The organism is Maribacter sp. 1_MG-2023 (assembly GCF_030547005.1).
In the GTDB taxonomy this organism is placed as follows: domain Bacteria; phylum Bacteroidota; class Bacteroidia; order Flavobacteriales; family Flavobacteriaceae; genus Maribacter.
Window position 1 is genome coordinate 1 of record NZ_JAUOPN010000016.1, and the last position, 89,564, is coordinate 89,564.

At 33.8% G+C, this 89,564-nt stretch carries 88 protein-coding genes and 1 tRNA gene; 47 read left to right on the plus strand and 42 right to left on the minus strand.

The window, feature by feature from the left end; all coding sequences use genetic code 11:
• Positions 1–278: 278 nt before the first annotated feature.
• The 3 genes from Q4500_RS15570 (at position 279) to bshB1 (ending at position 3,713) form a co-directional block, all read left to right on the plus strand.
• Positions 279–1,640: a S1C family serine protease gene (locus Q4500_RS15570; protein WP_303600523.1), complete on the plus strand. Its 1,362-nt coding sequence runs from the start codon at positions 279–281 to the stop codon at positions 1,638–1,640.
• A 182-nt stretch (positions 1,641–1,822) separates the two neighbouring features.
• Positions 1,823–2,974 carry a PLP-dependent aspartate aminotransferase family protein gene (locus Q4500_RS15575; RefSeq protein WP_303600524.1) on the plus strand — a complete coding sequence of 384 codons (1,152 nt, stop codon included), beginning with the start codon at positions 1,823–1,825 and terminating at the stop codon, positions 2,972–2,974.
• Between the two features lie 22 nt (positions 2,975–2,996).
• Positions 2,997–3,713, plus strand: coding sequence for a bacillithiol biosynthesis deacetylase BshB1 (gene bshB1, locus Q4500_RS15580; RefSeq protein WP_303600525.1), 717 nt, complete (start codon positions 2,997–2,999; stop codon positions 3,711–3,713).
• On the opposite strand, the gene Q4500_RS15585 is transcribed toward bshB1, so the two are convergent.
• A complete protein-coding gene (locus Q4500_RS15585) occupies positions 3,710–5,746 on the minus strand; it encodes a tetratricopeptide repeat-containing sensor histidine kinase (RefSeq protein ID WP_303600526.1) in 2,037 nt (678 codons plus the stop codon). The genes bshB1 and Q4500_RS15585 overlap by 4 nt on opposite strands.
• A 286-nt stretch (positions 5,747–6,032) precedes the next feature.
• Positions 6,033–8,081, minus strand: a complete 2,049-nt coding sequence (locus Q4500_RS15590) for a tetratricopeptide repeat-containing sensor histidine kinase (RefSeq protein WP_303600527.1) — start codon at positions 8,079–8,081, stop codon at positions 6,033–6,035.
• Between the two features lie 157 nt (positions 8,082–8,238).
• Between Q4500_RS15590 and Q4500_RS15595 the strand changes: the two genes are divergently transcribed.
• A tRNA-His gene (locus Q4500_RS15595) sits at positions 8,239–8,314 on the plus strand.
• A 137-nt stretch (positions 8,315–8,451) separates the two neighbouring features.
• Here the strand turns inward: Q4500_RS15595 and Q4500_RS15600 are convergent.
• The 3 genes from Q4500_RS15600 to Q4500_RS15610 form a co-directional block, all read right to left on the minus strand.
• On the minus strand, positions 8,452–10,005 hold the full coding sequence (locus Q4500_RS15600; RefSeq protein WP_303600528.1) for a M28 family peptidase: 1,554 nt from the start codon (positions 10,003–10,005) through the stop codon (positions 8,452–8,454).
• A gap of 87 nt (positions 10,006–10,092) precedes the next feature.
• On the minus strand, positions 10,093–10,782 hold the full coding sequence (locus Q4500_RS15605; protein ID WP_303600529.1) for an SGNH/GDSL hydrolase family protein: 690 nt from the start codon (positions 10,780–10,782) through the stop codon (positions 10,093–10,095).
• A 12-nt stretch (positions 10,783–10,794) separates the two neighbouring features.
• Positions 10,795–11,253, minus strand: a complete 459-nt coding sequence (locus tag Q4500_RS15610) for a hypothetical protein (RefSeq protein ID WP_303600530.1) — start codon at positions 11,251–11,253, stop codon at positions 10,795–10,797.
• Between the two features lie 112 nt (positions 11,254–11,365).
• Here Q4500_RS15610 and Q4500_RS15615 point away from each other — a divergent pair, with 112 nt between their 5' ends.
• Positions 11,366–11,821 carry a hypothetical protein gene (locus Q4500_RS15615; protein ID WP_303600531.1) on the plus strand — a complete coding sequence of 152 codons (456 nt, stop codon included), beginning with the start codon at positions 11,366–11,368 and terminating at the stop codon, positions 11,819–11,821.
• A 14-nt stretch (positions 11,822–11,835) separates the two neighbouring features.
• Here the strand turns inward: Q4500_RS15615 and Q4500_RS15620 are convergent, their stop codons facing one another.
• Positions 11,836–13,320: a S10 family peptidase gene (locus tag Q4500_RS15620; protein ID WP_303600532.1), complete on the minus strand. Its 1,485-nt coding sequence runs from the start codon at positions 13,318–13,320 to the stop codon at positions 11,836–11,838.
• 221 nt (positions 13,321–13,541) lie between these two features.
• On the opposite strand from Q4500_RS15620, the gene Q4500_RS15625 reads away from it, so the two are divergent.
• From Q4500_RS15625 to Q4500_RS15635, 3 genes are all read left to right on the plus strand, one after another.
• Entirely contained in the window at positions 13,542–14,678 is a 1,137-nt protein-coding gene (locus Q4500_RS15625; protein WP_303600533.1) for a Gfo/Idh/MocA family protein, read from the plus strand.
• 189 nt (positions 14,679–14,867) lie between these two features.
• The gene (locus Q4500_RS15630) at positions 14,868–16,490 is read left to right on the plus strand and encodes an alkaline phosphatase PhoX (protein ID WP_303600534.1); all 1,623 of its coding nucleotides are present in this window, start codon (positions 14,868–14,870) and stop codon (positions 16,488–16,490) included.
• Between the two features lie 187 nt (positions 16,491–16,677).
• The gene (locus tag Q4500_RS15635; protein ID WP_303600535.1) at positions 16,678–18,405 is read left to right on the plus strand and encodes a cytochrome c peroxidase; all 1,728 of its coding nucleotides are present in this window, start codon (positions 16,678–16,680) and stop codon (positions 18,403–18,405) included.
• Here the strand turns inward: Q4500_RS15635 and Q4500_RS15640 are convergent.
• From Q4500_RS15640 to Q4500_RS15650, 3 genes are read right to left on the minus strand one after another with little or no spacing between them, the layout of a single operon-like run.
• A complete protein-coding gene (locus tag Q4500_RS15640) occupies positions 18,402–19,166 on the minus strand; it encodes a TIGR02757 family protein (protein ID WP_303600536.1) in 765 nt (254 codons plus the stop codon). The genes Q4500_RS15635 and Q4500_RS15640 overlap by 4 nt on opposite strands.
• On the minus strand, positions 19,163–19,720 hold the full coding sequence (locus tag Q4500_RS15645; RefSeq protein WP_303600537.1) for a CPBP family intramembrane glutamic endopeptidase: 558 nt from the start codon (positions 19,718–19,720) through the stop codon (positions 19,163–19,165). Before Q4500_RS15645 ends, Q4500_RS15640 begins: the two co-directional genes overlap by 4 nt.
• Before the next feature lie 9 nt (positions 19,721–19,729).
• Positions 19,730–20,410 carry an ABC transporter ATP-binding protein gene (locus Q4500_RS15650; RefSeq protein WP_303600538.1) on the minus strand — a complete coding sequence of 227 codons (681 nt, stop codon included), beginning with the start codon at positions 20,408–20,410 and terminating at the stop codon, positions 19,730–19,732.
• A 216-nt stretch (positions 20,411–20,626) separates the two neighbouring features.
• Between Q4500_RS15650 and folE the strand changes: the two genes are divergently transcribed.
• The 4 genes from folE to Q4500_RS15670 all read left to right on the plus strand — a co-directional run bounded on the left by folE (position 20,627) and on the right by Q4500_RS15670 (position 23,369).
• Positions 20,627–21,226 carry a GTP cyclohydrolase I FolE gene (gene folE / locus Q4500_RS15655; RefSeq protein ID WP_303600539.1) on the plus strand — a complete coding sequence of 200 codons (600 nt, stop codon included), beginning with the start codon at positions 20,627–20,629 and terminating at the stop codon, positions 21,224–21,226.
• Positions 21,227–21,308: 82 nt separating this feature from the next.
• Positions 21,309–21,608, plus strand: coding sequence for a hypothetical protein (locus tag Q4500_RS15660; protein WP_303600540.1), 300 nt, complete (start codon positions 21,309–21,311; stop codon positions 21,606–21,608).
• A gap of 54 nt (positions 21,609–21,662) precedes the next feature.
• Positions 21,663–22,883: a sulfite oxidase gene (locus Q4500_RS15665; protein ID WP_303600541.1), complete on the plus strand. Its 1,221-nt coding sequence runs from the start codon at positions 21,663–21,665 to the stop codon at positions 22,881–22,883.
• The gene (locus tag Q4500_RS15670) at positions 22,884–23,369 is read left to right on the plus strand and encodes a monoheme cytochrome C (RefSeq protein ID WP_368389774.1); all 486 of its coding nucleotides are present in this window, start codon (positions 22,884–22,886) and stop codon (positions 23,367–23,369) included. It abuts the gene before it with no gap.
• A 61-nt stretch (positions 23,370–23,430) separates the two neighbouring features.
• Here the strand turns inward: Q4500_RS15670 and Q4500_RS15675 are convergent, their stop codons facing one another.
• The 9 genes from Q4500_RS15675 to Q4500_RS15715 form a co-directional block, all read right to left on the minus strand.
• Positions 23,431–23,985 (minus strand): type 1 periplasmic binding fold superfamily protein, encoded by a 555-nt coding sequence (locus tag Q4500_RS15675; protein WP_303600542.1) that lies wholly within the window; start codon positions 23,983–23,985, stop codon positions 23,431–23,433.
• A gap of 37 nt (positions 23,986–24,022) precedes the next feature.
• Positions 24,023–26,416 carry a TonB-dependent receptor gene (locus tag Q4500_RS15680; protein ID WP_303600543.1) on the minus strand — a complete coding sequence of 798 codons (2,394 nt, stop codon included), beginning with the start codon at positions 26,414–26,416 and terminating at the stop codon, positions 24,023–24,025.
• A 65-nt stretch (positions 26,417–26,481) separates the two neighbouring features.
• Complete coding sequence (locus Q4500_RS15685; protein WP_303600544.1) at positions 26,482–26,787, minus strand: DUF2645 family protein; 306 nt, start codon at positions 26,785–26,787, stop codon at positions 26,482–26,484.
• Positions 26,788–26,845: 58 nt separating this feature from the next.
• The gene (locus Q4500_RS15690; protein WP_073243999.1) at positions 26,846–27,160 is read right to left on the minus strand and encodes a DUF6787 family protein; all 315 of its coding nucleotides are present in this window, start codon (positions 27,158–27,160) and stop codon (positions 26,846–26,848) included.
• A gap of 30 nt (positions 27,161–27,190) precedes the next feature.
• On the minus strand, positions 27,191–27,655 hold the full coding sequence (locus Q4500_RS15695) for a DUF6146 family protein (RefSeq protein WP_303600545.1): 465 nt from the start codon (positions 27,653–27,655) through the stop codon (positions 27,191–27,193).
• A 67-nt stretch (positions 27,656–27,722) separates the two neighbouring features.
• Complete coding sequence (locus Q4500_RS15700; protein ID WP_303600546.1) at positions 27,723–28,355, minus strand: DUF937 domain-containing protein; 633 nt, start codon at positions 28,353–28,355, stop codon at positions 27,723–27,725.
• Positions 28,356–28,424: 69 nt separating this feature from the next.
• The gene (locus Q4500_RS15705) at positions 28,425–29,375 is read right to left on the minus strand and encodes a D-2-hydroxyacid dehydrogenase (RefSeq protein ID WP_303600547.1); all 951 of its coding nucleotides are present in this window, start codon (positions 29,373–29,375) and stop codon (positions 28,425–28,427) included.
• A gap of 182 nt (positions 29,376–29,557) precedes the next feature.
• The gene (serC, locus tag Q4500_RS15710) at positions 29,558–30,622 is read right to left on the minus strand and encodes a 3-phosphoserine/phosphohydroxythreonine transaminase (RefSeq protein WP_303600548.1); all 1,065 of its coding nucleotides are present in this window, start codon (positions 30,620–30,622) and stop codon (positions 29,558–29,560) included.
• Positions 30,623–30,686: 64 nt separating this feature from the next.
• A complete protein-coding gene (locus Q4500_RS15715; protein ID WP_303600549.1) occupies positions 30,687–31,757 on the minus strand; it encodes an acyl-CoA reductase in 1,071 nt (356 codons plus the stop codon).
• A gap of 89 nt (positions 31,758–31,846) precedes the next feature.
• Between Q4500_RS15715 and Q4500_RS15720 the strand changes: the two genes are divergently transcribed.
• Positions 31,847–32,197, plus strand: coding sequence for a 4Fe-4S dicluster domain-containing protein (locus Q4500_RS15720; RefSeq protein ID WP_303600550.1), 351 nt, complete (start codon positions 31,847–31,849; stop codon positions 32,195–32,197).
• A gap of 164 nt (positions 32,198–32,361) precedes the next feature.
• On the opposite strand, the gene Q4500_RS15725 is transcribed toward Q4500_RS15720, so the two are convergent.
• Genes Q4500_RS15725 through Q4500_RS15735 form a run of 3 tightly spaced genes read right to left on the minus strand, consistent with a single transcriptional unit; the run spans position 32,362 to position 37,143 of the window.
• Positions 32,362–35,478, minus strand: coding sequence for a TonB-dependent receptor (locus Q4500_RS15725; protein ID WP_303600551.1), 3,117 nt, complete (start codon positions 35,476–35,478; stop codon positions 32,362–32,364).
• A gap of 15 nt (positions 35,479–35,493) precedes the next feature.
• Positions 35,494–36,507, minus strand: a complete 1,014-nt coding sequence (locus Q4500_RS15730; RefSeq protein ID WP_303600552.1) for a FecR family protein — start codon at positions 36,505–36,507, stop codon at positions 35,494–35,496.
• A gap of 57 nt (positions 36,508–36,564) precedes the next feature.
• The gene (locus tag Q4500_RS15735; RefSeq protein ID WP_303600553.1) at positions 36,565–37,143 is read right to left on the minus strand and encodes an RNA polymerase sigma factor; all 579 of its coding nucleotides are present in this window, start codon (positions 37,141–37,143) and stop codon (positions 36,565–36,567) included.
• Between the two features lie 202 nt (positions 37,144–37,345).
• Here Q4500_RS15735 and ychF point away from each other — a divergent pair, with 202 nt between their 5' ends.
• Positions 37,346–38,440 carry a redox-regulated ATPase YchF gene (gene ychF / locus Q4500_RS15740; protein ID WP_303600554.1) on the plus strand — a complete coding sequence of 365 codons (1,095 nt, stop codon included), beginning with the start codon at positions 37,346–37,348 and terminating at the stop codon, positions 38,438–38,440.
• Here the strand turns inward: ychF and Q4500_RS15745 are convergent.
• Complete coding sequence (locus Q4500_RS15745) at positions 38,437–38,730, minus strand: chaperone modulator CbpM (RefSeq protein ID WP_303600555.1); 294 nt, start codon at positions 38,728–38,730, stop codon at positions 38,437–38,439. The two genes, ychF and Q4500_RS15745, sit on opposite strands and share 4 nt — an antisense overlap.
• Position 38,731: 1 nt before the next feature.
• A complete protein-coding gene (locus Q4500_RS15750; protein WP_303600556.1) occupies positions 38,732–39,637 on the minus strand; it encodes a J domain-containing protein in 906 nt (301 codons plus the stop codon).
• A gap of 238 nt (positions 39,638–39,875) precedes the next feature.
• Between Q4500_RS15750 and Q4500_RS15755 the strand changes: the two genes are divergently transcribed.
• The 4 genes from Q4500_RS15755 (at position 39,876) to Q4500_RS15770 (ending at position 45,929) form a co-directional block, all read left to right on the plus strand.
• Complete coding sequence (locus Q4500_RS15755) at positions 39,876–41,741, plus strand: DNA topoisomerase IV subunit B (RefSeq protein WP_303600557.1); 1,866 nt, start codon at positions 39,876–39,878, stop codon at positions 41,739–41,741.
• A 25-nt stretch (positions 41,742–41,766) separates the two neighbouring features.
• Positions 41,767–44,427, plus strand: a complete 2,661-nt coding sequence (locus Q4500_RS15760) for a DNA gyrase/topoisomerase IV subunit A (protein ID WP_303600558.1) — start codon at positions 41,767–41,769, stop codon at positions 44,425–44,427.
• An 8-nt stretch (positions 44,428–44,435) separates the two neighbouring features.
• On the plus strand, positions 44,436–44,864 hold the full coding sequence (gene mscL, locus Q4500_RS15765; protein WP_303600559.1) for a large-conductance mechanosensitive channel protein MscL: 429 nt from the start codon (positions 44,436–44,438) through the stop codon (positions 44,862–44,864).
• A 108-nt stretch (positions 44,865–44,972) separates the two neighbouring features.
• Entirely contained in the window at positions 44,973–45,929 is a 957-nt protein-coding gene (locus Q4500_RS15770; RefSeq protein ID WP_303600560.1) for a sterol desaturase family protein, read from the plus strand.
• A 424-nt stretch (positions 45,930–46,353) separates the two neighbouring features.
• Here Q4500_RS15770 and Q4500_RS15775 read toward each other — a convergent pair whose 3' ends face one another.
• Both Q4500_RS15775 and Q4500_RS15780 read right to left on the minus strand, forming a co-directional pair.
• Positions 46,354–46,731 (minus strand): hypothetical protein, encoded by a 378-nt coding sequence (locus tag Q4500_RS15775; protein WP_303600561.1) that lies wholly within the window; start codon positions 46,729–46,731, stop codon positions 46,354–46,356.
• A gap of 72 nt (positions 46,732–46,803) precedes the next feature.
• The gene (locus Q4500_RS15780) at positions 46,804–47,169 is read right to left on the minus strand and encodes a helix-turn-helix transcriptional regulator (protein WP_303600562.1); all 366 of its coding nucleotides are present in this window, start codon (positions 47,167–47,169) and stop codon (positions 46,804–46,806) included.
• 259 nt (positions 47,170–47,428) lie between these two features.
• On the opposite strand from Q4500_RS15780, the gene Q4500_RS15785 reads away from it, so the two are divergent.
• The 3 genes from Q4500_RS15785 to Q4500_RS15795 all read left to right on the plus strand — a co-directional run bounded on the left by Q4500_RS15785 (position 47,429) and on the right by Q4500_RS15795 (position 49,736).
• Positions 47,429–48,532, plus strand: a complete 1,104-nt coding sequence (locus Q4500_RS15785) for a M14 metallopeptidase family protein (RefSeq protein WP_303600563.1) — start codon at positions 47,429–47,431, stop codon at positions 48,530–48,532.
• Between the two features lie 116 nt (positions 48,533–48,648).
• Positions 48,649–49,128 (plus strand): Lrp/AsnC family transcriptional regulator, encoded by a 480-nt coding sequence (locus tag Q4500_RS15790; protein ID WP_027066901.1) that lies wholly within the window; start codon positions 48,649–48,651, stop codon positions 49,126–49,128.
• 86 nt (positions 49,129–49,214) lie between these two features.
• Positions 49,215–49,736 (plus strand): DinB family protein, encoded by a 522-nt coding sequence (locus Q4500_RS15795; protein WP_303600564.1) that lies wholly within the window; start codon positions 49,215–49,217, stop codon positions 49,734–49,736.
• Here Q4500_RS15795 and Q4500_RS15800 read toward each other — a convergent pair.
• Complete coding sequence (locus Q4500_RS15800; protein WP_303600565.1) at positions 49,733–50,062, minus strand: hypothetical protein; 330 nt, start codon at positions 50,060–50,062, stop codon at positions 49,733–49,735. The two genes, Q4500_RS15795 and Q4500_RS15800, sit on opposite strands and share 4 nt — an antisense overlap.
• 108 nt (positions 50,063–50,170) lie before the next feature.
• Positions 50,171–51,232, minus strand: a complete 1,062-nt coding sequence (aroB, locus tag Q4500_RS15805) for a 3-dehydroquinate synthase (RefSeq protein ID WP_303600566.1) — start codon at positions 51,230–51,232, stop codon at positions 50,171–50,173.
• Positions 51,233–51,343: 111 nt separating this feature from the next.
• Here aroB and Q4500_RS15810 point away from each other — a divergent pair, with 111 nt between their 5' ends.
• On the plus strand, positions 51,344–52,510 hold the full coding sequence (locus tag Q4500_RS15810) for a proline dehydrogenase family protein (protein ID WP_303600567.1): 1,167 nt from the start codon (positions 51,344–51,346) through the stop codon (positions 52,508–52,510).
• A 6-nt stretch (positions 52,511–52,516) separates the two neighbouring features.
• On the opposite strand, the gene Q4500_RS15815 is transcribed toward Q4500_RS15810, so the two are convergent.
• The 6 genes from Q4500_RS15815 to Q4500_RS15840 form a co-directional block, all read right to left on the minus strand.
• The gene (locus Q4500_RS15815) at positions 52,517–52,906 is read right to left on the minus strand and encodes a DUF4258 domain-containing protein (protein WP_303600568.1); all 390 of its coding nucleotides are present in this window, start codon (positions 52,904–52,906) and stop codon (positions 52,517–52,519) included.
• Between the two features lie 70 nt (positions 52,907–52,976).
• Entirely contained in the window at positions 52,977–54,176 is a 1,200-nt protein-coding gene (locus tag Q4500_RS15820; protein ID WP_303600569.1) for an alanine dehydrogenase, read from the minus strand.
• Positions 54,177–54,271: 95 nt separating this feature from the next.
• Entirely contained in the window at positions 54,272–54,931 is a 660-nt protein-coding gene (locus Q4500_RS15825) for a hypothetical protein (RefSeq protein ID WP_303600570.1), read from the minus strand.
• 107 nt (positions 54,932–55,038) lie between these two features.
• Entirely contained in the window at positions 55,039–55,170 is a 132-nt protein-coding gene (locus tag Q4500_RS15830; protein ID WP_303600571.1) for a hypothetical protein, read from the minus strand.
• 221 nt (positions 55,171–55,391) lie between these two features.
• Positions 55,392–55,802, minus strand: a complete 411-nt coding sequence (gene tsaE, locus Q4500_RS15835) for a tRNA (adenosine(37)-N6)-threonylcarbamoyltransferase complex ATPase subunit type 1 TsaE (protein ID WP_303600572.1) — start codon at positions 55,800–55,802, stop codon at positions 55,392–55,394.
• 10 nt (positions 55,803–55,812) lie between these two features.
• Entirely contained in the window at positions 55,813–57,357 is a 1,545-nt protein-coding gene (locus Q4500_RS15840; RefSeq protein ID WP_303600573.1) for a PglZ domain-containing protein, read from the minus strand.
• An 87-nt stretch (positions 57,358–57,444) separates the two neighbouring features.
• Here Q4500_RS15840 and Q4500_RS15845 point away from each other — a divergent pair, with 87 nt between their 5' ends.
• From Q4500_RS15845 to hisIE, 22 genes are all read left to right on the plus strand, one after another.
• On the plus strand, positions 57,445–58,674 hold the full coding sequence (locus Q4500_RS15845) for an HD domain-containing protein (protein WP_303600574.1): 1,230 nt from the start codon (positions 57,445–57,447) through the stop codon (positions 58,672–58,674).
• 23 nt (positions 58,675–58,697) lie between these two features.
• On the plus strand, positions 58,698–59,714 hold the full coding sequence (gene lpxD / locus Q4500_RS15850; protein WP_303600575.1) for a UDP-3-O-(3-hydroxymyristoyl)glucosamine N-acyltransferase: 1,017 nt from the start codon (positions 58,698–58,700) through the stop codon (positions 59,712–59,714).
• Between the two features lie 2 nt (positions 59,715–59,716).
• Complete coding sequence (locus Q4500_RS15855) at positions 59,717–61,117, plus strand: bifunctional UDP-3-O-[3-hydroxymyristoyl] N-acetylglucosamine deacetylase/3-hydroxyacyl-ACP dehydratase (protein ID WP_303600576.1); 1,401 nt, start codon at positions 59,717–59,719, stop codon at positions 61,115–61,117.
• 1 nt (position 61,118) lies between these two features.
• Positions 61,119–61,904, plus strand: a complete 786-nt coding sequence (lpxA, locus tag Q4500_RS15860; protein WP_073244065.1) for an acyl-ACP--UDP-N-acetylglucosamine O-acyltransferase — start codon at positions 61,119–61,121, stop codon at positions 61,902–61,904.
• Between the two features lie 45 nt (positions 61,905–61,949).
• Positions 61,950–62,516, plus strand: coding sequence for an elongation factor P (gene efp / locus Q4500_RS15865; RefSeq protein ID WP_299799485.1), 567 nt, complete (start codon positions 61,950–61,952; stop codon positions 62,514–62,516).
• A 33-nt stretch (positions 62,517–62,549) separates the two neighbouring features.
• Positions 62,550–63,485 (plus strand): UDP-3-O-(3-hydroxymyristoyl)glucosamine N-acyltransferase, encoded by a 936-nt coding sequence (locus Q4500_RS15870; RefSeq protein WP_303600577.1) that lies wholly within the window; start codon positions 62,550–62,552, stop codon positions 63,483–63,485.
• A 70-nt stretch (positions 63,486–63,555) separates the two neighbouring features.
• Positions 63,556–64,428, plus strand: a complete 873-nt coding sequence (gene sucD / locus Q4500_RS15875; protein ID WP_133671017.1) for a succinate--CoA ligase subunit alpha — start codon at positions 63,556–63,558, stop codon at positions 64,426–64,428.
• Between the two features lie 106 nt (positions 64,429–64,534).
• Positions 64,535–65,284, plus strand: a complete 750-nt coding sequence (gene fabG, locus Q4500_RS15880; RefSeq protein WP_299317027.1) for a 3-oxoacyl-[acyl-carrier-protein] reductase — start codon at positions 64,535–64,537, stop codon at positions 65,282–65,284.
• Positions 65,285–65,352: 68 nt separating this feature from the next.
• The gene (locus Q4500_RS15885) at positions 65,353–67,380 is read left to right on the plus strand and encodes a VWA domain-containing protein (protein ID WP_303600578.1); all 2,028 of its coding nucleotides are present in this window, start codon (positions 65,353–65,355) and stop codon (positions 67,378–67,380) included.
• Between the two features lie 10 nt (positions 67,381–67,390).
• On the plus strand, positions 67,391–68,203 hold the full coding sequence (locus tag Q4500_RS15890) for a prohibitin family protein (RefSeq protein ID WP_303600579.1): 813 nt from the start codon (positions 67,391–67,393) through the stop codon (positions 68,201–68,203).
• 234 nt (positions 68,204–68,437) lie between these two features.
• Positions 68,438–69,295 (plus strand): ATP phosphoribosyltransferase, encoded by an 858-nt coding sequence (hisG, locus tag Q4500_RS15895; protein WP_073244079.1) that lies wholly within the window; start codon positions 68,438–68,440, stop codon positions 69,293–69,295.
• A gap of 96 nt (positions 69,296–69,391) precedes the next feature.
• Positions 69,392–70,675, plus strand: a complete 1,284-nt coding sequence (gene hisD / locus Q4500_RS15900; RefSeq protein WP_303600580.1) for a histidinol dehydrogenase — start codon at positions 69,392–69,394, stop codon at positions 70,673–70,675.
• Positions 70,676–70,718: 43 nt separating this feature from the next.
• Positions 70,719–71,765: a histidinol-phosphate transaminase gene (gene hisC / locus Q4500_RS15905; RefSeq protein WP_303600581.1), complete on the plus strand. Its 1,047-nt coding sequence runs from the start codon at positions 70,719–70,721 to the stop codon at positions 71,763–71,765.
• Between the two features lies 1 nt (position 71,766).
• Positions 71,767–72,909: a bifunctional histidinol-phosphatase/imidazoleglycerol-phosphate dehydratase HisB gene (gene hisB, locus Q4500_RS15910; protein ID WP_303600582.1), complete on the plus strand. Its 1,143-nt coding sequence runs from the start codon at positions 71,767–71,769 to the stop codon at positions 72,907–72,909.
• A 32-nt stretch (positions 72,910–72,941) separates the two neighbouring features.
• The gene (locus tag Q4500_RS15915; protein WP_303600583.1) at positions 72,942–73,127 is read left to right on the plus strand and encodes a four helix bundle protein; all 186 of its coding nucleotides are present in this window, start codon (positions 72,942–72,944) and stop codon (positions 73,125–73,127) included.
• 224 nt (positions 73,128–73,351) lie between these two features.
• Positions 73,352–73,933: an imidazole glycerol phosphate synthase subunit HisH gene (gene hisH, locus Q4500_RS15920; protein WP_303600584.1), complete on the plus strand. Its 582-nt coding sequence runs from the start codon at positions 73,352–73,354 to the stop codon at positions 73,931–73,933.
• Positions 73,933–74,355: a GNAT family N-acetyltransferase gene (locus Q4500_RS15925; RefSeq protein WP_303600585.1), complete on the plus strand. Its 423-nt coding sequence runs from the start codon at positions 73,933–73,935 to the stop codon at positions 74,353–74,355. The genes hisH and Q4500_RS15925 overlap by 1 nt, the downstream gene beginning before the upstream one ends.
• Positions 74,356–74,358: 3 nt before the next feature.
• Positions 74,359–75,123, plus strand: coding sequence for a 1-(5-phosphoribosyl)-5-[(5-phosphoribosylamino)methylideneamino]imidazole-4-carboxamide isomerase (hisA, locus tag Q4500_RS15930; protein ID WP_299799495.1), 765 nt, complete (start codon positions 74,359–74,361; stop codon positions 75,121–75,123).
• The gene (locus Q4500_RS15935) at positions 75,116–75,631 is read left to right on the plus strand and encodes a DinB family protein (RefSeq protein ID WP_299799496.1); all 516 of its coding nucleotides are present in this window, start codon (positions 75,116–75,118) and stop codon (positions 75,629–75,631) included. The genes hisA and Q4500_RS15935 overlap by 8 nt, the downstream gene beginning before the upstream one ends.
• A gap of 23 nt (positions 75,632–75,654) precedes the next feature.
• Positions 75,655–76,410, plus strand: coding sequence for an imidazole glycerol phosphate synthase subunit HisF (gene hisF / locus Q4500_RS15940; protein ID WP_303600586.1), 756 nt, complete (start codon positions 75,655–75,657; stop codon positions 76,408–76,410).
• A gap of 130 nt (positions 76,411–76,540) precedes the next feature.
• A complete protein-coding gene (locus tag Q4500_RS15945) occupies positions 76,541–77,233 on the plus strand; it encodes an aspartate/glutamate racemase family protein (RefSeq protein ID WP_303600587.1) in 693 nt (230 codons plus the stop codon).
• 144 nt (positions 77,234–77,377) lie between these two features.
• Complete coding sequence (gene hisIE / locus Q4500_RS15950) at positions 77,378–77,986, plus strand: bifunctional phosphoribosyl-AMP cyclohydrolase/phosphoribosyl-ATP diphosphatase HisIE (protein WP_303600601.1); 609 nt, start codon at positions 77,378–77,380, stop codon at positions 77,984–77,986.
• 46 nt (positions 77,987–78,032) lie between these two features.
• Here hisIE and Q4500_RS15955 read toward each other — a convergent pair whose 3' ends face one another.
• From Q4500_RS15955 to Q4500_RS15975, 5 genes are all read right to left on the minus strand, one after another.
• Positions 78,033–78,644, minus strand: coding sequence for a DJ-1/PfpI family protein (locus tag Q4500_RS15955; protein WP_303600588.1), 612 nt, complete (start codon positions 78,642–78,644; stop codon positions 78,033–78,035).
• A 240-nt stretch (positions 78,645–78,884) separates the two neighbouring features.
• Positions 78,885–79,295 (minus strand): GNAT family N-acetyltransferase, encoded by a 411-nt coding sequence (locus Q4500_RS15960; RefSeq protein ID WP_303600589.1) that lies wholly within the window; start codon positions 79,293–79,295, stop codon positions 78,885–78,887.
• 43 nt (positions 79,296–79,338) lie between these two features.
• Positions 79,339–79,533 (minus strand): hypothetical protein, encoded by a 195-nt coding sequence (locus Q4500_RS15965; protein ID WP_303600590.1) that lies wholly within the window; start codon positions 79,531–79,533, stop codon positions 79,339–79,341.
• Complete coding sequence (locus tag Q4500_RS15970; protein WP_303600591.1) at positions 79,530–80,198, minus strand: hypothetical protein; 669 nt, start codon at positions 80,196–80,198, stop codon at positions 79,530–79,532. Before Q4500_RS15970 ends, Q4500_RS15965 begins: the two co-directional genes overlap by 4 nt.
• Positions 80,199–80,310: 112 nt before the next feature.
• Complete coding sequence (locus tag Q4500_RS15975) at positions 80,311–80,646, minus strand: helix-turn-helix domain-containing protein (RefSeq protein WP_303600592.1); 336 nt, start codon at positions 80,644–80,646, stop codon at positions 80,311–80,313.
• Positions 80,647–80,762: 116 nt separating this feature from the next.
• Between Q4500_RS15975 and Q4500_RS15980 the strand changes: the two genes are divergently transcribed.
• Positions 80,763–81,275: a lactoylglutathione lyase family protein gene (locus Q4500_RS15980; RefSeq protein WP_303600593.1), complete on the plus strand. Its 513-nt coding sequence runs from the start codon at positions 80,763–80,765 to the stop codon at positions 81,273–81,275.
• A 76-nt stretch (positions 81,276–81,351) separates the two neighbouring features.
• Here Q4500_RS15980 and Q4500_RS15985 read toward each other — a convergent pair whose 3' ends face one another.
• From Q4500_RS15985 to Q4500_RS16000, 4 genes are all read right to left on the minus strand, one after another.
• Positions 81,352–83,160 carry a glycoside hydrolase family 2 protein gene (locus tag Q4500_RS15985; protein ID WP_303600594.1) on the minus strand — a complete coding sequence of 603 codons (1,809 nt, stop codon included), beginning with the start codon at positions 83,158–83,160 and terminating at the stop codon, positions 81,352–81,354.
• 78 nt (positions 83,161–83,238) lie between these two features.
• Positions 83,239–84,327 carry a hypothetical protein gene (locus tag Q4500_RS15990; protein WP_303600595.1) on the minus strand — a complete coding sequence of 363 codons (1,089 nt, stop codon included), beginning with the start codon at positions 84,325–84,327 and terminating at the stop codon, positions 83,239–83,241.
• A complete protein-coding gene (locus Q4500_RS15995; protein ID WP_303600596.1) occupies positions 84,311–84,850 on the minus strand; it encodes a hypothetical protein in 540 nt (179 codons plus the stop codon). Before Q4500_RS15995 ends, Q4500_RS15990 begins: the two co-directional genes overlap by 17 nt.
• On the minus strand, positions 84,850–85,392 hold the full coding sequence (locus Q4500_RS16000) for an RNA polymerase sigma factor (protein ID WP_303600597.1): 543 nt from the start codon (positions 85,390–85,392) through the stop codon (positions 84,850–84,852). Before Q4500_RS16000 ends, Q4500_RS15995 begins: the two co-directional genes overlap by 1 nt.
• Positions 85,393–85,620: 228 nt before the next feature.
• Between Q4500_RS16000 and Q4500_RS16005 the strand changes: the two genes are divergently transcribed.
• Both Q4500_RS16005 and Q4500_RS16010 read left to right on the plus strand, forming a co-directional pair.
• Positions 85,621–88,029 carry a TonB-dependent receptor gene (locus Q4500_RS16005; protein ID WP_303600598.1) on the plus strand — a complete coding sequence of 803 codons (2,409 nt, stop codon included), beginning with the start codon at positions 85,621–85,623 and terminating at the stop codon, positions 88,027–88,029.
• A gap of 4 nt (positions 88,030–88,033) precedes the next feature.
• Positions 88,034–88,873: a DUF4249 family protein gene (locus Q4500_RS16010; RefSeq protein WP_303600599.1), complete on the plus strand. Its 840-nt coding sequence runs from the start codon at positions 88,034–88,036 to the stop codon at positions 88,871–88,873.
• The last annotated feature ends 691 nt before the right edge of the window (positions 88,874–89,564 follow it).

Genomic DNA, 89,564 nt, shown 5'->3' on the forward strand with positions numbered 1-89,564 from the left:
ATTCTTCATCAAATCTGACCTAAATAATAATTATTTATCGAATTTAGAGGTGTCCTAAGAAGGGGAAGCCTACATTATATACTGACAAATTTCAATCATAAACCATGTAAACTTTAAAAAAATCAATCAGCCTATTCTTAGTTCTAGCTATTTTCAATAGTTGCGCTTCAATTTTAAATGGGAAACAACAAAAAGTAACTGTCTTAACAAAGAATAGTGGGTCTACCGTCTATGTGAATAATAAGGAGCAGGGGACAGGTAAACAAGTAGTTACTAAGATGAATAGGGATAGAGATGTTCAACAATTGAAAATTGAAACTGAAGGATATAAGGATCAATATGCTGTAAATTATCAGTCTAAAAAATCACTTCTTCATATTATTTCTTGGGTTCCTTTTGGCGTTTTCTATCTAATGCCTCCACTATTTGATTCTGGTGCAAAAAGTTTTGATTATCAAAAGGATTTAGTTTTAAGTGAAAATTTAATACCGATTAGAACTAAAACTGAGAATGAAAAATTTCTTTTTGTTAAAAAAACCGGTTTTGATTTAGACAAGAAGGATTTGAAGTTTACAGAGATTAAGTATAAAAATTATAAAAAGGATAAAAAGAATAAGTATAAGGAGGTTGATTCTAATTTAGAAGAAATCAATTTTGATAATACCATCTTTACAGAATCTTTAAATAACTTATTGGTAGAATATAAATATACTGATACGATAAATACCATTTTTAAGAGTAAAACGAACTCAGCGTATGTTAGTGCCAATATAACTAAATTAGATTTACAACGTATTTATGATGTTGAAGCCAAAACTATAATGAGTTTTATAAAATCTGAGATTGAAATAGAATGGAGTTTGTTAGATGTTTATGGTCAAGAGATTTATAGTAGAACTGTAACATCTAAATCTGGTGATTTTTCTTATGATTATTATAAAGAAAGTGTAGCTTTAATGGTTGTTGATGATGCAATATCCACATCTTTCTTAACTTTCCTTAACGATGATGAAGTAAGGGTAAACATGAAAATAGGTGAAGAGAAAAAGATACCGGAGTTAGAAACTATTGTTTTAGCTAAAGGTGAAAATATTAGAAACCTAAGTGACGCAATTAATGCAACCGCAACAATTAAAGTCGAAAATGGTCATGGAAGTGGATTTGTGGTTAGTAATGATGGTTATTTACTTACAAATTTTCACGTAGTAGCTAATTCTAAAGAAGATATTACGGTTATTACAAAAGACAAAAAGGAGTACAAAGCTAAATTGGTGAGACAAAATGAGGAGTTGGATTTAGCTTTAATTAAAGTCGACGGTAGTTTTAAAAAGCATTTTCAAATTTCTAGTGCTAAAAATTACGCAATGGGTGATGATATATATGTTGTAGGTACTCCAGAATCTGTTGAGCTAGGACAAACGATATCAAAAGGTATTATTTCTGGTGATAGAGAAAATCAGGGTGTTAAATTAATTCAAACCGATGCTAGTATAAATAGTGGAAATAGTGGCGGACCATTGATCAGTAAAGAAGGTGATTTAATAGGTGTAGTTAATGCTAAGTTCTCTGGGTTTGGTGTTGAAGGAATAGGTTTTGCAATTCCTGCAAATACAATTAATACAGCACTGTACGTTAATTAAGACTTGATTTTATATTATAATCATTTAAAGCCCTAGTAATAGGGCTTTTTTTATTCGATCATTTATAATTTTTAATAGTTCAAATCCAATTTAGTTGCTAACATTAAATATAATATGTGGTTAGTTTCTGATTTTGCTTTACATTCTAATTCCTTACCTTTATTTTCTATAATTATTAGCGCATGAATTCGAATAAAAAAGGATTGAATACTATTTGTACCCACGTAGGTGAATTAGAAGATACACAACATAAAGGAGCCATTTCTCCTTTGTATATGAGTACCTCTTATGCATATGAAGATGTTGATGTAAAACGATACCCTAGATATTTTAACACACCTAACCAAGAAGGGCTTTGTAAAAAGGTTGCGGCATTAGAGCATGCAGAATCGGCACTAATATTTGGTAGCGGTATGGCTGCAGTAAGTACTGCTTTATTGGCTTTTTTAAGAGCAGGTGATCATGTGGTTTTACAACAAACCTTGTATGGCGGAACATATAATTTAGTAAATGAAGAGTTTTCTAAATACGGAATAGAGTATTCTTTTACCGAAGGTTGGAGTGCCGAAGCGTTTGAAGCTCAAATTAAAGAAAACACCAAGGTTTTGTACATAGAAACTCCTTCTAATCCGTTGTTGACGATTACCGATTTAGAGGCTGTTGCTAACATTGCAAAAAAACACGGAATCATAACTTTGATTGATAATACATTCGCTAGTCCGGTAAATCAAAACCCAATTGATTTTGGAATTGATGTCGTAATTCATAGTGCTACCAAGTATATGGGTGGTCATTCAGATATTTGTGCGGGTGCGGTTGCTTCAACGACGGAGCATATGGAGCGTATTTTTCATTTGGCAAAGAACTTTGGTGGTAGCCTTAGTGATTATACTGTTTGGCTGTTAGAAAGAAGTATGAAAACGATGGGTATTCGTGTAAGAGCACAAAATGAAAATGCATTGGCAATGGCACATTTTCTTGACGATTTAGCTGATATAGAAAAAGTATATTACCCAGGTTTATCATCGCACCCTAATCATGATATCGCCAGAAAACAAATGAAAGGATTTGGAGGGATGTTGTCGTTCGAATTAAATGCTAGTTTCAATGCATCTCAATTTCAGAAAGCATTACAATTAATAAAACCTTCAATGAGTTTGGCAGGGGTAGAGAGTACGGTTTTGTCACCTACGCAAACATCTCATGCGTTAATGAGTGCCGAAGTTAGAGCAGAACAAGGTATAGCAGACGGATTAATTCGTTTTTCGGTAGGTATTGAAGAAGTAGAAGATTTAAAGCAAGATATTTTGCAAGCTTTAGAAAGTTTAAAATAATTACAATTACAATTAGCATAGCATGAAGTTGGATATTTTAGTGTTTGGAGCGCATCCTGATGATGCAGAACTAGGAGCAGGTGGCACCATAGCCAAAGAAATTGCTTTAGGTAAAAAAGTCGGAATTGTAGATTTAACTCGTGGTGAATTAGGTACTAGAGGTTCAGCTGAAATTCGTGATCAAGAATCTGCTAACGCGGGTGAAATTTTAGGTGTAGCGGTACGTGAAAATTTAAGATTTAGAGATGGTTTTTTTATCAACAATGAAGCGCATCAATTAGAAATTATTAAAATGATTCGTAAATACAAACCACATACGGTTTTGTGTAATGCTATTGATGATAGGCATATTGATCATGGTAAAGGTAGTAAGCTTGTTAGTGATGCCTGTTTTTTGAGCGGATTAAGACGAATAGAAACAAAGGTAGGAGAGGATAGTCAGCAAGAATGGAGACCTAAATTGGTTTATCATTATATTCAATGGAAGAACATTACGCCAGATTTTGTAGTAGATATCAGTGATTATATTACAGCTAAAACTGATGCAATTTTAGCATATACATCTCAGTTTCATGATCCTAAAAGTAATGAGCCAGAAACACCAATTAGTAGTAAAACCTTTATTGAAAGTGTACACTATAGAGCCAAAGATCTAGGTAGATTGGTAGGTGTTGATTATGCAGAGGGCTTTACTGTTGAAAGAATGGTAGCAATCGATTCACTTGACCATTTAATTTAAGCAGATTCTTTATGTCTTTTTTGTAATCTTGGTATAGTAAAATAGAAGCTAGAGCCTTTACCTAATGCACTATGCACCCATATTTTGCCATTGTTCTTCTCTACCATTTCTTTACATAGCGAAAGTCCTAGTCCGGTACCTTTTTCATCATTGGTACCGTAGGTGGTGTGGTTAGAATCTTTCTCGAATAATTTATCAATAATATTTTCGCTCATACCCATTCCATTATCCTTCACGTATATCTCGCAAGTTTTAATTTTTTGTATGGCACCAATTATTATCTGACCGTCATTAGGTGTAAATTTTAAAGCATTGCTTAAAAGATTTCGAATGATAATATCTATTTGATTAGGATCTGACCAAATTTGGCAATTAGGTTCAATTCTATTTACTAGTGTGATAGACTTGGCTTCTGCAATTTCAGATAAGAGTGCTATATTTTCCTCTACTATACAATCTAAATTAGTTACAGAGTGTCTAGTGATTGATCCATTCATTTGTGTTTGACCCCAAGATAGTAAGTTGTTTAGGGTAAATGATATCGTATCGATATCTATTTTTAATTTAGGAACAAAATTCAAGAATTCATCTTTTGTCATTTCTCCTTCTTTAAATAATTTTAAAAGTCCTTGAAATGCACCTATTGGTCCTCTTAAATCATGACCGATGATAGAGAATAATTTATTTTTAGTCTGATTTAACTCATTTAAATACGCTTGTTTCTCTTCTAAATCAGTTTTATTATTTCTAAGTTCTAGATTTAATTTTTTCTGTGCTTGTTCGTTCCTATGAATCAAGAATGTGATAATTGCGAAAATGAATAGTATTACAATAAATACGTAAATGTATATTTTTTGTTTGGCCAGTGCTTTTTCATTATCAAGAATTAATTGCTGCTTCTGCTGGTCGTATGCTACCCTAGTTTTAAGCATATTCAATGCTTTTTCATTACTAGTGGCAGAAAGAGATTCATAAGTCGTTTGGTAGAGCTCATGATACCAGAGCGATTTTTCAAAGTCTTTCTTGTCCTTAAAAATTTTAGATAGTTTGTGTGCGCTAGTTTTTATTCCTGTTCTTAAACCTATTTTTTTTGAAAGGTCAAATGCTTCTAACGCATATACTTCAGCTACACTATCTTTTTCAAGATTTAAGTAAGCTTCGGTCATACCATTTAATAAGTCGATTTTACCTCGATCATCTTCTATTTCTTGATGCATTAATTCGCTCTGTTTATACCAATAAAGAGCCCAGGTATTTTTATTTTTTTTGAGATATATCTTTCCTTTTATTTCGTAGCAGTACGCTAACCATTCAAGAATTTTTTCTTTTTCAAAAGTTGCGATACTTACATTAATATTATACATAGCATAATTTAACTCGTTCATATCTGCATATGTAGAGGCTATATTGCTTAACGTTTCAGCCAGAAATATGGGGTTACCTATATCTTCATGAATGTTTTTAGATTTTTGTAAAAAATACATTGCTTGCTCATAATCTTTTTGTTCAAGATAGAGATGTGCAATATTGTCATTTACTATTGAAATAATATTTTTATAATTATATTTTTCTGCAATTTCTATGGTAGCTAAATACCATTTTAATGCTTTAGAGTATTCACCTTTATAGCCATATTCTTTAGCTAGATCATTTAAAATACTAGCTTTTAAAAATGATTTGTCGTGTTCGGCTGCAAGGTTGTAAGATTTTGTAAAATTTGAAATGGCCTGATCAATTTTTCCTTTATCAGAATAATACCCGCCGAGAGTATGGTAAGAATTGATTTCACCATTAATGTAATCCGTTTTTTGACTGAGGTCAAGACTTTTTTTACTTAAAATTTTTAAGCTATCTAAGTTGTGGTACCTATATTCATTAGCTAATTCAAGAAGTTGGTTAATGTAAAGTGTATCGTTAGAATTAAAGTTTGCTGATTTTTTTATTTCCTCCAATTCATTTAGAAGTGTATCTCTTTTAGAACTTTGAGCAGAAATTGATAAATTACCTATTACTAAAAATAAGAATACAACCATGCACACCCTTAGTGGGGAGTGTAGTAAAAATGGTTTTAGTATTCTTCTGTTCATAGCTATCGCTCGATAAGGCGATTCTAAATTTAACCTAGAAGAATACGGAAAAGTAATAAATGTTGTGAAACGCGCTTTATTGTGTGTTTTAACGTTCTAGAAGGGTAGTTCGTCGATGAATTTCGTTTTTTTTTGATTTAAAGCCTACTTTTTGAAAAGCGCTAATTGATATGAATATCTTATTTATCGGAAGTAAATTATGATTAGAAATTCGGATAAAATGAAGCTAAATTTATGCCTTATCTACAGGTAATTCAACTATGAATTGACTACCTTGGTTTGGTTGACTTTTTACTATTATCTCTCCATCATTTTTTATAACCATAGCCTTTACCAGGCGCAAGCCTAAACCTGTTCCTTTTTCTAAATTTGTACCGTATTTGGAGAAATTCTCTGTGTTACTGAATAACTTTTGTATATCGGCTTCAGTCATACCAACACCAGTATCTGTAACTTGAATTACCAGGTTTTTATCTTTTATTTCGGTAGATATAGTAATCAAACCTTCATTAGGAGTAAATTTAATGGCGTTGTTTATTAAATTTCTGAAAATAATATTGAATTGTTGTTGATCAGCAAACACATTATGGTTAGTTGCTACTTGGTTGTTGATAACGATAGATTTTTTCTTTATTTCATTTCTATACAGCTGTAATATAGTATCTAACTCATGCTTAACAGAAATACTCCGAATATTAATGGTGCTTCCTTGCATTTGTGTTTTTCCCCAATGTAGAAGGTTGTCCATTGTAAATTGCACTTGTTCAAGGTCTTCTTTAAGTTGTGGAGCAAATTTTTCAAAATAAACCTTGCCTTCAGGGTCTTCTAAATATAGCCTTAGAATATCGTTCAATGAATTTATAGGTCCCCTTAAGTCATGACCTACGATTGAAAACAATCGATCTTGATTAGCGTTTATTTGAGTAAGGCTTTTCTGGTTTTTATTTAAAATTCCTGCCTGATTTGCCAGTTTTTTATTTAAAATCTTTTCTCGTTTAGTGGCACTTAGAATTAGAAAAACAATTACCATCAAAGTAAATAGACCTGCAAGAGACCATTTTACATATTTCCGTTGTTTATTTAATGCCAATTCATTTTGTGCTTTTAAATCTTCCTTTTCCTTTTCAAAATTTAATTTAGCATTGAGCATCATTAAATTTCGTCTGTTTTCTTTCTTAAAATTGTCATTAGAAAGCTTTTCGGTTAATTCAAGATATTTTAAAGATTCTGCTTCATCATTTTGACTTTTGTTAATTTCATATAGCGTTCTGTATGCGTCTTCTAGACCAGCATCATGATCTGAAGATTCGTATAGTTTTGCACTATCATTTATTAATTTCTCAGCTTTCACTAAATTATTTAATCCAAAATAAGATTTTCCAAGACCATATTTTATATTGGCCTTTGCTTTAACGTCATTTATACCATCATGCAAATCAAAAGACTTTTGGTAATTGATTAAAGCATTTTTAAAATCATTTAATTTTAAATAATATGAACCTAAGGTAGAGTAAGTCCATGATAACCAAGTTATATGTTTGTTTTTTTCTAACAGCGCGAATGTTTCGTCTAATTCAATCTTTGCTTGTTGTAAATTTCCTAAATTAATGTTCAAGTATGCCATATTACTAAGCAGCATAGCTTCTTTAGTAGGGTCATTTAATTTTTTGACATATTTGAAAGTTGCGGCATAATATTTTAAAGCCTCTTCATAATCTTCTAAGCGACTAAATATAGTGCCTAAGTTCATATTCATTCGAAACAAGTGAAATTGATCACTATTCTTTTCTGCTATTGCTAGCGTATGTAAAAATTGAGTATAAGTAGAGGGGTAGTCATTTTTGAAGTAATATCCTTGGCCTAGAATATTATAAATCTTCATTTCTGTTTTCGGGAAATTACTTAATTCAGTATTTTCAATAACTTTTAAACACAATTCAATTGACTTGTCTGTTGGTCCAGCATATAGGTATAAAGTGGCTAGATTTGCCAATGCTTCAAGCTCACCATGTACGTAATTGTTTTTCCTACTCAGTTCAAGTGCTCGTTCTGAGTTTATTAACATGGAGTCTTGCTCGATTAGTCTTTGGTAATAAGAGAGCTGGTTTAGTTTGTCAATATATTGAGCTGAGTTTTCAGTAAAATCAGGAGAATTAATTAATTGAGAAATTTTTTGGTGATAAAACTGAATGCTGTCTTTTTGAGCTATAGCGGTAAAAAAGCTGAAACATACAAATGCGAATAGTATAAAATTATGTTTATAATTTGATTTAGAATGCATTATGAATAGTGGTATAAACTTAGTAGGTTGTTTCAAATAAAACTTCAAGTTAAAAAAATTATAATTAATGATTCCTAAAATTAAATAATTATTGAATTTTTAAATTATTATTTGTTAGAACTGTTTAAAAAAATTATCTTTGCACTCGCTTACAAATGGTGGTTGTAGCTCAGCTGGTTAGAGCATCGGTTTGTGGTACCGAGGGTCGCCGGTTCGAACCCGGTCTTCCACCCTAAAAGCAGATTAAAAGTCTTAGATTCATTTCTAAGACTTTTTTGTTTTATACCATTTGCTTACCTAAAGTTAAAGCATAAAAAAGCCTTGTAAATCATTGAAATTACAAGGCTTTTCTAATTTTACGTAGTTGATGTTAGTCTACTTTTAACTTATTTTCTCTGTTAGCAATTTCCCATGCCGTATAAAAAACTAATCTAGATCTGTTTTCTAATAGGTCGTAGTTTATTTTATCTGGTGTATCACTAGGTTTATGGTAATCAGCATGAGTACCGTTAAAATAAAATATGATCGGAATATTGTTTTTGGCAAAGTTATAATGGTCACTTCTGTAATAGAAGCGATTTGGATCGTTCTCATCATTATACGTATAATCCAATTCAATATTCATGAATTTCTTATTTACCTCTTCAGATAAGTTATGAAGTTCTAAACTTAACTTATCTGAACCTATTAAATAGATATAGTTGCGGTCTCCTTCACGTTCTGGGTCAATTCTACCAATCATATCAATATTTAAATTGGCAACAGTATTCGCTAGCGGAACAATTGGATCTACATCGGTGTAATATTGTGACCCTAACAATCCTTTTTCTTCACCAGTAACGTGCAAGAAAACAATAGATCTTTTAGGTCCGTTTCCTGCATCTGCCGCTTTCTTAAAAGCTTCAGCAATTTCTAAAAGCGCAACAGTACCAGAACCATCATCATCTGCACCGTTGTTAATTTCACCATCACCAGTAATACCTATATGGTCTAAATGTGATGAAATAATTAAATATTCATTCGTCTTCTCAGAACCTTTCAAAATAGCTGCTACGTTTTCAGATGAAATTTTATCATTAGAACTCTCAAAATCCAATTGTAATTTTTTATTTAAAATTTGTGGCTTATCATCTGTGTCAATAGTAGATAAAATGCTTTTTGCAAGCGTTTGATCAATGAATAAGTTGTAGAATTCAGGAGCGCTATTATCTACTACTTCCATTCTGCCACTATTATTTGATTTCATTGATTCGAACCTGCGCTTAAATCGACTGAAATTACTGGCATCGTAATATAAAACTCCAATAGCACCTTTACCCATAGCAATTTGAACTCTTTTGGTCAAAGATTCTGACATATTGCTCCAGTTAGATGTTTCGGTAGTACCAGAAATAACAAAGGTGCCATCAGTATTTTTTGGCTCACCAGACTTCATTAAAACAATCTTACCTTCTACATCAAGGTCATTATAATTAGAATAGGAATCATCTTCTATTCCATAAGCTGCATAAACAATATCATCGGTTGATGTGTTGGCTGCAGAAAAAGTTAATACATGCTCGCCTACAGCGAAATCGGTACCGTCAATAGTTAATTTGCCAATAGGTAATTTGCTAATTTCTAATGGTACTTCTTGAAAATAGTTACCATCTTTCTTTGCAGCTGGTATGCCTAGTTTTTCATATTCAGCTTTTATATACGCTATTGCTTTCTTCTGACCAGGTTGACCAGTCTCTCTGCCTTCGAATTCATCTGAAGCATAGATATATAAGTACTCTTTTAATTCTGCTTCTGTAATCGTTTCTGCAAATGAAATTTCTGATGCAACTGATGATGCTTCTTCTGTTGCGGCATCGGTAACGGTTTTTTGGGAAGAATTACATGACATGGCCGTAGCGACCAATAGAAATAGTGTTTTTTTCATTTTTATAGTAATCAAATTTCTTCAAAAATAATCAAATCTTAACTAGTTTTAAAAGGTAGATTTTAGAATCAATATTTTGGTTGATTTTTATTTATTTAAAGCATCTGTAATGGCTGCTTCTACTAATGGTTCCATTACTTTATAACCTTCAACTGTTGGGTGTACTTCATCCTCGGCGTATTTTTTTGGTAGGCCATTTCTTTCATCTACCATCGCAGAGAAATAATCTAAATAAATATGCCCATTAGCATCGGCGTACTCTTTTATCATTTTGTTTAAAGCAATTATCTTTCCTGATGGCTCTAAACCAGGCTTCCATGGGTAATCATAAGCTGGTAGGGTAGAAGATAAAATAACTTTAATACCGTTGGCATGGGCAAGTTCTGCCATCCCCTTTATATTATCCATAATCATTTCTAAGGTCGACGGACCTGTATTGCCTGCTATATCATTGGTGCCCGCTAGTATGGTCACCACTTTCGGATTCAAATTAATAACATCTTGTCTAAAACGAATAAGCATCTGAGGTGTAGTTTGCCCACTAATACCTCGGTTAATGTATGGTTTGCCTTCAAAAAATTCAGGACGATTATTTAGCCAACCTATAGTAATGGAGTTGCCCATAAATACAACTCGATCTTCATTAATTGACACTGCTGGTACTTCGGCATTAGCTTCTTTGAAACGCTTTAAATCTGCCCAGTCTTGTGCATTAATCATTGTTAAGCCTAATAATGATAACATACAGGTTAAAATTAAGTTGTTTGCTCTTTTCATGTTGTTGGTTGTTTACGCTTGTTGAATTTGACTTTGTTCTTCTCCAGTCAATGGTACATTTTTAATGATATGATCTTTATTTGGTCTTTGCACCGCTAAATATGCTAATAAACAAATTGAGATTACCAGTGGTAATGCGTTACCTGTATTATAATAGGCGAAGAGACCAATAAAGGCAGGCATTTCAATAAGTGCATATTTTATATGTAAAGCAGATTGATATTTTTTTAATTTGTCTTCAAGTCGTGTTTTTAACTGAATTTTAGAAGTCATTTTTTTAAATACCCATTGACTACCAAAATAACCTAGCATAGCAAATAATGGCACGGCATATAAAAACACACTCCCAGCATTGCTGTCTGTATTGAAGGTGTTGATTTGAAAAATCACCCAAATGGTAAAAATACTTAAGCCAATAAGTAAGAACAAATGCATGATAGAAAGGCTCTTGATAAAATTTTTTAGTTCCATATAATTTTTAAAATTGTAAGATAATATAAAATACAGCTATAGAGTATTTAACCAAGTAATAGTAACGATTTTTATACCAGATGCATGATATAGAATTTTATCTTTGCACGGTATGAAAAATATACTCATAATGATTTTTGCTACTTTTACAATACAAACTGCATACGGTCAAATAGAACAAGATAAAGTACTTCATTTTTTAGGAGGGAATCTGTATGGATTGGTTGGTGCCGGAGTAGCTAATGAAATTTCTAATGGTGATAGAACCTGGACTTTTATTGGCGCTGTAGGTGGTAGCTTGTTAATTGGTTTGGCAAAAGAAAGTATTGACCAAAAGCAATATGGAGGTTGGAGCAATGAAGATTTATTTGCTACTGTGTTGGGTGGTGCTACGGTGGGAGTTACAATCGATATTTTCAAAAAGAAAAAACAACGCAAAAGAGAACAACTATATCGAGATGCTATTAAATCTGCCGATGTCAGATTTCAAAAGAAATTCCCAATAGAAACAACAGAAATAAATTCATTGCTTGTATTGGGAATCTCTAGTACTGTTTTAGAAAAATAAATTTCTGGCGTTTTTTAATATTTCGCACTTCTATCGGTCGCGACTGTACGTTTAATAAAATCGCGAATATCATCATTTGCCGTTTTCAGATCTTCTCTTCTTAAATACATCATGTGCCCTGATCGGTAGCCCTTAAAGCTGAATCTATCTTTCATGCGCCCGCTTGGGTCTACTTGCCACATGGTATATTTTGCATTAAAATAGGTAGTAGCACCATCGTAGTATCCAGATTGGATCATTACATTTAAATATGGGTTCTGTGCCATTGCCAGTCTTAAGTTATCTCTTGTATTATCGTTTTCATTATTCCAAGGGTGTACAGGGCCAAAAAGGTTGTATTTCACATCAGTTTTAAAGTTCAATTCCTCTTGCAGATAATAGTTGATTGCCGGTGTAAAACTATGTAACCAAGATGTCAATTCAGAATTGTAATCTGGCTTCATTCCCGCTAATTGTTTGTCAATACCTAAGTATCTAGAATCTAATCTTCCTACGGTATACCCACTTTTATCTTTTAAAAGATTTTTCCAAAAGAAAGAGGTAGGTACAACCAAGTTTTGATCAAGAATATCTTTCTTGTTTAATCCTGAATAATATGCCATTTTATCTGCAATAGTTTCTTTTTCGGTAGTTTCTAAGAATCCGCCTTTTGCCAATGCTGGCATTAATTTATCTATGGTATACGCTTCCGATTCTGGTAAAATTTCTATTAAATCTTTACTTTGCAATGCAGGCGGTAACATTTTATGATGCCATGCAGCGGCTGTAAAATAGGGTAGGTTTATTGCTTCTGCTACTGGTCCGGAATTACGTATTACTTTATAATCTGCAGGAGATACCATAATAACACCATTTAGGTACATCCATTGTTGTTCTTGTAATGCTAATGAAAGTCCCATAACACGAGTACCTCCATAACTTTCACCAATGATATATTTTGGTGAGCGCCATTTATTGTTTCTGGTTACGAAAGTGTTCAGCCATTCTGCTAAATACTTGATATCTGCGTTAATTCCGAAGAACTTATCCCTATCAACTTCTTTTCCGCTTGCAGGTATGGTCCTGCTATATCCGGTATTAACAGGGTTGACATATACAATATCGGCAACGTCTAAAACTGAATGTGGATTTGCACTTACGCCGTATGGTTGTACTGGGTATCCTTCGTCATCAATCTTTAATATTTTTGGTCCTGTATATGCCAAATGCATCCAAACAGATCCAGAACCTGGTCCGCCATTAAACGATATTAATAAAGGTCTTGCAGCGCGATCTTTAATATTATTTCTAGTATAATAGGTGTAATGTAAAGAAGCGATAGGTTTTGCATTTTCATCCCATACCGGTTGCGTACCTGTTTGTGCGGTATACGAAAAAGTGGCTCCGTTTATGGTAGCGGTATGTTGTGTGGTAATTACGGTATCTATGGGTAATTCTCTAGACTGAGCAATGGCAATGCTGGCTGCCAAACAAATTGATAGTTGTAGAAGTTTTTTCATGGTTTGATAAGGTTCTGTTGTCCAACGAAAATAAGAATAAAAGCTCACTATTTACATTAAGAATGTTCTATTAGATAGTTAATATCGATTAACCATTTCAAGCTATTCTTATAAAGAATAAGTCATTTTACAACCCTATATATTCTTGATATAAAAATTATCAAATGATTTATGAAGTTCAGTGATTTTTATTTAAATTTCTAAAGCATTAAAATAAACTCATGAAGAAATTATCAAGACGCTCATTCAGCAGTATAGCTACGAAAGGAATATTAGGAACAGCATTGTTTTCTAACATACCACTGGCAAAAGCATTTACTACAAAACCTATAAATAAAAAGCTAGGTATTGCCTTAGTAGGTTTAGGAAGCTATAGCGAACATCAACTTGCACCATCGTTACTAGAAACTGAACATTGTTATTTGGCTGGTATTGTTACCGGTACCAAAACCAAAGAAGGTATTTGGAAAGAGAAATACAACCTATCTAAAAAGAATATTTATAATTACGATAATTTTGATGCTATAGTAAAGAACGATGATATAGATATCGTTTATGTTGCACTACCTAATAGTATGCATGTAGATTTTTGTATTCGCGCAGCTAAAGCAGGTAAACATGTTATTTGTGAAAAACCAATGGCTGTAAGCGTTGAGGAATGTGATGCAATAATCAATGCTTGTAAAGAGAATAACGTAAAACTAGGTATTGGTTACAGAATGCAGAGCGACCCTTACACCAATGAGGTAAAGAAATACGTAAAAGAGAAAACTTTTGGAGATGTGCTTTTTGTTTCTTCAGATGCTGGATATGTTTCTAATGGCAACCCTGATCAATGGCGTTTAAATAAATCTCTTTCTGGTGGTGGTGCTTTAATGAATATGGGCGTATATGCTATTCAAACTAGTATTTATGGTGCAGGACAAAATCCGATTTCTGTTTCTGCACAAGAGTTTAGTACACGACCAGATTACTTTAAAGATACCGATGAAACTATTACCGCACAATTTAAATTTGCCAATGGTGCCGTAGCACAAATATGGACTTCACATAACGCAAATGGTAATAGATTAAAATGTCACTGTAGTAAAGGTTGGTTCGAGCTTGACCCTGCTCATAGTTACGGACCAATAAGTGGGAGAACATCTAACGGTAATACTATAGAATTTCCATTTAAAAAACAACAAGCTTTACAAATGGACGATTTTTCCAAGCATGTGATATTGGGAACTAAAAACATTGCTCCGGGCGAAATGGGTAAAAGAGATATGATTATCGTTGAAGCCATTTATAAATCAATCGCAGAAGGTGGTAAAGAACAGGCGTTATCTTTGGGTGATTTAGGTATAGTGTTGTAACATGTATTAAATAAGTGTAATAACATTTAAATTAACTTGAATTTCAAGTTAAGGTCACTTCAAATTCAAGTTAATTTTACATCTTAACATAAGCATAAACTTCTCTTCATCAATTGCTAATTTTCAGTGAACCTTTCTAAAAGGTTGTCTCTATAGTTTTGCACTTATAACCTAAAAACTATATTGATAATGAAAAAATCAAAAAATTTACTAATTAAGGCATTGTTTCTTTCTTGTCTAGGAATTGCAGTCATTAGCTGTGATGGAGAAGACGGAATTGACGGCACCAATGGTATAGACGGTGTTGATGGTGCGGATGGCGCTGACGGAGCCGATGGCGCTGATGGAGCCGACGGTCAAGATTTAACTTTGGCGGAATCAATTCCGTTAACAAGCTCTGTAACTCCGAATGAATTATTTGAATTGAAAGGTGTATTTGCAGGATCCGCCGAGCTTAATATGATTATGTCATCTGCAGATATTTTAGAATCTGATTCTACCTTTGTATATGGGTCTTATATGGATGGTGCTGCACTTTTTCCGGCTGAAGATGGTAACTATGCATTAATCAATAATTTAGAAGCGGATTATTCTATTGCGAGAATAATGTTAAATTCTGAGCTTCAACCATTACAAGGTGATTATATCGTTAACTCAACAGCTACTGCATTTACGGCAATGTGTTCTGGTTCTGCAATAACAGTCGAAGAGCATGGTTTTGGTCCTCTTTATCTTTCTGGTGGCGAATGGGGCGGTAACGCTAAAGGCGTTTTCAAAGTAAATCCTTTTAGAGCTACAGAAGATAGAGTAGAGGTAGAAAGGCTTCCTGCTCTTGGAGAGTGGTCTACTGAAAACGCTGTGGTTATTGGTAAAGATGCATATACATCACAGACTGTAGTTTTTATGGGTGATGATCATAGCGATAATACGTATCCACAAGCACATTTTGGTATGTATGTAGGTCAAAGAGGTGATCTTGATGGAGGTAAATTGTACGTTTTAAAAGGTAAAAACCCTGTAGAATCTGCACCTGGTGAAGGCGGACAGTTGTTTGAAATGGGTATGTCAGAAGATATTGCTTATGACGTAGAATGGATAGAAGTTACCGAAAGAACTATAGATGAATTAAATCAAGAAGCGATTGATTTAGGTGCTATTGGTTTTCAAAGAATTGAAGATATTGACTGGAGAAGAGGTACTGCAGATGCTCAAAGAGAAGTATACTTTAATGCAACAGGTAGAATTCGTGGAGATAACCCAGATCTTAACTTAAGAGGTACTGGTTTTGGTCGTGTTTACAAATTAGAATTAAACGAAACTGACCCAACAGCAGACGCAGTTCTTACTGTGGTTGTAGATGGTGATCTTGAAGGTGGTAAAGGTGACGGTTTGCACTCTCCTGATAATATTTTGGTTACTGAAAACTATGCTTACATTCAAGAAGATCCTAACGGTTATGCTGATTTAAATGCTGACATTACTGGGTTCGCTAAATTATGGCAGCTAGATTTAAATACTGGTAATTTTGTTGAAGTGATGGAGTGTAACCAAACATATGCATCTAGCGTAGGTATTGGAAATACTGATAGTATGTGGGAAATTACAGGGTTATTCGATGTTACCGATATCATTGGTGCATCTGAACCTACGTTTATTGGTGGTGCTCAAGTACATGGGTGGAATTTTAGCACGACGCCTGATACTGCAGTAAGAGCTGACGGACTTAAGTTTGTTGATCCTACAGCCATTAGTGAAGGTAGTGCAAGGTTAGAAGGTTCTGTTCTTTTCAAATTGACAGGTTTGCCTAGATAATTAGTTTTATATAATTACAATAAAAGGTTCCCTTCATTGGGAACCTTTTCTATTCATATTAATTTTAAAAAGAAACATGAGAGTATTGCATTGGAAATGGATTTTTGTTGGATTTATTAGTTTTTTCCTCTCCTGTAAAAATGAGGAAACAAAGCCTTTGTTGGCAATAAACCAAAACGATCAATCAATGTTCAATGATACAATTCGTGAACATTATTTTATTGCATTGGATAGTACTTCTTATTTTATGCAACAGATAGATACTTTAAATACCCTGTCAAAGAATAAAAGTCTTTTTCTTAAAAGTAGAGAATGGTATAAAAGGGTAGAACCTATGTTAATAGCATATGATTATGAAAACTATATTTCAATGAATGCTCCAAATTTATTGAAGGTAGAAATAGATGACCACCAAGATGTTAGAATTCAGAATCCAAAAAGTTTTCAGGTATTAGAAGAGCTTCTTTATGATGAAAATGGATTTTCAAATAAAGAATTAAATACTGTTTTAGAATATCTAAAAATTAGAATTCCATTTGTACGCAAAAATCATATCCTTATTACACAAAGAGATAGACATCACCTTAAAATGATTCGCGATGCTATCGTAAATATCGCTACAAAAGGTATTACTGGATTTGACTCTCCTATGTTGGCTAATTCTCTAAATGAAGCCATCTATAATTACGAAACTTTACAGCATGTTTTAGCCATCTACAAAGATGCTTTTGCAGATAAAAAATTGTACATGCAATGGGAAGATGAAATTACTTCTACCATTAATGTACTTAAAAATGGAAATTTTGATGATTTTGATCGTTATGCTTTTATAAAATTTCACACTAATAATCAATTGGACTTAGTGGCTAAAACCGCGCAAGATTGGAATATTGAACTTAGCGAATCTCGGGCGTTAGACCCCAAAGTAACTAGCTTATTTGACAAGAATTTTTTTAATATGAAAATGTTCTCTACCCAAAGAGCACCAGATATTACTGAAGAAAGAATTGAATTGGGAAGACAGTTATTCAATGATAAAGATTTATCTGGATCAGGTACTATAAGTTGTGCCACTTGCCATATTAAAGAGAAAGCATTTACTGACGGTCATAAAATTGCCAAAGGAATAAACGGACAAGATTTGCAACGCAATTCACCTACTTTAACCTATGCCGTTTACCAACGTTCTTTATTTTATGATGGTAGGGCAGACGGACTAGAAGATCAAATTGTTGGTGTTACCAATAATGAAAATGAGTTTCATATCGATTTAGAACAACTAGAAGAGAAAATTCAAGTAAAAACAGCGTATAAAGTTCAATTTGATTCGCTTTATGATGGTAAAATAACCAATATGAATGCTAGAAATGCGATTGCTACTTATATAAGAAGTCTTTCTAGTTTCGATTCTAAATTTGACCGAAATATAAACGGATTAGAAGAATCCATGACCAACGAAGAAGTTAATGGTTTTAATCTTTTTATGGGGAAAGCAGCATGTGCTACTTGCCATTTTCCGCCGGTATTTAATGGTACGGTTCCACCAAAATATATGGAGAGCGAATTTGAAAATCTTGGAGTACCTAAAAACGCAAGTTTTGAAAATCCTGTTTTAGATGATGATTGGGGTCAGTATTACCCTTACGAAGTAGAGGAGAAGAAGCATTTCTTTAAAACGTCAACAGTGCGAAATGTAGATTTAACGGGACCTTACATGCATAACGGGGTGTATGCAACTTTAGAGGAAGTGGTAGAGTTTTATAATGTTGGTGGTGGATTAGGTATGGGCTTAGATGTACCTTACCAAACATTGCCCTCAGATTCTTTGAATCTTACCAATGCAGAATCAAAAGCAATTATTGCCTTTATGAAAATACTGACCGATAAAAGATTTGAAAAAGAAGAAATAAACTAGAATTTTTCAAACACACCTAAACCAAATAGGGCAAAATCATATTTAACTGGATCCAACGGGTCCAGTTTTCTAAGATTTTTATCCAACTCGGCTAGTGCCTTTGCATCATTTTGTTTTCGTTTTAATAAACCTAATTTTCTGGCTACATTACCAGAGTGAACATCTAATGGGCAAGATAATTTTGATGGATCAATACTTTTCCAGATTCCAAAATCTACATTGGTGGCGGCATCTCTAACCATCCAACGTAAAAACATGTTTATTCTTTTGGCGGCGGATCCTTTTAATGGATCAGATACATGCTTTGTTGTACGTTGCTCATATGGTAATTCAAAAAATATTTTCTTGAATTCTGAAATTGTGGGCTGTAAACTATCCTTGCCTTGATGTTTTGTAAAAACACCTTCTAATCCATTATACTTATTGTAAATATTTTTTAGACTCTGAATAAAGTAGGTAAGGTCGATGTCATTGAAAGTTCTATGAACAAAACCAGCTAAATTTTCGAGATTTTCATCGGTATGATTGATTACAAAATCGTACGGACTTTGCCCCATTCTTTCCATGAGTTTATGCGAATTATTGATAATGCTCTTCCTGTTGCCCCAAGCTATCGTTGCAGTTAAAAATGCACTTATTTCAATGTCTTCTTTTGACGTAAAAAGATGTGGAATCTGTATAGGGTCAGTTTCTAAGAATTCAGTATTATTATACTGAATAACTTTTTCGTCTAAAAATACTTTTAACTCACTTTTTGTCATTCAATGGGAATATCTAAAATTTGCATTATCAATACGGGGACTATGAGCACCATGTTGTAGCAAGCATGCAGTGCAATTGACCAGACTAGTCCAAATTTTACACGTATAAATCCTAAAAGAAAACCTACACCTATTTGTGGAGCGACCAATAATGGTGAAAACAATAATACTTGTGTGCTCATTTCAAAATTACTAATGTGCATGAAGCCGAAAGCGATGGTAAATGCATAAAAGACTATTTTGAAATAATTAGCATCTTTGAAAAACACAAGTGGTCCCCTAAATAATAGTTCTTCAAAAAATGGTGCGATGACTACAGCTAAAAAGAAAATGAGCGCAATTGAATAATTATCGAACAAATTGTCCATCGCATGTTTACCCATCTCAAGTTGAAGTGAATTTTCAACTACACTAGCAATCAGTAATAGCACAATACTTGTGCTTAATGCTATAATCAATAGCTTAAAAAATGTTCTTAATTTGTTAGAAAATGGAGTTGTGATATCCTGATTATAAACCGGATTCTTTGCAAATAATAAAAGTTCTTCTAGCATCTGTTTTCCTTATGCTAAAATGATTTCTTTATCTACAATTTTGCCATCTACCATGGTTAATTTTCTGTCTGCCATTTCTGCCAATTCACTATTATGGGTAACGATAACAAACGTTTGTCCAAATTTTTTTCTTAATTCAAAGAAGAGTTTATGAAGATTATCGGCACTTTCAGAATCTAAATTACCACTAGGTTCATCAGCAAAGATAATTGATGGATTATTGATCAAGGCTCTAGCAACGGCAACACGTTGTTGTTCTCCGCCAGATAGTTCTGATGGTTTATGATTATAGCGATGCGATAAGCCTAAGAAATCTAAAAGCTCTTTTGCCCGAACTTCAGCATCGGCTTTAGGTGTTTTTTTTATGAATGCAGGTAAGCATACATTTTCAATGGCCGTAAATTCAGGAAGCAATTGATGAAACTGAAAGATGAAGCCAATATGTTCATTTCGGAATTTCGCTAAATCTTTATCATTCAAATTTGTAGTTTCAATATTATTTATAAGTAGGGTACTGTCTTTTCGGTTAGACTGAACATCTAAGGTTCCTAATATTTGTAATAACGTAGTTTTACCGGCTCCAGAAGCACCAACAATAGAAACGATTTCTCCCTTCTTTATATGAAGGTCAACACCTTTCAGTACTTCTAATTCTCCGTAATATTTATGAATGTTAGAAGCTTTTATCATGAGAAAGTTGGTGTTAAAAGAATAATTATTTTGAAATTCAAAATTAATGAAAAAGGAGCACGCTAAAAATAGTATTTCTCTTTAAGTTGCGTTTACTACTAATATGTAGCATTAAATGAATCAAGATTTATTTATGAAATATTTATGTTGGATGATCAAAGAAAATACTAAATTTGTTCAACTTAAATTTAATTAGGTTAAACACAAATATAATTTATGTCCCCATATAGAAATTTAGAAGAGTACAATCTTGAAATTACCGAAGAAGTTAAAAGTAGATATACCTCTATTATTAATGAAATTGGTGAAGATGTAGAAAGGGAAGGTTTGGTTAAAACACCAGAGCGAGCCGCTAAAGCTATGTTATTTTTAACTCAAGGGTATCAACAAGATCCAGTAGAGATTTTAAAAGGGGCAATGTTTAAAGAGGACTATGATGATATGGTTATTATAAAGGATATTGAACTATATTCTTTATGCGAACACCATATGTTACCATTTTTTGGTAAAGCACATATTGCTTATATACCTAATGGTCAAATTGTTGGCTTAAGTAAAATACCTCGTGTAGTTGATGTTTTTGCTAGAAGATTGCAGGTGCAAGAAAGGTTAACACATGACATTTTAGAATGTATTAATAATACGTTGAAACCTAAAGGTGTTGCGGTTGTTATCGAAGCATCGCATATGTGTATGATGATGCGTGGAGTACAGAAACAAAACTCGGTAACGACAACATCAGGATTTAGAGGTCAATTCGAAAAAATTGAGACAAGAAATGAGTTCTTGAAATTAATTAGCGCAAAACTTTCTTAATAGGTCTTAATCATCTTTTATTTGTTTTTAAAAATTTGGCATCTTTGTTGCATTCTTTAGATAGAATAACTAATTTTTCAATATGTCAATTTTAAAAGATAAAAAATACAAACAACTTTTCATGGGGTTGCTTTTTGACTTTATAGGTATGATGTCATTTGCTATACCATTTATAGGTGAATTTTCAGATATTATTTGGGCACCACTTGCTGGTTGGCTCATGACCAGAATGTATAAAGGCAAGGTAGGGCAAGCTGCTGGTGCATTTACTTTCTTAGAAGAGATTATACCAGGGTTCGATATTATACCATCATTTACACTAATGTGGTTGTATACTTATGTTTTCAAAGTAGCTAAAAAAGGACAAACAATAGAAGTTTAAATCTTACTTTTAATTTTATTAAATACCTTAACTTTAACTCAAATAACTTGAGTTTTGAAGAGAAGAAATTTTGTTGCAAAATCTAGTTTCGGCGGTCTAGCTGCCTTATTAGGTGTAGATATAGTTTATAAAAATGTAATGCCAGCTGGTTATACTCCTGTAGCCTTGCAAGATTCTGATCCATTCAAATTATTCAATAAAGACAAGGGTATGATCGTTTTAAATGACAAACCATGGAATATTGAGGCACAAGCTCATCTCTTAGATGATAAAGTAACACCGAACAAATCTATATTTATTAGAAATAACGGACTCATTCCTGAGGAAATCGATGTAGAAAACTGGACACTCACCATAGATGGCGAATCTGTTCAACAGGAAAAAACGTACTCCCTTGCAGAACTCAAATCCAAATTTAAACATCATACCTATCAATTAACCCTTGAATGTGGTGGTAATGGTAGAAGTGAATTTGACCCACCGGCGAAGGGTAATCAATGGACCATAGGGGCTGTATATTGTGCAAGCTGGACAGGTGTTAGGTTGCGTGATGTTTTAGAAGATGTAGGTATTAAGGACGATGCCGTCTACTTTGGTTATCATGCTGCAGATTTACATCTAAGTAGAGACCCAACAAAAGAACCAATTTCTAGAGGTGCCCCAATGTCAAAGGCATTGCAAGATGAAACTATTTTGGCTTTTCAAATGAACGGAGTGGACATTCCTTTAGCCCACGGTTATCCATTACGGGTAATTGCTGGTGGTTGGCCAGCTTCGGTTTCTGGAAAATGGTTGCAACGTATCAATATTAGAAATATAGTTCATGATGGTACAAAAATGACTGGTACAGCATATAGAGTGCCTTGCAAACCGGTTGCCCCTGGTGAGAAAGTTGCAGATGAAGATATGTGCATTATTGAATCTATGCCTGTTAAATCTTTAATTACATACCCTAAGTCTGGGGCTACGTTATCGAAAGGTAAAAAGTTGAAAATTAGAGGACATGCTTGGGCTGGCGAATTGGAAGTTGCCAAAATGGAATACTCTATAGATTTTGGTGCTACATGGAATACTTGTGTCATTGAGAAACCTGCGAATCGATTAGCTTGGCAACATTTCTCTGCACAAATTTCTTTTCCACAAGAAGGGTATTACGAGGTTTGGGCAAAAGCTACTGATTCCAATGGAATCAGTCAGCCAATGTTATTACCTGGTTGGAACCCCAAAGGATACTTAAATAATGCTTGTCATAGAATAGCTGTAAAAATCGCATAGATGAAAATGCAAAATCATGACAATCTGAAACGAAATTTTCAAAGACTGTATAGAAAGATAATATTAGCAAGTGTTGTTGTGACTATTGGAGGAATTGCTTTGATATATTTTATTTTCGATTCTAGTCTATCTGCTTTCAAAGGAAATGAACCAGAAACAGAAATTGTTGAAATACCTGTTGATGATGACTTTGGTAAAATAGAAAATGGTATACATGTAAGTACTGGATTTATAGAGGCACCGGGTATGGTAGAAACTATTCAAAACTGTACCAATTGCCATTCTGCCAAGTTGGTAATGCAAAACAGAATGAACCAAGAACGTTGGAAATCGACTATTAAATGGATGCAAGAAACCCAAAATCTTTGGGATTTAGGAGAAAACGAAGCTGTAATTATCAATTATTTAGTAACTAATTATCCTCCAAAAAAGAAGGGTAGAAGAGAGGTGTTGGCAGATATAGAATGGTATCAATTAGAAGAATAGGAAACATAAAAAAGCCTTTGAATTTTTATTCAAAGGCTTTTTTTTAAATTGTAAATTTAGCTTATTCTACTACTACTGTAAAAGTTTGAGCTATATCAGTCTCACCACCAGCATCTGCCAAAGTACCGTCGTTTGGTTTTGTTGGCTCATGACGTAATGTAATGGTTATACTACCTGATCCTGCATCACCAGTAGTCAATTCAAATTCAAGTCCTATTGGATTTCCGTCTCCGTCTTCATCAGAATAAGTTACATCTGTAAGAGAACCGTTTAGACTAAAGAAAAACTGGTGTTCATCAGCTTCTTCTTCTACTTCCTCCGTAATATCCTCTGCAGGTGACTCTGTTTCGTTCAATAATTCAATACTTCCCGTATAGGTGGTATTTGCAGTTAAATTATCTGCTGTTATTACAGGAGCATTTGGTCCATCGCCATCCAAATCTTGAGATTGTAATGTCGCAGTGCCATTAGCACTTGTTAAAGTAACCGTCAATGTAGTAATAATTTCTTCTTCATTTATTATTTCTGGCGTATCATCATCACTAGAACATGATGTCATAACCGTTGCCATTAAACTTAAAGCTAAAACTGTTTTTAAGGTTTTGTTTCTTTTCATAGTTGTACTTGTTTTCATTTGTTAGTAATTATTATTATTAGTAGTTAAAAATTAAGCGTAGACTTATATTTCTGCCCATGTCATCTACAAAATATCGTTGGCGATTTAAATAATCACGATAATTGGTATTTAATAGGTTGCTTGCACTAAGACCTACAGTTAAATCGTTTTTGTTTTTAAGGGTAAATGATGCTTCTGTATTTAGGGATAAAAGGTGATAAGCATCTGGTGGTGTATTGATATCCAAAATCACATTTTCTTGCTGTTCGGGTGAAAAGACTTCAATGTTATCTGGGTATCTTGTTTGTTCGAATACATACTGACTTTCTAGACTTATTAGAAAATTATTCCATTTAGGGTTTGTGTATGTAATACTATTCGTAAAATTAGCAGCAGGTATATTTATTAGTGGTGTGTCTGTTTCTGTATCAGTACCTCTTACCCATGCAAACTTATGATCTGTTCTAATTTTTGAAGTCCAATTACTGTATAAAAAAGCATCAATACCTAGCAATACTGCATCGGTCTGTCTATAAGACCAAACAGGGAAGGCTCCTCTAATTGTATATTCTACACCTGTTGGTTCTACAAGTATAAAGTCTTTAATACTGTTTAAAAAGGGAGCCACCGAGTACCCCCATTTATTGGTGTTCCGTTCTAAAGATGCAGAAAGTTTTGATGATGTCTCGCTTGTAATTCTTAAATCACCCAATTCAATGCGTGCAGCAGAATGATGTAAACCATCACTAAATAATTCTGAAGGGTTTGGTGCTCTTTGTGAAAAAGCATAGTTAAAGCGCAAATGATCTTTTTCATTTATTTGATAATGAAAACCTGCTGTTCCTGAAAAATTATGGTAATCAAAAACAGGATTAGTAAGTAATTGTGTGCCTAAATCTTCAATGATTATATCGGCAAAATCTACATCATAACCACGTTCCTCCCATCTAGATACTTTATAGAATTTTTTAGCATCAATTCTGCTAAAATCATAACGAGCACCTACATCTATGGTCCAATCGGAATTTAATTCATAATTACCGATGGCAAATAATCCAAAATCATATTTATCGTAATCAGGGATTAGTCTTCTTACACCTGTATCAGGATTTGCAAAGTTGGTTTGATATCTACCTAATGCGCCTACCTTGAGGTCAAAACCTTCTTTAGCATCAAATTTAATATTGGTTAAAACCGAATGTGTTGTAAGTCTCAAATCTAACGATGCTTTATCGGCATCATCACCTACACGAATATCATATTCAAATCTTCTATTTTGTTGAAAATCATATTGTGTGGTCCATTTTCCAAAACCTTCAAATCTTCGGTAATAACTAAGTTTTCCTAAATGATGGGTTACCTCTTGGTAGGGTTGGGTAATATCATAAGTAAAATCATTTATTACACTTGGTATATTACTATTAATAGCGTTTATTAAATCATCTACGTTACCGATATGTGAGGCTCTTAATATGCCAATCTCAGAATTAAAATAGGAATAATAACCTTCCCAGCCTTGTTCAAAATCGCGTTTTCCAACATTTAGCGATAAACCACTTTCATTGATTCCGGTGTTTGAAAGTATGTAATCTGGAGCTTCTAAATCTCCTAATTTCTTATATGACCCTTGGGCTTTTATATATAGACCAGACTTGTACGATTTGGTCAACGAAGAAGTAATGTTACCGCCACGACCATTAGACGATAAGTTTAATTGTGTTTTACCAAACAAGGAATCTGTTCTGACAACTGGTAACGGCTCTAATACAATTACTCCGCCTATGGCATCGCCACCGTATTCAATTGCTGCAGCGCCTTTAATGACACTTATGTTCTGGTTAGCATTGACATCGACATTTGGGGCATGTTCCTCTCCCCATTCCATGTCTTGCATTCGAACGTTATTGTTTAGAATTAATATTCTACTACCGTTTAAACCTTGTATTACTGGTTTAACGATGTTACCACCAGTATTTAATGTTGATACACCTACAATTTTCTTAAGTGCATCGCCTAAACTATTACCACTATTTCGCTCTATATCTTTTACCGATAAAATATTCTCTTGTGCAGAATTGGTGCTTTTGGGAACGTCACCAATCACTTTTACTTCTGTTAATTCTTCTAAATGATGCTCAAGTCTAATTTCTGAAAAGGTATCTCCATTAATAGTTACAGTAATAAACTTGGTTGTGCATTCCGGATGCGATATTTCCAATTCTAAAACTCCGTCACACAGATTTTTAAAAGTAAATTTCCCATTTTCTTTAGAAACTGTAGAAAGGTTTTTACCAGTGACATTAATAGTTGCTCCATTTAGCGTACTGTTGTCATGGAAATCAACTATTTCACCTATTAATATTGAATTGCAATCTTGAGCATAAATTATTGAGCTACAAAAGATTACGAAAACATATAAATAATTTTTCATTATATAAGTTTTTCGAAAGTATGTGCCGATTCTAAAATGGAATCGATTTAAATGTGGATAGTGTATTAGTCTTGGAAGGGGGGAGGTCTGCCAAAAGTTGCATACCTAAAATAAAATGAAGGAGCCTCTAAAACTAAAGGCGTAATTTTTTTATCAGTAAAAAAGATAAATGGTAAAAGAATTAATAATAAAATGGCAACAAAAGTAAATTCAGAATTTTGATTCTGAATAGCCATATCGCAAATACTACAATTCTCTATCGTATCAACAGAATTGTCATCATGAGAATACACGTGAAAAGAAGTCACCTTAATTAACATAAGGCAAAACAATATAAATACAGATAAATATGTAAATATTGAGTTTTTCACATCGCTAAAGTACTAAAAGAAGTAGAATTGAATGTTAAAGAAAACCTAACAAAAAAAATTAGAATAAGAATCCGAGTCCTAATCTTTTAAGCATCTTTTTCTCAAAAGCCCAAAAGAATTTGAATTGTCCAAATAACCAGCCATATATTACCAATAGTATCTGATAAAAGGGGAAAATTAATAGAATTCGTAAAATCCAATACATTGTTGTTCCCCACCACGCATCTGGAAAATTAGCTTGTTGTAAGCCAATTAAATTTAAAAAAGGTTTTGCCACAAAGACAGAAGATGATCCGGTAATGGAAAAAACAATAAAAATAATAGTTAATTGAAAATTGCTGGTAACGCCCCAACGCTCTTTTAATTTTTGCATGACATGTGTTGAATGCCGCAAATATACTTTTTAAATACGGGGTACAAAAGGACCTAAACGTTGATTATATTTTCTTTGAAAATAGATGAAGTAATTATAAAGTTTGTAATTAACCTCATACCCATAATCTATTTGATTTGAGTAATCTATGCGTAATTCATATAAATTAGGGTCAAATCGTGATGGCTGCATAATTCTGTTATTCCATTCTATAACCATGATGTAATTTCTATTTTCAAGGAAATTTTGAGAATAATAACCCTCTGGTTTGGCAATTGAACTTAGCCATGTATTAAAACCAGGCTCAATAATTATTATTTCATATTCTGTCTTGTCACTAGAAATAGTAATGGTATCGCCTTGTACTTGGTTAAAAGCCTGTTCTTCATTATTCGAAATAGCTAATGATTCTTTTGATGCTCCGCAATTTAATAGAAGTACAGAAATGGTGCTAACAATTAGCATTACAAAAAAAGAGGTGTATTTCGTTTTCATGAATTATAAGATACAAAAAAACCCGCTTGCAGTTGCAAGCGGGTTATATAAATAGAGTCTTTAAATTTTATTTACCGAAAAGACCTCCTAAAAGACCTCCGATTCCACCACTACTTTTACTGCCTCCCATTACCATACCGGCAACGTCATCTAGTATGCTACCATCACCATCTGCATCTAACAAAGAAGTAATTAAGCTTTGATTTTCTTGTGGTTGTCCACCAAGCATGCTACCTAAAAGAGCATTCATGCCAGTACCATCACTTACGTTACTTTGTGCAGTTTGCTTACCTATCATTCCCATGACTATAGGAGCAGCTATTTTTAAAATAGAAGCTACAGAACCTGCGTCGATACCAGATTTTTGACTTAAAGCACTTTCTACTTGAGGTTGTTTGTCTCCAAATACATGACTCAAAATACCAGCACCATCTGCCATTACACTATCGTCAACACCGCCGCCAAAAAGACCACCTAAGTTATCCAAAATACCACCACTATGATTACTAGATAATGCGCTCATTAAACCTTGAGCACCTTCTGGAGTAGATACATTTTTTTTCATTGCACCAAGAATAAGTGGCATAGCCATACTTAGTACATTTGCGGTTTTATCTGCCGGTTGGTTGGTTTGACCTGCAACTCCGCTAATTAATTGTTGCCCCATTGGGCTATTTAATAAATCTAATAATCCTGCCATTGTAATAGTTAATTTAATGTTTACGTTGTAAAATACGAAAAAGAGTCAAGAATATTGCCTTTTAAGCCTCTATTTTAATAACGATATAATTTGGTCGGCCAATTCTAGTCCTATTCTTTCTTGAGCTTCTAGTGTAGCTGCACCAATATGTGGCGTTAGCGATATACTAGAATGCATCAATATTTTAACTTCTGGTGTTGGTTCAGATTCATAAACGTCTAAACCAGCAAAGGCAACAGAGCCGTTTTCTAAAGCTTCAATTAAGGCAACTTCATCTAAAACTCCACCTCTGGCTGCATTTACGATACCTACTCCCTTTTTCATTTGAGAGAATTCTGTTTTACCCAAAACATAGCTCTTTTGACCCGGTATATGTAACGATATATAATCTGCCTGCTTTAGTAAGTCTTCTTTCGTTGTATTCTTTAAATTGAATGTCACTTTCTGACCATCGAAAAAAGAAAGTTCAATATCGGTTTGTTCTACTTCTGGGTCGCAATACACAACTTTCATACCTGCGCCAATAGCCAGTTTTGCTGTTGCTTGACCAATGTTACCGAAGCCGAATAGACCTAAAGTCTTTCCTCTAAGTTCTGTACCTTTTGAATACGATTTTTTAAGACCTTTAAAGTTGCTGTCACCCTCTAAAGGCATGTTTCTGTTAGCATCATATAAAAAACGTGCTCCACCGAAAAGATGGGCAAATACTAATTCTGCCACAGATTCTGATGATGCCGCAGGAGTATTTATAATATGAATGTCTTTAGATTTAGCGTAATCAACATCAATATTATCCATGCCAACACCACCTCTTCCTATTAATTTTAGGGTAGGGCAGGCGTCGATTAAATCTTTTCTAACCTTAGTGGCACTACGCACTAATAAGGCGTCAATTTTGTGTTCGTTTATATAGTTTGCTAACTGTTCTTGAGCAACAGTTGTCGTTAAAACTTCAAATCCTGATTTCTCTAAAGCGTCAATGCCGTTTTGAGAAATACCATCATTTGCTAATATCTTCATATGTTTTACTGGATTATCGAGATTTTAATGCTCCGAGGTTTTCTTGTCTATTCCGTTCGGGAAGATCTCAAAAATTCACGTAGGCTCACTTAGAAATTCTTCGTGAGTTTATCTCGAATTATTTTATTGAAATTTAAATACTGATTGAAATATAAACTAATAAAGTAAATCGTTTGAATTAATTATCCTTTACGCTCCATTTCACTCATTACGTCTACCAATACACCAACACTATCTAGAGAAAGTGCGTTGTACATGCTAGCTCTGTAGCCGCCAACAGAACGGTGACCGTTTAAACCATTAATACCAGCTTCTTTTAACATGTTATCAAATGTTGTTTTCAAAACCTCATCAGTAATATTAAAGGTTGCATTCATTAAGGAACGGTCTTCTATATTCGCATAACCTTCAAACACTGGATTTAAGTCTATTTCAGAATATAACAGTCTTGCTTTTTTCTCATTTACTTCTTCAATAGCAGCAATACCTCCAAGATTTTTTAACCATTCTAAAGTTAGCATAGAAGTATATACAGCAAACACTGATGGAGTATTGAACATACTGTCTTTTGCAATATGCGTTTGATAATTAAGCATAGAAGGGATTTTTCTAGAAACTTTACCTAAAATATCATCTTTGACAATTACTAAAGTAGCTCCTGCAGGACCCATGTTTTTTTGTGCTCCAGCGTATATTAAATCGAACTGAGAAAAATCCATAGTTCTAGAAAAAATATCAGAACTCATATCACAAACTAAAGAACAATCAGTTATTGGAAATTTCTTAAATTGTGTTCCGAATATGGTATTGTTTGAAGTTATATGTAAGTAATCTAAACCAGTTGGCACAGAATAGCCTTTAGGGATGTATTTAAAGTTTTCATCTTTAGATGATCCAACTTCAACAACTTCTCCAAATAACTTAGCTTCTTTAATCGCTTTGTCGCTCCAAGTACCGGTATTTAAATAACCAGCTTTTTTTTCTAACAAATTATATGCAACCATTAAAAACTCTAAGCTTGCGCCACCTTGAAGAAAAAGTGCAGTATAGCCTTTGTCTTTTAAATCAAGTAGTTCTAATGCCAATGATCTTGCGTTTTCCATTACGGCAACAAAATCTTTACTTCTGTGAGAAATCTCAATAAGAGAAAGGCCCGAACCGTTGAAGTCCATAACCGCTTCAGAAGCTTTTAACAATACTTCTTTTGGTAATATACAAGGACCAGCGCTAAAATTATGTTTTTTCATTTTGTTTGTAATTTAAGGATGCAAATGTCAGGATTTTTTAAGAATTTACTGTCAGGATAGCCATTTAATTCAAAGATGTTCTCAACAAGAAATCAACCGTATCTATACCATCTGCATAATCGTTCAATGATGGCTTTTGTGTTTGTCCGAATGATATCTCGCCTTCCATGATGCCAGATGAGACTATACACTGAATTTTATCTTCCTCGTTATTTAGATATTTTTTTAAAGTAGGAATGTCTTCATAATATTCGTAAAACAAAGAGGCAATAGGGGATCCAAAGCTTTTTTCTTCTTTTAATATCAAGAATCCGTTATCTAAGATTTTGAATTCGCTCATCAAATAAACAGCCTTATTATAATCATAATTGTTAGCATATTTATTATGGTTTATAATATCGCTGTATGGAAACATAGCTTTGAAAAATATATCAATATCATAGCCTTTCGGAATATAGATCTTAGAAACACTTCTACAACCTAATCCAAAATATCTAAAAATATCTTCGCCAAGAGCAGTTAATTCTTCAGTAGTCTCATTGCCTGTTAAAACTGCTGCCGAATTTCTGTTTTTACGAATAATATTCGGTTTTTTGCCGAAATAAAATTCAAAATACCTTGCAGTATTGTTACTGCCGGTTGCGATTACGGCATCATAGTTTTCAAGCTTTTCTTTTGTAAACGTCACCCTGTCTTTGAAAAAGGGTTCGATTTCGATTAGGTAATCAATAAGCAGCGGGATCAATTTCTGGTCGTTACTAGATAGCTTTACCAATGCTTTATTTCCAGTAAGCAATACACATAGAAGGTCATGAAACCCTACTAAGGGAATATTACCAGCCATTATTAGTGCTACTGTTTTTTCTTCATTAGAATTAATATCATATGCATTTAACCAATTTTCTAAATTACCTTGGGTTAATACATTTGACCATTCTTGAAAAGCATGAATACAATTTTCTTCTGAAAACCAACCATTATAATGTTGTGCCCTTTCGGCTTCAGTTTTAAAACGCTCGATCCATTTGTCATTTAAGTGATCAGAAATGGTGTTAGATGTGATTAAATCACAAAATGTACTTAGAAAATTTCCAAGTTTAACAAAAGCTTCTATACTAAGGTTGCTATGGGTCATTATATTTGTATACTAATTCAGTAGGAATTACCTTTGTGCAAAAATAAGCATGCCCGTTCTTTTTTGGGCATTTTAATGTAGAAGAAATTATGGCAATAATAATAACAGACGAGTGTATAAATTGTGGGGCTTGTGAACCTGAATGTCCGAACACTGCAATTTATGAAGGTGCAGATGAATGGCGTTATAGTGATGGTACCTCTTTAAAGGGTGGTGTTGTACTGCCTGATGGTAAAGAAGTTGATGCCGATGAAGTTCAAGAGCCAATTAGTGATGAAGTCTACTATATCTCACCTGATAAATGTACAGAATGTATGGGTTTTCATGAAGAGCCGCAGTGTGCAGCAGTTTGCCCTGTTGATTGTTGTGTGCCTGATGATGACCATGTAGAAACTGAAGAAGTACTTTTGGCAAAGCAACGTTTTATGCACCCTGAGTAAGTATTATATATTTTCTTTAAGGGTTTTAATAAGTGTAGTTAATCTTTAGATTGCTTTATTCTTTATCTTCTTAATAAGAAACTGAAAATCACTTAACATACTTATATTAAATAAAAAAAGCTACCTAAATTAATAGGTAGCTTTTTTATTAAAACTAAATCAAACTAAAATTTATAATTCAACGATAGGTTGAACATAGTTCCTAATTGACTAAAGTGATACCCATCATACGTCATTTGAGAATAACGTTGGTTGAAAGTAATCAAGTTAGATTGGTTCTGTGTCTGTGCTGGGTCAGCCAAAATAGCATCACCTGCAGCATTTTGAGAAACAAAATTCCATTCAGGTAATACATTCAACAAGTTGTTGATGTTAAGTGCAATTGTCAATTTATCTGTAGCGCTAAAATTAACTCCTAAATCAGTAACTACTTTAGGGTCAAATTCAGTTCCAAGGTTGAAATTACCATTTGCATCAGTACTCAAACCTTGTTGAAAAAAGCTAGTTTTTCCAAATAATGTATTATTTAAAGAAAAACCGAATTTATTTATTTCGTAATTAGCTCCTAAAATCCATTTAGTCTTAGGTCTTGAGGTAAAGAATAAAGCTTCTTGAGTTTGGTTTACTACAGATTGACCTGAATTAGCAACTAAGTCAATATCCTTTACAGGACCATCAAGTTCATTCTGAATAGTATAGTTACCAGATAAGTTTAAATCTAAACTTCCTTCACCAATTTCGATTCCTTTATAAGCAAGTACAACATCAATACCAGATGTTTTTGTATCTATTGCATTAGAAAAGAAACTAACATCGCTTAAGTTATTACTAGCTAAAAGAACATCTAATGGATTTGTAGGATCACCACTACCTCCGATTTCATTTCCAAGAACAATTCTGTCTTTTACAGCGATATTATAGTAGTCGAAAGTATAACTGAACTTATCGATTTTACCACCAAAACCGACAGTGTAGTTTGTAGAAGTTTCAGCATCCAATTGAGGTATACCCAATAATTTTGCTTGTGTAGATACATTGTTGATTAACCCGCCAACTTGTATACCTTGCCCTGGTACAAAACTATACTGAGCTTTTTGAGTATAGATTTGGTGTAGGGTAGGAGCTCTAAATCCAGAAGATAAAGAACCTCTTAATGTAAATGCATCGCTAAACTTATAACGAGAACTAAACTTATATATGAAAGTGTTACCGAAATCTGAATAGTTTTCAGTTCTAACAGTACCGCTTAATAAAAAAGCATCGGTAACATCATAATCTAAACTTAAATAACCACCAATATTGTATCGGTTGAACTTACCCGAGTTTTGTGGAGAGGCACCTGCAAATGAATCTGCACCACCACCATCATAAGAAGCTAATTCACCTTCTATGATTTCAAAAGTCTCTGTTCTAAACTCAGCACCAACACCAATACTTACTTTATCAGATAATAATCTTGAGATATCAATGTTTCCAACGTTGTGAGAGAATCTTGTTCCCCCTGGATCAAATGATTGCTGACTATTTTCTCTATAAAGTTCAGAACCTTCTGTAATTTCGCCATCATCAACAGAACCGTTACCATTAATATCAACCCATGTGGAAGGAGAATAAACAACATTTCTGTTGTGGGTATTGTTCACTTTGTACGTTTGAGTATTTCCTCCAGTTGTAAAACTTGCATCAAGATTCCAATCGTTTATAACTGATTTAAAACCTATTGTAGCATTATAATCGCTAAGTTCACCTTCAAATGTTGGAACATAACCATCATAACCACCAGCGGTGTTTGGATTGTCTCCAGGGAAAAAATCTGCCAAATATGGAAAATCCTCAACAGTTCTCCAATAAGGAGTTCTGTAGTTTGCAAAACTATTTACAGCCTTGTAAACATATGCAGCATTACCATACATTGATGTGTTTTCACTTAATTCATAGCCTAAGTTAAGTGAGAATTTAGCAGCAGCGGTTTCTGGGGATCCATTGATATTTCCTGCGTCTGGTCTTCTAGAAAGAAATTCTTGAACATCTGCAATGTCAGCGCCAAAATCACCAGCTTCACCAGCAGCATCAACAGTACCTGGTCTGTTTGCTTGGTTTACTTTAGATAGGTCTATTGTATAATTTATAAAGCCTTTGTCCTCACCAATTGATGAGCCATTGTTTAAAGAAACACCAAACATTTCACCATCACCTTCAGAAGTTATTCCTGTTCTTAATGTTGCTGATCCTTCATTCGGAGAATCTTTAAGTATAATGTTCATTACACCTGCAATTGCATCAGAACCATATTGAGCAGAAGCACCATCACGTAAGATTTCAACTCTTTTAATCGCATCAGTAGGTATAGCTGAAATATCAGCACCTGTTTCACCACGACCTGGAGATGTTTGTGTATATAATAAAGCACTTAAGTTTTTACGCTTACCATTAATCAAAATCAATGTTCTAGATGGACCCATGTTTCTGATTTCATAAGGATCCAATAAAGATGTTGCATCGTTTACAGGCGTTTGTACTGTGTTGAAAGAAGGAATTCTATACTGTAATGCCTTGTCAAATGAAGCTTGACCTGTTGAGCTTAAATCTTTAGCTCCAATTACATCTACTGGTAATGGTGTATCAGCGTTACTTCTAGGTGCTGTACGAGATCCAACAACAATAAATTCATCTAGTTGCATTCCTTCTGTTAACTGAACGTTAATCGTATTTTTGCCAAGTGTTGAAACTTCTTGCGTAGCAAAACCGATATAACTAAATACTAGTTTGGTATCATCATTAATGTTAATTGAATAGTTACCGTCAAAATCAGAAGTAGTACCGTTAGTGGTACCTTTCTCGATAATATTAACTCCTGCCAGCGGCATTCCAGAATCATCGGTTACTGTTCCGGTAATAGTGTTTTGAATCTTTTCATTCAAAGTCAAAGCAGTAATACCATTATTTGAAGAATTTATCTTAAGAATTTTAGCCCTTTCTGGCTTCTTATGATAAACCACATAATATTTGTTGCCAAGATATTCAAAATCAAAACTTGTTTTGCGTTCCAATTTATTAATAATCTTGTCTAATACTGGGAATTTATATTCCTCAGGATTTAAACTGGTGCTTGATACCAGGTTAGGGTTGTACGTGAAAAATACTTCGTGCTTTTCACTGATCTCATTTAGAAACTCGCTTAGTGTTACGTTTTCTTTGAGTTCATTAGCTGCCGTTGCACTGGTGATGCTTGAAAAAAGCATTACTGCAAGCAGTAATCTCATTAGTTTGTTCGTTCTCATAAATAAATAGTTTAGTTAATAAATAGGGTTTTCTTGCACTCGTAATATCTTTCCTTTTTTAATGATTCTTGTACCTGTAGCCTTTTCTATTGCGGCTATACATATTTGTAAATTCTGATTTGGAATACCACCAGAAAGAGGTAAATTCTTTAATTTTTCATTTTCATATTCAATTTCGAGACCGTAGGTCGTTTCTATATTGAACATTACTTCTTTTAGAGAAATTTCGTTAAAAGCATAAGTACCTCCACGCCAGAGAGCATATGGAGTTTTAATATCTACTTTCTTATGAGTCAGTTCTTTACTCTCATTTGAAAAAGAAACCATTTCACCAGGTATCATTTTAGTGACTTCTCCGTTTTTTAATTCTAAATGAATAGAACCTTCATCAAGCACCACATTTGTTTTCTGTTTTCTAGTGTTTACATGAAACTGTGTGCCCAGTACTTCGACTTTAAGGTCTTCTGTAATTACCCAAAACTTTGCATTGGTACTTGGTATAGATTTAACTTTAAAGTATGCTTCTCCTTTTAGGTTAATAAGACGCGGATTGTCTTTTTCATACCATATTTCAGAATTTCCGTTAAGCACAACAGATGTGCCATCTGGTAATTTTAAGTCGATTATTTCGCCAAAATTGGTTTTGTGTATGGTTGTGGTTTCATTATTTAGAAACGAATAACTTGTCCAGCTTATAAGAATTAATAACACGGCAGCTGCAGCAGTTAATAACGAACTGTTTACCGTATGTGTTTTTTTAAGAATCTTTTTTGGTGTAGGCTCTAACTTTATCTTTGACAAAACATTAGCTAGGGCATCGTTTACTTTTTCACTGCTAGGGTATTGTTGATTGAAATTGATGCCTATAATAATCGACTTGGCATTCTCTACAGTTTCTATATGGGAAGGGTTGTTCTGTATCCAATTATTCCAATAAGCGATATCATTTTTATTTAAGCCTTTTGCCCAGTTTTTAAATGATGCATCCGATAGGAAGTAATCTAAGTCGAATTTATTATTGTTGTTCATATAGCAAGGTATTCCATTAGTAAGAGGCTTAACTCTTAAAAATATACCCTACTTTTTTTAATTTTTTTTCAAAATAGATTTAATCTGTTGATTTTCAGATGCTATGCGAAGTTTTGTCAAGGCTTTTTGTAGTGTATTTAAAACGCTTTGGTAATTCATATCCATTACTTCGGCGATATCTGAACTATTCATTCCGCTGTAATACTTTAAATAGATTACCTCTTTTTGTCTTGGTGAAAGTTGATTGATAAGGCTTGCTAGGGTAGAGGTGCAAAGAAATTGAACTTCTTGCTTGATTGATATTTCTTCAGACGAAAAAGTAAAATTGGTTTTGAATAGCTGCGCTTCTGGAATAGGTATATTATTTTGATTCTTTTGTAACTGTTTTGTTAGTCTTCTTTTAAAAGAAACAAACAGGTATGCTTTTAAACTATTTATGTGCCCTAATTTTTCTCTGCTTTCAAATAATTGTATAAAAAAGTTTTGAAGACAGTCTTCTGTAAGTTCTTGATCGTTACTCAATTTTAAACCATATACATGTAATTGCGGATAATACTTTTTAAAAAGTAAGCTAAACCCATGGGATTCGCCCTTTTTAAAAAAATACCATATAGTTTCATCTGAATGAAGTTCCATAAATTCTTACATGTTCTACAGCCAATGTAAGAATTATTTCTTAAAATATGTTAAAAATCAATATTTTAACTGTCGTCAAGCTAAAAAATTTGATTTAAATTTAAATAAATTGTATAAAAATTACATTATAGTTATTGATGAAAATTTGAATGAAAAATTTGTAACTAAAAACTATCTTTGCACCCTTGAAATATTCTTAATTATGAAAGCAGGTATTGTAGGATTACCAAACGTAGGTAAATCAACACTTTTTAATTGTTTGTCTAACGCAAAAGCGCAAAGTGCAAATTTTCCTTTTTGTACAATTGAACCTAATATAGGTGTTGTAAACGTGCCAGATGCACGATTAGAAAAACTGGAAGAGTTGGTAGTTCCAGAAAGGGTATTGCCTGCCACTGTAGAAATCGTTGATATTGCTGGTTTGGTAAAAGGAGCTAGTAAAGGTGAAGGGTTAGGGAATCAGTTTTTGGGAAATATTCGTGAAACTGATGCTATATTACATGTATTGCGTTGTTTTGATAATGACAATATAGTACATGTTGATGGTAGCGTAGATCCTATTAGAGATAAAGAAACGATAGATATGGAGCTTCAATTGAAAGATTTGGAGACTGTAGATAAGAAATTAGAAAAAGTAAAAAGAGCAGCTAGAACTGGTAACAAAGATGCACAAAAAGAAGAAGCTGTTTTACTGGCTGTAAAAACCGGATTAGAATCAGGTACTTCTGTTAGAGCAATTAAAATCGATGATGAATCTAGACTTGAGTTTGTTAAACCACTTCAATTTATTACAGATAAACCGGTAATGTATGTTTGTAATGTTGACGAGGATGCAGCCGTGTCTGGTAATGCCTATGTTGATAAAGTAAAAGAAATGGTTGCTGCTGAAAACGCAGAAGTTATTTTTTTAGCAGTAGGTACCGAAGCTGATATTACGGAGTTAGAGACCTATGAGGAGCGTCAAATGTTTTTAGAAGATTTGGGCCTAGAAGAGCCTGGTTCTGCTAAACTTATTCGCGGAGCTTATAAATTATTAGATTTAGAGACCTACTTTACTGCAGGTGTTAAAGAGGTTCGTGCTTGGACAATTCCTGTTGGCGCAACTGCACCACAAGCGGCAGGTGTTATACATACAGATTTTGAAAAAGGTTTCATTAGGGCAGAAGTTATTGCTTATGATGACTACGTGGCTTTTGGTAGCGAATCAAAAGTGAAAGAAGCCGGTAAAATGAGGGTAGAAGGTAAAGAGTACATCGTTAAAGATGGTGATGTAATGCATTTCCGTTTTAACGTTTAATGTTCATATATAGTCAGCCGATCTCGAAGTAGTTTTAATTCTTGCTCTAATCGGTTGACTTTTTTTATCATATGGTTTAAGGTGTCTATACCTTCCATATTTATACCAAGGTCTTCTCGTAGCCTATATATGCGTTCTATCTCAACAAGGTATTGCGGTTCAACATATGTTTTATTTTCAATTTGCTGTACCTTGATCATTTCGAACTCTAAAAGATCATTTATAAATTCTATTGGAGTTTGTGTACGTTCGCAATACACCTCTATTTGTATGTAATTTTCTGAATTCATATTATCGTAATTCTGAAAGTTGTTTAAATAATTCTTTTTCTTTTTCTGAAAGTTTGGTAGGCATGGTTACCTTATAAGTGATATACAAATCTCCATGAACACCTTTTTTCTTATAAACGGGCATACCTTTTCCCTTCAGCTTCACCTTAGTGTCATTTTGGGTTTCGGGTTTTACCTTTAACTTCACTTTTCCTGTTAAGGTTTCTACTTCAATTGAACTGCCTAAAATGGCATCATATAAAGAGATAGATTCATTTTTATATAAATCGTTCTTTACTCTTTGAAAATTAGTATTGTTATTAATTTCAAAAGTTAAGTAGAGGTCTCCTTTTGGTCCGCCATTAGCACCTTCGCCGCCATAGCCGGAAATTTTTATGGTTTGTCCATCTTCAACCCCTGCAGGTATGGTAATTCTAATTTTTTTAGCACCCAGGTCAAGTGTTTGTTTTTGATCTTCAAGAATGTCAAGCAAATTCAACTTTAGTGTTGCATTTAAATCTTGACCCTTATACTGTGTTGACCTTTGTCGTCCGCCACCACTAAAACCTCCGCCAGCTCCACCAAACATTGATTCAAAGAAGTCTGAAAAATCTTCATTTGATCCGCCAGCGCTAGAATAACTTCTTCTATTACCGGTCGATGAGCTACGTTGATTTTTCTTTGCTTCTTCAAAAGCATCGGCATGTTGCCAATCTTTACCATATTGGTCGTATTTCTTTCTTTTTTCAGGGTCGCTTAAAACTTCGTTAGCCTCGTTTACACGCTGAAACTTTTCTTGTGCGGTTTTATCATTCGGATTTAAATCTGGATGAAGTTTTCGCGCTAATTTTCGATATGCCTTTTTAATTTGAGCTTGTGTAGCCTTCTTGTCTATTTCAAGAATTTTGTAATAATCGATAAATTCCATAAGTATTCAAAATCTACATTAAAGGTATAAAAAGGAATAAATTATTCCTATGACGTATATCATTCTTTAAATAAACTTTTTGCTAATTATTTACTATACTCTTTTCTAGAAAAATTATGTTATTCACTATAGCTATCAACAAAAAAGTCCTATTTATTGTTAATTACTTTAACAGATAGGGGTTTTATCTTTTGCCGAGTGGTGCTATCTTTAACGCAACTTTCTTAAACTTTTTTAAATGTCCCAAGACACTACTCAATATACTGAAGATAATATACGCTCGCTCGATTGGAAAGAACATATCCGATTACGACCTGGTATGTATATCGGTAAATTGGGAGATGGTTCGTCTGCAGATGATGGTATCTATATTCTCCTGAAAGAGGTAATAGATAACTGTATTGATGAATTTGTAATGGGGGCCGGTAAAACCATTGAAATATCTATTAAAGATAAAGTGGTCAAGGTTAGGGATTACGGTCGTGGTATTCCTTTAGGTAAAGTTGTGGATGTAGTTTCTAAAATGAACACCGGTGGTAAGTATGATAGTCGTGCTTTTAAAAAATCCGTAGGATTAAATGGTGTTGGTACCAAAGCTGTAAATGCATTGTCCAGTTTTTTTGAAGTGCAGTCTTCTAGAGACAACCAATTAAAAACAGCTCAGTTTAGTTCTGGTAATTTAGAGAATGAAGTTGGGCCTGAAGAAACGGGTAAAAGAAAAGGTACCAAAGTTACTTTTGTACCAGATGAATTAATTTTTAAAAATTATAAATATAGAAATGAGTATGTAGAACGCATGCTCAAAAACTATGTGTACCTAAACCCAGGTCTAACTATAATTTTTAATGGCGAGAAATTTTATTCTGAAAACGGATTAAAAGATTTACTTGAGGATAACAATAATATGGATGATATGCTTTATCCTGTTATTCATTTAAAAGGAGAAGATATTGAAGTAGCTATTACGCATAGTAAAACTCAATATAGTGAAGAATATCATTCTTTTGTAAACGGTCAGCACACAACACATGGCGGTACGCATCAAGCTGCATTTAGAGAGGCAATAGTTAAAACCATACGTGACTTTTATGGTAAGACTTACGACGCTTCTGATATTAGAAAATCTATTATTTCGGCAATTGCTATAAAAGTGATGGAGCCGGTTTTTGAAAGTCAGACCAAAACCAAATTAGGGTCTACCGATATGGGGGGTAATTTTCCGACGGTACGAACCTATATCAATGATTTTATTGGTAAATATTTAGATAACTATCTTCATAAGAATACAGATACGGCAGATAAGCTTCAACGTAAAATTATGATGGCCGAGAAAGAGCGTAAAGAGCTTTCGGGTATTCGAAAGTTGGCACGCGATCGAGCTAAGAAAGCTAGTCTTCATAATAAAAAACTTAGAGATTGTAGAGTTCATTTAGGTGATATCAAGCATGATCGAAGATTAGAAAGTTCGCTATTTATTACCGAGGGTGATTCAGCATCCGGCTCTATTACCAAATCAAGAGATGTAAATACACAGGCGGTATTCAGTCTTAAAGGAAAGCCATTGAATTCTTATGGTATGTCTAAAAAGATTGTTTATGAGAATGAGGAATTCAACCTATTGCAAGCTGCACTGAATATAGAAGAGTCTATTGAAGATTTACGTTACAATAATATAATAATAGCGACTGATGCCGATGTTGATGGTATGCATATTCGATTATTGTTAATTACGTTTTTCTTGCAGTTCTTTCCTGAGTTGATAAAAGAAAATCACCTTTATATTTTACAGACTCCTTTATTTAGGGTTCGGAATAAAAAGGAAACGATTTATTGTTATAGTGATGAAGAGCGCCAACATGCGTTAAATAAATTAACTGGAAAACCAGAAATAACTCGATTTAAAGGTTTAGGGGAGATTTCACCAGATGAGTTTAGACACTTCATTGGCGAGGATATTAGGCTGGAGCCTATAATGCTTGATAAGGCAATGTCTATTGAAGAACTGTTGAGTTTTTATATGGGAAAAAACACTCCCGATAGACAAAAATTTATAATTGAAAACCTTAAAGTAGAGGTTGATTTAATAAAAGATAAAGTAGTATAAACTAGATTAATACGATTACTTCTGAATGGAGGAAAATGACGATTTGAACGAGGAAATAAACGAAAGCCTTTCCGAAGAAAATAGTACTAATAGTGACTCTTCTGAGGCACTGACCAGAGTGTCTGGCATGTATAAAGATTGGTTCTTGGATTACGCATCTTACGTAATCTTAGAACGAGCAGTTCCTGCTATTGAAGACGGATTTAAACCTGTACAACGACGTATCATGCATTCTCTAAAAGAGCTTGATGATGGTCGCTACAACAAAGTAGCTAATGTAGTTGGGCATACCATGCAGTATCATCCACATGGTGATGCTAGTATTGCAGATGCCATGGTTCAAATTGGTCAGAAAGATCTGTTAATAGATACTCAAGGTAACTGGGGTAACATTCTTACCGGTGATAGAGCTGCTGCTTCTAGGTATATAGAGGCTAGACTTTCTAAATTCGCATTAGAAGTTATATTTAGCCCTAAAATTACCGAGTGGCAAATGTCTTATGATGGTAGAAAAAAAGAGCCTGTAAATCTACCTGTTAAATTTCCATTACTATTAGCTCAAGGGGCAGAAGGTATTGCTGTGGGTTTATCCACTAGAGTATTGGCTCATAACTTTATTGAGCTTATTGATGCTTCTATTAAGCATTTAAAGGGACAGCGATTTAAAATCTATCCCGATTTTCCCACGGCAGGTATTATAGATGTTACAAACTATAATGACGGACTCAGAGGTGGTAAAATTAGGGTTCGAGCAAAGATATCTCAGTTAGATAAGAACACACTAGTAATCAATGAAATACCTTACGGTACTAATACTGGTAGTTTAATAGAATCTATCTTAAAGGCTAATGAAAAAGGCAAGATTAAAATTAAGAAAATTGAGGATAATACCGCTGCAGATGTTGAGATTTTAGTACATCTTCCCTCTGGTATTTCCCCAGATAGAACCATCGATGCCTTGTATGCCTTTACAGCGTGCGAGTCTTCTATTTCTCCACTTGGTTGTATTATAGAGGATAATAAGCCTTTGTTTATTGGGGTCACAGAAATGCTTAGAAGGTCTACGGATTCTACGGTAGAATTATTGAAGCAAGAGCTCGAAATTCAGCTTAAAGAACTTGAAGAGCAATGGCATTTTGCTTCTTTGGAGAGGATTTTTATTGAAAATCGTATCTATCGTGATATTGAGGAAGAGGAAACTTGGGAAGGTGTAATAGCCGCAATCGATAAAGGTTTAGCACCTTTTACAAAACATCTGAAGCGAGCGGTTACTGAAGAAGATATTACTAGACTTACCGAAATACGTATAAAGAGAATTTCAAAGTTCGATTTAGATAAGGCTCAGCAGTACCTAGAGAGCTTGCAAGAGCGTATTGCAGAGGTGAAGCATCATTTGGCTAATTTGATTGAATTCGCAATAAACTACTTCAAGAATCTTAAAGAAACTTACGGTAAAGATAGAGGACGTTTAACCGAAATACGTGTTTTTGATGATATTGAAGCTACAAAAGTTGCCATTAGAAATACTAAGCTCTATGTAAATAGAGAAGAAGGTTTTGTGGGCACTTCTTTAAAGAAAGATGAATATGTTACCGATTGTAGTGATATAGATGATATCATTATGATAACCAGTTCTGGTAAGATGATGGTGTCAAAAGTGGATTCCAAAATTTTTGTAGGTAAAGGTATTATCCATGTAGCGGTATTTAAGAAAAAAGATAAGCGCACCACCTATAATCTTGTGTATAAAGATGGTAAAGGCGGTGCTACATACATTAAACGTTTTAATGTTACCAGTATAACTAGGGACAGAGAGTATGATTTAACTACCGGTAAAGCTGGTTCTCAAGTGTTGTATTTTTCTGCCAACCCTAATGGAGAGGCTGAAGTAATAACAGTTTTGCTACGCCAGGTAGGTAGTGTGAAAAAATTAAAGTGGGATATTGACTTTTCTGATGTCTTGATTAAAGGAAGAGCTTCAAAGGGTAATATTGTAACGAAATATTCTGTTAAGCGCATAGAGCTAAAAGAAAAAGGAGTGTCTACACTGAAGCCTAGAAAAATTTGGTTTGATGATGTTGTGCGTAGATTGAACGTAGATGGAAGAGGAGAATTACTAGGGGAGTTTAAAGGTGATGATTTACTATTGGTTATTAATCAGAAAGGTATAGCAAAAACGTTTTTACCCGTACTAACTTCTCATTTCGATGACGATATGATTGTATTAGAGAAATGGATGCCAGAGAAACCTATCTCAGCTATTTATTGGGAAGGTGAAAAAGAACGTTTTTATATTAAAAGGTTTTTGATTGAAAGCGAAAACAAAGAGGAATTGTTTATTTCAGAGCATCCAAAATCATATTTAGAGCTTGTTTCTACAGACTGGAAACCAATGGTTGAAATTGAATTTCCTAAGCCTAGGGGTAAAGAAGCAAAAGAGAATGAATCTGTTGATATTGAAGATTTTATATCGATTAAAGGTATTAAAGCTTTAGGTAATCAATTTATCACGGAAAAGGTTAAAAATATTAATCTCCTTGATCCATTGCCATATGAACCAGAGGTTCCAGAAGAAATTGAAAATATTGAAGTTGTAGATGAAGAATCTGTAGCATCTGGTGATGAAACTGAGCGTTCTAAAGGTGAAGATGGTGCATCTGCTGATGAGCCAACATTATTTGATTAGTCGGAATTATGAAAAAATTTTTCGAAGAGTTTAAGAATTTTGCCATAAAAGGCAATATGATAGATTTGGCTGTCGGTATCATTATTGGTACAGCATTTAATAAGGTTGTAAGTACAATTGTTTCTGCTGTTATTATGCCTCCACTTTCTTTATTGACAGACGATGTTAACTTATCAAATAAGAAATGGATCCTTAGAGAGGCTGTAGATTCAGTTGAAGAAGTTGCAATAGGATACGGTGAGCTTATTGAGTCTCTCTTAGATTTTGGAATAATAGCTTTTACCATTTTTGTAATGGTGAAATTTATAAATAGGTTTAAAGAAAAATCTGAAGACCCATCAAACAAAGAAGTTGAAACTCCTAAAAACATAGCTTTGTTATCTAGTATGGAGCAGCTATTGAGAGAGCAAAACGCCATACTTAAAAATGAAAAGTAATTAAACTGTTTAATTATTGAGTTGTCTTATCGTTGGATAGAATGTTTAGATTAGACAAATTGAAAGAATAATTGCTTTTATAACTACCTTTACGAAAATTTTGAATTAATGGATTTCACTAACCCCCTGGTGTACGGCGCACCAGCCTTTATTGCCTTTATTTTATTAGAATTAACCTACAGCAAAACTCATGGAGATGATGATCTTTATGATTGGAAAGATTTTGCAGCTAGTAGTGTTATGGGAATTGGATCTGCTATAATCGGTCCTTTATTAAAAGTAATTTTATTAGTTGTTCTTTTTGAGTATGCTTACGAGTTATTTAACCCATTGGTTGATGGTGTAAGAACAAATATTATGGGGTATAAGTCGTTCGGCTATGCTTGGTATGTTTGGTTACTTTGTCAATTAGCAGATGATTTTACGTACTACTGGTTTCATAGAGCAAATCATGAGATTCGTATTCTTTGGGCGGCACATATAGTACATCACTCTTCAGATAACTTTAATCTTGGCACTGCTATTCGTAATGGTTGGTTTACTTTGCTTTACAAGCCTTTTTTCTATGTTTGGATGCCCATTATTGGTTTTCCTGTAGAAATGGTAGTAGTTTGTTTAGCAATTGAGTCTTTCTGGCAGTTTCAATTGCACTCTCAGTATGTTCCAAAAATGGGATTCATTGAGAAAATATTCAATACGCATACAATGCACCAAGTACATCACGCTCAGAATGTGGAGTATTTAGATAAGAATCATGGTGGATTTCTAAATTTTTTTGATAAGATTTTTGGAACTTGGAAAGAGTATGATGAAAATATTGATGTAAAATTTGGAGTAATTCATGCTCCAAACTCTAATAACCCTATAGTAATTCTTACTCATGAGTTTAAAGATATTTGGGTAGATACTAAGAAATCAAAAAAATTAAGTCACAAGTTAATGTACATATTCGGACCTCCGGGGTGGAGTCATGACGGCAGCACTATGACTGTTAAGCAACAACAGCGACTGTCTGAACAACAAAAACAGGCTAATCCTGGTGTTACCTTTGATAGACCTAATTAAAGTCTTAAAAAGGGCTTAATTAGAATTATATATCTTTTTAAGCTAATAGTAGTAACGATAAAAGCTCCAATTAAGCAAATGCTTAATTGGAGCTTTTGTTTTAAAATTGTGATAAGACTTTAAGCTACTATTGCGGTTAAAGTTTTTTTTGTTCCTTTTCAATTCATGAATTTCTTCATGTTACAAGTCACGCAGTCAGTGTTGAAAACGCAAAATGTTTCCTTAGATATTTTTAGGATTGAAGCGCGAAATAATGGTGTTAAAAGTGTATACTTGTTAGGTACTTAGCTTGTTTTATTAGGGTTAAGTTCACTAACGACAATAGATTTGATAATCATAATATTAACACTTAAGACTATTTCTGAAAACCTTAAAGTTGGTAGAGTGATTTAGGCATCTTTATTCAACAAAATTCAAACAATGCTTAGTTAGTCTTTATTGCAGTTCCTGTTTTTACAATTAGTTTTTTATTCGGATTCTTTACGGCACTTTTGTATTGAAAGGTGTATGATGAGTCGGTTGTTCTAATAATTTTATATTGAATAGCAGTTTTGCTATGAATGTCTTGTAAAACGAATTCGCAATCATTGAACCAGCGTACCGTGGCGCTATCTATTTTATTTTCATAATAGTCTACACTATAATCAGCTGTTCTTATAAATTTTCCTTCTTTTATAGTATCGCCAACTTCGTAGGTAAACTTAAAAGACCCCGTTTTGTACTTTTCGCAATCACGTTCAGGTTGATAGCATGAGCAAAGAATTATACTTAGAGCAGCTGTCAAAATCAAATTTTTCTTCATACTGCAAATTAAAGAAAATAGGAGTGAAGTTGATAGAAAAACGTAATAATAGTGCGTGATTATGTATAGATTTTAAAACTCAGAGTACGTTTTAAAAGTACCATCAGTATAGAACATAATTATACGTTCTAAGCTTTTTTCTTTCTTCTCGTTAGTAACTTTTGTTATGGCATCTTTGGCGTCACTAATTTCTGTAGTAGGGTTGGTTTTAGTTTTAGGGAAAGTTCCTGTTCCGTATAACAACCATTGTAAATCTACTTCCGCAAAGGCTTGATCGACCTTAATAATGAACTCTAAACTTGGTTTGTTTCTTCCGTTAAGCAAGTGAGAAATACTAGATCGTTGCACTTGTATTAAATCTGCAAACGCAGCAGATGATAATTCATTGTGCGCTAAAATGGTCTTTAATCTTGATAGAAAAGAAGTGGTATCTAACATGTTTACAAAGTTAATGCATTCTTTAATTTAGATTGTCAAAAGGTTAATGATGTACTTATAAAACTGAAAAATAAAGTAAAGTCTGTCTTTATCTTATATGTTTTAATATACTGAATTATAGTGTATTAATAATAAAATTTAAGAAAAAGTTAGAATTGTAAATTATATTAAAAGAACGAAGTAAATATAGAAATACTTTGTGTTTACAATTGTAAACAAAGGCTGTAGTATTTTTGCGTAGTATTAAAGCATTAGTAGAATGAAAGATTTGGATTATAATAAAATAATGGTACCTACCATTTCTAGAAGGTATATTAACTATGACCATATAAATGAGTTTTTAAAAACGTTACCGACTTCTTTTAAAATTGAAGTAGTTGAAGAATCGGTAAGAAAAGAATCTATAAAAAGTATCACGTTTGGTAGTGGTACAAATAAAGTTTTAATGTGGTCTCAAATGCATGGTAACGAATCAACAACTACTAAAGCGGTTGTTGATTTATTAAGTTATTTAAAACAAGACATTGCAGAAGTTTTAGAAATATCTAAATCTTGTACGTTAAAAATTATTCCAATATTAAGCCCTGATGGAGCTCGCGATTATACAAGGGTCAATGCTAATGGAATTGATCTTAATAGAGATGCACAAGATTTGTCTCAACCAGAGAGTCGAGTTTTAAAAGCTGTTTATGATAAATTTAAGCCAGACTATTGTTTTAATCTTCATGATCAGCGAACTATATTTAATGTGGGTGATACAAGTAAACCTGCAACGGTTTCTTTTTTGGCACCTGCTTTCGACCAAGACAGAAACAATTCGCCTTCTCGTACCTTAAGTATGCAGCTTATTGCGGCAATGAATGATAAACTGCAAAAAGAAATTCCTGGGCAAGTGGGTAGATATGATGATGGTTTTAACGCTAATTGTGTTGGTGATGCATTTCAAATGCGAGAAACACCTACTATATTGTTCGAATCAGGGCATTATCCTGGTGACTACGATAGAGATAAAACTAGGGTACTTATTTACAAAGCAATACTAAAAGGAATTCAAGTAATATCAAAAGGTACTGTTTCTGATTATACAGTAGAGCAGTATTTATCAATACCAGAAAATGGGAAACAATTTGTAGATATCTTGGTGGTTAATCCTAATTATATTGAAAATAGTATCACTAAAACTGAAATTGTACCCATACAGTATAAAGAGGTTTTGAAAGAGGGTGAAATAGTCTTTAAACCTCAATTACATCATTTTGATAAGATGCCTAAAGCTATATTTGGTCATAAGACATTGAACTGCAATGATGAAAATGATATTTTGTGGCTCAAAGAAAAGGATTTGTTGCAGCTGCTTTCGTGATATTTATTGTCTTATTTCTTTGAAAATGTAATATTGTTTACGTTTTCAGTAAAAAAAATCAAGTTTCAATGAATTTAATGTGATTATTTTTTATTTTTGGCAAAAATTTTACAACTATGGGCAAAGTCAAATTAGACGAAATAGACCACCAAATTCTAGATATGTTGATTGACAACACTAGAACCCCTTTTACTGATATTGCAAAAAAACTTCTTATATCTGCCGGTACGGTACACGTAAGGGTTAAGAAAATGGAAGAAGCGGGAATCATAAAAGGTTCATCACTTACTTTAGATTATGTGAAACTTGGTTATGCCTTTATAGCATATGTAGGTATTTTTCTTGAAAAAACACATCAAACTAAATTTGTGCTTGAGCGTTTAAATCAAATACCAAACGTTACCATTGCACATATTACAACAGGTAAATTCAATATTTTCTGTAAAATTAGAGCAAAGGATACTACACATGCCAAAAATATAATCTTTAAAATAGATGATATTGATGGTATTAGTAGAACAGAAACGATGATTTCATTAGAAGAAAGTTTTAATGATAAAAAACGTTTGATGCATACTATTTTTAATGAGTTATAGATATTAAGTTATTCAACTAACTTAAAAAAAGCCCGGTTATTTTTTATGATTGGGCTTTTTTGATTTTCAATTTTTAAATTTTCAGAATGACAGTTAAGGATTTACAAGAAGACGAATTACAATTTTTTTACGGTACTTATTTGAAAACTCTTGATGAAGAAGAAGATTTAAAATCTGCGTTATTAAGTGGCAGAAAAAGTTTTGAAGATTTAGTTCAAGGTTTAACTGATAAACAATTTTTATATAGTTATGGAAAAGATAAGTGGACTGTAGCTGAAGTTTTAGTTCACTTAATTGATACGGAACGTGTGTTTCAGTACCGTGCTTTTAGAATATCTAGAAACGACAAAACCTCATTACCAGGTTTTGACCATAATACCTTCGTTACAGAAAGTAATGCCAACCAACGTACAAAAGAAGATATATTAAAAGAATATCTTCATGTTCGTGATTCTTCTATTAGTTTGTTCGATACTATGCTTAATGCAAATCAAAAAAGAATGGGTACCGCTAGTGGTATTCCTTGGTCTGTAGCTGCATTAGGTCTGGTGATAAGTGGACACCAAAAGCATCATGAAAATATTTTACAAGAACGCTATTTTAATTAATCTAGCTCTTCTTCAGATTCCATTTCGAAGTTTAAATAAAGTGCTTTGGTCATATCTTCCGATTGCATAACTTCTTCTGGTGTTTTAGGTGTTAACTCCTTTTCTATGTTCTCTTCAAAATTTGCAATGAAGTTAGAAAGGCTTTTACTTATTTTAACTAAGTATAAGGTCTCGGCAGTTTTTAGTTCTACGGCTTCGACATAATCTCCTTTAATATTTTTAAAAGAAATGATGTCTTCATCACCATATCCATGAGGATAAGTTTCTATTAAAAGTGCAGCTAATTGGTGGTCTAATTTACGATAATTAATAAGGCGTCTTGTCATAACTTATTTATTTATAGAAGGTTGAGTTTATCTATATCTAAACTAGCAATAATTGCAACAAGTCAATTTTTAGAGTTGTGAAAGTGCTGTTTTAAGTATGTGAACTTTTTAAACTTTGTAGTAAGCGAATGCTTCAGTGAATAATTCTACAGGAATTTCAATATCATATTCAGGATTACCAATAGACTTTAATAATACAAAATTCACTCTACCATGTGAGTTTTTCTTGTCGTACTTCATTAGCTTAAGAATGTTCTCAATATCCTCATTTGAAAATTCTACTTTATCATATCTATTTAAAAAAGTAGTTTTTATATCGGCTAAAGATTCATTTGACAGTTCTAATATTTTATTAGAGAGATATCCTTCTAGAATCATACCAATGGCAATTGCCTCTCCATGTAATAACATTTCTTTCGAATCGCTTTCTAAGAAATAAGATTCTATGGCATGACCAAGTGTGTGTCCGTAATTTAAAATCTTACGTATGTTTTGTTCTGTAGGGTCTTGAAGTACCACCTTGTTCTTAATTTGAATAGATGTAAGAATGTGCTTTTTCATATCTTCTAAACAATCAGCTTTTTTCAAGGCTTCCCAATAGGTAGTGTCTTGAATAAGACCGTGTTTTAGCATTTCTGCAAATCCGCTTATTACCTGTCTATTTTCTAGTGTGTCAAGAAAATCAGGTACTACAAGAACCATTACTGGCTGATTAATTACCCCAATTTGATTTTTTAAAGAACCTAGGTCAACACCAGTTTTGCCGCCTACCGAGGCGTCTACCATAGATAATAGGGTAGTAGGTACATTGATAAAGTCTATTCCTCTTTTAAATGTAGATGCTATAAAGCCGCCCATATCAGTTAATACGCCACCACCTAAATTTATCAATATACTTTTACGATCGGCACCTAATTCAGATAAAGCTTCCCAAACGCCAACACAGGTTTCAATATTTTTGTTTATTTCTCCCGATTCAATTTCAATAATTTCAAACTGATAGTCACCATTAATTTCTGCCATAAAATTTGGCAAGCAAAGTTCATGTGTGTTTTCATCCACTAAAATAAAAATAGTAGAATATCTTTTTTCTGCTAGATGATTGTTCAATGCTTGAAAAGCATTTTCGTTGAAATGTACTGCGTAAGAATCTGAAATTATAGAATCCATCGAAAATATGACTTAGTATTAATGACTATTGAACCGCAAAATAAAGGTTATTTTTAGTCTTAGGATTATAAATTCTGTGATTATATTTGATCGTTATAGAAATTATAAAAAATGGACCAAATATTTGAAAATACTGCAACGGCATTTGCCTTAAAATCTGATTCAGAATTAGAAAGAGCTTATTTTCTTTTTAAAATGATATCAAATGAACCCCTAGTGAAAATTGGATCTGCTGTTACAAATTTTGCGTTTAAAGCTCATTTACCTGTAGAAGGCTTAATTAGAGCTACTGTTTTTGACCATTTCTGTGGTGGTGTAAACGAGCGTGATTGTTTGCCTGTGGTTGATCGAATGTGGGAAAAGGGAGTTTGTTCGGTTTTAGATTATTCTGTAGAAGGTAAAGAAGAAGAAGATCCCTTTGATTCTGCCACTGAAATAATCTTAACCATTTTAGACTTTGTTAAAGAAAAAGAGGCAATACCATTTGCTGTTTTTAAGCCAACAGGTTTTGGTCGTTTTGCTTTGTATCAAAAGATTAGCGAGAAAAAGGAACTCACCAAAGATGAAGAAGCAGAATGGCAACGTGTTATTAATAGGTTTGATAAAGTTTGTAAAAAAGCACACGACCTTGAAGTGTCATTGCTTATTGATGGTGAAGAAAGCTGGATGCAAGATGCGGCAGACAACCTTGCTGAAGACATGATGCGTAAATACAACAAAAAGAAGAGGATTGTATTTAATACGTTGCAGACTTATAGATGGGATCGCTTGCCTTATTTAAAATCGCTACAAGAACGAGCAAAGAAAGATGGATTCTTAGTTGGTATGAAAGTGGTGCGTGGTGCTTACATGGAAAAGGAAAATGACCGCGCCAAAGAAAAAGGGTATACTTCACCAATTTGTAAGACTAAAGCTGAGACCGATGATAACTTCAATGCAACTATTGAATATATGATAGATAATCTAGATTCGTTATCTATATTTTCGGGTACACACAATGAAGATAGTTGTTATCGTTTAATGGAATTGATGGAGGAAAGAGGTGTCGAAAAAAATAATACCCATATTTGGTTCGGACAGTTATATGGAATGAGTGATCATATCTCTTATAACCTAGCTGCAAATGGATATAATGTCGCTAAATACTTACCATTCGGACCAGTACGTGATGTGATGCCTTATTTAATTAGAAGGGCAGATGAAAATACATCGGTAGCCGGACAAACAAGTAGAGAGCTTTCATTGTTGAAAGCAGAAAGAAAACGTAGAAAAATATAATTGAGATTATTTTCGTTCTACTTTATCAATAGAAGCTTTTTCAATACAATTTCTCACTGTAAATATATAATCTCGTTCCTTGTAATCAGACTCTACAATGTAGGTTTTGCAAGGAACGGATTTTGTATCACTTTTACTGAAATCAACATCTCCCTCTGTTAAAATGTAGGTAACACCAATAGAATCTAATTCAAACTCTTTTAGTTTTTGTGTTGCTTCGTCGCTGTAATACATAGATTTAGATCTAATGTCTTTTAACGTTCTACAGTCTGGTAGGTAGCAGAAATATACTCCCGTTTCTTGAGATTTCTTTTTTAGAAAAAAGGTCAGAAATACGATGCCTATAGATAAGCCAACCAAGAAAAAACCTAACCTTTTAATAAAATCCATATTCATGCTTCCATACTTTTAGGGTCGCAAAATTATGCCTTTTAAAATGGATAGGAAAAGGAATGCACTTAGTATTCTAAAAAATAAGGAAATTTATATCACTGTATTGTAGATCGAACCATTCACCTACAGATTTATTAGTCAATATTCCGTGGTACATATAAAGTCCGTTACGTAAACCTTTGTCAAAACGAAGAGAATTTTCTAATCCTCCATCTTCTCCAATTTTTAATAAATAAGGAGTGAATATGTTGCTTATACTAACGGATGCTGTTTTTGGATATCTAGACGGAATGTTTGGTACGCCATAGTGAATAACATCAAATTTCTTTCTAGTGGGTTTATTGTGGCTCGTTATTTCGCTAGTTTCGAAACAACCGCCAGTATCAATACTTACATCAATAATAACAGCTCCTTTTTTCATGTGCTCTACCATAGTGCTAGTTACAACAACGGGAGATCGATCCTTACCTCTTGTTGCTCCGATAGCTACATCGCAACGTTTTAAGGCTTTTAAAAGGTTTTTAGGTTGAATAGTAGATGTATAGACTGTTTGTTTTAAGTTAGTCTGTATGTTTCTAAGTTTGGTAATAGAATTATCAAAAACCTTGACATTTGCACCAATACCTATTGCAGAGCGTGCTGCGAACTCACCGACTGTTCCTGCGCCAATAATAACGACTTCTACAGGTGGTACACCACTAATATTTCCGAACATTAGTCCGTTACCATTATTGTTGGCTGCCATTAGTTCTGCTGCGATTAGTACTGAAGAAATACCGGCAATTTCACTAAGTGAACGAACTGCAGGATATTTACCTTCTTCATCACGAATGTATTCAAATGCAATAGCGGTAATTCGCTTTTTTGCAAGTTCTTCAAAATATTCTTTATACTGTGTTTTGATTTGCAGAGCAGATATGATGGTTGTCTGCGGATTTATATATTCTATTTCTGTTAGAGTAGGAGGCTCTACTTTTAGAATTAGGGGGCAAGCGAAAACTTTCTTAGTGTCTCGAGTGATTTCTCCACCAGCAGTAACATAATCAGCATCAGAGTAATGAGCGCCTTCGCCAGCTCCAGATTCTATTAAAACACGATGTCCGTTTGCAGTTATTGCATTTACGGCATCAGGAGTAAGGCAAATTCTTTTTTCTTGGTATTGGTTTTCCTTCGGTATACCTATAAATAATTCTCCTTTTTGACGCAAAACCTCGAGGGTTTCCTCTTGTGGAATTAATTGGTGCTTACTAAAAGGGGAAGTGGGTTGGTTCATAACTTAATAATGAGTTGTTCAAATCAATGACTTGAAACTCAAATGTACAATTTTTAAAGAAATGAATGATTTGTCCTTTTAAAGTTATTGAATAGTTATGATTTTAGTTGTAACCAACCTTGAATACGATTTTGAACAGTCTTAAAAAAATTCTCTAAGTTTCCTGTAGATAATTTCTCGTTTATATCTTCAGATATGGTTGGGATTTCAGCGCCTCGCTCATCGGGTTTTTTTATGCTGCTAATATCATTTTTATTACTAATTCCTTTTGCTTTCAGTTCTTCAAGTTCAGCCTCAATTGCTTCTAAATCAATTCCATGGACGTGTTTATCATACAATTTAATACGGATAAAATAAACAAAAGGAATAGTTATCATACAAACAGGAATCAACCACCATATATTATCTGTATCAATCATATTATCTGAATCATAAAACACTTCAAAAAATTGAAATGCATACATCGCGATTGGTATGAGGATGATATGATACCACCAGTTTCTAGAGGTTAAAAACCAAAAAATCATTAAATAAAGCGGAACAATTTTAGATGTTAAATACCATAGGTAAGTTAGGGTATCTGGAAAACCGTTATTTCCTAAAGTGAAACCTAAAATTATAGCATCACCATTTTCGTCATATGGCAAGTAGTCATATACTTTGTATAAAAAAGGTGAAATTGCTATAAAGAAAACTAGAAGAGTTTCTAAAAAAATCTTCTTTTTAGCTTTGGTTTTTTTTACTTTACTAATCATCGTACATAATAGTGTTACTATATGCTAACGACATAAAGTATTTATTATTATATACAAAAAGGGAGCAATATAATTGCTCCCTTTTTCAAACTACAGATTAGTTATAGTTAAATTCTTTTTGTCAATTTTCTTTTATCTACATTTAAATCTTGATTATCAAAATCAATAATCGGTGCAGTCATTGCTAAAAGAAATACGCCTAAAGCGATTGAAGCTAAGAATGTTTTTTTGTTTTTCATTTTCAAGGGATTTTTGGTTATACTAAATATTTAGTTCTCCTACAAACGTAAGAAAAAATACACAAATAGAACACCCTTAATCGTTAAAATTGTTCATTTTAACTGATTAATTGCACGTTTTGTCGAATTATTGGTTTTTCATCGAAAAAATGCAATAAAAATTCATGCCCGACGATACCAAATGCTAAAACTTAAAATCCACAATGCCTCAGTTCCCTTAATTACGAGAGTGTTAGCTTTCTCGTTTCTTCATCCAGAATTTCAATTTTTAAATACTGAACATCATTAGGGATTAAGCTTGGTATTTTTTCTGGCCATTCCATAAATATCCATCCACCGGAAGCTAAATAATCATCAAGCCCCATATCCATCGCTTCTTCTTCGTTGTCTAAACGATAAAAATCAAAATGATACCCAAGTAATTCACCAGATGCTAACGCGTATTCGTTAACCAAACCAAACGTAGGGCTGCTAACATTATCATTGCTGCCTAACTCTTTTATGAGTGCTTTGATTAATGTCGTTTTTCCTGCTCCCATTGGGGCATTAAACGCTAAGGTCTTACTGCTTGATGATTTTATAATCTTCTTAGCTATATCGTCTAATTCACTTTCAGTATAAATGAATTCCATATTTCTAAATTTATTTAGGTTCCAAAACTACAAAAGGTATTATCATTTCTTCTAACGAAACGCCGCCATGTTGGTAGGTGTTTCTATAGTAGCTAACATAATGGTTGTAGTTATTCGGGTAGGCAAAGAAAAAGTCATTTTTTGCAAAAATATATGAACTACTCATATTTATACTAGGCAAGTAAATAGATTTTGGATTTTTGGCGGCTATTACATCGTTCTTTTCATACGTTAGACTTCTACCTGTTTTGTAACGTAGGTTAGCGCTTGTATCTCGGTCGCCGACTACTTTAGAAGGTGATTTTACATTTATGGTACCATGATCAGTAGTTATAATCAATTTCATACCTAATGTTTGTGCTTGCTGAATAATCTCTAGCATAGGTGAGTTTTTGAACCAGCTTGTGGTTAAAGACCTATAAGACTTATCATTTGAAGCCAATTCTTTAATCACTTCCATTTCTGTTTTAGAATGCGAAAGCATATCTACGAAATTGTAGACGATAACCGTTAAGTCGTTATCTTTTTGAGTTTTGAAATTCTGACTTAAATGTTTTCCTTGTTTTAGGCTACTAATTTTGTGGTATTCCCATTTTAGATCTAATCCTAGTCTTTTTAATTGTGCACCTAAGAACTTGTCTTCAAATAAGTTTTTACCACCTTCATCGGTATCGTTTTTCCACCATTCAGGATATTTCTTTTCCATTTCAAGCGGAGTCAGACCAGAGAATATTGCATTACGTGCGTATTGCGTAGCTGTTGGTAGAATACTACAATACGAATCTTCCTTCTTCTTTTTATAAAATGAGTTGACCGTATCTTCAAAGGCGTACCATTGATCATATCGTAAGTTATCGACAACGATCAATAATGTTTTTGAATCTTTGATTTCAGGTGCTATCCATTCCTTAAATAAGGTATGAGACATGACTGGTGCGTCAGTATCCGTAAACCAATCTTCATAATTACGTTCTACAAACTTGCCAAATTGTTGATTTGCTTCCGTTTTTTGAGATTCTAGAATTTCAAACATTCCGCTGTCCTCAATTTCTTCTAGCTGCAATTCCCAATAAATCAATTTTTTATATAAATCTGCCCATTCATGATATGAATTTACCATAGATAAATCCATCGCAATCTTTCTAAATTCTTGCTGATAGTTACTAGTAGTCTTCTCAGAAACCAATCTTGAGTGGTCTAAATTCTTTTTTAAAGACAGCAAAATCTGATTCGGATTTACTGGTTTTATAAGATAATCGGCAATTTTAGAACCGATAGCATCTTCCATTATAGATTCTTCTTCACTCTTTGTAATCATTACAACGGGTAAAGAATTATCAATTATTTTTATTTCTGAAAGTGTCTCCAAGCCAGATATACCAGGCATATTCTCATCTAAAAAAACGATATCTACTCTGGTTTCGGCTAATTCTTCTAATGCTTCTTGTCCGCTTTGGCAGGTTATAACACTGTAATTTTTTGATTCTAAAAAGATGATATGGGGCTTGAGTAAATCGATTTCGTCATCTACCCAAAGTATTTTTATATTGTTCATTGTGTTATTATTTTACTGATAATCAATTTCTATCCTATTGCTTTTATATAACTTTGAAATGTTAATTTTAGAAAAGATATTACAATATTGAAGACATCAAACAAACTGAAAATCTTTAATGACCCAATTTACGGTTTTATAAGAATACCTAGTACGCTCGTTTTTGACCTGATTGCAGATCCTTACTTTCAAAGGCTTCGTAGAATTTCTCAAATGGGGTTATCGTATTTAGTATATCCTGGGGCACACCATACCAGGTTTCATCATGCATTAGGTTGTATGTATTTAATGCAGAAATCTATTCAAGTACTTCGTTTTAAAGGGGTTGAGATAACGCAAGATGAAGAAGACGGACTATTAATCGCTATTCTTTTACACGATATAGGGCATGGTCCTTTTTCTCATGCTATGGAACATAGTATTGTTGAAGGTGTAAGTCATGAGTTTATTTCGCTTCAATTCATGGAAGAACTTAATCAGCGATTTAACGGAAGTTTAACGGAGGCAATATCCATATTTACGGGCAATCACTCAAAAAAATTCTTAAATCAGTTGGTGTCTAGTCAGTTAGATATGGACAGATTAGACTATTTAAAAAGAGATAGTTTCTATACAGGCGTTGCCGAGGGTAACACAAATGCCGAAAGACTAATTACTATGCTAAATGTAGTCGACGGTAATTTGGTTATTGAAGAGAAGGGTATTTACTCTGTTGAGAAGTTTTTAATGGCGCGTCGATTTATGTATTGGCAAGTTTATTTACATAAAACAGCTGTAGTAGCCGAACGAGTGCTAATTAGTATATTGAAAAGAGCACGCTTTCTTATAGAAAAAGGGGAGTCTTTAAATTGTAGTGATGCATTAAAGTATTTCTTATCTAACCATATAGATATCAATAATTTTAATAGTAAAATATTAGCAAAATTTGCAAAGCTAGATGATGTTGATATTCTCGCAGCCTTAAAAGAATGGCAATTTTCAGATGATTTTGTATTGTCATCACTATGTGAAATGATTATCGATAGAAAACTGCTACATATTAAGGTAAAGAAAGAACCTGTGACAGAGGGTAAGTTTTTATCTCAGTTTAATAAGGTGAAAGAATATTATAAACTTACCGATGAAGAAACGTCTTATTTTGTCTTCAGAGGCGAGCTGAAAAATAAAGCATACGACAGGCAACATCAGACTATCAACATTTTAAGAAAAAATGGAAAGATAACCGACGTAGCTAAATTATCTGATCACCTTAATTTAAATGCACTTTCAAAAACGGTAACCAAATATTATATGTGTTATCCTAAAGAAGGGGTTTAACAATTTTTCTTACTTTTACGCTCATGAAATTTACAGCAGGTCAGATTGCAGGTATCTTAGAAGGAGAAGTGCATGGAAATCCAGAAATAGCCGTACATAAACTTGCTAAAATCGAGGAAGGCGAAGAAGGCTCCCTTACTTTTTTAGCTAATCCTAAATATACTTCATTCATTTACAAGACAAAGGCATCGGTAACGATAGTCAATAAGAGTTTTGTTCCAGAACAAGATTTATTTACCACTTTAATAAAGGTTGAAGATGCGTATAAATCGTTTTCTAAATTACTAGAGTACTATAACCAAGTTAAAAACAATAAGGTAGGCATTGAAGAACCGATTTTTAAGTCGGATACTGCAACCTATGGTGCCGATGTTTACATTGGTGCTTTTGCCTATTTAGGAAATAACGTAACCTTAGGCGATAATGTTAAAGTATACCCTAATGTTTACATTGGTGATAATGTGAAAATTGGTGATAACGTAATACTTTTTGCAGGCGCTAAAGTTTATTCAGAAACCATTATCGGTAATAATTGTGTTGTAAATAGTGGTTCTGTTCTTGGTGCTGATGGATTTGGTTTCGCACCAAATGAAGATGGTGAGTTTGTGAAAGTACCACAAACCGGTAATGTTATTTTAGAAGATAATGTTGATATAGGTGCTGGTACTACAATTGACAGGGCTACTTTAGGTTCTACAATTTTAAGAAGAGGAGTGAAGCTAGACAATCAAATACAGATTGCACATAACGTTGAAATTGGCGAACATACGGTTATAGCGGCACAAACGGGTATTGCGGGTTCTACAAAAATAGGCAAGCATTGTATGATTGGTGGGCAAGTAGGTATCGTTGGTCATATCGTTATTGGTGACAATGTAAAAATACAGGCACAATCGGGTATAGGAAGAAATGTTAAGGATAATGAAGTGCTACAAGGGTCACCCGCATTAAACTACGGTGATTATAACAAATCATATGTTCATTTTAAGAATTTACCGAGAATAATTAGTAGAATCGACACCTTAGAAAAGAAAGATTGACGATGAGTACAACAAACAGCAAACAAAGAACAATTAGTAAAGAAGTAAGCCTAACGGGAGTTGGTTTACATACTGGAAGCAATGTTACCATTAAATTTTTACCTGCAGATGAAAACCACGGTTATGCATTTAAAAGGGTAGATTTAGAAGGAGAACCAATTATACCAGCTGATGCTAACCTAGTTATAAACACGCAAAGAGGCACTAATTTAGAAAAAAATGGTGTAAAAATTCAAACTTCAGAGCATGTTTTGGCTGCTTTGGTGGGTCTTGAAATAGATAATGTACTTATAGAACTGAATGCTGCAGAGCCACCAATTATGGATGGTTCTTCTAAATTCTTTGTAGAAGTTTTAGAGAATGCCGGTATTGTTGAGCAACAAGCTGAGCGTGAAGAGTATATTGTTAAAGATGTAATTTCTTTTAAGGATGAAAAGACGGGTAGTGAAATAACAATTATACCATCAGATGAATATCAATTGATGACGATGGTTGATTTTGGAACTAAAGTTTTAGGAACCCAAAACGCTACCTTAGAAAAGCTTTCTGATTTCAAATCTGAAATTTCAAATGCCCGTACATTTAGCTTTCTACATGAGTTGGAAATGCTTTTGGAAAACGGACTAATAAAAGGTGGTGATTTAAATAATGCTATCGTTTATGTAGATAAAGAAATTTCTCAGGCTACCATGACGAAATTAGAGAAGGCTTTTGATAAAAAGAAGCTTTCTGTAAAAGCTAATGGTATTTTAGATAATCTGACATTGCACCAGCCTAACGAGGCAGCAAGACATAAGTTATTGGATGTTATTGGTGATTTAGCATTAATTGGTACACGTATACGAGGTAAGATAATAGCTAACAAGCCTGGTCATTATGTAAACAATCAATTTGCGAAGAAGCTTTCACAAATCATCAAATTAGAAAAACGAAATAAAGTTCCTAAGTACGACTTAAGCTTACCTCCTTTAATGGATATCCATAAGATAATGGATATGCTACCTCACAGACCTCCTTTCTTATTAATAGATCGTATAATCGAGCTATCAGAAACGCATGTTGTGGGTATGAAAAATGTAACGATGAACGAACCTTTCTTCGTTGGTCACTTTCCAGGAGCTCCTGTAATGCCAGGTGTTCTTCAAGTAGAAGCTATGGCGCAAACAGGTGGTATTTTAGTTTTAAGTACTGTACCGGACCCAGAAAATTATTTGACTTTATTTATGAAAATAGATAAAGTGAAATTTAAAAGGCAAGTATTGCCAGGCGATACATTAATATTTCACTGTAGTTTAATTACACCGATTAGAAGAGGTATTTGTCATATGCAAGCTTATGCATATGCAAATGACAAATTAGTAAGTGAAGCTGAATTAATGGCGCAAATAGTTAAAAGAACATAGAATGAATCAACCTTTAGCCTATATACATCCGGGAGCTAAAATTGCTAAAAACGTAGTAGTTGAACCGTTTACAACTATCCATAATAACGTCATCATTGGTGATGGTACATGGATCGGGTCTAATGTGACCATTATGGAAGGTGCTCGTATTGGTAAAAATTGTAATATTTTTCCTGGTGCAGTAATATCTGCTTCCCCACAAGATTTAAAATACGATGGTGAAGAGACTACCGTTGTAATTGGTGATAATACCACTATTAGAGAATGTGCTACCATACATAAAGGTACCTCTGATCGTATGAAAACCGTTATTGGTAAGAACTGTCTAATAATGGCATACTGCCATGTTGCACATGATTGCTTAGTAGGAGATAATTGTATTTTTTCAAATAACTCTACATTAGCAGGTCACGTTACTATTGGTGATAACGTAATATTAGCTGGTTTGGTAGCTGTACATCAATTTGTGTCGGTTGGTCAACATGCTTTTGTAACGGGAGGTTCCTTGGTAAGAAAAGATGTTCCGCCTTATGTGAAAGCAGCAAGAGAGCCTTTATCTTATGTGGGAATCAATTCTGTGGGATTAAGAAGAAGAGGATTTGTATCTGATAAAATTAGAGAAATTCAGAATATCTACAGAATTCTATACCAAAAGAACTATAACAACACTCAAGCTGTGCAAATAATTGAAGCAGAGATGGAAGCAACACCTGAACGTGACGAGATTTTGCAATTTATTCGTGATTCTCAACGTGGAATCATGAAAGGTTATTTCAGCAATAATTAAAGAATTACTTTAAACTTAAGTTAACAATATTAATACACATTACGAATGGCATCTACATCAGATATACGAAAAGGACTTTGCATAAGATATAATAACGATATCTATAAGATTATTGAATTTTTACACGTAAAACCGGGTAAAGGTCCTGCTTTTGTTCGTACCAAATTAAAAAGTGTTACGTCTGGTAAAGTATTGGACAATACTTTTTCAGCTGGTCATAAAATAGAAGATGTACGTGTAGAAACACGTTCTTATCAATATCTATATCCAGAAGGTGAAACATATCACTTTATGAACACAGATGATTACAACCAAATTACATTGCAAGAGAGTTCTCTTGATGCACCGGGACTATTAAAAGAAGGTGAAGTGGTTAAAATTATGTTCAATACAGAAGATAGTATGCCTTTATCTGTAGAAATGCCTGCAAGTGTAGTTTTAGAAATTACATATACTGAACCTGGTGTTAAAGGAAATACAGCTACTAATGCTACTAAGCCTGCTACAGTTGAGACAGGTGCAGAGGTGAATGTTCCGTTATTCATTAACGAAGGTGATAAAGTTAAGATAGATACTTCTTCAGGTTCTTATATGGAACGTGTAAAAGAATAGAATATATTAATTAATTAGAATTAAGCGAATTAATTGAAATTTCCGACTACTTTTTCATTAAAACAGATTGCAGAAATTATATCTAGCGAATATGTTGGGCATGATGATTTTCCGGTTTTAGGCATGAATGAAATTCATGTTGTAGTAAACGGAGATATTGTCTTTGTAGATCATCCAAAGTACTATGATAAAGCTTTAGAGTCTAAGGCTAGTGTTATTTTAATTAATAAAAAGGTAGACTGCCCTAAAGGCAAAGCATTGTTGATTTCAGATGATCCCTTTAGAGATTTTAATAAACTAACAACATTCTTTCAACCCTTTGTACCAAGTAGTCAGACAATTGCTGCTACAGCGAAGATTGGTAAAGACACTGTTATTCAACCCAATACCTTTATAGGTAATAATGTAGAGATAGGTGATAATTGCCTTATTCATTCAAACGTTACTATTTATGATAATTGTATTGTAGGTAATAATGTTACCATACATGCAGGTAGTGTTTTAGGTGCTGATGCATTTTATTATAAAAAACGACCTGAAGGTTTTGATAAGCTAATATCTGGCGGAAGAGTTGTTTTGAAAGACAATGTAGATATTGGGGCTCTTTGTACAATAGATAGAGGTGTAACTGGTGATACAACCATAGGATTTGGCACCAAGCTAGATAATCAAGTTCATGTGGGTCATGATACTGTAATAGGTGAGAAGTGTTTAATTGCTTCGCAAACCGGTATAGCAGGTTGTGTAATTATCGAAGATGAAGTTACGATTTGGGGACAAGTGGGAACCAATAGTGGAATAACAATTGGTGCAAAAGCGGTAATAATGGGTCAAACCGGAGTTACAAAATCAGTGAAAGGTGGTAAGAGTTATTTCGGTACTCCCATCGAAGAATCACGTGAAAAGTTGAAACAATTGGCATATATCAAGAAGATTCCTGAAATAATTAAAAAAATGGATAAGAAATAAGGGTGTAAATGCTATAAAAGTCATTAACAACTTATATTTTTGTTCTAATCAAAAATAAAACTACAGTAGTATGAGCGTATTAGTAAATAAGGATTCAAAAATAATCGTACAAGGTTTCACTGGTAGTGAAGGTACTTTCCATGCCGGACAGATGATTGAGTACGGTACTAATATCGTAGGTGGTGTTACTCCCGGTAAAGGAGGACAAGAGCATTTAGGAAAACCTGTATTCAACACGGTTTCTGAAGCTGTTGAGAAAGTAGGTGCAGATACTACTATCATATTTGTTCCACCAGCTTTTGCTGCAGATGCCATTATGGAAGCTGCCGAAGCAGGTATTAAAGTTATTATTACAATTACAGAAGGTATTCCTGTTGCCGATATGGTTAAGGTTGCCAACTATATTAAAAATAGAGATTGTCGTTTAATCGGCCCTAACTGTCCTGGTGTTATTACTCCGGGTGAAGCTAAAGTTGGTATTATGCCAGGTTTCGTTTTCAAAGAAGGTAATGTTGGTATCGTATCTAAATCAGGTACATTAACTTATGAAGCTGCTGATCAAGTAGTACGTCAAGGTTTAGGTATTACAACTGCAATCGGTATTGGTGGTGATCCGATTATTGGAACGACTACTAAAGAAGCTGTTGAGCTTTTGATCAATGACCCAGAAACTAAATGTGTGGTTATGATTGGTGAAATTGGTGGTCAGTTAGAAGCAGATGCTGCTCAGTGGTATAAAGCAAGTGGAAGTAAAAAACCAGTTGTTGGTTTTATTGCTGGTGAAACTGCACCTGCTGGTAGAACAATGGGCCATGCTGGCGCAATTGTTGGTGGTAGCGATGATACTGCTCAAGCTAAAAAACGTATCATGAGAGAATGTGGAATTCACGTTGTAGATTCTCCTGCAGAAATTGGCTTGAAAGTAAAAGAAGTAATGGGTTAAGAACTCATATTTTTCATATAAAATCCCGTTTATAGCGGGATTTTTTTTAGCCTATAAATTAAACAAAAGGTATATTTGGTAAACTTCGGTTTTAAATAACGGACTTATGAAATTATTACAAGATAAAAACGTCATCATTACAGGAGCAAGTAGAGGAATTGGTATGGGTATTGCCAAGGTTTTTGCCGATCACGGTGCAAATGTTGCATTTACTTATAGCTCTAGTGAAGCTCCAGCTTTAGAATTAGAGAAAGAATTGAAAGCAAAAGGTGTTAATGCCAAGGCTTATAAAAGTAATGCAGCTAGTTTTAAAGAAGCGGAAGAATTAGTAGCTAAGGTTTTAGAAGATTTTGGTGGAAGAATTGACGTATTGATTAATAACGCCGGTATTACAAAAGATAATCTGTTAATGCGTATGTCAGAAGCTGATTTTGATGCCGTTATCGATATCAATTTAAAATCTGTTTTCAATATGACGAAAGCAGTTCAAAGAACCTTATTAAAGCAACGTAGTGGCTCTATCATCAACATGAGTAGTGTTGTTGGGGTAAAAGGTAACGCTGGTCAAACAAATTACGCGGCTTCTAAAGCTGGGATGATTGGCTTTACAAAATCTGTGGCTCTTGAATTAGGTTCTAGAAACATAAGATGTAACGCTATCGCACCAGGTTTCATCGAAACTGAAATGACCGATAAATTAGATGAGAAAACTGTTCAAGGTTGGAGAGATGGTATTCCTCTAAAACGTGGTGGTTCTACTGAAGATATAGCAAATGCTTGTCTTTTCTTTGCATCAGATTTGTCTGGTTATGTTACTGGTCAAGTATTGAATGTTGATGGTGGTATGCTAACCTAAATCAAAAAACAAACTCTGGAGGAACGCTATTTTTTTGATTCCTTTTTAAGAACAACTTTAGTTAATACATGGAAAGCATAACGGTATTGTATATTATTCTTGCTGCAATTGTAGCATTGGGTATCGTTGTTTTTCAATACATATATAAGCAGAAGGCTAAAAGTAAAATTAATTTGCTTTTAGCCTTTTTGCGTTTTACAGGTATATTCGGGTTGTTACTTTTACTAATCAATCCGCAGTTCTCACAAAAATCATACACCTTAGAGAAGCCTAATTTGGTGATATTGGCTGATAATTCTACATCTATTGAAGAAAGTGCAACGCAACTAAATGAAATACTATCTGAAATTAAGTCATCAGAAGATATAGCAGATAGATTTAAAGTTGCCGATTATAGGTTTGGGACTGACCTACATATTTTTGATAGTCTTTCTTTTCAAGAAAAAAATACGAATATCTATAAGTCGCTATCGGCATTAGAAGATGTATATGCAAGTGAACAGACGGTTACTATTCTATTATCTGATGGAAATCAAACTATTGGGCAAGATTATAGCTATTTTAAATCTGATGAAAATAATAGTATCTACACGGTAGTTTTAGGTGACACTACTAAATACAAAGACATTTCGGTCGGGTCAATTCAAACTAATAAATACGCTTTTTTAAAGAATAAATTTCCGTTAGAAACCTTTGTTTCATATCAAGGGAGTAGTGCTGTGTCCGCAACTGTATCTATTAAAATGAATTCTAAAGTTGTTCATAAGGAGGTTGTGAAATTACATTCTCAGAATAATTACAAACCCATTTCTATTGAGGTTGAGGCGAATTCAGTGGGAATTAAAAATTTGGTCGTTGAAGTTTCTCAGTTGCCAGAAGAACGAAATATAAAAAATAACCGCAGAACTACAAGTATTGAAGTAATCGATGAGAAAACTAAAATTGCTTTAATTTCAGATATTCTGCATCCAGATTTGGGGGCTCTTAAAAAAGCTATTGAAAGTAATGAGCAACGAGAAGTTTCAATTTTAAATTCTAATGTAGCTAATACTATTTTAGAGGATATTGATTTGTTTATATTTTATCAGCCTACAGCTAGATTCAAGAATTCTTTTGAATACGCCAAAAGTAAAAATGCAAATAGCTTTATCATAACCGGTACTCAAACAGATTACTCATTTTTGAATAACGCCGATGTCCCTTTTGAAATTGAGAATGGTTATCCGCAGCAAGAAGTGTTCGGTTTATTAAATAATGCTTTTACAAAGTATGATATTTCAAAATTTGATGTAACTGATTTTCCACCTTTAATAAGTGATGCTGGTCCTATTCTTATTACTTCACCATATGAAGCTTTATTGGGTACTCAAATAAAAGGATTGAATATTCAGCAACCTTTGTTGTCGGTAATGGAGAAAAATACTCAGAAAAGCGCGCTTTTAATAGGAGAGAACCTTTGGAAATGGAGAGTGCAAACGTTCAGAAATACAAATGAATTTGTCAATTTCGATGAGTTTATTGGTAATCTAATTCGGTATCTAACTAGCTCAAAGAACAAATCTAGACTAAACGTTGAATATGAAAAGGTATCCGAGGGTAGTAGCAATACGGTGATAACGGCGACGTATTTTGATGAAGCGTTTTTATTCGACCCAAACGCAAAAGTGAAAATTAAAGTAACGAACACAGAAAATAACAAGGTTCAAACGAATCCAATGGTTTTAAAGAATGGATATTTCGAAGCAGACTTATCTAATTTAATGGCTGGTTCTTATGAATTTATTGTTTCGGTAGAAAATGAATCTAAATCGGAATCGGGAAGTTTTGTTATTTCGGAATTTGATATGGAAAATCAGTTTGTATCAAGCGATAATGTAAAGTTGGAGAAATTGGCTGTTAACTCTGGTGGAAAACAGTTTTATCCTTCTCAAATAGAACAGTTACTGCAGGATTTGAAAGAAAGTGATGCTTATGTGCCTACCGAGAAAAGCACTGAAAATATCGTATCTTTGATTGATTTCAGAATGCTTTTGGCAATTATAGTTTTTGCCTTTGCAGCAGAATGGTTTATCAGAAAATATAACGGATTAATTTAAATAGACATTAATGGATAAGTTACCTAGGATTGCGTTACCCGCAATATTTATTTTTATTGTAGTAATTATTGCAATTTCAAAATCAACAGTTACAATAGACTCTGGTCAAGCAGGTGTTTTGTACAAAACTTTTGGCGGGGGTGTAGTGACTGATCAGCCTCCAATGGGCGAAGGATTTCATCTTGTAGCACCATGGAATAGGGTGACAGTGTATGAAGTAAGACAACAAGAAGTTCTTGAAAGTATGAATGTATTATCAAGTAATGGTTTGGATATTAAATTGGAAGCTTCTGCTTGGTTTGAACCTATTCGTAATGATTTAGGAAAATTGCATCAAGAGAAGGGTACGGAATATATACAACGTGTATTATTGCCAACCATACGATCTGCTGCACGTTCAGTAGTTGGGCGTTATACGCCAGAACAATTATATTCTAGCAAAAGAGATGCTATTCAACAAGAAATTTTTGATGAGACTCAAAAAATTGTATCTGGTCAGTACATTCAATTAAATGAAATATTGGTTAGGGATGTAACGTTACCGCCAACTATTAAAGATGCAATTGAAAGAAAATTAAAGCAGGAACAAGAGTCTTTAGAATATGAGTTTAGACTGGTTACTGCTAAGAAAGAAGCAGAAAAAGTAACTATTGAAGCGCAAGGTAAAGCAGATGCTAACCGTATTTTGAGTGCTTCATTGAATGATCAAATTTTGAAAGATAAGGGTATAGATGCTACATTAAAATTAGCGGAATCACCAAATTCAAAAGTGGTTATCGTTGGTGGTAGCGATGGTCTTCCTTTAATTTTAGGGAATAACTAAAACACGTTGTTAATTATTTTTGTTTCATTTTAAACTTTTGTTTTGTGAAATGAAAAATACCTTTTACTTTTACAGTATCATGAAAAACAGAACTACACATCATCATTTCCATATTCACGCTTAGGCGAGGTAGGAATGTATTGTAGTAGAACAACATATTTTAAAACCCGTTTGAGCAATCAAACGGGTTTTGTATTTAAATCTCTTTTGGTTGCCAAGCATTAAATTAAGAAAATGACTAAAATTAGAATTGCTATTCAGAAATCGGGAAGACTTAATGAGGAATCCCTTCAAATTTTAAAAGACTGCGGTATTTCCATAGATAATGGTAAGGATCAGTTAAAGGCTTCTTCAAGAAATTTTCCAATGGAAGTTTTCTATCTAAGAAATGGAGACATCCCTCAATATTTAAGAGATGGAGTGGTAGATATTGCTATCATTGGTGAAAACGTATTGATTGAAAAAGGAGAAGATATTTCAGTTGCTGAGAAATTAGGCTTTTCAAAATGTAAAGTATCCTTAGCGGTGCCAAAGTCTGTTAAGTATAATTCGGTAAAGGATTTTGAAGGCAAACGTATTGCAACATCTTATCCAAATACAGTATTAAACTATTTGAAAGAAAAAGGCGTAAAAGCCGATTTACATATTATTAGTGGTTCTGTTGAAATTGCACCTAATATTGGGCTCGCCGATGCTATTTGTGATATCGTTTCTAGTGGTAGTACATTATTTAAAAACAACTTGAAAGAGGTTGAAGTAATGTTGAAAAGTGAAGCTGTTTTGGCAGTATCACCAAAGATAAATGAAGAGAGAAAAGAACTTCTTGAAAAGTTACAGTTTAGAATTCAGTCTGTTTTAAGAGCTAGAGGTTCTAAGTATGTGTTGCTTAATGCACCAAACGATAAATTAGACGGAATTCTAAAACTTTTACCAGGTATGAGAAGTCCAACAGTATTGCCATTGGCAGATGAAGGTTGGAGCTCGGTACACACTGTAATCAATAAAGATAAATTCTGGGAAGTAATTGACGAATTGAAGAAAGCCGGAGCAGAAGGCATTCTTGTTTGCCCAATTGAGAAAATGGTATTGTAATTAAGCTTTTAGCTATTAGCCTTTCGCTATTAGCTATTGTAAATGATTATTTTTTGCCATGAGCGAACAGCTTAAGGCTAATAGCTAGTTAAAGAAATGAATAAAATATATAATCCTAAAAGACAAGATTGGAAAGACGTTCTTATGCGTCCGACCCAAACTGTTGCCGATATTGAAGGATTGGTCAACACTATTTTTGATGAAGTTAAGCTTGGTGGTGATAGTATCTTAAAAAAGTATACAACGGAGTTTGATAAGGTAAATTTAGATGGTCTTTTGGTTTCAGAAAATGAAATTAAAGAAGCCAAAACATTGGTTTCAGAAGACCTTAAAACCGCTATTCAACTAGCGAAATCGAATATCGAAGTATTTCATACTGCTCAGAAAACGGGTAGGGTTGAAGTGGAAACCACAGCGGGAGTTTCTTGTTGGCAAGAAAAAAGACCGATACAGAAAGTGGGATTGTATATTCCAGGAGGTACAGCTCCCTTGTTTTCTACCATTTTGATGCTAGCAGTACCGGCTACTATTGCAGGTTGTAATGAGATAGTATTATGTTCTCCTCCGGATAAGGAAGGGAAACTGAATCCTGCTATTTTGTATACAGCGGATTTATGCGGGGTAACAAAAATTGTAAAAGTAGGGGGAATTCAGGCAATCGCTGGGATGACTTTTGGCACTGAAACCATACCGCAAGTGTATAAAGTTTTCGGACCAGGAAATCAATATGTAACCGTAGCAAAGCAAATTGCAACAAAGCACGGTGTTGCTATAGATATGCCTGCAGGTCCTTCTGAATTATTGGTTGTTGCCGATGATACTGCAAATGCGGCTTTTGTGGCTTCCGATTTATTGAGTCAGGCAGAACATGGGGTCGATAGTCAAGTGATTTTGGTTTCTACTTCTAAAGAAATGATTGATGCAGTGGAGAAAGAGGTTGCGCTTCAATTAGAAGATTTACCACGTAAAGAAATCGCCAGACAAGCAATTGCAAATAGTAAATTGATTTACGTTGATAATGATCAAGATGCTATTGATTTAATAAATGAATACGGACCAGAGCACTATATTGTTTGTGTAGAAAATGAAGATTTCTATATCGATTATACGCTGAATGCGGGTTCTGTTTTTATTGGTAATTATACTCCTGAGAGTGCCGGTGATTATGCTTCTGGCACGAATCATACTTTACCAACAAATGGATATGCTAAGCAATACAGTGGTGTAAACCTTGATAGTTTTATGAAGAGTATGACTTTTCAGAAAATTACAAAAGAAGGTATTCAAACAATTGGTAATGCTATTGAACTGATGGCAGAAGCAGAAGGTTTACAAGCGCATAAAAATGCAGTAACATTAAGATTAAATAGTTTAAATTAATGTCATTTCAGCTAAGCTCAATGACCAACACCATATTGAACTGATGAGTTTCAATTTAGATAATATAACAAGAGAAAACGTAAAGGGCTTGAGTCCGTATTCTTCTGCGCGGGACGAATATGTATCCGATGGTTCAACTATGGTTTTCTTAGATGCAAATGAGAATCCGTTTGAAAACGGAGTGAATCGGTATCCTGATCCTCAACAAAGAGGCTTAAAAGCGATATTGGCTGAACAGAAAGGTATAAAGGAAGAAAATATTCTTTTAGGTAATGGTAGCGATGAAGTTTTAGATTTGTTGTTCAGGGCTTTCTGTGAGCCTAAACAAGATAATATAATAACGCTTCCACCTACATACGGAATGTACAAAGTACTTTCTGGTATTAATCTAGTAGAAAATAGAGAAGTCTTATTGACGAATGATTTTGAGCCTAATGTTGAAGAAATCTTAAAAACGATTGATAGCAATACGAAACTATTGTTCATCTGTTCACCTAATAATCCTACGGGAAATAGTTTTTCAACTAAAGCTATTGAAGAACTGTTGAACTCTTTCAGCGGACTAGTTGTTATTGATGAAGCATATATCGATTTTTCATCCGAAGAAAGCTGGACATCAAAACTAAATGAATATCCGAATCTAATTATCACTCAAACCTTATCTAAGGCTTATGGTATGGCGGGTATACGATTGGGTATCTGTATTGCATCCGCAGAAATTATTGCTGTAATCAATAAGATTAAACCTCCGTATAATGTAAATCAACTTACGCAAGAGAAAGCAACTTCTCGTGTTTTGGATATAGATGCTGTAAAGAACGAAGTGAGTCAGATTTTAGCGGAACGAGCAAAATTAGAAGAGGCTCTAAAAACCGTTTCATTTGTTGAAATAATTTGCCCTACAGACGCAAACTTTATTTTGACAAAAGTTGATGATGCTACGCTTCGCTATAATCAATTATTGAAAAAGGGAATTGTGGTACGGAATCGTACCACACAACCATTATGCGCAAATACACTGAGATTTACAGTAGGTACATCCAAAGAAAATAATAGTGTAATTACAGCTTTAAAAGAATTATCCAAGTAATATGGGAAATAAAAAAAGAGTACTATTTATTGATCGTGATGGAACCATAATCAAAGAAACCGTAGATGAGCAAATAGATGCATTTGAGAAAATGATATTCTATCCAAAGTCATTCACTTTTCTTGGTAAAATTGCCAAAGAACTTGATTATGAGTTGGTGATGATTACCAATCAAGACGGATTGGGAACAGATGTTTTTCCTGAAAACACCTTTTGGCCGGTGCATAATTTCATATTAAAGTCTTTTGAAAATGAAGGCGTCGTTTTTGATAAGGTGTTTTTAGATAGAACTTTTCCACATGAAAATGCTGATACTAGAAAACCTGGTACTGGTTTACTGACCGAGTATTTTTCTGATGAATATGATTTAGAAAATTCTTATGTAATAGGTGATAGATTAACCGATATGGAATTGGCTAAGAACTTAGGCTCTAAAGGTATTTTCATAAATGATGAGACCAACTTGGGTACGGGTGAAATTACGGTAAAACGTGATGAACTAGATAGCCATATTGCTATTGAAAGCAATGATTGGGAGAAGATTTATGAGTTCTTGAAATTGAATGACAGAACGGCTGAAATTCATAGAAAAACTAATGAAACTGATATTGCCATAAAACTGAACCTAGATGGTACTGGTAAAAGTGATATTAAAACCGGATTGGCATTTTTTGACCATATGCTAGATCAATTGGCTCGTCATGGGCAAATGGATCTGATGATAAAGGTAGATGGTGATCTAGAAGTTGATGAACACCATACTATAGAAGATACAGGTATTGCGCTTGGTGAAGTATTTCATATGGCCTTAGGAAATAAATTAGGTATTGAACGATACGGATTCTGTTTACCAATGGATGATTGTCTAGCGCAATCTGCCATAGATTTTGGTGGCAGAAATTGGTTAGTCTGGGATGCAGACTTTAAGCGTGAAATGGTGGGTGATATGCCTACAGAAATGTTTCATCATTTCTTTAAATCGTTCACTGACGGAGCAAAAGCAAACCTAAATATTAAGGCAGAAGGTACCAACGAACATCATAAAATTGAAGCAATTTTTAAAGCTTTTGCAAAAAGTATAAAAATGGCGGTTAAAAGAGATGTTGAAAAAATGGTTTTACCAAGTACCAAAGGAGTATTATAAAGTACGAGGTGTGAAGTTATAAGTACAAAGTAATGCAAGATTTAAAAAAACGAACTAAACAATTTGCTGTAGATTGTTGGTTATTCTGCAAACAAGTTCCGCGGTCAAGAGAATTGGATGCTTGGGTAAGACAATTAATAAGAAGTTCTAGCTCAGTTGGTGCAAATTATAGAGCTTCACAAAGAGTAAAATCTACCGCTGATTTTATAAATAACTAAAGATTGTTGAAGAGGAAATTGATGAATCTGCATATTGGTTAGAACTGTTTTTAGAAGTTAATTCTGAAAGAAAAGAAGAGATAATTATATTACACAAAGAGGCTAAAGAACTTTTGGCAATTATTGTAGCCTCAATAAAAACGTCACGAGCAAATAGAATTTAAAGAAATGAAAAATACTATAAACACTTTGTACTTTGTACGTTTAACCTTGTATCTGAGCTTATGAAAATTGTAATAATAAATTACGGAGCAGGAAATATTCAGAGTATCAAATTTGCTATAAAACGCTTAGGTTACGAGGCTATTTTAAGTAATGATGTTTCTGAAATACAGAGTGCTGATAAAGTAATATTTCCAGGAGTAGGTGAGGCGAGTAGCGCTATGCACAAACTTCGTGATAGCGGATTGGATAAATTAATTCCCACATTGAAGCAACCTGTTTTAGGTATTTGCTTAGGTATGCAATTAATGTGTCATTCGTCTGAAGAGGGAAACACAACAGGACTCGGAATCTTTGATGTTGATGTCGTAAAGTTTGATAATACAGTAAAGGTTCCACAGATTGGATGGAATCAGATTACAAATTTGAAATCTGAATTATTTAATGGTATTGAAGAAAAAGAGCATATTTATCTAGTGCATAGTTTTTATGCGCCATTGTGTTCTGAAACAATTGCTGAATGTACTTATGGTTTAGATTATAGTGCTGCATTGAGAAAAGATAATTTTTACGGTACTCAGTTTCACCCAGAGAAATCTAGTGACGTAGGGGAGAAGATTTTAGAGAATTTTTTAAAAATGTAATGAAGCAAGATTATTTTATTTCAACTGATAAAAACCTTGTCAATGTAGATGCAATTCAACAGTTTATTGCTAATTCATATTGGGGTGACAATAGAACATTAGAAGAAGTAAAAACAACGATTGAAAACTCTTACTGTTTTGGAATATACACTAAAGAAAATGATCAAATTGGCTTTGCCAGAGTAGTCACCGATTATATTTATTTCGGATATTTTATGGATGTGATTATTCTAGATAAATTTCAAGGTAAGGGTTATGGTAAGATTTTAGTGAAAGCGATGTTAGAAGATACTACCATTAAAAAACTTAAAACATTAGCATTAAAAACTAAAGATGCCCATTTGTTATATGAGCGTTTCGGATTTAATAAAATAGGAGATTCACCATTGTGGATGTCTGTTGATAAACAAATTTTAGATTAAAGAATGAGAATTATTCCTGCTATAGATATCATTGATGGTAAATGTGTCCGCCTTTCTAAGGGAGACTACGATACCAAAAAAATATATAATGAGAACCCGTTAGAGGTAGCTAAAGAATTTGAGGCACACGGTATTAAGCATCTGCATTTAGTGGATTTAGATGGTGCAAAATCTAAACATATCGTCAACCATAAAGTTTTAGAGCAGATTGCCTCGCAAACAGGTTTACAAATTGATTTTGGAGGTGGATTAAAAACTGATGACGATTTACGTATTGCTTTTGAAAGTGGTGCTAGACAAATTACTGGTGGTAGTATTGCAGTAAAAGATCCTAAAACTTTTCTTGGTTGGATAGAAAAGCATGGTGCTGATAAAATAATATTAGGTGCAGATGCTATGGATGAAAAGGTAGCTGTTTCTGGTTGGCTAGAAGAGTCAAAGGAAGAATTGATTCCATTTATACAATCATATCAACAAAAAGGAATTCAATATGTAATTTGCACTGATATTAGTAAGGATGGTATGTTAGAAGGTCCGTCTTTTGATTTATACAAGAAGATAATTGCACAAACAGATGTCAGTCTGAGCGCAGTTGAAGACCAATCTGTGTTACAAATAAAATTAATTGCCAGTGGCGGAATATCAACTTTTGATGAATTACCTAAATTAGCAGAAATGGGTTGTGAAGGCACCATTATCGGTAAAGCTATTTATGAAAATAGAATAAGCTTAAAGCAATTAGAAACATATATTTTAGGTAATGGATAAAGAAGAACGCTTAGTTGAAGAAATTGTTGAAAATGCGATGTACCGTATGGATGAAAGTACACGTATGATTAAGAAAAGTCTTTCTGAAATATCGGAAGAAGAAATTTGGCAGAAACCTAATGCTTCTTTAAACAGTATAGCTAATCTTATTTTACATCTGTGTGGTAATATGACACAATATGTAATTTCTTCTATAGGCGAGATCGATGATAATAGAAATAGAGATGCCGAGTTTTCTGTTAATTCAGGTCTAACAAAAGCAGAGTTATTACATAAGTTGGAAGATACGGTAGATTCCGTAAAACGTGTCATATTTGATTCTACAGCCGATAAGTTGATAAAAGTGAGATCTGTACAAGGAATGTCTTTTTCGGGGGTTGGTGCAATTATGCATGCCGTTGAACATTATTCATACCATACCGGTCAAATTGCTTTTTATGTGAAACTGATTAAAGAAAAAGATTTGGGATTTTATGACGGAGTAGATTTGAATATTAAAAATGAGTAATTAGTGCTTAATACTAAAAAAATATGCTTGCTAAGAGAATAATACCTTGTTTAGATATCAAAGATGGTAGAACTGTAAAAGGTGTCAATTTTGTTGACTTACGTGATGCGGGTGACCCTGTTGAGTTGGCTGAAATTTATAGTCGCGAAGGGGCAGATGAATTGGTGTTCTTAGATATTTCGGCAACGGAACAGAAAAGAAAAACATTGGCAGATTTAGTGTATCGCGTTGCAGAAAAAGTTAATATTCCGTTTACTGTTGGTGGCGGAATTTCTTCTGTTGAAGATGTAGATATTTTGCTGCATAACGGAGCGGATAAGGTTTCAATAAATTCATCTGCCGTAAAGAATCCGCAGTTGATTAACGATTTGGTTGCCAAATTTGGGTCGCAATGTATTGTTGTTGCTATAGATGCTAAACAGATTGATGGAGAGTGGATAGTGCATTTGGTTGGAGGTAAACTACCGACCGACAGAAAATTATTTGAATGGGCAAAAGAAGTAGAAGAACGAGGTGCAGGAGAAATTCTCTTTACCTCAATGGATAATGATGGCACTAAAGACGGATTCGCAAATGAAGCATTGGCAAAATTGTCAACGGAGTTAAATATTCCAATAATTGCTTCAGGTGGTGCAGGTAACAAACAGCATTTTACTGATACTTTTGTTGAAGGTAAAGCAGATGCAGCTTTGGCGGCTAGTGTTTTTCACTTTAAGGAAATAGGTATTCAAGAATTGAAGACTGACTTGAAGAATAACGGTATTCCTGTTCGATTATAGTTTACAGTTTTTAGTAAACAGTATCACTGTTCAGTTTGCAGATTTGATAAGCGAAATGTCACTTCGACTACGATTAGTGACCGAGTGCAGTTGAAGGATTTGGTATACCAAACTTTTTAATAAAAATATAATGAAAAAAATAGGTCTTATTGGAGGAATCACCTGGCAGTCTACTAAATTGTATTATCAATTATTAAATAACAAAGTTGCTAAAATACTTGGTGATCAGAGTTCTTGTGAATGTATTATTGAATCGGTAAATTTTGCAGAGATATCTTCAAAACAAGCAAGTGGAGATTGGGATAATTTACATTCTCAAATGACAGATATTGCCGTTCGTTTAGAGAATGCGGGTGCAGATATCATTCTTATTTGTGCTAATACAATGCACCTTAGTGTTCCTGCGATCAAAGAAAAAATTACAGTTCCTCTTTTGCATATTGCAGAAGTTGCTGGCGAAGCTGTGAAACAAAAAGGTTGTAAGAAGGTATTATTACTTGGAACTAAGTATACAATGGAGCTTGATTTCTATAAAGAAATTTTAGAGAACCAATTTGGTATAGAAGTAATGATTCCCGATGAAAATGACCGCGAGATAGTTCATTCTATTATTTACACGGAGTTAGCCAAAGGTATAATTACTACAGACTCTAAACAACATTATTTAGATATTATAAAAAAGTCTGAAATTCAAGGGGCAGAAGGGGTGATTTTAGGTTGTACCGAAATACCTTTGCTAATTAAGCAAGAGGATTGTGACATTGTGGTTGTTGATACTACAGTAGAACATGCTTTTGCTGCAGTAAATTTTGCTCTTGATTAGTGTTGAGTTGGTTATATTAGTTTACGGTTTGTGAGCCTATTAAATGAAATATTATCCTAAGTGCAATCGAAGGTTTGGTTTAACGATAAGTATATCGTCTTTTAAAAAATATGATTAATAGAATTGAAATTGAATAAAAAGAATATGGAGTTTAATACACCTAATTGGGAGAAAATGAGTGACGGACTAGTACCTGTGATTATACAAGACGCACGTACGAAGAATGTATTGATGCTTGGCTACATGAATGGCGAAGCTTTGAAGAAAACTACTGATAGTGGTAAGGTTACATTTTTTAGTCGTTCTAAGCAGCGTTTATGGACTAAAGGTGAAGAAAGCGGAAACTTTTTGAATTTAGTTTCTATTAAAAATGACTGTGACGATGATTCACTTTTAATTACTGTAAATCCTGTAGGACCTACATGTCATACCGGTACAGATACCTGTTGGAAAGAAGAAAACAATTCACAATTCGGATTCTTTTCAGAGTTAGAAGATACTATTAAAGAAAGAAGAACTACTGCTGACGATAGCAAATCTTATGTAGCTTCTTTGTTTAAAAAAGGAATAAATAAAATTGCCCAAAAAGTAGGGGAGGAAGCTGTTGAAACTGTTATTGAAGCAATGGATGATAATGATGAGTTGTTCTTGTACGAGAGTGCAGATTTATTATTTCACTACTTAATGCTGTTACAGGCAAAAGGCTTTACACTTAAAGATATTGAAGCTGAATTAATGAAAAGGCAGAAATAGATTTTATAAGTTCAAATGATACGTTAACTGCTTTTGATGAAGTTTATCATTCTGCAGTAAACGTATCATTATCCTTGTCTTCGATCCAGTTGTATTCTATTTCCCAAGCTACATTTCTAGCAAAATCTAAACCGTGTCGGTCGGCTAAAAATCCTAAAGCCATATCCATACCTGCACTTACACCTGAAGAAGTATAATAATTTTCGTCTACTTTCCAACGAGCTTCTTTATCCCATTGCACCTCTGGTCCGTTGATAACGACCCATGCAAATGCACGTTTGTTTGAAGTAGCCTGCCTTTTATCTAAAAGTCCTGACTTTGCTAAAAGGGCACTTCCTGTACAGACGGTCATAACATATGTACTCGATAGACTTATATCTTTAATAGAAGTTATTAGCTTATCGTTATTTACTTCTACTCTCGTTCCTAAACCACCAGGAATTAAAAAGGCAAATGGCCTCTTATTGATATCTGCTAGTTTTTCTGTCATTATTGGGACTTGATGTCTATTGGTCACAATACCACCTTCAAGTGAATAGAATTTTAAAGTATATAAGTCGGTTAATCGTCCAAATATTTCAGCAGGCCCAAATACATCAAGGGTTTCATAGTTGTCGAAAAGCAAGAATGCAATTTCTTCTTTTTCAGTTGAATTCATTTGGCTAGAATTTTCTTGGGCAGTTACACTTGAACTGAGAATTAATACAACTAATATAGATTTTATAAGCTTAGTAAACATCTGCATAACTGTTATTTAAATAATTACCTAGAAGAAAATTTTCGTTCTAAAATAAGATAATTTTTAAATGAATCTATGGGATTACTTGTTGGTATTGTTTATAACTAGTATTATTATCAATACCATAATATATCAGCAGGAATTTTCAGGAATAAGGTGTCAAAATATCCGTTCCATGATAATATAATCTAAACCTTCCTTTCTGAAGGTGCTATCAGTGACTACCATTCCAAATTTTTTATAATAATCCACTTTACTTGTTCTGGCATTACACCAGATTCTTTTCAATGATTTCTTACCAGCAACTTGTATGATTTCATTTAGTAGTAAACTGCCATATCCTTTACCTTGGTGATTTTCTAATGTAGCAAATTTTCTAAATTGCGCTTCTTCGTCGGTAATAAATAAGGATACTATTGAAATTAATGTATTATCTAAATATAGTCCGTAATGTAGACCTTTGTTGTCATTAGGCAATTTTACGTAATCTAAAGGCTTAGTTGGCCACATTACCTGATGTCTGATCGGTAATGTTTCTTTAGAAGTGATTTGTATGATTTTTGAGTTCATAATTCTAGCGATGTCACGACCCAAATATACTTATGTATTTGATTTATTCAAGAACTAAACAATCTTGTACCTCACTAATTGAAACCCATTTAAATTTGATAGGTGAATACGCTTCTTGGCGTTTTTTGTTGTTAGTTGCTTTATTCTTAATGTAAACTTGATCATCTTCTGTAAATACATGCTGTGTATCGATAACTTCTTGCGAAAAGACTTTGGTAGGTTTCTTTTTTTTAATCATTGCACGTTTTTCTTATAACGGTTGCGCCCCATATTAAATATGCCAACCTTTATACCTATACCGGCCGAGAAACCATTTATACGGGTAATTCTAGTTGGAGGTAGATCTATTCTACTGGAAAAGCGATATTTTACTCCTGCCTCTAATTGTAAGTATCTTGAGATATTAAATAATGCGTTTATGCCAGGTTCGGCAACAAATACCGCATCAAAATCATCTTCGGTAAGGTCATCACCGTAGCTTTCATCGTCCTTAAATTTATTATCGATATAACCGACTGCACCTGCACCTAATAAAAGTGGAAAAGATAGGTTTACCCGTCTCTTGCTAAAAAATATGGGTTCTAAATGTAGACCGCCATAAACTGCGATCAGGTCTTCATTTCTTGAAAGACTATTATTATAAATATCTTGTTCAGAATATAAAAAATTACCAGCAAAACCAACTTCAAATTGCTGGTTGGCGACGTAGGCAATCTTTAGTCCGCCATTATATGCGTTTTTGTCATCAATTTCACCTAAGCCCATGTTTATGCCAACATAGACACCATGTACGACATTATTACGATCATTAAATTCTAGGTATTCGTCAGTTTCTTCTTGTCCGTAGCTTGTTAAAGCGGACATGAAAACTAATACTAGTAGGCTGATTTGTAGTGGTCTCATTACTGTTTGATTTTTGATTGATTACCTAATAGACAACCTAAGCAACAAATAGTTGCACCAAAAACCGATATTTTTTAACTAAAACCCAAATTTCTAAGATTTGTTGTGTAAGCTAACAGCTAATTCGTTTTATACTAGCTATTTGTAGTGTCATTTGCCCCCACGAGTCTAAACTTAATAATATACTTTTAAGCGATGTTCCGCGCTCACTTAAACCGTATTCTACTTTTGGTGGTACTACAGGGAAGACCTCTCGGGTAATCAATCCGTCTTTTTCTAATTCTCGCACGGTTTGGGTGAACATTTTATTAGATATGCCTGGAACTTTTTTCTGAAGTATACCTGAACGTAACGGACCATCTAATAGATTAAAAAGCACAATGGGCTTCCACTTTGTGCCAATTAAATTCATGGTATGATCTAACGGACAATAATTTTTTGAACTCATATTAAATATAACTATCTGTAAAACAGCAATTAACTTTTTTTGGTAACTATAGTACTTTTTGGTAAGTTATTGCCTATAAGGCAAATATAGATTTATTTTGTATTAAAATTAGAACTATGGATAAGAATAAAGAATACCCAAAATCATTTTCACATATTGGTATTACTGTACCAGATTTAGAGAAAGCAGTAGAATTTTATTCTGAGGTAATGGGATGGTACGTAATCATGAAGCCGTCTAAAATTAAGAAAGAGAAAGAAACGGCAATCGGTTTAATGTGTATTGATGTTTTTGGTAATGACTGGGAAGAGTTTGAAATTGCCCACATGTCTACATCTGATGGAATCGGAGTAGAATTATTCTCTTTTCCTCACGGAGTAAAGGAAGCACCAGAATTCAATCCGTTTAATACAGGTTTGTTTCATTTTTGTATACAAGACCCAAATATTGAAGACTTAGTTGCCAAAATAGTAGTACATGGTGGTAAAAAACGTATGCCAATTCGTGAGTATTATCCAAAAGACAAGCCTTACAAAATGTGTTATGTTGAAGATCCATTCGGAATCGTGTTTGAAGTATACACACACAGTTATGAATTAACCTATTCTTCTGGTGCTTATACGGAGTAACTATATTAAAAGTATAAAAGCGATTGATTACCAAGATGTAACCAATCGCTTTTATATTCATAGAGATACAGAATCTTTACTTCTCATCCATTTCAAGATAATACTCTTGTAGTGTGAAAAACGCTTTCTTTTTCATGCCTTGTTCAGAGATCAATCCTTTTCTGTTAAAATCATCTTGAATTCTACGTAAGGGGCGTCTTGATGAACGGAAATCCATTAAAATCCAAGGGGATAATCCTGTCATAAATTCGATATTTTTCATCATCTCAATATTCGATTTGAACAATGCATCTTGGTATTCTTCGGTCCATCTTTCATTTGCATCACCATGTAATCCGTATAAAGCACCCCCACCAATTTCACTCATGATCATTGGTTTATTGTAAGCGCTTGCCCATTTAATACTGCTGCAAGAATCTACATCACCATAGTACCATCCGCAATAATTATTAATACCAATAACATCAACTACTTCACCTAAAGGATCTTCAATTAAATTTCCATCATCACCTTTACCTTGGGTATCTAACGCCGCAGTAATCAATCTGGTGTTATCTAATTCGCGAGCTTTCTCAGCCAAATTGCTAATAAATGACAGTCGTGACTCACTTTCTGGTGTTTCATTTGCCATAGACCATAATATTACCGAAGCTCTATTTTTATCGCGTGAAATCATTTCGGCAAGTTGGTTTTCTGCATTGGCGTAGGTATCCTGATTCTCGAACTGAATAGTCCAATACACGGGGATTTCTGACCAAATTAAAAAGCCCATTTTCTCTGCTTCTTTCACCATTGCCTCAGAATGTGGATAATGTGCTAATCTTAGAAAATTACAACCTAATTCTTTTGCCCAATTTAAAAGTACTTTGCATTCTTCAACCGACACAACACGACCTGTTTTAAATGCGGCTTCCTCATGAATACTAATGCCTTTTAAGAATGTTTCCTTGCCATTGACCAATATTTTAGAGCCATCTGTTGAGATGTTTCTAAAACCTATATTATCGATTACTTTATCAGTACTGGTTTCAATAATTGCCTCATATAGTTTAGGAGAATTTGGGGACCATAAATTGGGTTTAGCATTGATTGCAAAAGAAGCTTTCCCATTTTTTAATGTAGCTAATACTGTTTTCTTAAGCTCTGGTATTTTAATGCTTACAGCGTCACCATTTGTAGAATTTGCTACAGTCACCCATCCACTGATTGTATTGGTCGTTCCTTTTTCTAATTGAACGGAGTAATCTTCAATATGGGTTTTAGGTACGTTTATTAAGTGAACGGATCTTGTAATACCACCATAATTCCACCAATCTTGATTTACTGTCGGTACATTTTCTTTTTTACGTTTGTTATCGACCTTTACTACAACAAAGTTATTGCCTTCAACAAGTTTATCGGTGACATTGAATTGAAACGGAGTGTAGCCACCAACATGTTTACCTAATTTTTCGCCGTTCAAATAAACGATTGCTTCGTAGTTTACGGCTTCAAAATATAGAAGGCTTTCTTGATCAGAAGTAGGGGTATAATTAAAATCTTTCTTGTACCACAATGTACCTTCATAGTAGTAAAGCTTATCCATTTGGGTATTCCAATCACCTGGAACATTTAATTGTAAACTGGTGTCGAAATTATATTCTATTAGGTCTGACGGAGATTGCATTTTTGCATTCTTGAAGTAGCCTTTATCATATTCTTGCAGCCTGTGATTATAGAATCCGTTTTCTAATGGATCTACGATAATATCCCATTTGCCATTTAGAGATGTTTTTTCTCTTGCATCTATATTTTGAAGTAAATCGGCATAATTAGCTTCTTGTGCAGTAGTTGCAATACTGAAAATAGTGAGTAGTATGAGTATACAATTGTTTAAGCTTTTCATTTGGTAAATTTGATTTTAGTTCTAAATCGAAATTTACCGTTTTAATTATATATAGCACTAATTTTAAAAAACAATCTTTTAAAGTTCTTTTAATAAAACCACTCCTTTTTTTCCAGAGATTGAAATTCTTCCTTTTCCATTCTTACCATAGACCGCATTAATTTCACGTAATTTTTTGCCTTTATCTAGCATTTTAGAATCAACATCATGAAATGATTTTGGTAAACGCACCAAGCCCTCTTCAAGTACCGCTGAGAAGTCATGTGGAAAATTGAGTATGTTTATACTAACCTCAGAAGATTCTTGTTCTAGTGTAATTCTAGAGCTAGCGGTAGGTATACTTTCTACCCATAGATCTGAAATCTTTAAATTTAAATCGATATCCTTTTTTAGGCTATGAATACGCAGCTTGCTGAATTTTATGTTTCCGTAAAGGGTACCTATTTCATTAATTTCAACTTCATCTTTGTTTGAGTAAAACTCTAAAGATTCTGCTTGTTGTAAATCTATATGGCTACCACTACTATTAAGGCGCATGGTATTCGAATGATCCATGTCTAAACCGCCATTACTTACATTTAGGTTAGCATAATTAATATTTTTGGCTCTCAACTTGCCATATTTAATGTTGATATCTGCTTTGTTCAGATTATCGTTCATCCACATATCGCCATGTTGCACATCTGCCTTTAAAATACCTGCCCAATCTTCTATAAGAACATCTCCGAATGTATTGACAATCTCTAACTCTGCTTTTTTAGGGAGGTATACAATATAATCTATCTGTACATTGCTTCGGTCAAAATCAAACGGATTCGCTTTATCGAACAGGTTAGTAAAAAAACCTGAGCTTTTTTCGCCTATTGAATAATTAACCGAGATAAACTTATCACTACGCCGTATTGCAGGGTTAATCCGTTTCAACAAATCATCTGCATTATCCTTTTTCTTATCTGTGACGGTTATATTTACGGTGATGGAGACTTCTTCTTTCGTCCATCCGTAGATATTGATATTGCCATATTTATTTTCTAAATGCAGCTCTCCCGAATTATTGAATGGGTAGGTCTTGGTGGTTTTTTTAGACACCTTTTCTTGCGCTAGGGCAGTAAAACCTAATACCATCGCCAAGGCGAAAAGCTTCAGTTTTTTACAAAGTATATCCATAATCGTCTTCTTTTATTTTAGATTCATTTAGCTGCTGTAATAGATTCTCTATGAGTTCTATGCGCTTTCTATAATTAGAAACTATGGCCGCAAGAACTTGCTCATTGTCTAGGTTATTCTGCATTTCAAGTTTCAGTTGTTCGTATTCTGTATCTAGTTCTACCATAAAAGATAAAAACTCCTCTTTATCTGCATCTGATAACTGATTGTTTTTTTGTACCAATTGCACTTGGTAAGACACCAAACCTTTATAATGCATATCTATATCTTGCAAATCTTGAGACACATAATTGGTTTCAGTAGTAGGGCTGGCAGAGAAAGAAAGGCCTACTAGTCCAGCAATACCTAATAGTATTAGAACACTTGCCGCAGTGCGTATTAGTGGTGATTTCCATAACGGAATCACTTGTTGTTTATCTGCGTTTAATTGCGATTCTATATTTCCCCAAATTTTTGCATGGTCAGCCTTGCGTTCATTAAAAAACTGTTTATTATCGCGAATATGTTTTTCAAATTGGTCCATTATAAGGTGTTTATAATTTCTACTAGTTTCTTTTTTGCTCTGTGGTACTGAGATTTAGAGGTTGATGTCGTTATCCCCAATACATCGCTTATTTCATTATGGTCAAAACCTTCTAATAGGTATAGATTAATAATTTGTTTGTAGCCTATTGGTAGTTTTTCAATACCCGATTTTACTTTTAGAATTTCCATAGCATCTACCTTCTCACATTCCACTTCTTCTGTTAAATGAAATTCATGATCATCCATCGTGGCAAGTGGTAATCGTTTTACTTTTAAATGATTGATGCTTTTGTTAATGACAATTCGCTTTAACCATGCACCAAAAGTAGACTCGTATTTAAACTTTTCTAAATTTCTAAAGGCATCTACAAAACTATCTTGTACAATATCTTCGGCATCTTCTTTAATTCCCAAAAATCGCATACTTATATTGTACATCGCATCTACGTAGAGCTCGTACAGTTGATACTGCGCGGTTCTATCGCCAGACTTGCTGCTTTCAACAAGGAATTGATGCGTAAAACGGATTTCGTTTTTCAATTAATTTTAGCCGTTGGTTGTACTCTAATTTCGGTTTCTATTGTAAAGACAACCAAAATTTGAGATAGTTGCATTTACTGTTATATATTATAAATATAATAGGGTTTTGAAGTTACTATCATTCATAGGTTTGAATGTTACAATTTTCTTAAAAAATGAACTTTGGTGCAACCTTCTTAAAAATAAGTTGTCAATTGTACATGTCTATCAATCAATTAAACAAACAACATGATTAAAAAAGGAAAGCGAAAAGTGCGCTTAAGGTGGCTTAGAGTCACAAGTTTTATTATTTTATTACTTACTTATACGTCAATGCTTGCTCAAGAAAACTATACCATTAGCGGTAAAATTTCTGACATTGACAACGGAGAAACCCTTTTTGGGGCATCCGTTTTTTTAGAGGGTACTACAATTGGTGTGGTTACCAATGAATACGGATTCTATTCTATTACTGCACCAGAAGGGGAGTACAGGTTGTTAATTACCTATATGGGCTATGCTGATATTAAACAAGATGTAAATCTTAATAGAAATCAGAATTTCAATTTCGAAATTTCTGAAACTTCCACGAAGTTAGATGAAGTAGAGGTCACGGCAGAGGAGTCTGAAATTGCCGTATTACGAAAACCAGAAATGAGTGTTCTTAAAATGAACATTGAAACGGTAAAACAAATGCCTGTTGTGCTGGGCGAAGTAGATATTCTGAAATCTTTACAGATGCTACCTGGCGTTACCAATAATGGTGAAGGTACAGGCGGGTTTCATGTTAGAGGTGGTGCCGGTGATCAGAACCTGGTATTATTAGATGAGGCTATAATTTACAATACATCGCACATGTTCGGTTTTTTCTCGGTCTTTAATGCAGATGCTATTAAAGATGTAAAATTGTATAAAGGTGGTATACCCGCAAGATATGGTGGTCGTGTTTCGTCTGTGTTAGATGTACGGCAGAAAGATGGTAACAGTAAACGATTTGCCGCAACTGGTGGTATCGGTATTATTTCTAGCCGCTTAGCATTAGAGGGTCCCTTATTTAAAGAAAAAGGGTCTTTTCTAATTGCCGGTAGACGTTCGTATGCCGACCTTTTATTAAAGGCTGCGGGGGAAGATAACAGCGTTAGTTTTTATGATTTAAACTTGAAGACAAATTATAAAATCAATACCAACAACAGACTTTTTCTTTCAGGATATTTTGGCAGAGATGCTTTTGAATTGGGAGAGAATTTTAGCAGTTCTTACGGAAACTCTACTGCCAACCTTCGTTGGAATCATATTTTTAATGATAAACTTTTCTCTAACCTTTCTGCTATTTATAGTAAGTACGATTATGATTTGGGTATTACCTCGGCAGAGTTCGACTGGGTTTCGTCTATCACAAATTATAATCTAAAGTATGATCTTAAATACTATTTCAGCGATAGATTTAAACTAGATTTTGGTGCAAGCGGAATTCATTATGAATTTGATCCTGGGGAGATTATTCCAACTTCAGATACCTCTGCAGTTAATCCGCTATTGTTAGATCGTAAAAAGGCTATTGAAAGTGGAGTCTATGTGAATGCCGAGCATAAATTGACAGATAAGCTAACGGCTCAATACGGATTGCGTTATAGTGCGTTTACAAGATTGGGTGGTCAACCCATGACGGAATACGCAAATAACCAACCAGTGGTCTATAATTCAGACTTAGGTATTTATGAGCGTGGAACAGTAATAGGGGAGACGGTCTATGAAAAAGGTGATGCTATTAAAACTTTTGGAAATTTAGAACCTAGAGCTTCACTTGCCTATACAATTGATGATAATTCTTCATTAAAAGCTGGTTTTTCTAGAGTGGCTCAATACATTCACTTATTATCGAATACTTCTTCCGCAACTCCTTTAGATGTTTGGGCACCCAGCGGACAATATATCGACCCACAACTATCTAATCAATATGCGCTTGGGTATTTTCGAAACTTTAAGAACAAAGCATATTCTATGGAGGCGGAAATCTATTATAAGAATACCGATAATAGAATTGATTATATAGATGGGTCAGATTTAATTGGTCAGAATACGATTGAAACCGAAATTTTAACAGGAGAATCTAGAGCATACGGATTAGAGCTGTTATTTCGTAAAAATGAGGGGAAATTTACAGGATGGATTGCTTACACGCTCTCTAAATCTGAACAAAGAACTCCCGGTGGTAGTGCTGGCGGACTAGGTATTAATGATGGTAATTGGTATAACACTCCGTATGATAGAACTCATGATATTTCTATCTCTGGATCTTATCAATTAAATGACAAATGGAGTTTTGGAACCAATCTTGTTTTTCAAACAGGTAGACCCGTTACGTACCCAAATGGTCAGTATGAGTATGAGGGCGTTTCCATTGCCAGTTATGCCGATAGAAATTCTGATAGATTGCCGGCATATCACCGTCTAGATTTATCTGTAAATTATAAACCGAACAAAAAGCCCGATGCTAAATTAAAGGGGGAGTGGGTTCTAGGTATCTACAATGCCTATAACCGAAAGAATGCAGCTTCTGTTTCTTTTGGGCAGAATATTGAAACCGGAGCAAATGAAGCTACTAGAACTGCTATTTTCGGTATTGTACCATCTATCACTTATAACTTTAAATTTTAAATCGATGAAAAACTATATAAAACTATTTTTAGCAGTATTTACTATAAGCATAGTGAGCTGTGAAGATGTGATCGATGTTGATGTACAGACCGATACTTTGCGTTTGGTGGTAGAAGCTTCTTTAGATTGGGAAAAAGGTACTACCGGTAATGAACAAACCATAACGTTACGTACTTCTACACCATTTTTCGATACCCAAAGTACAGAGGTAGTTGGGGCACAGGTATCGGTAACCAATGATGTTAATGGAGAAGTTTATCTCTTTACAGACCAAGTTGATGGTACTTATACTACCGATACGTTCAATCCGCAATTAGAAGCTAGTTATACCTTAGAAATTATTTATGACGGACAAACATATACTGCAAATGACACCATGAACCCTGTACCTGATATTACCGATATTTATCAAGATACAAAAGACGGATTTGATGATGAGGCTATTGAGTTGCATATTGTATTTACTGATTTTGAAGAAGAAGGTGATAACTACTTTTTTAAGTTTGAAAGAGCACCTGATTTATTACCAACATTAGAAGTTGGAGATGATGAATTTATAAACGGAAATGAAGTAGATTGGTGGTATGAAATTGGCGATGATGAAGAAGGTGTGATAAAACCATTAGCGCCTGGTGACGTTGTTGACATAAATATGCATAGTATTTCTAGACCTTACTATAATTATATGGATATCGTAATTGATCAACTGGGCGGAGTAGGTATTTTTGAATCTACACCAGTCGATGTAAAAGGAAATTGTATTAATACCACCAACCCAGATAATTACGCTCATGGCTATTTTAGGGTTACTCAGAAAAATACGGTAATCTATACGGTAGAGTAGAAAGGGTATTGATATCAAAAGAAAACCAAGCGCTAAAGAATTTAGGGCTTGGTTTTTTGGTTTTCTAATTTGATTCAATTACATAACATACACTGATAAGTTTATAATATTTGTTCGGTTTAAAAATAAACTTTATAAGAATTTCTAGTAAATTCTTTGCCTTAAGGAATAACGATAATACTTTTTTTGTTTTACTGTTATTGGCAATCGTAACTAATGAGTTTTTATTTTTCCGTCCTCTTGGAATAATATTCTAATCGTGTTTTATAGTAAGATGAATTTCCATTTACTTTGATAATAGAACCTTGACTCTTTTTGTTTAATTTTAATCTATAATATTTGGGAAAAGAAGTTGAAGAAGATATTATCATACAATTTTTATTCAAGCTATTATCTATACAGATTTGAGACTTAACTTTGGTCGGTATTTTTAATTCTATTTTGGAGTTTCTTTTCAACTTATACTCAACTTCATTTAGTGAAAAATCAAGTATTTCTTTTATTTCTTTACCAAAATCTCTGAATACAATTATAGTTGCTAAATCAGCTTTTGTTTCTATTGTTTGCGGATTATTTTTAAAGTCTCTAGAATTATAATTGTAGGCTTCCCCTTCTTGTAGGCTTCCCTAAAAATAGGACAGTTCATAATTCGAATTTACTAACTTTAAATTCAAACTGTCACGATGAAAAA

What these genes read in the sequence shown, in the direction of transcription:
- Q4500_RS15570 (WP_303600523.1), top strand. Translation starts at nt 279, where the DNA reads ATGAATAGGGATAGAGATGTTCAACAATTGAAAATTGAAACTGAAGGA.
- Q4500_RS15575 (WP_303600524.1), top strand. Translation starts at nt 1,823, where the DNA reads ATGAATTCGAATAAAAAAGGATTGAATACTATTTGTACCCACGTAGGT.
- bshB1 (WP_303600525.1), top strand. Translation starts at nt 2,997, where the DNA reads ATGAAGTTGGATATTTTAGTGTTTGGAGCGCATCCTGATGATGCAGAA.
- Q4500_RS15585 (WP_303600526.1), bottom strand. Translation starts at nt 5,746, where the DNA reads ATGGTTGTATTCTTATTTTTAGTAATAGGTAATTTATCAATTTCTGCT.
- Q4500_RS15590 (WP_303600527.1), bottom strand. Translation starts at nt 8,081, where the DNA reads ATGCATTCTAAATCAAATTATAAACATAATTTTATACTATTCGCATTT.
- Q4500_RS15600 (WP_303600528.1), bottom strand. Translation starts at nt 10,005, where the DNA reads ATGAAAAAAACACTATTTCTATTGGTCGCTACGGCCATGTCATGTAAT.
- Q4500_RS15605 (WP_303600529.1), bottom strand. Translation starts at nt 10,782, where the DNA reads ATGAAAAGAGCAAACAACTTAATTTTAACCTGTATGTTATCATTATTA.
- Q4500_RS15610 (WP_303600530.1), bottom strand. Translation starts at nt 11,253, where the DNA reads ATGGAACTAAAAAATTTTATCAAGAGCCTTTCTATCATGCATTTGTTC.
- Q4500_RS15615 (WP_303600531.1), top strand. Translation starts at nt 11,366, where the DNA reads ATGAAAAATATACTCATAATGATTTTTGCTACTTTTACAATACAAACT.
- Q4500_RS15620 (WP_303600532.1), bottom strand. Translation starts at nt 13,320, where the DNA reads ATGAAAAAACTTCTACAACTATCAATTTGTTTGGCAGCCAGCATTGCC.
- Q4500_RS15625 (WP_303600533.1), top strand. Translation starts at nt 13,542, where the DNA reads ATGAAGAAATTATCAAGACGCTCATTCAGCAGTATAGCTACGAAAGGA.
- Q4500_RS15630 (WP_303600534.1), top strand. Translation starts at nt 14,868, where the DNA reads ATGAAAAAATCAAAAAATTTACTAATTAAGGCATTGTTTCTTTCTTGT.
- Q4500_RS15635 (WP_303600535.1), top strand. Translation starts at nt 16,678, where the DNA reads ATGTTCAATGATACAATTCGTGAACATTATTTTATTGCATTGGATAGT.
- Q4500_RS15640 (WP_303600536.1), bottom strand. Translation starts at nt 19,166, where the DNA reads ATGACAAAAAGTGAGTTAAAAGTATTTTTAGACGAAAAAGTTATTCAG.
- Q4500_RS15645 (WP_303600537.1), bottom strand. Translation starts at nt 19,720, where the DNA reads ATGCTAGAAGAACTTTTATTATTTGCAAAGAATCCGGTTTATAATCAG.
- Q4500_RS15650 (WP_303600538.1), bottom strand. Translation starts at nt 20,410, where the DNA reads ATGATAAAAGCTTCTAACATTCATAAATATTACGGAGAATTAGAAGTA.
- folE (WP_303600539.1), top strand. Translation starts at nt 20,627, where the DNA reads ATGTCCCCATATAGAAATTTAGAAGAGTACAATCTTGAAATTACCGAA.
- Q4500_RS15660 (WP_303600540.1), top strand. Translation starts at nt 21,309, where the DNA reads ATGTCAATTTTAAAAGATAAAAAATACAAACAACTTTTCATGGGGTTG.
- Q4500_RS15670 (WP_368389774.1), top strand. Translation starts at nt 22,884, where the DNA reads ATGAAAATGCAAAATCATGACAATCTGAAACGAAATTTTCAAAGACTG.
- Q4500_RS15675 (WP_303600542.1), bottom strand. Translation starts at nt 23,985, where the DNA reads ATGAAAAGAAACAAAACCTTAAAAACAGTTTTAGCTTTAAGTTTAATG.
- Q4500_RS15680 (WP_303600543.1), bottom strand. Translation starts at nt 26,416, where the DNA reads ATGAAAAATTATTTATATGTTTTCGTAATCTTTTGTAGCTCAATAATT.
- Q4500_RS15690 (WP_073243999.1), bottom strand. Translation starts at nt 27,160, where the DNA reads ATGCAAAAATTAAAAGAGCGTTGGGGCGTTACCAGCAATTTTCAATTA.
- Q4500_RS15695 (WP_303600545.1), bottom strand. Translation starts at nt 27,655, where the DNA reads ATGAAAACGAAATACACCTCTTTTTTTGTAATGCTAATTGTTAGCACC.
- Q4500_RS15700 (WP_303600546.1), bottom strand. Translation starts at nt 28,355, where the DNA reads ATGGCAGGATTATTAGATTTATTAAATAGCCCAATGGGGCAACAATTA.
- Q4500_RS15705 (WP_303600547.1), bottom strand. Translation starts at nt 29,375, where the DNA reads ATGAAGATATTAGCAAATGATGGTATTTCTCAAAACGGCATTGACGCT.
- serC (WP_303600548.1), bottom strand. Translation starts at nt 30,622, where the DNA reads ATGAAAAAACATAATTTTAGCGCTGGTCCTTGTATATTACCAAAAGAA.
- Q4500_RS15715 (WP_303600549.1), bottom strand. Translation starts at nt 31,757, where the DNA reads ATGACCCATAGCAACCTTAGTATAGAAGCTTTTGTTAAACTTGGAAAT.
- Q4500_RS15720 (WP_303600550.1), top strand. Translation starts at nt 31,847, where the DNA reads ATGGCAATAATAATAACAGACGAGTGTATAAATTGTGGGGCTTGTGAA.
- Q4500_RS15725 (WP_303600551.1), bottom strand. Translation starts at nt 35,478, where the DNA reads ATGAGAACGAACAAACTAATGAGATTACTGCTTGCAGTAATGCTTTTT.
- Q4500_RS15730 (WP_303600552.1), bottom strand. Translation starts at nt 36,507, where the DNA reads ATGAACAACAATAATAAATTCGACTTAGATTACTTCCTATCGGATGCA.
- Q4500_RS15735 (WP_303600553.1), bottom strand. Translation starts at nt 37,143, where the DNA reads ATGGAACTTCATTCAGATGAAACTATATGGTATTTTTTTAAAAAGGGC.
- ychF (WP_303600554.1), top strand. Translation starts at nt 37,346, where the DNA reads ATGAAAGCAGGTATTGTAGGATTACCAAACGTAGGTAAATCAACACTT.
- Q4500_RS15745 (WP_303600555.1), bottom strand. Translation starts at nt 38,730, where the DNA reads ATGAATTCAGAAAATTACATACAAATAGAGGTGTATTGCGAACGTACA.
- Q4500_RS15750 (WP_303600556.1), bottom strand. Translation starts at nt 39,637, where the DNA reads ATGGAATTTATCGATTATTACAAAATTCTTGAAATAGACAAGAAGGCT.
- Q4500_RS15755 (WP_303600557.1), top strand. Translation starts at nt 39,876, where the DNA reads ATGTCCCAAGACACTACTCAATATACTGAAGATAATATACGCTCGCTC.
- Q4500_RS15760 (WP_303600558.1), top strand. Translation starts at nt 41,767, where the DNA reads ATGGAGGAAAATGACGATTTGAACGAGGAAATAAACGAAAGCCTTTCC.
- mscL (WP_303600559.1), top strand. Translation starts at nt 44,436, where the DNA reads ATGAAAAAATTTTTCGAAGAGTTTAAGAATTTTGCCATAAAAGGCAAT.
- Q4500_RS15770 (WP_303600560.1), top strand. Translation starts at nt 44,973, where the DNA reads ATGGATTTCACTAACCCCCTGGTGTACGGCGCACCAGCCTTTATTGCC.
- Q4500_RS15775 (WP_303600561.1), bottom strand. Translation starts at nt 46,731, where the DNA reads ATGAAGAAAAATTTGATTTTGACAGCTGCTCTAAGTATAATTCTTTGC.
- Q4500_RS15780 (WP_303600562.1), bottom strand. Translation starts at nt 47,169, where the DNA reads ATGTTAGATACCACTTCTTTTCTATCAAGATTAAAGACCATTTTAGCG.
- Q4500_RS15785 (WP_303600563.1), top strand. Translation starts at nt 47,429, where the DNA reads ATGAAAGATTTGGATTATAATAAAATAATGGTACCTACCATTTCTAGA.
- Q4500_RS15790 (WP_027066901.1), top strand. Translation starts at nt 48,649, where the DNA reads ATGGGCAAAGTCAAATTAGACGAAATAGACCACCAAATTCTAGATATG.
- Q4500_RS15795 (WP_303600564.1), top strand. Translation starts at nt 49,215, where the DNA reads ATGACAGTTAAGGATTTACAAGAAGACGAATTACAATTTTTTTACGGT.
- Q4500_RS15800 (WP_303600565.1), bottom strand. Translation starts at nt 50,062, where the DNA reads ATGACAAGACGCCTTATTAATTATCGTAAATTAGACCACCAATTAGCT.
- aroB (WP_303600566.1), bottom strand. Translation starts at nt 51,232, where the DNA reads ATGGATTCTATAATTTCAGATTCTTACGCAGTACATTTCAACGAAAAT.
- Q4500_RS15810 (WP_303600567.1), top strand. Translation starts at nt 51,344, where the DNA reads ATGGACCAAATATTTGAAAATACTGCAACGGCATTTGCCTTAAAATCT.
- Q4500_RS15815 (WP_303600568.1), bottom strand. Translation starts at nt 52,906, where the DNA reads ATGAATATGGATTTTATTAAAAGGTTAGGTTTTTTCTTGGTTGGCTTA.
- Q4500_RS15820 (WP_303600569.1), bottom strand. Translation starts at nt 54,176, where the DNA reads ATGAACCAACCCACTTCCCCTTTTAGTAAGCACCAATTAATTCCACAA.
- Q4500_RS15825 (WP_303600570.1), bottom strand. Translation starts at nt 54,931, where the DNA reads ATGATTAGTAAAGTAAAAAAAACCAAAGCTAAAAAGAAGATTTTTTTA.
- Q4500_RS15830 (WP_303600571.1), bottom strand. Translation starts at nt 55,170, where the DNA reads ATGAAAAACAAAAAAACATTCTTAGCTTCAATCGCTTTAGGCGTATTT.
- tsaE (WP_303600572.1), bottom strand. Translation starts at nt 55,802, where the DNA reads ATGGAATTCATTTATACTGAAAGTGAATTAGACGATATAGCTAAGAAG.
- Q4500_RS15840 (WP_303600573.1), bottom strand. Translation starts at nt 57,357, where the DNA reads ATGAACAATATAAAAATACTTTGGGTAGATGACGAAATCGATTTACTC.
- lpxD (WP_303600575.1), top strand. Translation starts at nt 58,698, where the DNA reads ATGAAATTTACAGCAGGTCAGATTGCAGGTATCTTAGAAGGAGAAGTG.
- Q4500_RS15855 (WP_303600576.1), top strand. Translation starts at nt 59,717, where the DNA reads ATGAGTACAACAAACAGCAAACAAAGAACAATTAGTAAAGAAGTAAGC.
- lpxA (WP_073244065.1), top strand. Translation starts at nt 61,119, where the DNA reads ATGAATCAACCTTTAGCCTATATACATCCGGGAGCTAAAATTGCTAAA.
- efp (WP_299799485.1), top strand. Translation starts at nt 61,950, where the DNA reads ATGGCATCTACATCAGATATACGAAAAGGACTTTGCATAAGATATAAT.
- sucD (WP_133671017.1), top strand. Translation starts at nt 63,556, where the DNA reads ATGAGCGTATTAGTAAATAAGGATTCAAAAATAATCGTACAAGGTTTC.
- fabG (WP_299317027.1), top strand. Translation starts at nt 64,535, where the DNA reads ATGAAATTATTACAAGATAAAAACGTCATCATTACAGGAGCAAGTAGA.
- Q4500_RS15885 (WP_303600578.1), top strand. Translation starts at nt 65,353, where the DNA reads ATGGAAAGCATAACGGTATTGTATATTATTCTTGCTGCAATTGTAGCA.
- Q4500_RS15890 (WP_303600579.1), top strand. Translation starts at nt 67,391, where the DNA reads ATGGATAAGTTACCTAGGATTGCGTTACCCGCAATATTTATTTTTATT.
- hisG (WP_073244079.1), top strand. Translation starts at nt 68,438, where the DNA reads ATGACTAAAATTAGAATTGCTATTCAGAAATCGGGAAGACTTAATGAG.
- hisD (WP_303600580.1), top strand. Translation starts at nt 69,392, where the DNA reads ATGAATAAAATATATAATCCTAAAAGACAAGATTGGAAAGACGTTCTT.
- hisC (WP_303600581.1), top strand. Translation starts at nt 70,719, where the DNA reads ATGAGTTTCAATTTAGATAATATAACAAGAGAAAACGTAAAGGGCTTG.
- hisB (WP_303600582.1), top strand. Translation starts at nt 71,767, where the DNA reads ATGGGAAATAAAAAAAGAGTACTATTTATTGATCGTGATGGAACCATA.
- Q4500_RS15915 (WP_303600583.1), top strand. Translation starts at nt 72,942, where the DNA reads ATGCAAGATTTAAAAAAACGAACTAAACAATTTGCTGTAGATTGTTGG.
- hisH (WP_303600584.1), top strand. Translation starts at nt 73,352, where the DNA reads ATGAAAATTGTAATAATAAATTACGGAGCAGGAAATATTCAGAGTATC.
- Q4500_RS15925 (WP_303600585.1), top strand. Translation starts at nt 73,933, where the DNA reads ATGAAGCAAGATTATTTTATTTCAACTGATAAAAACCTTGTCAATGTA.
- hisA (WP_299799495.1), top strand. Translation starts at nt 74,359, where the DNA reads ATGAGAATTATTCCTGCTATAGATATCATTGATGGTAAATGTGTCCGC.
- Q4500_RS15935 (WP_299799496.1), top strand. Translation starts at nt 75,116, where the DNA reads ATGGATAAAGAAGAACGCTTAGTTGAAGAAATTGTTGAAAATGCGATG.
- hisF (WP_303600586.1), top strand. Translation starts at nt 75,655, where the DNA reads ATGCTTGCTAAGAGAATAATACCTTGTTTAGATATCAAAGATGGTAGA.
- Q4500_RS15945 (WP_303600587.1), top strand. Translation starts at nt 76,541, where the DNA reads ATGAAAAAAATAGGTCTTATTGGAGGAATCACCTGGCAGTCTACTAAA.
- hisIE (WP_303600601.1), top strand. Translation starts at nt 77,378, where the DNA reads ATGGAGTTTAATACACCTAATTGGGAGAAAATGAGTGACGGACTAGTA.
- Q4500_RS15955 (WP_303600588.1), bottom strand. Translation starts at nt 78,644, where the DNA reads ATGAATTCAACTGAAAAAGAAGAAATTGCATTCTTGCTTTTCGACAAC.
- Q4500_RS15960 (WP_303600589.1), bottom strand. Translation starts at nt 79,295, where the DNA reads ATGAACTCAAAAATCATACAAATCACTTCTAAAGAAACATTACCGATC.
- Q4500_RS15965 (WP_303600590.1), bottom strand. Translation starts at nt 79,533, where the DNA reads ATGATTAAAAAAAAGAAACCTACCAAAGTCTTTTCGCAAGAAGTTATC.
- Q4500_RS15970 (WP_303600591.1), bottom strand. Translation starts at nt 80,198, where the DNA reads ATGAGACCACTACAAATCAGCCTACTAGTATTAGTTTTCATGTCCGCT.
- Q4500_RS15975 (WP_303600592.1), bottom strand. Translation starts at nt 80,646, where the DNA reads ATGAGTTCAAAAAATTATTGTCCGTTAGATCATACCATGAATTTAATT.
- Q4500_RS15980 (WP_303600593.1), top strand. Translation starts at nt 80,763, where the DNA reads ATGGATAAGAATAAAGAATACCCAAAATCATTTTCACATATTGGTATT.
- Q4500_RS15985 (WP_303600594.1), bottom strand. Translation starts at nt 83,160, where the DNA reads ATGAAAAGCTTAAACAATTGTATACTCATACTACTCACTATTTTCAGT.
- Q4500_RS15990 (WP_303600595.1), bottom strand. Translation starts at nt 84,327, where the DNA reads ATGGATATACTTTGTAAAAAACTGAAGCTTTTCGCCTTGGCGATGGTA.
- Q4500_RS15995 (WP_303600596.1), bottom strand. Translation starts at nt 84,850, where the DNA reads ATGGACCAATTTGAAAAACATATTCGCGATAATAAACAGTTTTTTAAT.
- Q4500_RS16005 (WP_303600598.1), top strand. Translation starts at nt 85,621, where the DNA reads ATGATTAAAAAAGGAAAGCGAAAAGTGCGCTTAAGGTGGCTTAGAGTC.
- Q4500_RS16010 (WP_303600599.1), top strand. Translation starts at nt 88,034, where the DNA reads ATGAAAAACTATATAAAACTATTTTTAGCAGTATTTACTATAAGCATA.